Source organism: Sphingomonas sp. SAFR-052 (assembly GCF_051965015.1).
Classification (GTDB): Bacteria; Pseudomonadota; Alphaproteobacteria; order Sphingomonadales; family Sphingomonadaceae; genus Sphingomonas.
Map to the genome: position 1 here is coordinate 169450 of NZ_JBQCMO010000005.1, position 112512 is coordinate 281961.

Below are 112512 nucleotides of genomic sequence, written 5' to 3' on the forward strand. Positions count from 1 at the left end.
TAACATTGCAGGGCGAACCGGTCGCGGTGCTCGCACCGCTGCTGTTGCTGGAACCGGCAGCGCGGGTCGAACGTGTAGCGCTGTTCGCGCATCTGGTGCGGCTGCGCGACGGCGGGCCATGCCTGCTGGTCGATCGCGCGGAAGACGTGGTGTCCGGCGATGTCGCGCCGGTCGAGGCGGGCCACAGCCTGAACGCCGCGATCGTCGGCGAACTGGCGATCGGCGACGATGTCGCGCATGTCCTTGCGCCCGACCGGCTGCTGCTCGATAGCGAGCGGGCGACGCTGGTCGCGCTGACCGAGGCGGCCGCGCGGCGGGCCGATCAGTGGAACGCGGCATGATCCACGACGAAGCCTTTGCCGAGATCAAGGCGCTGGTGATCGGGCGTACCGGCCACCATTATTATGCCGACAAGGATTCGCAGCTGGCCGAGCGCATCGCCCATCGCATGGCGGCGACCGGCGATGCGACGCCCGCCGCCTATCGCGACCGGCTGCGCGATCCGCACGATGCCGAATGGCCGCTGCTCGAAAGCGCGGTGACGATCAACGAGACCTTCTTCTTCCGCTTCGCCGAACAGTTCGATGCGCTGCGCAGCGATATCCTGCCGCGCCTGATCCGGCGCAATGCCGCCGAGAAACGGCTGCGCATCTGGAGCGTCGGCTGTTCGACCGGGGCGGAGGCGCATTCGATCGCGATCGTGCTGACCGATCTGTTGGGCGATGCGATCGGGGAGTGGCGCATCGCGCTGACCGGCACGGATATCGACGAGGCGGCGCTGAATGCGGCGCGGCAGGCCGATTATTCGTCCTGGGCGCTGCGCACCATGGGCGAGGCGGAGCGCACACGGCTGTTCGAGCGGAGTGGCGACCGGTACCGGTTGCGGGAGCGCTATCGCGGGCTGGCGCGGTTCGAACGGCATAATCTGATGTCGATGATCGATGGCACCGGGGCGCTCGGCTTTACCGATTACGACCTGATCCTGTGCCGTAACGTGCTGATCTATTTCGCGCAGGAGCATGCGACGGCGATCGTGGGCGCGCTGGTCGAGCGGCTGGCGCCCAAGGGGTTGCTGCTGTTGGGACATGCCGAGCCCAATCCGGGGTTCGATGCCGTCGCCGATCCGGTGCAGGTCGCGGGCGTCCTTGCCTATCGACCCAAGGGGTCGGTCGAGCGGGCGGTGCCGGTCGTGCCGGTGGCGGTCGCACTGCCGTCGCCACCGCCCCCTGCCCCGCCGAAACGCGCGGTACCGGCCAGGCCGCTGCCCGTGCCGCCGCCGCTGGTCGAGCGGACGCCGGACGCAGTCGCGCGCTATTTCGCGGCGCTCGACGCGCTGGCGAGCGGGGACAAGGATTCGGCCGAGCGGGCGTTCCGCGATGCACTGTATCTCGACCGGTCGTTCGCGATGGCGCATTATCAGTTCGGCCATTACCTGTTGGCGCAGGGGCGTCAGCCTGACGGGAAACGTAGCCTGACCAACGCCTTGCGCGTCGCCGCCGCGCTCGACCCCGCGACCGAGCTGGCCGAGGGCGAGGGCATGACCGCCGGTGCGATGACCGCCGCGATCCGGCATATCATCGGGACGACGCGGTGAGCGCGCCGCCGATCGTCGCCGAGGGGATGGACGCCGATGCCGTCGCCCAGGTGCTGCGCGCACGGCAGCGGGCGGTGGCGGGGGAGCGGACCCTGGGCGAGCGGCCGAGCGAAACGCTGCTGGCGTTTATGCTGGGCGGGGTGGCGCATGGGCTGCCGATCGCGCAAGTGCGGGCGGTGGCGATGGTGCCAAAGGTTACACGTGTGCCACAGGGTCCCGCCGCCCTGCTGGGGCTGGTCGCATGGCGTGGCGCGGTGGTGAACCTGTTCGATCCGGCGGCACCGTTGGCGCGCGAAGTTGCCACGGCGGGCGCGATGATCGTCCTGCGCCACGATGCGCCGCGCATCGCATTGGCGGTCGATGCCCTGCTGGGCGTGGTCGATATGCCGCGTGACGACGCGGTGCCAACTTTGTCGCGTCTGGTCGAGGGGGATGGCGAGCGCCTGACCCGGGTCGATCCTGCGCTGCTGATCGAATTGCTTCTCCCCTCCCGTCTTCAGGAAGGATAAGGTTTGTCCGTCTCCACCCGGATCGCCGCCGGCTTCGCGGCGCTCACCGCGATCCTGCTCGCCCTCGGCCTCTATGCGCTGGTCCAGATCGGCGAGGTCCGATCGACCGTCGACCTGATCGTCGAACGCGACCTGTCGTCGATGGAGGCGCTGAACCGCATCGACCACGCACTATCGCGCAAGGTCGAACAGCGCGCGGCACTGGTCCGCGGCTTCCTGACCGGAAACAACGCCGCCACACGCGAGGGTATTGCCGGCTGGCGCGCCGCGATCGACGACGCCGCACGCGGCATGGCCGAACAGGAACGCGCCGCCGAAGCGTATCGCGCCAATTCGGTGACCGGCATCCGGTCCGAACAATGGGCGCGCATGGCACGACAGCTGGGCGATGCCGAACGGGCGCTGGCGCGGACCCGCACCGATGTCGAGACGCAGCTGGCGGCGATCCAGAATGGCGACCGCGCCGGCATGCTGGCGGCGGAGGACGAGATCGTGCGCGACCATGCGGCGACCGTCGCCCGGGTGGCGCAGGCGCGCGAGACGCTGAACGTCGCGATCGAGCGTGGCCGCGACGCGACGCGCGACGTGTACAACGCCAGCCGGGTGTCGATCATCATTGGCCTGCTTGTCGCGATCATCCTGAGCATCGCGGTGGCGATCACCATCCGCCGATCGATCGTCCGCCCGCTCGACGAATTCATGCAGTTCGTCGGCCGGATCGGCGGCGGCGACCTGTCGACCACGACCGAGGCGACCGGCAAGGACGAGCTGGGCCAGCTTGGGCGGACGCTGAACGAGATGGTCGCCGGGCTGCGCACCATCGCAGCGCAAAACCGGGCCGCCACCAACGACCTGAACGCCGCGACCACCGAAATCCGCGCATCGACGCAGGAACAGGCGGCATCGGTCGAGGAACAGCTGGCCGCGGTGCAGGAAACGGCGGCCACGGTCGACGAGATCACGCATAGCGGCGCGCAGATCAGCCGCCGCGCACAGGAGGTGATCGCGCAGGCGCAGGCGACCGCGCAGGTCAGCGATTCGGGACTGAGCGCAGTCGGCGATACCGCACAGGCGATGGACGCGATCCGCGAACAAGCCGAAGCGGTCGCGACCAATATCGTCGCCCTGTCGGAAAAGACGCAGGCGATCGGCGACATCATCGCGACGGTCAACGACGTGTCCGAACGGTCGCACCTGCTGGCGCTGAACGCATCGATCGAGGCGGCGGCGGCGGGCGAACAGGGGCGCAGCTTCGCGATCGTTGCGTCCGAGATGAAGCTGCTGGCCGATCAGGCGAAGGGGGCGACGCGCAACGTCCGCGCGATCCTGGGCGATATCCAGCGCGGCATCAATTCGTCGGTGATGTTGACCGAGGAAGCGGTGAAGCGCGTCGCATCGGGCAAGGAACGCACCGATGCCGGCCATGCCGCGATCGAGGAACTGGCGGCGCGGGTGCAGGAAAATGTCCAGACGTTCCAGCAGATCGTCGCATCGACCAACCAGCAGCAGATCGGCATCGAACAGGTGACGATCGCGCTGCAGAATATCCGCGAGGCATCGCAGCAGACCGCATCGTCGACCCGGCAGCTGGACCAGGCGGCGGGCGATCTGGGCGAATTGTCGCGTACGCTGGTCGGGCTGACCGAACGCTATCGGCTGTAGGCCCATGGACGAATTGCAGGCCGAATTGATGGCGGCGTTCGCGTCGGAGCTGGCCGAGCATATGGCCGGCATCCGCGCGGCGCTGGCCGATGCCGATGCCGGGCGGCCGGTCGACCTGCGCGAATTCAGCCGGCGGGCGCATAGTTTGAAGGGAGCGGCGCGCGCCGTCGAACTGGCCGGGACCGAAGCGGCGGCGCATGAGGCCGAGGCGCTGTTGCTGGCGATCGAGCGCGGCGAGCGGGTGATGGATGCCGCCGCCATTGCCGAGCTACGCACGCTGGCCGACGCGATCGAGGACGGCGCCGCGCCTCCCACTGCCGAAACGGCGCGCGATGCCGAACCCGAACGGCGCGTCGCGATCGCCGGGCACCGCGTCGAACGGATCGGCCGGTCGCTGCACGTCATGGCGACGCAGGTCGCCGAACAGGGCCAGGTCGCCGACCGGCTGAACGCGCTGGCCGAGGATCTGGCGGCGCTGCACCCGTTGCTGGCGAAGAGTGGCGATGGCGAGGCGGCCCGGCGGTTGCGGCAGGCGACCGGCGAGCTCGACCGCATCCGCCGCCTGCACGGCCGGTTGCGCGACGCGCTCGACCGGTCGAGCGCCGAGCTGGAGCGCGATGGCGAGCGGCTGTTGCTGCAACCGGTCGCGACGCTGTTCGACGGACATGAGCGGGCGGTGCGCGAGCTTGCCGCCGCCGAGGGCAAAATCGCGCGGTTGCAGGTCGCCGACAGCGATGGCGAGGCGGATCGCCGCGTGCTGAATGCGCTGCGCGATCCGCTGCTGCACCTGCTGCGCAATGCGGTGCGCCATGGGATCGAGACCCCGGCCACGCGGCGGCGCGCGGGCAAGGAGGACGCCGGCACGATCGCGGTCGAGGCGCGGATCGATCGCGGGCGGATGACGATCAGCGTGCGCGACGACGGTGCCGGGCTGGACGATGCGGCGATCGTCGCGCGAGCGCGCGCGGCCAGGCTGATCGCCGCCGATGCCGCCCCGCCGCGCGGAGCCGCGCTGCATGCGCTGCTGTTCGAACAGGGTTTTTCGACCGCCGATCGGCTGGACGAAGTGGCCGGGCGCGGCATCGGCCTGTCGGTCGTTGCCGAGGTCGCGCGGCGGCTGCACGGATCGGCGACGATCGCGCGGGCGCCGCAGGGCGGGACGATCGTGTCGATCGCGGTGCCGGTCGCGCTGACCCGCCGGACGCTGTTGCTGGTCGAGGTCGGCGACATGCGCCTCGCGCTGCCCGCCGATGCGGTCCGGCAGGTGCGGCGGATCGACCCCGCCGACCTGACCCCGAGCGGCAGCGACACGATGCTGACCATCGATGGCGTGGCCGTACCGGTCGCGCGGCTGGGCGACGTGCTGGGCGTGGCGCATGGCGCGGCGAACGGAACACTGCCCGCGGTGCTGATCGTGGCCGAGGGCGTGCGGCGGTTGCTGGTCGTCGATGCGCTGAGCGACGTGCGCGCGCTGCTGGTCGGTGACGCGGCGGCGATCGCCGCCGACGTGCCGCTGGTGCTGGGAACGGTGCTGCTGAACGGGGAGATCGTGCTGGTGCTCGACCCCACGCAACTGGTGCGCGACCGGCCGGGGATGTCCCAGCCGACGATCGCCGCCGCCGCCGTACCCGATACGCGCAGCCACACCATATTGGTGGTCGATGATTCGATCACGACCCGGACGCTGGAGCGCAGCATCCTAGAGGCGCAGGGGTATCGGGTGCTGATCGAGGTCGACGGGCTGGCCGGGCTGGAGCGGCTGCGGTCGGGGCTGGATGCGATCGACCTGGTCGTCGCCGACGTCGAAATGCCGCGCATGGACGGGTTCGGTTTGCTCGCTGCGATACGGAACGATCCGGCATTGAAAACTTTACCCGTCGTCATGATGACATCGCGCAACAGCCCCGACGATATCGAACGCGGTCTCACCCTCGGCGCCGATGCCTATGTCACCAAGCAGGACTTCGATCAGGGCAAGTTGATCGCCACCGTCCAGCAATTGATCTGATCCGCCGATGCCCGATCGTACCCATCCCGCCCGCGTGATGATCGTCGAGGATTCGATTGTCGTCCGGACGCTGCTGACCCATATCATCAGCAGCGACCCGCGCCTGACCGTCGCCGGGGCGTTCGCGACTGCCGAGGAAGCGATCGCTGCGCTGGCGGTCGTCCAGCCCGATGTCATCTCGATGGACATCCGCCTGCCCGGGATCGATGGGCTGGAGGCGACACGGCGGATCATGGCCGATCGCCCGACCCCGATCGTGGTCATCTCCGCCAGCATCGACGGCGGGGCGATGGGCAACAGCATGGACGCGCTGCGCGCCGGTGCGCTGTCGGTCGTCGAAAAGCCGGTGGGCCTTGGCGATGCCGCCTATTCGCGGGTCGCGCAGGAAATCCGCACGCAGCTGGCGATCATGAGCGAGGTCGCAGTCGTGCGGCGGCGGATGCGGACCACGCCTACGCTACCCGTCCCGCCGGTACGGCAACGCGCGCCGACGATGCTGCTGGTCGCGGCGTCGACCGGTGGCCCCCCTGCCCTTGCCCGGCTGTTCGCGGCGCTGCCCGCCGACCTGCCGGTCCCGGTGCTGCTGGTGCAGCATATGGGGGCAAGCTTCATGACCGGCTTTGCCAGCTGGCTCGACAGCGTGGTGCCGCAGCGGGTCGAGATTGCCGGCCATGGCGAGGTACCGCGCCCCGGCATGATCCATGTCGCACCGGGCGACGCGCATCTGACGATCGGGCGCGGCGGCACGATGCTGGTCGGGCGCGACGCGCCGGTCAACGGCCAGCGCCCATCGGCCACCCGCCTGATCGAAAGCGGCGCGAGCGCGCTCGACGGGGCAGCGATGGCGGTGGTGCTGACCGGCATGGGCGAGGATGGCGCGGCCGGGGTACAGGCGTTGATCGCGGCGGGCGGACAGGCGGTGGCCGAGGATGCGACCAGCTCGGTCGTTTATGGCATGCCCGCCGCCGCGCACCGCATGGGCGCGCTGTCGCTCCCGCTCGACCTGATCGCGCCGCATATCCGCCGCGTGCTGGAACGGACGCGGTGATGGACGGCGCATCGATCCTGCTGGTCGAGGATTCGGAGACGCAGGCGCTGCAGCTGCGGCGGATGTTCGAGCGTGCCGGGTTCAGGGTCGAGCGGACGCGCGATGCCGAGAGCGCGCTCGCGACGCTGAACGATGCGCGGCCCGACCTGCTGGTCGTCGATTACCGGCTGCCGGGCATGAACGGCGACGAACTCGTGCGGATCGTGCGGCAGACCGGGGCGACGCGCACGTTGCCGGTGCTGATGCTGACCGGCGACGATGCGTCGGAGGTCGAGCGGCAGGGGCTGGACAGCGGCGCCAATGCCTATGTGCCCAAGCGCGGCGGCGGCGAGCTGATCGTGTCGCGCATCCGCGCGCTGCTGCGCCAGGCGCGGGCGCGGCCGGTCGAGGACGGGCCGGCCCCGGCGCTGCGGCAGGCGCGGCTGTTGCTGCTGGATACCGAGGATGCCGACCGCGATCCGCTGCTCGCCGAACTCTCGGCGGAGGGGTACCGCGTCGAACGGCTGGCCGACCCGGAGGCGGCACTGCGCGCGATCGAGGGGGACAGTGCCGACGGCATCCTCGTGGTCGAACGCGAACGCGATTTCGCGCTGTCGGCGCGGCTGGATGCCTGTCGGGTGGCGCAGGCGAGCGGCGTCGCGCTGGTCGCGCTGACCGACGATGCCGAACCGGCGACGATGCTGGCCGGCCTTGCCGCCGGGGTCGACGATGTCGTGTCGCGGCGCAGCGATGGCGACATGCTGCTGGTGCGGATCCGTGCGATCGTCCGCCGCAAGCTGGCGCGCGACGAGGAGGCGGCCGGGATCGCGCGCGAACGGGCACAGGCGATCGCGCTGGCACAGGCGCGGGCGGAGGCCGATTCGGCCGACCGGCTGGCGCGGGCCAATGCCGAACTGGCCGGGGCCAACGCCCTGCTGCGCGAGACGCAGGCGCAGCTGGTGCAGTCGGCGAAGATGGCGTCGCTCGGCGAACTGGTCGCCGGCATCGCGCACGAGATCAACAATCCGCTCGCTTTCATTCTCGCGCATCAGGCGACCGTCGAACGGGCGGTGGCGGGGGCGCGCGACGCCGACGAGGCGACGCGGGCCACGCTGCTGACCAAAGCGTCGGACCGGCTGGGCTCGATCCGGTCGGGGCTGACCCGCATCCAGGAACTGGTGGTGAAGCTCCGGCGCTTTTCGCGACTCGACGATGGCGAGGTGTCGCAGATCGACATCCCCGATGCGATCGACGCGGTGCTGACGCTGCTCGCCCCCCGGCTGGGCACGGTGCGGGTCGTGCGCGACTATGGGCCGGCGCGGATGCTCGAATGTTCGGGGGCGCTGGTCAATCAGGTGGTGATGAACATCGTCGCCAACGCCGCCGACGCGGTCGATCCAGTGGCGGGCGAGATCGTGGTCGCGACCGGATCGGCGGGTGGTCACTATACCATCCGCATCGACGACAACGGCCCCGGCATCCCCGAGGACAAGCGCGAGCGGGTGTTCGAACCGTTCTTCACGACCAAGGATGTCGGCGCGGGTACCGGGCTGGGCCTCGCCATCGCCTATGGCGTGGTGCGGTCGCACGGCGGCACGATCGAGATCGGGCGCGCCGCGCGGGGTGGCGCATCGTTCGCGATCAGGATACCGGAAGATCCATAATGGAAACCGCCGGTGCCCTGCCCCTGTTGCTGCTGGTCGATGACGAGCGAGAGATCCTCGTCGCGCTGACCGACCTGCTGGAGGATCGGTATCGCATCCTGACGACGACCTCGCCGGTCGAGGCGCTCGGCCTGATCGCGGTACATCCCGATATCGCGGTGATCGTGTCCGACCAGCGGATGCCCGAGCTTACCGGCAGCCAGTTCCTCGCCCGCGCGCGCACCGCGACCGACGCGGAGGCGATCCTGCTGACCGGCTATGCCGATCTGTCGGCGGTGGTCGCGGCGCTGAACGAAGGCGCGATCAGCGGTTATGCCAACAAGCCGTGGGATGCCGAGTCGCTGACGGCGATGGTCGCTGCCGCCGCGGAACGCCACGCGCTGCGCCGCGCGCTGGCGTTCGAACGCGCGGCGTTTCGCGGCCTTGCCGACAATTCGGGCGATAGCGTCGCGATCCTCGATGCTGCGGGGCGGATCGTCCGCGGCGCCAGCGATGCGGGCGTCGATGCCCGCGATCTGTCAGCGCTCGCGCAGGACCGGGTCGATGACGAGGACCGCCACCAACCGCTGCCCGGCGGCGACCGCTGGACGCATATCCGCCGCATACCGTTCGCTGCCGGCAACGACCGCTATCTGCTGCGGATCGAGCGCGACGACACCGATCGCCGGCTGGCGCAGCGGCGCCACCACCAATCGGAAAAGCTGGAGGCGCTGGGCACGCTGTCGGGCGGGATCGCGCATGATTTCAATAATCTGCTCGCCGCGATCATCGGCAATCTCGAACTGGCCGAGCGGCGCATCGACGATCGCGAGCGGCTGAAACGCTATCTGGCATCGGCCGGCGAGGCCGCCGGGCGCGGCAGTGCGATTACACGCCGTCTGCTCAGCTTCAGCCGGCAACGCGATCTTGCCGCCGAAGTCTTCCGCCCCGAAGAGGCGATCCGCGCGATCGAGGAGTTGATCCTGCGGACCACCGCCGGGCGCATCCGCGTCGCCTATCATTTCGCTGCGGAGCCGTGGTCGGTGCGTACCGATCCGGGACAGTTCGAGCTGGCGATCCTGAACCTAGCGATCAATGCGCGCGACGCGATGGATGGCGGCGGCACCGTCGGCATCGCGACCGAGAATGTAGACGATGCCGCCGAACATCTGCCCGACCTGCGCGGGCCGTTCGTCCGCATCTCGGTCAGCGATACCGGTAGCGGTATCGACGATGCGGTGCGCGGACGGGTGTTCGAACCCTTCTTCACCACCAAGGCGCAGGGGGCGGGCACCGGGCTCGGCCTGCCGATGGTGCGGGCGATGGCGCGCGCGGCGGGGGGCGAGGTGACGATCGACAGCGTCGTTGGTCAGGGCACGACGATCCATCTGTGGCTGCCCCGCGCCGAAGCCGATGCGACGGCGGCCGCCCTGCCCGACCGCCACGCCATCACCCCGCGCCGGCTGCTGCTGGTCGAGGACGATGCCGAGGTACGCGCCGTCGTCGCCGCACAACTCGAATCGGTCGGGCACAGCGTCACGGTGCAGGGATCGGCACGCGCGGCGGTCGCGGCGTTGGAGGCGGGCGCGCGGTTCGATCTCGTGCTGACCGATTTCGCCATGCCCGACCTGTCGGGGATCGACGTCGCCAATCGCGTCCGCGCCTGCTGCCCCGACGTGCCGGTGCTGCTCATCACCGGTTTCGCCGAGATCGGCGACACGCCGGTCGGGCTGCCGGTGCTGACCAAGCCGTTCACCGGCGACCAGCTGCACGCGGCGATCGCGGCGGCGCTGGCTACGCCGGACAGCGCACGCGGCTGATCGATCGGCCGTCGGTCTCGATCGTCAACCGGTCGCCCACCACCCACAACGTCTGTGTCGCGGTCCAGCGCTCGCCCTCGCCATCATAATCGGCCGTGATGCGGATGCGGTCGTCGCCGAGCGCTTCGACCCGCGTTACCCGGCCGGCGCTTTCGTGGAAAACGATCTCGGTCGGAGTGACCTTCACCCCCTCGGTCGAGGTGGCCGGGCGGGCGCAGGCGGCGGCGTCGCTATTCCATTTGCCGACGAAGGTGGCGGGGATGGTTGCCGCTGCCTCACCCGGCGGCGGTGCGGGGGTTCCGGTAAAGCCACAGCCGCGCACGGTCCGGTCGCCAAGGGTCAGCGTACCGACGAAGTCACGCGGCGCGCCCGACATGTCGTCTTGGCAGGCGCTGCGGATCGCGGTGACGGTGATGCTGCCGCCGGTGTCGCGCCCGGTCCAGCTGCGGCGGTCGGCGGCGATGGTGCGGTCGGTGATGGTCAGGCGGCGCTCAGGCTGGTCGACACCACTCAGGAAGACCGCGTCGCCGGTAACCTTGGCCGAATAGAAGGGTTCATTGGTTGTGACCGTGATCTGCGCCGGCACGGTCGAGGTGACCGGCACGGGTGTCGCGGTCGGCTGCGGCGTCGGGACCGGCGCCGGGTCGCGACGATCGTTGCAGCCGGCGAGCGCGAAGGCGATAGTGACGAGACCGATCCTAGCGCGGATCGCCACGCCGGCCTCCACTGCTCACCCGATCGTCGCGACCGGCCAGCATCGCCACCTCCGCCTCCAGCCGAGGCACCGGATCGGCGGGGCGATAGGCGGGGAAGGCAATGACGTCGTTGACCACCGCCACCTGCCCGCCGAGCGCCGTCGCCGCGAACAGCGCGCGGGCGAAGGCGGTCGGGATACGGACGCAGCCATGCGACGCGGGAAAGCCGGGCAGATTGCCGGCATGCAGCGCCACCCCGTCCCACGTCAGCCGCTGCATGAACGGCATCGGTGCGTTGTTGTAGAGGTTGGAGCGGTGGAACGGCCGCTTTTGCAGGATGGTATATTCGCCGATCGGCGTGCTCTTGCCGGGTTTGCCGGTCGATACCGTCGTCGCGCCGATCAGCACGTCGCCGCGATAGACGAACGCCATCTGCATCGGCACGCTAACGACGATGCTGACCGCCCCCGGCAGGCGCGGATCGTCGGCCCAGCGATGCGCGCCCGGCCGCATCGCCATTGCCGCGCGCTCGACCGACAATGCGTCAGATCGCTGCGCCAGTACCGGCGACGGCAGCAGCGCCAGACACAGGCCGAGGCGGAGCACGACGTTCATCCGCCGACTATCCCCCAGCCGCGCGGCGAACGCAAATGCCGTATCGGTTGCAACGGAGTCGACCGCCCGTGGCATCGTCGCGACCAGTGACGGCGCGGATTACCCGGCGTTAATTGATTGGAACCCCCTCGTCCCGTATCTGGGGGAGCCATAACGGTTAAACGAGGATTTGGATGCAGGACGAAGCGGTTCGATCGCGGCGGGCGGTGCTGAAGGCGGCAGGGGGCCTTGCCGGGCTCGTGCTGGCACAGGGCTGTACCAAGAATGCGATCGTGCCCGTCGCGCAGAACCTGCCGGTCGCGCCGGTACCGCAGCGGCTGGCATCGGCCCCGCTGCCCGCAGCACCGGTGAAGAAGATGCTGGCGCCGCCGACGGTCAATGCCGGTCTGTTCGAACGTGCGCATGCCGCCCTGCAACGCCATGGCGGCACGATCGGCAAGACCGACCGCATCGCCATCGCCGACTTCGCGCTCGATTCGGCGCATCCCCGTTTCCAGTTCATCGACATGCACAGCGGCGTCGTCTCGGCGATGCGCGTGTCGCACGGCAGCGGATCGGACCCGCGCCACCGCGGCATGCTTGATCGGTTCAGCAACGTGCCCGATTCGAATGCCACGTCGGAAGGCGCGTTCGTCACCGAGAATTATTATGTCGGCAAGCATGGCCGGTCGCAGCGGCTGGTCGGGCTGGATCATACCAACGACAATGCGCTGATGCGTGCGATCGTGATCCACGGCGCATGGTATGCCAATCCGGAAATGATCGCGCAGCATGGCAAGCTCGGTCGCAGCCAGGGCTGTTTCGCGGTTGCCGAGGGCGATCTGGCGCGGGTGTTCGACCTGCTCGGCGAAGGGCGGATGCTGTACGCGGCGAAGGTTTGAGGCCGATCGAACGGCACCGGGCTTGAGACCGCTGTAAGAGTCCCCGCCCCTTCCCGTCCGTACCCCCGCGTAGGGGGGGGGCCAGAGTCATGTAAAACGAACGGTCGTACTTCTGGCCCTGGGTCCCCGCCTTCGCGGGGATAGGGTGTCGTGGACGTTCGCAAGGTTTCGCCTGAGCCTCGTTTTGCTGCGGCAAGGTTCGCCGACGTCCGTGCCTGCCTGCCCCCGGGCCGTTGGTTCGGTATCAGTGATTTAGCCACTAACACCCTAATCCAATTGATCGAAAGACGCGGTTTCGCTTTCCGGCGCCGGTCACTAGGTTACGGCGCATGACCGCGCACCCCTTCCATTCGATCCACACCCACGGCCTGCTCCGCGTCGGGGCCTGTACCCCGCCGGCGAGCGTCGGTGACCCGGCCGCCAATGGCCGCGCCGCGATCGCGCTGGTGCGGGAGGGGCATGAGGCCGGGGCCGACCTGCTGGTCTTTCCCGAACTGAACCTCACCTCCTATGCGATCGACGACCTGCACTTGCAGGACGCGCTGTGCGATGCGACCGAGGCGGCGTTGGCCGAGGTCGTCGCAGCCAGTGCCGAGTTGCGTCCGGCGCTGCTGCTGGGTGCGGCGCTGCGGCGTAACGGCCGGCTGTATAATTGCGCGGTGGGGGTGGCGCGCGGGCGCATTCTGGGCGTGGTGCCCAAGACCTATCTGCCCAACTACCGCGAATATTACGAGAAACGCTGGTTCGCGCCCGGCGCCGGGCTGACCGGGCTGACCATGCGTGTCGCCGGACAGGAGGTGCCGTTCGGGACCGACCTGATCTTTGCCGCCGACGACCTGCCCGATTTCGTGTTCCATGCCGAGATTTGCGAGGATTTCTGGTCGCCCCTGCCCCCGTCGACGGCGGGCGCGATGGCCGGGGCACTGGTGCTGTGCAACCTGTCGGCATCGAACATCGTCATCGGCAAGGCCCGCGACCGCGAGATGCTGTGCGCGTCGCAATCGGCGCGGACCCTGTCGGCCTATGTCTATTCGGCGGCGGGCATGGGGGAGAGCACGACCGACCTGTCATGGGACGGACAGGGCAGCGTCCACGAACTGGGCGAGTTGCTGGTCGCCTCCGACCGGTTCGATCATGCGGCGGGCATCGTCTATGCCGATGTCGACCTCGAACGGTTGCGACTGGAGCGGATGCGGACCGGCACGTTCAACGACTGCGCCACCGCCAGCGGCCATCCAGAAACCCGGTTCCGCCGGATCGGGTTCGACCATGTGCCGACCGGGGGGGATATCGGGCTGCTGCGCCCGGTGCGCCGCTATCCGTTCGTGCCCAACACGCCCGACCGGCTCGACGACGACTGTTACGAGGCATTCAACATCCAAGTCGAAGGGCTGCGCCAGCGGCTGGTCGCGTCGGGGACGAAGCGGCTAGTGATCGGCGTGTCGGGCGGGCTCGATTCGACCCATGCGTTGATCGTCGCCGCAAAGGCGTTCGACCGGCTGGAGCGACCGCGCAGCGACATCCTTGGCTTCACCATGCCGGGCTTCGCGACCGGTGAGGCGACCAAGGGCAATGCGTGGAAGCTGATGCGCGCGCTGGGCATCACCGGCGACGAGATCGACATTCGTCCCGCTGCGACGCAGATGCTGGCCGACATGGATCACCCTTTTGCCAAGGGCGAGCCGGTCTATGACGTGACGTTCGAGAATGTGCAGGCGGGACTGCGCACCGATTATCTGTTCAGGCTCGCTAATCAGAGGGAAGCGCTGGTGCTCGGCACCGGCGACCTGTCCGAACTGGCGCTCGGCTGGTGCACCTATGGCGTCGGCGACCATATGAGCCATTATGGCGTCAATGCCGGCGTGCCCAAGACGCTGATCCAGTATCTGATCCGCTGGGCGATCCGCACCGACCAGTTTGATGCCGATACCGATGCGGTGCTCGATGCGATCCTCAACACCGAGATTTCGCCCGAGCTGGTCCCGGCGGACTCGTCGGGCAGGATGCAGAGCACCGAAGATCGGGTCGGACCCTATGCGCTGAACGATTTCTTCCTGCACCATGTCGTCCGCTTCGGGATGCGGCCATCGAAGATCGCGTTCCTGTGCTGGCACGCCTGGCGCAATGCGGCGGCGGGGCGCTGGCCGATCGATTTTCCGGAGGATGCGAAGGGCAGCTACGACCTGCCGACGATCGCGGCGTGGCTGGAGAAATTCCTGTGGCGCTTCTTCCAGACCAGCCAGTTCAAGCGGTCGGCGCTGCCCAATGGGCCGAAGGTGTCGGGGGGCGGCGCACTGTCGCCACGTGGCGACTGGCGCGCGCCGTCCGATGGCGTGGCCGGGCCATGGGTGGCGGAATTGCGGGCGGGGTTGCCGCCGCTTTAGCCCTGCGCGCGCGCCGTCTTCTCCGACGCCGATCCGCCTAGCGCCCAGCGCAGCACCCGTGCCATGCCGTGCGCGCCGGTGCGGACGCCGACGCCATTGCCCTGCAACTCGAGCATAGCCCGCGCCCAAGGCGGCAACAGGTCGATCGCCGCTGCGGTGTTGAGCGCGCCGAAACCTTTGAGCAGCGGGTTGGGCAGCGGCTGATGGAGCAACGCGTCGCGCACCGTCCGCGTGCGTTCGTCGCAACGCAGTTCGCGGCGCACCGACAACAGCCATGCATCGACCGCCGCCCGGCTGTCGGGCACGTCGGTCGCGCCCAGCCGCTCGGCGACCACGACATTCTCGGCGAAATACCGGTCCTGGTCGGCGCGCGACAGGTGCGGATCGCGGTAGCGGAGATAGGCACGCAGGAACGAATCGGTCTCGGCGACATGGACCCAGGTGAGGAGGTGCGGGTCGTTGGCGTCATAGGGGGTGCCGTCGGGCAGCACGCCGTGCACCCGGTCATGGATCAGCCGCACCCGGCCGATCAGCCGCTCGGCCTCGGCCGTGCTGCCATAGGTGGTGGCGGCGATGAACTGCGCGGTCCGCTTGAGCCGGCCGAGCATGTCGCGCTGGAAGTTGCTGTGGTCCCACACCCCGGCCAGCGCGCCGGGATGCAGCATCTGCACCAGCAACGCCGCGGTGCCGCCGATCATCATCGACGAAAAATCGCCATGCACCCGCCAGCTGACCGAGTGCGGACCGAACAACCCGTTATCGCCCGGGGGGCGGGTCAGGTCGATTGCCCCGTCCCCCGCCCCGGTCAGCGCGCGGACTTGTCGGGCGATGGCTTGACGGACGGGGTTCATGCCGGGTCGAACGTGCGGTGCCGCGATCCGGGTCCACGCACGCGGAACCAAAGCCGCCGTTCGCGACCTTTAGCGGAGTCCTCGAACCGGTAGACCCCGTCCATGCACTCGCCGTCCAGTCCGGAAAAACCCCTCGACCCCATCCACCGCCAGCCGGCGATGGCGGAGGGAGACATGCGCGACCCGGCGAACGGCATCTTTTTCGCGGCGGTGAAGACCACGCGGATGCCGATGATCGTGACCGATCCCCGACAGGACGACAATCCGATCATCTTCGCCAACCCCGCTTTCCTGCAGATGACCGGCTATACCGCGGACGAGGTTCTGGGGCGGAACTGTCGGTTTTTGCAGGGTCCCGACACCGATCCGGACACCGTCGCCGAGGTTTCGGAGGCGATCCGCCGGCGCCGCGAAACGTCGGTAGAGCTCATCAATTACAAGAAGAACGGCAGCGCCTTCTGGAACGCGCTGTTCATCTCCCCCGTGCTCGATGGCGATGGCGAACTGCGCTATTATTTCGCCTCGCAACTCGACGTGACCCGCCGCCGCGATGCCGAGGAAGGGTTGCGGCAGGCGCAGAAGATGGAGGCGGTCGGCCAGCTGACCGGCGGAATCGCACATGATTTCAACAATCTGCTGACCGTCATTCAAGGGTTCACAGACGTCGTGCTGACCCAGGTCGAACGCAGCCACGAGAAGCCGATCGACCCTGCCCGCACCAGTCGGTCGCTGCGTGCGGTGGTTGAGGCGGCGGAGCGCGGCGCGGAACTGACGCAGCAATTGCTCGCTTTTTCGCGCAAGCAGAAGCTATCGGGTCGGGTGACCAGTATCGACGATCTGGTCGCGAACCTCCTGCCGATGCTGAAGCGGACGATCGGGTCGGCACCGATCGAAATCGAGGTGAACCCGTGCGGCAGCGAATGCAACGCGCGGATCGATCCGGTCCAGGCGGAGACGGCAATCCTCAACATCCTGATGAACGCGCGCGACGCCATGCCCGACGGCGGCAAGGTGACGATCATTGCCGAGCATGTCTGTGTCGACGGCACCGACCCGCGTTTCTCCGATGCACGGCAGGGCCAGTATATCGGCCTGTCGATCGCCGATACCGGATCGGGCATGTCGCCTGAGGTTCTGGCGCGGGTAACCGAACCCTTCTTCACGACCAAGGACCAGGGACAGGGCACTGGGCTCGGCCTGTCGATGGTCTATGGCTTCATGAAACAGTCCGATGGCGCGCTGAAGATCGAGTCCGAGGAAGGCAAGGGTACGACGGTCCACCTGCTGTTCCCGGCGGCGAGCGATGCCGCCGAACCGATCCGCCGCCGCCGTCCCCACAACGAACGCGACTCGCGTGGCGACGAGACCATTCTGGTGGTCGAGGATCAGCGCGACATCGGCGATCTGGCCGAAGCAATCCTGAACGACTTCGGGTATAAGGTGCTGCGCGCCAACAATGGCCCCGAGGCGATCGAAATCCTCGAACGCGGCACGCCGATCGACCTGTTGTTCACCGACCTCATCATGCCGGGCGGGATGAACGGGGTAATGCTCGCGCGTGAGGCGCGACGGCAGCGGCCACGACTAAAGGTGCTGCTGACCACTGGCTATGCCGAGGCATCGATCGAGCGGGTCGACGCGCGCGGCACTGAATTCGATTTGATCGGCAAACCGTATAAGCGTGCCGATCTGGCCGGGCGGATCCGCCATGTCCTGGACGGACCGACGGGAGCCGGTTGATCGAACGCGCTAGTCCTTTTACTGCAACGACTTCCCGCTGCGATGTTCGTCGTCGGGTCGCATCATGACGACGAAAGGCCATCCGTTGGCGACGAATGCAGATTTCGATGCGCCGGGGCAGACAGATGCCCATTCGGCATCTGATCTGGGGCCCGATCTGACCGCGTGCGACCGCGAACCGATTCATATTCCCGGCGCGATCCAGCCACATGGGTTGTTGTTGATCGTCGATGCGGCGCAGGATCGGATCGTCGGCGGCGCGGGCGATGTGACGGCACTGCTGGGCGATGGCTGGCTGGGCGGGTCGATTGGTCCGCTGGTCGGTGACGATGCGCTGACCGTGCTGCGCTCGACCATCGCCGGGCCGGTATCGCTCGGCACGATCAACGACCGGGCCCTCTCCGTCGTGGCCAGCCGTGCCGACGCGCACTGGCTGGTCGAGATCGAACCTACCGCCGCGGGCCGGCCCGGCACCGACGATGCGCTGACCTGGATCGAACACAGCGGTGAGGAATTTGCACGTGCCGTCGACCTCGACGATCTGAGCGCGCGCGCCGCGGCGATCTTCTCGCGGTTGACCGGGTTCGACCGGGTGATGATCTATCGCTTCCTCGACGATGATTCGGGGAAAGTTGTTGCTGAACGCCATGCACCCGACATGGACGGGTTCCTGAACCACCATTTCCCCGCCTCCGACATTCCGCGACAGGCGCGCGCCCTCTATGTCCGCAACCGCGTGCGGGTGATCCCCGACGCTGCCTATACCCCCGCCCCGATCAGCGGCATCGATCCGGCGCTGCGCGACATCGACCTGAGCGATGTCGGGCTGCGCGCGGTATCGCCGATCCATGTCCAGTATCTGCACAATATGGGCGTCGCGGCATCGGCATCGGTGTCGATCGTCAAGGACGGCATGTTGTGGGGGCTGGTCGCCTGCCACCATCGCACACCGCGCACTTTGTCCTATCTCCAGCGCAAGACGTGCGAGCTGGTCGCGGCATCGTTCGCGCAGCAGGTCAGCGCCAAGGAAGAGGCCGCCGAATATCGCGAACGGTTGCGGCTGCGCGCCGCCGAGGACGCCCTCGCACAGCGGCTGGCGCAGGACAGCGATCCCGAACAGACCGCGGCGCTGATCGGTCACGACCTGCAACGCATGCTCGGCGCCGATGGCTTTGCCCTGCAACGCGGAGCCGTGCTGCATACGTCCGGCCATGTGCCGGCACGCGAGGATATCGCCGACCTGTCGCGCTGGGTGCGGCAACAGGGTTCGATCCTGACGCATAGCGCCGCGCTCGAACTGCGCCTGCCCGCCGCGCATGCCTATCGCGACCTGGCGAGCGGTATCCTCGCGATCACGCTGTCGGCCGAGGAGCCGGTGGTGCTGATGTGGTTCCGGGCCGAGACGTTGCAGACGATCCAATGGGCCGGCAACCCGCACAAGGCGGTGAGCGACACGCCCGACCAGCCGCTGACCCCGCGCGCATCGTTCGCGGCGTGGAGCGAAGAGATCCGCGGACGCGCCCGTCCCTGGACCCCGGCGGAGATCGAGGCGGCGCACCGGCTGTCGCGGCTGTTGTTCGATGTGCGGCAGCGGCGGCGGATCAGCGAGCTGAACCGCGAATTGTCGCGCGCGGTCACCGACAAGGACGCGCTGCTGGCACAGCAGGAAACGCTCATCAAGGAGGTCAACCACCGGGTGCAGAACAGCCTGCAACTGGTGGTCGCGTTCCTGGCGATGCAGGCGAGTGCCGAGAATGACGCAACGCTGACCCGTCACTTGGGTGAGGCGCAGCGACGGCTGTCGGCGGTTGCGCTGGTCCATCGCCGCCTCTATTCCGACGACACCGTCACCGTCATCGACCTCGGCCGCTATATCGAGGACCTGTTGTCGGAGATGCAGTCGTCGATGGGCGCCGAATGGACCGGGCGGCTGACCATGGACCTGTCGCCGATGCTGATCTCCGCCGACGCGGCGGTGCAGGTCGGGCTGGTGCTGGTCGAACTGGTCATCAACGCCCAGAAATATGCCTATGAGGGCAAGCCGGGGCCGATCGCGGTCACGCTGGAGCGGTTCCGCAACCGTTTCCGCCTGACCGTCGCCGATCGCGGGCAGGGCCGTGTCGGCAACCGCACCGGTTTCGGCACGCGCATGCTGACCGCAATGGTCAAGCGGCTGGACGGGGTGATCGAGGAAAGCGACAACGCCCCGGGCCTGCGCTTTACGGTGTCGGCACCGATCGCCGGACCGGATGGAGGGTAGGCCGGATCGAAACTGAGCGGTTCCGGCCCCCTGCCCGCCGTCTCCGATCGTCCTCCGTAGCCGTTGAACTTGTCGAAACGGCTTATCGAACGACTGTCGTCGGCGGGCGCTTCGATACGGGCCTGCGTCTTCGCTCAGCCCCTACTCAGCATGCGCAGGTTCGTTCGCTACAGGAACCAGCCCAATAAAAAAAGGCGCGGCGGCCATTGGCCGCCGCGCCCCATTGGCGCAATTACGCCCGCGCCGATTACTCGGCAGCGGTCGCCTTGGCCGGACGCGGATCGCGGCGTTCGGCGATGCGCGCCGACTTGCCGGTACGACCGCGCAGATAATAGAGCTTTGCACGCCGCACGACGCCGCGACGGACGACTTCGATCGAATCGATGTTCGGCGAATAGAGCGGGAACACGCGCTCGACGCCTTCACCGAAGCTCATCTTGCGGACGGTGAACGACGAACCCATGCCCTTGTTCGAACGGGCGATGCAGACGCCTTCGTAATTCTGCACGCGGGTACGCTCGCCTTCGACGACCTTCACGCCGACCTTGAGGGTGTCACCGGCGCGGAATTCCGGGATCTTCTTCGATTCGTTGAACTTGGCGATCTGTTCAGCTTCGATCGTCTGGAGGAGGTTCATTTCTTGTGACCTTCGTCTTGCCTGTGCGCGCCAGAGGGCGACTGGACCCGAGCGTCGACGTGACGCTCCCACAGATCCGGCCGCCATAGCCGTGTGTCGGATTCCGATCGTGACCTGCGCCACGCGGCGATCCTCGCATGATCCCCCGATCGCAACACTTCGGGGATCACACGCCCTTCCCATTCAGCAGGTCGGGTATATTGAGGATATTCGAGAAGGCCGCTTTCGAAGCTTTCCTCGATACCACTCGAAGCCGCGCCCATTACGCCGGGAAGTAGCCGAACGCAAGCATCGAGCAGCACCAGCGCCCCCATTTCGCCGCCCGACAGCACATAATCGCCGATCGCGACGGGTTCGATATCGCGCGCCTCGAACAGGCGTTCGTCGAACCCTTCGAACCGGCCGCACAGTATGATCGCGCCCGGCCCCGCCGCCAGTTCGCGCACCCGCCGCTGCGTCAGCGGCTTGCCCCGTGGGGTCATCGCCAGCACCGGGCGGCCGTCGGTCACGCTGTCGAGCGCGGCGGCGAGCACATCGGCGCGCAGCACCATTCCCGCCCCGCCCCCAGCCGGCGTATCATCGACCGAGCGATGCCGGTCGGTCGCGAAGTCGCGGATCTGCACCGTGTCGAGCGACCAGCGTTCCTCGCGCAGCGCCCGCCCGGCCAGCGAAACCCCGAGCGGTCCGGGAAACATTTCGGGATAGAGGGTCAGCACGGTCGCGGCGAAGGTCATGGGGCATAGCCTGTGCCCGCTTGTTCGGTGGAACGAAAGCCCATCCGCTTCATTTGCGCCTCCATGCCGGCGACCTCCCCTACCCCAGATCCCGAAACGGTCGATTGCGTGATCGTCGGCGCCGGCCCTGCCGGGCTGACCGCCGCCATCTATTTGGCGCGTTTCCATTTGCATATCCGCATGTTCGACTGCGGGTCGAGCCGCGCAGCGATGATCCCGCGCACCCACAACCATGCCGGTTTTCCCGGCGGGATCGCGGGCAAGGAACTGCTGGCGCGGATGCACGAACAGGCGCGAACCTATGGCGCGACCTGCACGCCCGCCACGGTCACCGCGATCGAGCGCGATGGCGACGATTTCCGCGTGGTGACCGGCAACGGGGTGACGGTCGCGCGCAGCGTCCTGCTGGCGACCGGGGTCGTCAATCACCGGCCGCGCGGGCTGGACGACGAAACCCATGATGCCGCGCTCGCCCGCGGGTTGCTGCGCTACTGCCCGATCTGCGACGGATATGAGGTGACCGATCGGCGGATCGGGGTGATCGGCACCAGCGACCATGGCATGCGCGAGGCGCTGTTCCTGCGCGGCTATAGCGCCGACGTGACGCTGATCGCCCCCGACAGCGACCATCATCTCGACGAGGCCTGTCGCGACGCACTGGACCGCGCCGGGGTGCGCCGGGTTAACGGGCCGTGCGGCGACTATCGGATCGACGGCGATCGGTTCGTCGTGCGAACGGCCGAGGGCGAGATGGCGTTCGACAGCGTCTATCCGGCGCTCGGATCGCGGATCCGGTCCGAACTGGCGGTCGCGGCCGGCGCGCGGGCGAGCGAGGATGGCTGCCTGGAGGTCGACGATCACCAGCGGACCTCGATCCCCGGCCTGTTCGCCGCCGGCGACGTGGTAAAGGGGCTCGACCAGATCAGCCACGCGATGGGTGAGGCCGGGGTCGCAGCGACGACGATCCGCAACCTGCTGAGCGAACGCCGCCCGCTGCGGCGGTGAGCCTTGGGACGGGCGACGCGTCGTGCTACTAGCTCGCGATGGCCGCCGCGCTGTTCCTGCTGATCGCCCTGCCCGCCGGTGTCGCGGGGCAATCGGTTGATCAGATCCTCGCCGCCGCGGCCGAACGCGAGGCGCGCCGTAATTGCGCGGTCGCGGCCAAGGACGAGGTCGTGGTTTGCGGGGATCCCGATCGCGACGCACGCTATCGCCTGCCACTGCCGCGCCAGACATTGCCGGCGGAGGTTGGCGCGGTAACGGGCGAACCGGCGCAGGCATCGGTGCAGGACCCGTTCCTGTCGGGCTGCGGCATCTTCCGCGGGCAGCGCCGCTGTGGGAAGGCCGAGGCGGAAGCCTATGGCTATGGCGCCGGTCGCGATCCGGTGACGCTGGTCGGACGGCTGGTCACGAAGCTGGTCGATCCCGATGCGGAAATCGGTCCGCCGGTGGCCATTCCGCCGACGCGACGAACCGATCGGCCGAAGTGACTTGATCGAACGGAGCGGCAACCGTATCCGATGGGTGTGACTACCCCGCCCTTTCGTCAGCTATTCTATGCCAGCCGCTGTGCGCCCGGCGTCGATGTCGACCGGATCGTGCAGCAGTCGCGGCATAACAATGCCGTCGACGGCGTCACCGGGCTGCTATGGTATCAGGACGGTCTGTTCCTGCAGGTCATCGAGGGGCCGGAAAGCAGCGTCGCCGCCACTTTCGCCCGGATCGCCACCGATCCGCGCCATGAGGAGCTGACAATCCTTTCCGATCGCCCAGTCGAGGCGCGCGAATTCGGCTATTGGAGCATGGAACGCGCGCAGAAGGGCAGCAGCGACACCGATGCGTTGCTCGCCCGGCTCGAACGACGACTCGCCAATGCGCCGGACGCGGTGCGACAGGCATTCACCGACGCTGCCAACCGCTGAACGATCAGTCGGCAGCGAACAGCGCGTCGACCACCAGCCGTTCGCCATCCCATTCGGGCACCGCATGCGGCTGCATCGGCACCATGAAGCGCTTGCCGTCGGGACGTTCGATCTCGATCACGTCGCCTGCGCCGAAATCATCGATCGCGACGACGTTCCCCAGTGCCTCGCCTGCGCTCGACACCGCCGGCAATCCCAGCAGGTCGGCATGATAATATTCGCCCTCGCCCAGCGGCGGCAGCTGGTCGCGGCCGATCCATAATTCGGTGCCGCGCATCGCTTCCGCCTTGTTGCGGTTGCCGATCTCGCGGAACTTGCCGATCACGCCGTTGGTCGCGGGGCGCACCGACACCAGGGTCAGTGCGCCACCGTTCAGCGTCGGGTAGGCCGACAGATCGTCGGTGAACAGCTTCAGCCGCACCTCGCCGTTCAGCCCGTGGGCGCCGGCGATCGCCGCCAGCACGACACGGCTGCGATCCGCCTTCGCCGGTTCAGGCGTCGGGCGAGCCTTCGCCGCCCGCGGGGGCGTCGTCGCGGCCTTCGGCGGGTTCTTCCGCCGATCGGCCGGCATTGGTGGCGTTTTCGTCATGCTGCGGCTGCTGTTCGGGATCGATCATCGGTCATGCTCCAGGTCGTGAAGACCCGGAACGCACGACCCCGATCATAGGGTGCCGGCGCGCCCGAAAAGACGCGCCGACAGAACCCCTTATGCTTCGGCCGGAGCGGCAGCGGCTTCTTCGGCGGCCTTCGCCTTTTCGGCACGCTCTTCAGCGCGCTCGACGGCCTTCTCGCCCGGCTTGCCCTTGTTCGGGTTGTTGCGGGCAGCGCGCTCCTTCACGCCCGCCTTGTCGAGGAAGCGGGCGACGCGGTCGGTCGGCTGCGCGCCGACGCCCAGCCAGTGGGTCGCACGCTCGGTGTCGAGCACGACGCGCTTTTCGTCTTCCTTGCCCAGCAGCGGGTTGTAGGTGCCGATCTTCTCGATGAAGCGGCCGTCACGCGGGCTGCGCGCGTCGGCGACGACGATGCGGTAGTACGGACGCTTCTTCGAGCCGCCACGCGACAGACGGATGCTAAGTGCCATTATTCTTCTTCCTTCGTTGGTCTGTGTAAGCCGGTTCCGACCGGCAGTTACTTCTTCTTGATAAGGTTTTCGAAGCCGGGGGGCAGTGGCGGCATGCCCTTGCCACCCGTGAGACCCGGCAGGCCCGGCATTTCGCCGCCTGCCTTGCTCATCAGGTCGCCGAGGCCGGGGCCGCCCAGCGCATTGCCGAGGCCGCCCATGCCGCCCTTGCCCAGCATCGCCATCATGCCCTTGATGCCGCCCATCTTCTTAAGCTTCTTCATCGCCGACTGCATTTCCTGATGCATCTTCAGGAGCTTGTTGACGTCCTGCACCGTGGTGCCCGACCCCTTGGCGATACGGATCTTGCGCTTGGCGTTGATGAGTTCGGGCTTCGAACGTTCCTTCGCAGTCATCGACGTAATCATCGCGTCCATGCGCAACAGGATCTTTTCGTCGACCGCGCCCGACGCCATCGCCGCCTGCGCCTTCTTCATGCCCGGGATCATGCCGGCCAGCGCGCCGAGGCCGCCCATACGCCGCATCTGCGCCAGCTGCCTACGCAGGTCGTTCATATCGAACTGCCCCTTGGCGAGGCGGCCGGCCATGCGCTCGGCATCTTCGGCCTCGATCGACTGCGCGGCCTTTTCCACCAGCGAGACGACGTCGCCCATGCCGAGGATCCGGCCGGCGACGCGCTTGGGGTGGAACGGCTCGATCGCGTCGAGCTTTTCGCCGGTGCCGGCAAACTTGATCGGCTTGCCAGTGACCGCACGCATCGACAGCGCCGCGCCACCGCGCGCATCGCCGTCCATGCGGGTCAGGATGACACCGGTCAGCGGCACCTGTTCGGCGAAGTTCTGCGCGACGTTGACCGCGTCCTGACCGGTCAGCGAGTCGACGACCAGCAGGATTTCGTTCGGCCGGGCGATCTCCGCCACCGCCTTCATTTCGTCCATCAGCGCCTGATCGACGTGGAGACGGCCCGCCGTATCGAGCATGACGACGTCATAGCCCTGCAGCTTCGCCGATTGCAGCGCGCGCCGGGCGATATCGACCGGCTGCTGCCCCGCCACGATCGGCAGCGTCGCAACCTCGACCTGCGTCCCCAGCACCGCCAGCTGTTCCTGCGCGGCCGGACGATTGACGTCCAATGACGCCATCATCACCTTCTTGCCCTCGCGCTTGGCGAGCAGCTTGGCGAGCTTGGCGGTGGTGGTGGTCTTGCCCGAACCCTGCAGACCGACCAGCATCACGACCGCCGGCGGGGTAACCGCGACGTCGAGTTCGGCGGTGTCGGGCCCCAGCATGTCGACCAGCGCGTCGTGCACGATCTTGACGACCTGCTGCCCCGGCGTGATCGAGCGCAGGACATTCTGGCCGACCGCCGCTTCAGTCGCCTTCTCGACGAACTCGCGGGCGACCGGCAGGGCGACGTCGGCTTCGAGCAGCGCGACGCGGACTTCGCGCATCGCGGTGCGAACGTCGGCTTCGGTCAGCGCGCCGCGACCGCGCAAACGATCGAACACCCCTCCCAGCCGGTCACTCAGACTCTCGAACACGCGATACCACTCCAGCCTTGCCGTGTGAGAAACGCTCAAGCAAAACACGCCGGCGGACGAAACCTCGTCGGCCGGCGTCGCCCGTGGGCGGCAATGCTGAACGTCTCCGGACGGAAACGATCCGGGGCGCCTATCCGAAAACCGGATCGTACGCAAGATGCGACGGGATATCACCGGTCCATGGCGGACGATCGGGGGGCTTTAACCGCTTCTATACCGATGGTGCGGATAAGAAACCCCGATGGAATGGGATCGACAGAGAGGAACCGAGGGCATCGTCCTTGCTCCGGCGGAACCGCGGGAACGCGGCGAACGCTGGACCCTGGCGATCTGCGTCTCGGCAATCATACTGTTCGTGGGGCTCAGCTTCGCGGTCATCTCGGGGTTGCTCGACCATCGCTTCTATGGCGGTGAGCCGGTAGCGCAGCCGCTGGTGACCGCGCTGCTCATCAACGCCGCGCTGGTCATCTTCGGCTGGCGGCGCCACCGCGCCGTCCGGATCGAGATGCATGGCCGTTCCGCCGCCGAGGAACGCGCGCGGATGCTGGCGTCGCGCGATCCGTTGACCGGTTTCCTCAATCGCCGCAGTCTGAGCGAGGCCGGCGCCGCGCTGCTGCGCTCGGCGACGAAGCGCGATCAGGCGGTGGCGCTGCTGATCGTCGATCTCGATCATTTCAAGATGGTCAACGACATGCACGGCCATGCGGCGGGCGACAGCGTGCTGCGCAGCGTCGCGCTGGAGATTGCCGGGGCGATGCCGCCGGCCGCGCTGACCGCGCGATTCGGCGGCGACGCCTTTGCCTGCGCCTTCGTCTTCGACGCGCGCGATCCCTCGGTCGTCGAACGCATTGCCGGCCGGGTCATCACCGCCTTGTCGCAACCGATGTTCGTCGACGACCTGCGCATCCATCTGAGCTGTTCGATCGGCATCGCCCGGTCGGATTTCGACGGCAGCAGCATCGACACGTTGCTGCGCGCAGCCGATATCGCGATGTATTCGGCCAAAAAATCGGGCCGCGGCGACTTCACCTGGTTCGACCGGGCGATGGAGCATGCCCTGATCGACCGCAACGACATCGAAAGCGGCCTGCGCCAGGCGATCCCCGCCGGACAGGTCGTGCCCTATTTCGAACCGCAGGTCGATCTGGCCACCGGGCGGCTGTGCGGCTTCGAGGTGCTGGCACGCTGGGTCCACCCGACCCAGGGTCCGATCCCACCCGACCGCTTCATTCCGGTGGCGGAGGAAGCCGGGCTGATCGGCGACCTGTCGCTGTCGATCATGCGACAGGCGTTCGCGGCGGCGCGCGACTGGGATCCGGGAATCACCCTGTCGGTCAATATCTCGCCATGGCAGCTGCGCGACGCATGGCTGGCGCAGAAGATCATCAAGACGACGGTCGAATGCGGTTTCGCGCCGAATCGGCTAGAAATCGAGATCACCGAAAGCGCGCTGTTCGATAATCTGCCGCTGGCGCAATCGATCGTCGGGTCGCTGAAGAACCAAGGCGTGCGCCTGTCGCTCGACGATTTCGGCACCGGTTATTCAAGCCTAGCGCACCTTCGCGCGCTGCCGTTCGACCGGATCAAGATCGATAAGAGCTTCGTCCTGTCGCTGCTCGATAATGCCGATTCGGCGGCGATCGTCCATGCCATCATCGGGCTCGGAGACAGCCTCAACCTGCCGATCACTGCCGAGGGGGTCGAGACCGACGCCATCGCCGAACGGCTGGCCGCGCTCGGCTGTGCCAAGGCGCAGGGCTGGGCCTATAGCCGGCCGCTGTCGGTCGCCGACACCCGGCGGATGCTGGCGGCGCGCGGGCTGCTGCATTGCGGCGGGGCGAGCGATGCCGAGCTGACCGACCTTACCAACCGGCGTCGGGCCGGCTGAGATAGTCCCGTTCCGCCGCGGTCGATTCGCGGCCGAGCGCAGCGTTGCGCGACGGATAACGCCCGAACTGCGCCAGCACCGCCGCATGATCGCGCGCGAATTGCAGATTGACCGGATTGCCGAGCGATTCGAAGCAACGCAACGAGAAGCGCGCGACGCCGGCATCCTCGCTATGCATCAACGGCATGTAGAGGAACGACCGTTCGAGCGGCGGGAATTCGCGGTCGTCGCCACGCGTGATGCCGATCAGCGCCAGCTCGAGCGCCAGCGGGTCCGCGGCAAAGGCCGCCGCCGTCCCGCGATGCATGTTCCGCGAAAACTGGTCGAGCAGGATCACCGCCGCCAACAGCGTGTCACGATCGTCGCGCCAGCCTTCCGCCTCACTCGCCAGCACCGTGTCGCGCAGCGCCCCGAACCGTTCGGCGATCGTTGCGTCGAGCGCCGCATTCTTGGCGAAATGCCGGTCCGGTCCCACCTCGTCGAACCAGAAGTCGAGCACGGCTCGCGCGTTCGCGTGGACTTCGCGTGTCCCTATCCCTAGATCACCGCCCATGCCATCCTCCGTCGGTCCCACCATCATCACGCTCGGCTGTCGGCTGAACATCGCCGAAAGCGATGCGATCCGCGCGCTGGTCGTCGATCGCGACGTGACCGTGGTCAATAGCTGTGCGGTCACCAACGATGCGGTCGCCGCCACGCGCCGCGCGATCCGCCGCGCGCGCCGCGACCGGCCGGCGGCGGAGCTGATCGTCACCGGCTGTGCGGCGCAGATCGATCCGGCGCATTTCGCCGCGATGCCCGAGGTCGACCGGGTCATCGGCAATTCGGACAAGCTGAACCCGGTCGCATGGCGATCGACCGACCCCATCGTCGTCCGCGATATCGCCCGCGTGCTCGACACCGCGCCGCAACTGGCCGGCGGGTTCGAAGGACAGACGCGCGCGTTCGTCGAGGTGCAGAATGGCTGCGACCATGCCTGCACCTTTTGCGCGATCCCTGCCGGGCGTGGACCGTCGCGCTCGGCGACGATCGACGGCGTCGTCGCGCAGGTCGCGGCGCTGGTCGCGGCGGGTCATGCCGAGGTCGTGCTGACCGGCGTCGACCTGTCGAGCTATGGTGACGACCTGTCGGATGCGCCGAAACTTGGCGATCTGGTCGCCGCGATCCTGGCCCGCACCGCGCTGCGGCGGCTACGGCTATCTTCACTCGACCCGGCAGTAATCGACGCCAAGCTGTTCGAATTGCTGACGAGCGAGCCGCGCGTCATGCCGCACGCGCATCTGTCATTCCAGGCGGGTGACGATATGGTGCTGAAGCGGATGCGCCGCCGCCACAGCCGCGCCGATGCCGTCGCGCTGGTCGACCGGTTGAAGACCGCCCGTCCCGACATCGCGATCGGCGCCGACCTGATCGCCGGCTTCCCGACCGAGGACGACGCCATGGCGACCAACACGCTCGCGCTGATCAACGATTGCGACATCGTCCATGCCCATGTTTTTCCCTACAGCCCCCGCGCCCGGACGCCCGCCGCGCGGATGCCGCAGGTGCCGCCGCCGGTCGCCAAGGCGCGGGCGCAGGCTTTGCGCGCCGCCGCCGAACGTCGCCATCGCGACTGGCTGCGCGCCCAGATCGGCACCACCGCCGAGATCCTCGTCGAACGCCCCGGCACGCGCGGGCACAGCCCCGGCTTCGCCGATGTTTCGCTTCCCCCCTGCCCGCCCGGTTCGATCGTGACCGCGCGGCTGACCCAGATCGAAGGCAATCAGTTGATCGGAATGCCCCTATGAGCCTTTCGTGGCACGAACGCCTGCTCGGCGGCCTGAAGAAGACGTCGGACCGGCTGACCGGCAATCTCGTCGGCCTGTCCGCCGCGCGGCTCGACGATGCGCAGCTCGACGATATCGAGGAAGCGCTGATCGCCTCCGACCTCGGCCCCGCTACCGCCGCCCGCGTCCGGCAACGCCTTGCCGAAGGGCAGTATGAGCGCAACATGGAGGAACTGGGCATCCGGCTGGTCGTGGCGGAGGAGATCGAGAAGGTCTTAACACCGGTCGCCAAGCCGTTGGAAATCGAAGCGTTTCCGCGCCCGCAGGTGATCCTCGTCATCGGCGTCAACGGATCGGGCAAGACCACCACCATCGCCAAGCTGGCAAAGACGCTGGTCGAGCAGGATTATGGCGTGATGCTGGCGGCGGGCGATACCTTCCGCGCCGCCGCGATCGGCCAGCTTCGGACCTGGGCCGAACGGATCGGCGTGCCGATCGTCAGCGGGGCCGAGGGCGGCGATGCGGCGGGCATCATCTATGAAGCGGTCAAGCAGGCGACGGCGACCGGCATCGACGTGCTGATCGTCGACACCGCCGGCCGCCTCCAGAACAAGCGTGAACTGATGGACGAACTGGCAAAAGTCCGCCGCGTGCTGGGCCGGCTGAACCCGGCCGCCCCGCACGATGTCGTCCTCGTCCTTGATGCGACGACGGGCCAGAATGCACTCAACCAGATCGAGGTGTTCAAGGAGACGGCGGGCGTCACCGGCCTCGTCATGACCAAGCTCGACGGGACCGCGCGCGGCGGCGTGCTGGTGGCGGCAGCGGAAAAGTTCGGGCTGCCGATCCATGCGATCGGCGTCGGTGAGACGGCGGACGATTTGCGTGGCTTCGATGCCAACGAAGTGTCGCGGATCATTGCCGGTGTCGAACGGGTGCGCAAATGACGACGCTGCGCCAACCCGCCTCGCCGCTGTTCCGCATGGCGCTCGATTACGGGCCGCTAGTGGTGTTCTTCGTCGCCAATCTGCTGGCCGGGAAGATCGGCCTGCCCGACATGGTCGATTCGCTGGCGCAGGTCATCATCGCCAGCACCGCGTTCATGATCGCCAGTGTCATCGCGATCATCGTGTCGAAATGGAAGACCGGCCATATCTCGCCGATGCTGTGGCTGTCGGCCGGGCTGGTCGTCGTGTTCGGCGCGCTGACGCTGTATTTCCGCGACGATACGTTCATCAAGATGAAGCCGACCATCGTCTATGCGATGTTCTCGGCGATCCTGACCTTCGGTTTAGTGACCGGACGGCCGTTGCTGCAACAGTTGCTGGAAACCGCTTATCCAGGGCTGAGTGCGCTCGGCTGGCGCAAGCTGACGGTCAATTGGGCGGCGTTCTTCGCGTTCATGGCGGTGTTGAACGAGGTCGTGTGGCGCCATTCGACGTGGGACTTCTGGGTCGGGTTCAAGCTGTGGGGCGCGGTGCCGCTGACGCTGCTGTTCGCGCTGGCGAATATTCCGATGCTGTTAAAGCATGGGTTAAAGGTGGGCGAAGAGACGCCGCTGCCACCGGCGGACTAATCGCCCTCTCCCCTTTAGGGGAGAGGGCCGGGGAGAGGGGAAGGCCGCAAGCGTCGCGCGCATGAAAAAAGGGGCCGTCCTCGCGGACAGCCCCCTCTCCCAACCCTCTCCCCTGAAGGGGAGAGGGCTCAAGGCGAATTACTTCACCGCGGCGTCGTACCGTTCGCCGACCTTGTCCCAGTCGACCACATCCCACCACGCCTTCAGATACGCCGGACGTGCATTGCGGTAGGTAATGTAGTATGCGTGTTCCCACACGTCGTTACCCAGGATCGGCGTACCCTTCACCGGCGCGACGTCCATCAGCGGGTTGTCCTGGTTCGGCGTCGACGTGATCGCCAACTTGCCGTCCTGGCCGACGATCAGCCATGCCCAGCCCGATCCGAACTGGTTGGCGCCCGCCGTGTTGAACTGCTCCTTCAACTGGTCGAGCCCGCCGAACTGCTGATCGATCGCATCCTTCAGCGCGCCCGACGGCTGCGAACCACCGCCCTTCATCGTTTCCCAGAAGAAATTGTGGTTCCAATAGCCGCCGCCATTGTTGCGCAGCTTGGCCGAACCGCTGCCGATATTCGCCAGCAGTTCCTCGATCGACTTGCCCTCCAGGCTTGCGTCTTCCGAAACGGCTTCATTCAGCTTGTCGGTATAGGCCTGATGATGCTTGTCATGGTGCAGCGTCATCGTTTCCTTGTCGATGGTCGGCTCCAGCGCGTCATAGGCATAGGGCAGCGGCGGAAGTTCGAACGCCATGGCAATCCTCCTTAGGAACATACTCGCTCGACCGAACGCGGCGGACCCCGCTTGGCTCCGGTCGTTACGCCTGCGAACCCATAGGCGTCCCGGGCGGTGGCGAAAAGGGGGTCAGCCGCCCTGCCCTAGCATTCCGTGCCGCTTCAACGCATGGCGCAACTGGTCGTAGGTCAATCCGATCGCATCGGCGCAATTGCGCTGGTTATAGCGCGCCTCCGCCATCGCCCGGGTCAGCAGCTGCCGTTCGAAGCGGTTCACGCGCGTCTTGAAATCATCGCACGGATCGTCGGGCGCGGTTGATTCCACCGTCGGGGTTCCCACGACCGGTGCCGCAGACGATGCCGCAGCGCTCGCATTGGAGCGCGGACGGAAGGGCGAGGCGAACGGATCGATCTCGACCAGATCGATCGGCCCCGGCCGTTCCCAGCGATAGACCGACCGCTCGACCGCATTGCGCAACTCGCGGACATTGCCCGGCCAGCGATGCTCCATCAGCTGATCGACCGCACTGGGGCCGAACCCGACCCATTCGTCGCGCCCGATCTCCGCCGCCATGCGCCGCCCGAAGAAATCGGCGAGCACCATGATATCGCCCGGCCGCGCACGTAAGGGGGGCAGCGTCACCACCTCGAAACTTAACCGGTCGAGCAGATCGGCGCGAAACGTCCCGCACTCGACGCGATCGGGCAGGTGCTCGTTGGTCGCCGCGACGATGCGGACATCGACCCGGATCGGCCGCGACGATCCGATCCGCGTCACCTCGCCATATTCGACCGCGCGCAACAGCCGCTCCTGCGCGCCCATCGACAGCGTGCCCAGTTCGTCGAGGAACAGCGTGCCGCCATCGGCCTCTTCGAAGCGTCCGGCGCGCGCCTTCGTCGCGCCGGTGAACGCGCCCGATTCGTGCCCGAACAATTCCGCCTCGATCAGCGTCTCCGGCAATGCCGCACAGTTCATCACCACCAACGGCTGGTCCCAGCGCCCCGACAGGCGATGGAGTCGCTCGGCGACCAGTTCCTTGCCGGTCCCCCGCTCGCCGATCACCAGCACCGGCCGGTCGAGCGCCGCGGCCCGGCTGGCGCGTTCGAGGGCATCGAGAAACGGGCCGGACTGGCCGACGACCTGGGTTGCGCGTTCCATGCCGATGATGTGGCGTATTTTCCCAATAGTTCGCAAGAGGCCAAATCAGCCGATGCAGTCAATCCGCGAAAAGTGACGCAAATCCGTCATTTTTGAATTTGGCACGGCTCCTGCAATGTATTGTGCAAGCCCGAAACAGGGCGCACGCTACAGCTTCAGGGAGTTTCACCATGATCCGCATCAACAAGAATGTGACCACCCGCCAGTCGATCCTCAGCCTGTTCGGCGCGGTCGCGGTCTGCGTTCTCGCTTTCGGCGTCACGACCGCACCCGGTCCGATCGCCACCACCCATGCCACCGCGCCAATCGCGTAAGGTGGCAGGCCGGGGCGGTTCTGCCCCGTTCCGCTCCGGCCACCCACGATTTCTTCAGGAGTAACCGATGGGCATTTTCTCCCGCACCCGCGACATCATCGCCGCCAACGTCACCGACCTGCTCGACAAGGCCGAAGACCCCGCGAAGATGATCCGCATGATTATCCTCGAAATGGAGGAAACGCTGGTCGAGGTCCGCGCATCCGCCGCGCGCACCATCGCCGACCAGAAGGAAATGCGCCGCCACATCTCCAAGCTCGATAAGCTGCAGGAAAGCTGGACCGAAAAGGCCGAACTGGCACTGAGCAAGGATCGCGAGGATCTGGCCAAGGCGGCGCTGGTCGAACGCCAGAAGGCGGTCGACATGATCGAACAGCTCAATTCGGAGATCGTCGTGCTCGACGACGCGCTGCGCGCTTCGGAAGCCGATATTGCCAAGCTGCAGACCAAGCTGCGCGAGGCGCGGACCCGGCAGAACGCCATCCAGACCCGGATGGAAAGCGCCAACAACCGCACCAAGCTGCGCGAGATGTATGCCGGCTCCAAGACCGCCGAGGCGTTCAGCCGCTTCGACGTCCTCGAACGCCGCGCCGATCTGGCCGAAGGGCGCGCCGAAGCCGCCGGCATGGGCCAGGGCGGCAAGAGCCTGGAAGACGAGATCGCCGAGCTGCGCCAGTCGGACAAGATCGATGCCGAACTGGCCGCGCTCAAGGCCCGCCTGAACCGGGAGGGCTGAACGCGATGGGCGATTTCCTGATCGGCATGGTCGCCGTCGCCGCACTCCTGATCGGGCTGCCGTGGCTGATCCTCCACTATATCACCAAGTGGAAACAGTCGCCGACGCTGACCAACGAGGACGAGCGACTGCTCGACGACATGCACCTAACTGCCCGCCGGCTTGAAGAGCGGCTCCAGACGATCGAGCGGATCATCGCCGCCGACAATCCGGACTTCCGCCCTTCCCAGCCGCGCCGGGAATTCCCGGAAAGCGATTTCCGCAACCACGATTACGCACGGAGGGACTGATGTCCGGCGCACGCACCAAATTCTATGTCGACAAGGCGAATGGCAAGATGTCGGGCGTGTGCGCCGGCATCGCCGACTATACCGGTGTCGAGGTCATGTGGATTCGCATCGGCACGGTGTTGCTGACGCTGGCCGGTGGATTTCCCTGGACGGTAATCGCCTATTTCATGATCGCCTGGATGGCGCAGAAGAAGCCGGTAGGCCTGTACGAAAGCCGCGAGGACGAGAAGTTCTGGCAGGGCGTCCGGTCGAACCCGACCCGCACCGCATCGGAAATGCGCTCTACTTTCCGTGACATCGACCGTCGCCTCGCCGACATCGAAATGTATTATACCAGCCGCAACACCCGTCTGGCGGACGAGATCGACAGCCTGCGCTGATCGGGTCCCCGCCGGGGCAGATTTGGGGAGAGAGAATATGAACTGGGGTGGACCGGGGTTCGTGCTGTCGATCATCGCGATCGTCATGATCGCGAGCATCGTAAAGACCGCGATCCGTGCCAAGCACGGCTATCCGCTGGACGACGAAGATTGCGGCACGAAAGGCAAGCGCCGCCGCCATCGCGACGAGATCGGCGCGGAACGGCAGGCGCAGCTGATGGCACAGCAGAATGAGCAGTTGCAGGGCAAGGTTTTGCGCCTCGAGGAGCGCATTGCCGTCCTCGAACGGATCGCCACCGATCCCGCAACCCGTACCGCCCGCGAAATCGACGCACTGCGCTGATCGCTCCGGAGTTCCTGTCATGATGAGCTATGTCGACAATGCGACACCCGAAAAGGTCGCGATGATGCAAATCCTCTTCCCCTTCATCGGCACGATCGTCGCCATATCGGTCGCCGGATGGGTGGTCACCACTTGGCTCCGCATCAAGCATGGCTATCCCTTGCAGGGCGGCTGGGGGCAAGCGATCTACCCAAAACGCGACGACGAGACGGTCGAGCGGGTCAAGCTGCTGAGCCAGGAAAACGCCCAGCTGAAGGCCGAACTCGGATCGATCAAGGACCGGCTCGCCAATGTCGAACGGATCGTGACCGACGGCGCGCACGGCCTCGAGCGTGAGATCGAGCAGCTGCGCGGCCGGACGAACTGAAAGGAACGACGATGAGCCCCTTCCTGATCCCCATGCTCGCGCTGATGATCCCGATCGTCGCGATCCTCAGCAAGCTGGTGTTCCAGCCATGGCTCGAACTTAAGGAACGCGAATTGCAGGTCCGCGGCACCGAAACCGCCGAAAAGGCCGCGCAATATGCCGCGCAGACCGAACGGCTGGAACAGCGTGTCCGCGTCCTCGAACGCATCATCACTGACCGCGGCGTCGACCTCTCCGACGAGATCGAACGCCTCCGCGACAAACCGCTCAACTGACAAACCCGACGAAAAGGGCAGTCCGATGAACCTGACTCTTACCCTCGCACTCGCCGCCACCACCCTTGCCGCCGTGGCGATCGTATCGGCCACGCTGTTGTCGGGCTGGCGCGGCTGGCTGGCGCTGCAACAGCAGCGGCTGGGCGACAAGCCGATGGCGCAGCCCGCCCCCAATGCCGGCACCCGCATCGAAATCGCCGACCTGAAGGAACGCATCCGCAAGCTGGAAGCGATCGCCGCCGGGGTGGAACTCTAAAGGCAAATGCCTATAGCGGCGTCATGCAGAGCATCGACGATATCCGCGAAGAATATGACTTTCTCGACGGGGACGACCGCTACCGGTTGCTGATCGACCTGGGCCGGCAGCTGGAACCGATGCCCGATCCCCTCAAGACCGATGCGACGCTGGTCCGGGGCTGTTCGGCATCGGTGTGGGTCTATCCCCAGCAACAGGCGGATGGCACGCTCCACTTCCTCGCCGACAGCAACGCCGCGATCACCAAGGGGATCATCGCGCTGGTGCTGGCGACCGTGCAGGACCGGGCTCCCGATGCGATCCTCTCGACCGATATCGACGCGGCGCTCGCCCCGTTCGACCTGCGCAACCAGTTGAGTTCGAACCGGACGCAGGGGATTCCGAACATGATCGCGCTGATCCGCGAGACCGCGTCGCGGCTGGCGAACCGGTCGACCACAGGCTAAGCTCCTCGCCAGATCGCCGAAAGCGCGATCCGGATGCGGGAGGGTGCGGATGCTGGTTGGCGGACGGGCGGTCAGGCTGGCGTCGATCGCGCTATTCCTTGCCGTCCCGCTGTCCGGACAGGAACCGCCCGACCCGGACGCCGATTCCGAAATCCTCGTCATCGCGCGCAAGCTGCGCAAGGTCCGGTTGAACTATACGACGCGCGGGTCGTGGGTGCCGAAATGCGAGGCGGAGGTATCGAGCGGCGAACCCCGTATCGACCGGATCATGTGCGCGATCCTGCGCGCCTGCGTCCGCGAAGGGCATCGCGAGGTGGCGCCGGCCAAGGCGTGCATCGCGAACCGTATCGACCAGCTGGTGGACGGGGCAGCGCCGCCGACTGAAATCACCGCAGCGCCGCCCCCACCGTTTCCGCCACCGCTGCAAACCGGCCCGGACATCGTGGTCGAGGGCGCGCCCGATATCGTCGTCACTGGGAACGTAGCCAGCCTGCGTGGTGGATTGTGGCTGTTCCGGCGGACCGCTACGCTCGCACTCCATGGCGGAAATGCGATCCGGCCGTTCCGCTTCACGCAATGCCTGCCCGACGGGACGGTCGAGGTGACGTTGCGGCGCTGGGCCGGCGAAGAAAACCTGATGAGCGGATTGATGCGAGGCATGCAATGCGGCCGACTGCGCGCGAAGATGAGCAATGGCCGGATCGATGCGTCGCGCAGTTGCAACAGCCCGGTCGCCGACCAAATCCTCACCCTGGCCGGACGCTATGATACCCGACAACTCGTCCTGAATTATCTCGTCGAACAACGGGCAAACGGCATCGAACGCGGCGGCGGCCCGGGATGGAACCCGCCGCGTCCTCCCGCATGGCGTTGGCAAGTGACGGCGACCCGACAGGGCGACTGCCCGCTCCGCGAACGGCGGGACGAATTGAACGTCAACGAGGTCATGGCCGCGATGTTCGAACCGCGCGGAATTGAGGAACCGGGTAGCGGCGTGGTTCGGTAGCGTCCCGTCACCGACGGCCGCCTACCCCTCGCCCAACCCCAACCGCCCGGCCACCGCATCCAGATCATCGCCCGGCCGCACCAGCAACCATTCCCCCGGCCGCGCGCCATCGACCACGACCACCGCGCCCTTGGGACAGACGTCGAGGCACTTCACCTCGACCACCCCCGCCGCGCCCTTTGGCCCGTTCTTCAGCTTCAGATGCTTGCGCAGCGCCTTCGCCAGCGGCTTGTCCGACCCGCCGAACCCGCCGTCCAGCTTCTTCGAACATTTGGCACACACAAGCACCGCCTTGCTCCACCGCGCACGGACCTCGCGCTTCACGCCGGTTTCCAGCTCCGCCGTTCCTCAGCGACGCGCAGCACGTCATAGGCGGCCTGGATCGCATGGAATTTCTTCGCCGCCTCGGCATCGCCGGGCCGGACATCGGGATGAAACACCTTGGCCAGCTTGCGCCACGCCAATCGGATCGTGTCGAAATCCGCGTCGGGATCGCATTCCAGCACTTCCAACGCACGCATCTCGTCGCGCGATCGGCTGCCGTCGCCGGATCCAGCCCAGGCGTTCGACGCCGATGCCGCATAGCCATTGGCGGTGCGCTGTTCGGCCGCCTCGCGCGCCTTGGCTTCCTCTTCGTTCAGCCCCTCGAAGTAGTTCCAACCCTTGTTGTATTCGGCGGCATGGGCTTCGCAGAAATACCAGCGATCGGGGTTGTTGGGCGATTTCGGCGCCGGGCATTTGCCGGGTTCGGTACAACCATGCCGGTCGCACAGCTTCACCGTCTGCGCCTCGCGGCCCTCGCTATAGCCGCGCCAGCGGGGAAAGCCCCAGTCGTTCGATCGCGTATGTCGTGCCATTGTCTTCGAAATAAGCCGCCATGCCCCGCGCGCAACCCATTGCAGCGCGCGAATGTCAGAGGGTCTGTAAGCCGGGTTCTGTCCACCCGCCAAAGCGGGATAGGCGACCATTCCTCTCGGGCGACACTTGCGTGGCGCCTCCAGCAACCAACCCGGGCAGCGGGCCGGAACATACCCCGAAGCGCTCGCGCACTTCCTGCCGCCCCTATTCGGTCTTGCTCCCGGTGGGGTTTGCCATGCCGCTGCCGTTACCGGCCGCGCGGTGCGCTCTTACCGCACCCTTTCACCGTAACCCGGCCGAAGCCAAGGCCGTCTGCTCTCTGTGGCACTGTCCCTGAACCCCCGGCCGAAGCCGGAAGCCCGCCGGGCGTTACCCGGCACCGTCGTTTCCGTGGAGCCCGGACTTTCCTCGGCACGCTCATCGCGTGACGCGGCCGCCCGACCCTCTGACGCTTGCGTCCCTAGCGGCTTGTGACCCCGCGTTCAATCGTCGCCTTGCGGCTTGGGCAGCAACAGCGCGAGGAGCAGCATCCGGCATTCGCCATCGGCAATGCCGTCGATCATCTCCGGCCGGAACCGCCGCTGGAACGCGGTGATCGCCGCGACCGGATCGCTGACGTCATAGCCGAAACGTTCGAGTGCGAGGAGAAAGCCGGCATCGCTCCACCCCGGATCCATCAGGTTGCGCGTCGGCCGTGGCAGCGCAAGGCGCAGGCGCGCCAGCCGGTTCCACGGGAACAACTCGCCCGGATCCTGCTTGCGGGCCGGCGCGATGTCCGAATGGCCCACGACATTGCCGCGCGTGATCTGGTGCCGGTCCTTGATCGCGTGGACCAGCGGGATCAGCGCGTCGATCTGCGCCTCCGGAAAGTCGCCATAGCCGAATTCATGGCCGAGATTGACCAGTTCGATGCCGATCGACGCGCTGTTGATATCGGTGATACCGCGCCAGTGCGACTTGCCGGCATGCCAGGCGCGCTTGTCCTCGGCGACCAGCCGGTGGATCGTGCCGTCCTCCTCGACGACGTAATGCGCCGAAACCTCCGCCGCCGGATCGGTCAGCCGCGCGATCGCCGATGCCGCATCGGTCATGCCGGTATAGTGCAGCACCAGCATGGTAATGGGCAGCGTACGTTCGCCGAAATTGGGCGACGGCGTCTCGATCATCTGCACGCGACTCTTGTCCCCCTCACGCCACTGCGTCCCGATTGCGGCGGGACGCGGCGAAAGGCAAGATCAGTGCGCCGCGGGCCGGTACAGCCCGCGATAGCGTTCGGACGGGACCAGCGCCTCGGTATGGCCGATCACCGTTTCGCCCGCGCCCAGCACCAGCAGCCCGCCCGGCCGCAGCACGGTCGCGATCCGGTCGAGCACCGCGCCGCGTGTCGCCGGCGACAGGTACATCAACACGTTGCGGCACAGCACGATGTCGAACTTGCCCCCCGGCATCGGGTCGGCGATCAGGTTCTGCTGCCCATAGAGCAGGCGGAAACGCAGCTCGGCCTTCGCCTCCCACAGATCGTCGCGCGGTTCGAACCACTGCATCATCCGCCGGATCGACAGCCCGCGCTGGATTTCGAACTGGGTATAGCGTGCCGCCCGCGCCCGCATCAGCGCCCGCATCGAAATATCGGTCGCGCGGATTTCCGGCGGCAGGATGCCGGTCCGCTCGCTGGCCTCGGCGAACAGCATCGCCATCGACAACGGCTCCTGCCCGGTCGAGCATGCCGCCGACCAGATGCGCAGCCGGCGCGGCGCCTCCGCGACCATGTCGATCGCGGCCTGTACGACGGTGTCGAGCGTCGCCGGATCGCGGAAGAACGACGTTTCCTGGTTCAGCAGCGCATCGACCACCAGATCGGCCAGCCCGCGTTCGCTCGACGCCCGGTCGTTGATCCGCGCGACCAGTTCGTCGAGCGTGGTCAGCCCGCGCTCGCGCAGCATCGGCTGGAGCGCACTGTCGATCCGCCATGCACGACCGGCGTCGAGCTGTTGCCCGGTCCGCTGTTCGAGCAACGCGACGATCGCGTTCGCGGCGGGGCCGAGCGGGCCGGCGGGACGCGCGACGGTCATGCCGGCCGCCGCCGCCGCGCGACGAACGCGCCCAGTTGCGCAGGCGTGCCGATGGTGTTGGCCAGCCCCGCCTCGGCCACCGCGCCGGGCATGCCCCACACGACCGAACTCGCCTGATCCTGCACCGCGACCACGCCCCCTGCCGCCCGGATATTGGCTGCTCCTCGCGCCCCGTCGCGGCCCATCCCCGACAACACGATCGCCAGCGCCCGCGCGCCGAACACCTGCGCCACCGAATCGAACATCGGGTCGACCGAAGGCATGCAGCCGCTGATCGACGGTGCCCGGTCGAGCCGCGTCGCCGCACCCTCGCTGGTCTGCACCACGCGGATATGCGCATCGCCCGGCGCCACGATCAGCCGCCCGCGTTGAATACGCAGGCTGTCGCGCGCGACGTCGACCGGTCGTCGCGCCAGCGCGGTCAGCTGCTGCGCGAAATATTCGGTGAACGTCCCCGGCAGATGCTGGGTGACGAGGATCGGCACGTCCAGTTCGGGCGGGATCGCCGCCAGCAACGGCGCCAGCGCATGGATGCCGCCGGTCGACGCGCCGATCGCGATGATGTCGAACACGTCGCTGCGCGCGGTGGCGGCATTACCGGTCACGCGCGGCACCGTGCGCATCACCCGTTCGACCAGCGCCTCCAGCCGTGCGGCGAACCCGCCCGCGAGCGGCGAGGATTCGGGCTTGGCCAGCGTCGCCGCCGCCCCCAGCGACATCGCGTGGCAGGCGGTCGGCGATCCGTCGGCACAGTCACCCGACAACACGATCACCCGCACCCCCGGCGCCGCCGCCAACAGGTCGGGCAAGCCCGACAGCCCATCGATACCGGGCAGGTTGATGTCGAGCAGGATCAGGTCGGCCGCTTCACTCGCCAGCCTGCCGGTCGCCTGCACGATGCCGCCGACCGCCGCGACGACGCGGTGTCCGGGAATCGCCTCGACGATGCGGGTCAGCACCGCGCGGGTCACCACCGAATCATCGACGATCAGGACCCGCACGGCCGTTCCGTCCGCTGCGGCGGTTCGGGTGAACGGGGCGTTCACGACCTTTCGATGCGGATCAGGCGACGCCGACGATCTGAAGCTTGCTCTCCAGCGTCTCGCGATCGAACGGCTTCATCACATATTCGTCGGCACCGGCCTCGATCGCGGCGCGGATATAGGCCATGCCGTTCTCGGTCGTGCAGAACACGACCTTGGGCTGCGTGCCGCCCTCGCTCTGGCGTAGCGCGCGCAGGAAATCCATGCCGCTCATCACCGGCATGTTCCAGTCGAGCAGGATCACGTCGGGCTGCGCCTTGGCACACTGGTCGAGCGCCTCACGTCCGTCGCCCGCCTCGCGCACCTCGAACTGGAGCGTTTCGAGAATGTGCCGGGCGACCTTGCGGATCACCTTCGAATCATCGACGACCAGGCAACTCTTCATGACGATACCCCATGTTGGTACGGGCAAGTGTACGGTGTGTTCGTAAGCGCCGCGTTAATGCTCAGGCCGCGGCACGTGCCCCGTCCGCCGCCCGCGCGACGATCCTGGGCAGGTCGAGGATCAGGACCACGCGCCCGTCCTGCTCGATCAGCCCGTTGGTGATCGCCGCCCATGCCGCCCCCGGCAACAGCCCCGCCGACAATGGTTTGGGAACGAAGCGATGCGCATCGTCCAGCGCATCGACCAGCAACGCATAATGATGCCCGTCGACCTGCGTCACCACCGCGCGGCGGCGCGTCGCCATGAGCGCCAGCGGATCGAGCACGATCGCGGTATCGATCACCGTCACCACCCGGCTGCGCAACGCCGCCAGCCCGCGCACCGCGCGCGACGTGCGCGCGACTGGCGTGATCTCGCCGATATCCACCACCGATTCGACATGGTCGGATCGGATGGCGACGTCTTGACCGACGATCGTGGCGAGAAGGAACAACTCGGTCACGCTCAACCTCCCACCGCCATGCGCAACGCCCGCAGCACGGCTTCGCGGTCGTAGCGATAGATGCTGCCGTCGCCGATATCGGCAGGCGACGCCCGCAGCCGCACCACGGGCGAATCGGCAGCCGGCGCCGGCACCGCGACATCGGCCTGCGCCAGCACCAGCGTCGGGCGCTCGCCCTCGGCGACCCGTTCGACGATCTGATAGCCCGCCTGCTCCAACATCGGGCGCAGGAACGCACGCATCCACCCGCTGCCGCCATCGGCCAGCAGGCAGGTCGGCCGCCGCCGCGCGATCAGCGCCGCCCCCGCCTCCCGCGCATGGCGTTCGAACAGCCATAGCGGATCGACCTGTTCGATCTGCTCGCCGTCCAGCAGCACGATGCCCGCGATCGGGCCGGCCACGTCGCCGACCGGCGCCAGTTCAGGCAGCATCACGATGTCGACCGCATCGACGATGGCATAGGCCACCTCCATCACCCCGTCGGTCAGGCGCAGCACCGTCGTCACCCGATCGATCGCGCCGGGATTGCTCGCCTCGGCCGGCACGATCCGCCCGTCGATCGCCAGCCGGATGCGCCCGGCGCTCTGTTGCAGCGACCCGGCCTTGATGCGTTCGATCCGGTCGATCACCGCCAGCGGAATGACCCGCCGCCGCCCGTCCAGATCGTCGAACAGCAGCGCGGTGACGCGGGTGTCGGCCTCGGCCGCTTCCTCGGCCTCGATCTCGAGGTCCATCGCATCGGCAAAGCTCAAGCCGGCAGCCTGCGCCACTCCGGCGCAATCGAGCATCAGCATCGGCCGCCCGGTATCGGGCAGCGTCTGTCCGGCATAGAGGCCGGTCGCCATTACCGCCGGTGCCGCGGGCTTGACCACCAGTTCCTCGGTATCCAGCACCTCGTCGACCGCGATCGCGAAATCGCCTGCGCCGATCGACACTACTGCCAGCATCTTCGGGCTGGCGGGCTGGTCGGTATCGACCCCGATCACCTCGCACAGGTCGACCACGGGCAAACGCCGGTCGCGGATGCGGGCGATGCGGTTGTCACCCAGCTGGTCGACGCGGATATTGGCGGCACGTTCGTTGACGATCTCGCTGATCGTCTGACGCGATATGGCGAAGCGATGCGCCCCTGCCCGCACCACGATCGTCGACACGATCGACAGCGTCAGCGGCACCTGTACCGCGATGCGCAGTCCCCGCCCCGGCTTGTTGTCCAGCGTGATCCGCCCGCCGATCTGGTCGATCGCTGCGCGCACCACGTCCATGCCCACGCCGCGCCCCGAAATCTCGGTCGCGGTATCGCGCGACGACAGGCCCGGCGCGAACACCAGTTCGCAGCGCTGCCGGTCGTTGAGCTTGCGCAGCTCGGCCTCGCTGCGCTGCCCGCTCGCCGCCAGCTTGGCCATCAGCCGTTCGGTATCGATGCCGCGTCCGTCGTCGATGATCTCGATGACGATCTGGTTGCCCGATTGCCGCGCCGACACATGCAACCGCCCGCTCTCGCGCTTGCCCGCCGCGCGCCGCTCCATCGGCGTCTCGACGCCATGGTCGATCGCGTTGCGCACCAGATGGACCAGCGGGTCCCGCATCACTTCGATCATCTCGCGGTCCAGCTCGACGTCGCTGCCATCGACGGTCAGCGTCACCGCCTTGCCCACCGCCGCCGCCGTGTCGCGCACGATGCGCGGCAGCGGCTGGAACAGCGTCTCGATCTTTTGCATCCGCGTCCGCGTCACCGCGTCGCGCATATCGGCCACCGAACTCGACAGCCGCTCCAGCGCCGCCTCGACCGCCGGGTCGAGATCGCTGTCGCGCAACCGCCGGACCAGCTCGTTGCGGACCAGCACCATGTCCGACATGCCGCTCATCATCCGGTCGAGCAGATCGACGTTCAGCCGTACGCTGCGCAGCGGCGCCCGCCCCGCCGCGATCGCCGCCGCCGCCACCGGGGTCGTCGCCGCGACCGGATTGCCGATCTTCGGCGCCAACGCCGCGATCAGTTCGTCCTCGCCCTCGTCGGTCAGCGGCAGTCCGGCATCGATCGCCTCGACCAGCTCGCCGATCCTGTCGACGATCGCCAGCACCGCATCGACCAGCGCGCTGTCGGGGCGCCGCTTGCCATCGCGCACCACGCACAGCGCGTCCTCGGCGGCATGGCTCAACCGCGACAGCCGCGGCAGGTCGAGAAAGCCGCAGCTTCCCTTCACCGTATGGACGAAGCGGAAAATGGCATCCAGCCGGGCACGATCGTCGGGCGCGGCTTCCCACGCGACGATCTCCGACGACAACGCCTCCAGCGTCTCGCGGGTCTCGGCAATGAATTCCTGTAACAGATCGTCCATGCGGCCCCGTCCGGTTATGGACGCAACCATGGCGCTCGATAGGTTAAGACGGGGTTAGGATACGAAGGACGCCGAGAAACTCTCGGGCAGGCGACTCACTGCGCCGCGAACGACGCCCCGAACAGCAGCACCGGCGAATCGCTCGGCGACACCTGCAACGTACCGCCGCCCTGCTCGACGAGTTCGCGCGCCAGACACGCCGCCGCCGCGCGCGGGGTCATCATCGCCGCATCGCCCAACAGCGCACCGCGCAATTCGGCATCCAGCACGATGCGCGGTCCGTCGCCGCGCACCGCGATATCGATACCGTTCGCCGTGACCTCCGCCCCGACATCCAGCTGCCCGCCGCGTACCAGCGCGTCCCCCGCGATCAGCGCGAGGTTGAGCAACACCTTCACCGCCGGCTTGGGCAGCGACGGCGCCTCGACCATCCAGCCGAGCTTCACCCGGTGGCTGTCGCCGAACAGCCCCTCCAACGCCGCACGCGCCTCGCGCGTGTCGATCGAATCGCCGAAGCCCCCGGCCGCGCCGAACGCGAGGCGAAAGAATTTCAGCTTGTTCGCCGATGCCCGCGCACTGTCGGTCAACAGTTCCAGACAGCGGGCGCGCATGTCGGGATCGGTCTCGTCGGCCAGCAATTCCAGGCCGTTGTTCAGCGCCCCCACCGGGCTGAGCAGATCATGGCACAATCGCGAACACATCAGGCTGGCGAATTCGGCTGGGCTGATGTTCAAAGCGGCGATCCCTGCGCTGCGGTGAACGTCATCGTCCGGCCGCTGGCGTCCATGTGCACTGCCCGGCAGTTTTTTTCAACGTGGCCGGCACTGATGATGTCGAAGGAAACGGGCACGAATCGGCCATGCCGTTCGCCCTGCGCGACCGCCCGCCACAGCCGCGCGGTACCGCCACCGACAATCAGCCACAGCCGCCCGTCCGCCGCCGCCTGCGCCGCATCGGTCGGCGACGGATCGGCGCTGCCGCTCGGATGCGAATGATAGCAGCCGAGCACCGCCAAGCCGCCGTTCCGGGCATCACGATATGCCGCCAGCAGCACCGCCGGGTCGATCTCGAAATGCCGCGCGGGCTCCGTCGCGACGTTGCGCGCGGCTTCGGCGCACGCAACGCGGTCGCCGAACCCGCGCAGCAACCCGCAAACTTCGTGCGCGCTCGCCCCCGCCTCCGCCAGCACCGCGCGGATCGTTTCGCTTGTAAAACTGACCGTCATCACCATCTTTGTAGGCAATGGACCGGGGGGTTTCTACGATAGAGGCGCGCATCACTGATGCTGTGCACGGGCAACGGATCGACAAGGCGCTGGCCGAAGTCGTACCCGACCTGTCGCGCGAACGGATCAAAGCGCTGCTGGCTTCAGGTCACGTCGCCGGTCCCGATGGCCCGGTGTCGGACGGCAAGCGTAAGGTGACGGCGGGACAACAGTTCGTCATCATCGTGCCCGCGGCGGTCCCGCTCGATACCGTGGCGCAGGATATTCCGCTGGTGATCGCCTATGAGGACGACCACCTGATCGTCGTCGACAAGCCCGCCGGGCTGGTCGTGCATCCCGCCGCCGGCAATCTCGACAGGACGCTGGTCAACGCGCTGCTCCATCATTGCGCGGGCAAGCTGTCGGGCATCGGCGGCGTCGCGCGGCCGGGCATCGTCCACCGCATCGACAAGGATACGTCGGGGCTGCTGGTCGTCGCCAAGAGCGACGTCGCGCACGAAGGGCTGGCGCGCCAGTTCAAGGATCACAGCATCGACCGCCGCTATCTGGCGATCGCGGCGGGTCGGGTGTCAACTTCGGCGGGAACGGTGGACGCGCCGCTGGCGCGTTCCCCCAATGATCGCAAGAAGATGGCGATCGTCCGCTCGCCCACCGCCAAACACGCCATCACCCATTGGCGCAAACTTCGCCAACTTCGGGAGGCGTCGTTGATCGAATGCCGGCTGGAAACCGGCCGCACCCACCAGGTGCGGGTGCACATGGCGTCGATCGGCCACCCGCTCCTCGGCGACCCGGTCTATGCCGGGCGGCGACCGGCGCTCCGGGCCGAGTTGGAAACGCTCGATTTCCGGCGACAGGCGTTGCACGCCGCACATCTCGGGTTCATTCACCCTGTGACAAAGAACGCTTTGGCGTTTGATAGCGATCTTCCGGCAGACATGCAGGAACTGTTGGATCATCTTCACGTATAGGTTCCGGCGATGTCGCGATGCGGCAATGCCCACGACAAAGGGAGTTTTGACGATGGCAACTGGCAGCAACGTCCCGGCGACGATCCCGGCGCTTGGCGGCGAGGCGAGCCTCAACCGCTATCTCTCCGAAATCCGCAAGTTTCCGATCCTCGCGCCCGAGCAGGAATATATGCTCGCCAAGCGGTTTCAGGAACATGGCGATCCGGAGGCGGCGGCGCAGCTCGTCACCTCGCACCTGCGTCTCGTCGCCAAGATCGCGATGGGCTATCGCGGCTATGGCCTCCCCGTCAGCGAACTGATTTCCGAAGGGAATATCGGGCTGATGCAGGGCGTGAAAAAATTCGAGCCCGATCGCGGCTTCCGCCTCGCCACCTATGCGATGTGGTGGATCCGCGCCTCGATCCAGGAATTCATCCTGCGGTCGTGGTCGCTGGTAAAGATGGGCACCACCGCCGCGCAGAAGAAACTGTTCTTCAACTTGCGCCGGATGAAGTCGAAGCTCGATGCATTCGAGGACGGCGACCTCAGCCCTGAGCATCTGCAAAAGATCGCGACCGACCTGGGCGTCACCGAGGAGGAAGTGACCTCGATGAACCGCCGCATGGCGATGGGCGGCGACACGTCGCTCAACGTCCCCATGCGCGAGGATGGCGAGAGCCAGTGGCAGGACTGGCTGGCCGACGACAGCCCTTTGCAGGACTCGGTCGTCGCCGAGGCACAGGAGGCTGACGTCCGCCACGGCATGCTGGTCGAGGCGATGGACGACCTTAACGACCGCGAAAAGCATATCCTGACCGAACGCCGCCTGACCGATGATCCCAAGACGCTCGAGGAATTGAGCCAGGTTTACGGCGTCAGCCGCGAACGCGTCCGCCAGATCGAGGTGCGTGCGTTCGAGAAACTGCAAAAGGCAATGATGCGCCTCGCCGGCGACCGCCGGATGATCGCGGCGGCCTGATCGCGGGGCGGGGGCATGCTTGCCCTCGCCCGCCCCTCCCGGCTAGGCGTGCGGCATGGCTGCCCGCACCGTCCCCCGCCGTCCGAAACCCGCCGCGCCGATCGGCTGGCGTCGCCGCATCATCGGCTGGGCGATCAAGGCCTTGCTCGGCTTTGTCGTCCTGTCGGTACTGTGGGTCATGTTGCTCCGCTTCGTGCCGCCACCGATCACCCTGACGATGCTCGGCGACGTGCCGACCGGCCACGGCGTCACGAAATCCTGGCGCAGCCTGTCGGCGATCGACCCCGACATGCCCCGCGCCGTGATCGCGGCGGAGGACAGCCGCTTCTGCGGCCATAACGGCTTCGACTATGCCGCGATCGCCAACGCCGCCCGCCGCAATGCCCAGGGCGGCCGCATCCGCGGCGGATCGACGATCAGCCAGCAGACCGCGAAGAACGTGTTCCTCTGGCAGGGCGGCGGCTATTTCCGGAAAGCCATGGAGGCCTATTTCACCGTCCTGATCGAGGCGCTGTGGGGCAAGCGGCGGATCATGGAAGTCTATCTCAACGTCGCCGAAACCGGCATCGGCACCTATGGCGTCGAGCCCGGGTCGCAGCGCTATTTCAAGCACGGCGCCGCCAAACTGTCCGGCCGCGAAGCCGCGCAGATCGCCGCCGTCCTGCCGCTGCCCAAGAAGCGCGCGGGCATCGCCCCCACCGGCTTCACGCGCCGCTACGCCCGCACGATCGAGCGCCGCATCGGCATCGTCCGCCGCGAGGGGCTGGATCGCTGCCTCAATTGATTGGGCGCGCGCGGCCCTATTTCGTCGCCTTCTCCACCGCATCCCCAGCCTTGTCCGCCGCATCGCCGACGCTGCGCGCCGCCGACGTCACCGCCCCGGTCCGCGCATCGTCGTTATTCGCCCGGTTGAGTAGGAAATAGGCGCCGACGATCACCGCGATCAGCACGGCCAGCCCGATCAGCAACCCGCCGCCCGATCCGCGTCGCTCGACGATCACGGTATGCGGTGCGCCATTGGTGGTTTCGACACGATCGCGGTCCATGGACGATCTCCCTCTGAATGGATCGCCCAAGAACCGTCATCGCAACCGCTTGTTCCAGCAGCGTTCCGAGCCGCTCAGAACGGCAGCTTGAACCCCGGCGGCAGCGGCAGGCCGCTGGTCAGCTTCGACATTTCGGTCGAGCTCGCCGCATCCGCCTTCGCCCGCGCATCGTTGAACGCGGCGACGATCAGGTCTTCGAGCATCTGCTTCTCGGACGGCTGCAACAGCGAATCGTCGATATCGACGCCGAGGATACGCCCCTTGGCCGAGGCCCGGACCTTGACCAGCCCGCCGCCCGACTGTCCATCGACTTCGATCGTGTCGAGATTCGCCTGCGCTTTGGTCAGTTCGCTCTGCACGTTCTGCGCCATTGCCATGATGTCGTCGAGATTCTTCATCGCGCGATACTCCCGTCGCTGCGTTGCCAATGATCAAGGGTGGCGTCCGGAAACGCCGCCAGTGCCGCCTGTACCAGCGGCGATTTCAATACCTGTTCGCGCTCCGATTCCGCCTTGGCCGTTTCCTGCTCGCGCAAGGTGGGCGCACCCGCCCCCTCGCCGATCAGAACGCGCCAATGGCTGCCGGTGATCCCTTTAAGCGCATTCTCCAGATCGCGCGCGAAATCGGCGGGCAGGGGCCTCGATCCGCTCAGTTCGATCAGGTTCGGCTCCAGCCGGATCATCCGCGCGCAATTGCGGAACTGCGCCTCCAGCGAATGCCGGCCATGTTTCGCCAGCAGGTTCGCGACCTGCTCCATCGTTTCGGGCACCGGATCGACCGCGACCTCTGCCGCCGAGGGCGCCGTCGGCGCGGCAGCGGGCGCCATCGCCGGCACCTGCCCCGCCGCCAACTGCTTCGCCAGGGTCCCCGGATCGGGCAGCGAAGACGCATGGACGATGCGCAGCAACGCCATCTCGCACGCCTCGATCGGCAGCGCCGCGCGCGACACTTCCTCATGCCCCTTCAGCAGCAATTGCCACAACCGGTGCAGCATCGGAAACGACAGCGCGCTCCACGCATCGAACGCGGCGCGTTCCTCGGCCGACTGGCCCGGCCCACGATCGCCGCCGACCTTGACGATCGTCACCGCGTGCACGGTTTCGAGCAGCGTCCGCAGCACCGACGCCGGATCGACACCCAGATCATATTGCGCGCGCAGCGCCCTGAGCGCCCCCGCCGCATCGGCCTTCAGCAGCAGGTCGAACAGCGCCCGGATCGCCCCGCGATCCGACAGGCCGAGCATCTGCCGCACCGCATCGGCGCGTACGCCCTCGCCCTCCAGCCCGCCATGCGCGATTGCCTGGTCGAGGATCGACAGGCCATCGCGCGCTGACCCTTCCGCCGCACGCGCGATCAGTTGCAGCGCCTCCGGCTCCGCCTCGACTCCCTCCGCCTCGACGACATGCGCGAAATGCCCCGCCAGCAGATCGGCCGGAATCCGCCGCAGGTCGAACCGCTGGCAGCGCGACAGGACCGTCACCGGCACCTTGTGGACCTCGGTCGTCGCCAGCAGGAATTTGACGTGCGCGGGCGGCTCTTCCAGCGTCTTGAGCAGCGCATTGAACGCCGGAGTCGACATCATATGCACTTCGTCGATGATGTAGATCTTGAAGCGCGCCGACACCGCCGCATAGCGCACCGCCTCGGTCATCTCGCGCACGCTGTCGACGCCGTTGTTCGACGCGGCGTCGATCTCGATCACGTCGATATGCCGCCCTTCAGCGATCGCCCGGCACGGCTCGCACACCCCGCACGGATCGATCGTCGGCCCGCCCTGCCCGTCCGGCCCGATGCAGTTGAGTGCCTTGGCGATCAGCCGCGCGGTCGACGTCTTGCCGACCCCGCGCACCCCGGTCAGCAGAAACGCATGGGCAAGGCGACCGCGCTTGATTGCGTTGCCCAGCGTCGTGACCATCGCATCCTGCCCGATCAGCTGGCTGAACGTCTGCGGCCGATATTTGCGCGCGAGCACGCGGTACGGCTGCGCGGCGGCAGGCTGTTCGGGGATGTCGAGGGCGAGGAAGGAGTCGGACATTGCGGGTGTCTTAGCGGGTGGCGGCGGTGGTGTCGCCTGTCGTGCGAGGCATCCTATGCGGGCCTTCGTTCAATAAACCGATGACAGATTATGACAATTGGCTTCCATCGCTTAAAGCTCGCTCGAAGGCTTTGCGAACGGTACTGGTATCGAACGGGGCGGCGAGCAGTTCGGAAGAAAAAAGCCCGTTGCGCGACTGTTCGTTAAGCCGATCGGCGGTCGTTCCGACACGCCAACATGCAACTACCGATTCATCTGCTGACGACGGCAGATCTTGGCGAGATAATCCCAAATGAAACGCCCGAAAAACCCGGTCTCGCGCAGCAAAATATCCGATTTTATTCTCGAGACTATCCACAGTTTAACTAAGAAGGCAAGCGTCGACCTCTGCGCCCAACCGGTGAAGCCAAATCTGTGCGAACCTTAGCGCGTCATCGACGCGTTTGTCGCTCTGAGAGATTATCTCGACCGAGGCGCTTCCTTCCTCGTCCCAAACCGTAATCAAATCACCATCGACGTCGATCGAATGGGGGTAGCCATCAGCAAGGCGAACAATTGCGTCACTTCCGACAGGAACTTCGAATTGATCGCATCCTACTTCGACGAATAATGTAAAAGGGTTTTTACCAGTGTTGCGTATAGGTATCCTCATCACGCCTTCCAGCACTCGTCAACATACCCGATGATATGACATCCGGATGCTGGCGACTACACGGGACACCGGTATCAGCATTCTTCTGGATGCTTGCCCACGGAGGCCCCTACGCCGCCAGCGCCTCCAACGCCTCGTTCGCCTCCATCCACTTCGTCTCCGCCACCTCGATCTCGGTATCGAGGCTGGCGCGGCGCTTCATCAGCTGCGCCATGGTCAGCTTGGCCAGCGCCGGGATCGCCTGCCCCGCCATCGCGGCGTCCAGCGCATCGCGCTGCTCGGTCAGCCGCGCCAGATCGCGCTCGATCGCCTGCGCGCCCTTGCGCAGCACCTGCGCCTTCTCGCGCGCTTCGGCGGCGGCCTTGCGGTCGTTCTTCTTGTTGGCCTTGGCCGCCTTTTCCTTCGCCGAATTACCCAGCACCAGCGCGATATAATCGTCGATCGTCCCGTCGAATTCCTTCGCGGTCCCTTCATCGACCAGCACCAGCCGATCCGCCGTCGCCTCCAGCATATGCCGGTCGTGGCTGACCAGCAGAACGCAGCCGGTATAAGCGTTCAATGCCTGCACCAGCGCCTCGCGCGCATCGACGTCGAGGTGGTTGGTCGGTTCGTCGAGGATCAGCATATGCGGCGCATCGCGCGTGATCAGCGCCAGCGCGAGGCGCGCCCGCTCGCCACCCGACAGCTTGCCGACCAACGTCGTCGCCTTGTCCCCCGAAAAGCCGAACCGCCCGAGTTGCGCCCGCACGGCGGCGGGCGACGCGCCCTTCATCTGCCGCGTCATATGTTCGAGCGGCGTGTCGTCGGTGCTCAGTTCCTCCACCTGATACTGGGTGAAGTACCCGACCTTCATCTTGCCGGCGGCATTCATGTCGCCGTCCATCGGCGCCAGCTGCGCCGCGAGCAGCCGGGCGAGCGTCGTCTTGCCGTTGCCGTTGCGCCCGAGCAGCGCAATGCGATCCTCGGGATCGATGCGCAGGTTCAGCCGCTTGAGGATCGGAGTCTCGTTGTACCCCACGCTCGCCATGTCGAGCGTAATGAGCGGCGGGCGCAGTTCATCCGGATCGGGGAAATCGAACGACAGGCTGGGATCCTCCGCCATCGCCGCGATCGGCTTCATCTTGGCGAGAATCTTCAGCCGCGACTGCGCCTGCTTCGCGGTCGAGGCACGCGCCGAGTTCTTGGCGACATATTCCTGCAGCTTGGCGCGCTGCGCCGCCTGGTTAACGCGCGCCGCTTCCAGCTGCGCCAGCCGCTCGGCGCGCTGCTTCTCGAACGCGTCGTAACCGCCGGGATACAGCGTGATCTTGCCCTGGTGCAGGTGCAGGATATGGTCGACGACGTTATTCAGGAAATCGCGTTCGTGGCTGACGACGACGATCGTCGCCTTGTATCCTTTGAGGAAATCCTCGAGCCACATCACCGCTTCGAGGTCGAGGTGGTTCGACGGTTCGTCGAGCAACAGCACGTCGGGCTGGCTGAACAACAGCGCCGCCAACGCGACGCGCATCCGCCAGCCACCCGAATAGCTCTCCAGCGGCCGCTGCTGCATCTCCTCGTCGAACCCCAGCCCGACCAGGATCCGCGCCGCCCGAGCCGCTGCGCCATAGGCGTCGATCGCCAGCAACCGTTCGTGGATATCGCCGAGCCGGTCGGGATCGGTCACCGTCTCGGCATCGTGCATTAGCTTGGCACGTTCGACATCGGCCTCCAGCACGGTGTCGAACGGCGTCGCCTGTCCGGCCGGCGCTTCCTGCGCGACATAGCCGAGGCGACTGCCGCGCGGCATTTCCGCCGTGCCGGTGTCCGGCTCCAACTGTCCGGCGATCACCCGCACCAGCGTCGACTTGCCCGCGCCGTTGCGCCCGATCAGCCCTACGCGGCTGCCCGGCGGTAGCGCCGCGCTGGCATTGTCAAGGATCGTCCGCCCGCCCAGGCGCACCGTGATACCGTTCAGATTGAGCATGGCCGCGCGCCTAGCATTTTTCGCCGCGTTTGCGAAGGGCGCTACGGAACCGCTTTCCTACAGGGGCGACGCTGGTCATGATCCGCCCCGGCCGCACTGTGGCTCCGCTCTTTGACACCGTCCCGACGACGAAGCACCCCGCCGTTCCCCGCGAAGGGGGGGCCAGAGCCACGCAAAGCGACGCTGCGGTCGCCCACAGCGCGCAAGTGTGAACTTAGTGAACTTTGGCCGCGTCAGTTTCCGCAAACATCTGGCGCAGCTCGCTTTTCACGATCTTGCCATTGGCGTTGCGGGGCAGCACCGTGTCGGAAAAGCGCACCGCCACCGGCACCTTGAACGCCGCCAGCCGGGCGCGGACGAAGTCCTGCAACTCGCCCTCGCTGACCGTGCAGCCGGGGCACAGATGCACCACCGCCACCGGCACCTCGCCCAGCACTCGGTCGGGCATCCCGACCAGCGCCGCATCGGTGACCGCCGGATGCGCGTACAGCACATCCTCGACCTCGATCGAATAGATGTTCTCGCCGCCGCGGATGATGATGTCTTTGGCGCGGTCGACGATGAAGCAGAACCCTTCCTCGTCCAACCGCGCCAGATCGCCGGTACGGACCCACCCGTCGACGAACGTCTCGGCGGTCGCCTCCGGGCAGTTCCAATAGCCCTTCACGATCATCGGCCCGCGCGCCCACAATTCGCCGACCTCACCCACCGGCAGTTCGCGCGTGCCGTCGGGCGCCATGATCTTCAGATCGGCGACCGGCACCGGCGGGCCGCAACTGGTCGGGCGGTTCAGATATTCCTCGGCACTATGCTGGGTGACCGTCGCCATCGTCTCGGTCATGCCCCAGCCATTGCCGGGCATCGCCCCGAACACCTCGTATATCCGCCGCACCAGATCGGGCGCGGACGGCGCGCCGCCATATTGCACGACCTCCAGCGACGACAGGTCGTATTGCTCGCGGTCGGGATGCTCCAGCAACTGCCACGCGATCGTCGGCACCCCGCCAGTCACCTGCACCCGCTCGCGCTCGATCAGCGCCAGCGCCTGCGCCGTATCCCATTTGCGCATCAGCACCAGCGTCGTCCCGCTCGCCATCGCCCCCATCAGCGACGCGCTGCATGCGGTCACATGGAAGAAGGGGATGACCAGCAACCCGACCTTGGGCTCCGGCACGGGCGGCGGCATCTCGCCGCGCCGCAATTGCGCGCGCGCGGCGATATAGGCGCTGGAAAAGATGTTGGTGGTGAGATTGCGATGCGTGCCGAGCGCTCCCTTCGGCTTGCCGGTCGTGCCGCTGGTATAGAAGATCGTCGCATCATCCTCGGGCGCGATCACTACTGCGGGCAGGGCGACCACAGGCAGCGTCGCATAGTCCGCGCAACTGCCGATCACCTCCTCCAGCGCACGGGCCGGCGCGGTCAGCGGATCGCGCGCCCGCGCGACGATTACTGTCTCCAACCCCGGCATCGCGCTATAGTCGCTGCCCAACCGGTCATGCCGCTGCCGATCGACGATCAGCATCCGCGCCCCTGAGTCATTCACCCCGAACGCCAGTTCCTGCGGGCTCCACCATGCATTCAACGGCACGCAGATCGCCCCGATCGCCACGATCGCGAAGAATGCGACCGGCCATTCGGGCATGTTGCGCATGGCCAGCGCCACCCGGTCACCCTTGCCGATGCCGCTATCCTGCAGATGCTTGGCCAGCGTCGCGATGGCGCGATACTGCGCCTCATACGTCACCCGCTGATCCTCATGGACCGTCGCCAGCCGCTCGCCATGGCTGCGCGAAAAGGCAACCAGTTGCGCAAGGTTCGCCGGCGCATTCTTCCAAATGCGCGTCGGCACGCCGCGTATCGTTTCGGTTGCCATCTCGAACGGGGCGCCCGGCGCGGTCAGCGCCGCCTGTACCTGCGCCATCGACATGCGCGGCCAATCGGTCCCAATGGAAATCGTCGCTTCGCCTGCCTGCAAGACACCGCTCCCGTTCGCCGACCCTAGAATATCGGGTTTGCCCGATCGGCCGCTTCCATGTAGGTTGTTATTGATTATCTGTCCGGCAAAGGCAATAGAATGCGCCAGACGCTTGCCGGTTTAGAAGGACCGGTATGGCAAAAGCTGGAGAAGGACCGAACATGTCCGTGAACACCGAACGTCATGGCGACATCCTGGTGGCGATGGCCGACAACCCGCCGGTCAACGCATTGTCCGCCTCGGTCCGGCTCGGCCTGAAGGCTGCGATCGAGGAAGCGGCGGCCGACGATTCGGTCCGCGCCATCGTCATCGCCTGCGCCGGCAAGACCTTCTTCGCCGGCGCCGACATCACCGAATTCACCAAGCCGCCGGTCGAGCCGCTCCTCCCGCAACTGGTCGACATGATCGAAGCGTCGGACAAGCCGGTTGTCGCCGCGATCCACGGCACGGCGCTGGGCGGCGGCTGCGAGGTCGCGATCGGCAGCCATTATCGCATCGCCGTCCCCAGCGCGAAGCTGGGCACGCCCGAGGTGAAGCTCGGCCTGCTTCCCGGCGCCGGCGGCACGCAGCGCCTGCCCCGCCTCGCCGGCGTCGCGGTCGCGCTCGAACTGGTGGCGAAGGGCGATCCGATCCCAGCCAGCAAGGCGAAAGAGGCGGGCATCGTCGACCGGCTAGCCGCCGAAGGCAATCTGCTGGAGGAGGCGATCGCGTTCGCCCGTGAAGTCGCCGATGTCCGCCCCCTGCCCCGCACCTCCGAAAAGTCGGTCTCGCCCGACCCGGAAGCGGTCGCCGCCTTCGAAAAGGCCAATGCCCGCCGCTTCCGCGGCTATGAAGCACCCGCCGCCAACATCGCCTGCGTCGTGAAGGCCAGCGAAACCCCTTTCGCCGAGGGGATCGAGTTCGAGCGGCAGCAATTCATGAAGCTGATGTTCTCCGTCCAGTCGGCGGCGCAGCGGCACATCTTCTTCGCCGAGCGCAAGGCATCGAAGATCGACGGCATCGCCGACGACATCGCATTGCGCCCGATCGGCAAGGTCGGCGTGATCGGCGCGGGTACGATGGGCGGCGGCATCGCCATGAACTTCCTGTCGGCGGGCATCCCCGTCACCATCGTCGAGATGCAGCAGGACGCGCTCGATCGCGGCGTAGGCATCATCCGCAAGAATTACGAAGCGACCGCCGCCAAGGGCCGGATGAAGCCCGAACAGGTCGAAGCGGCGATGGGCCTGCTCACCCCGACGCTGTCGCTCGACGGCCTCGCCGACGTCGATCTGGTGATCGAGGCGGTGTATGAGGAAATGTCGGTAAAGCAGGACATTTTCGGCAAGCTCGACGCGATCTGCAAGCAGGGCGCGATCCTCGCGTCGAACACCAGCTATCTCGACGTCAACGTTATCGCCGCCGCGACCAAGCGCCCGCAGGACGTGCTGGGCCTGCACTTCTTCTCGCCCGCCAACATCATGAAACTGCTGGAGATCGTGCGCGGCGACGCGACTGCCGACGACGTGCTGGCAACCGCGATGGCGCTTTCGAAGAAGATCCGCAAGGTCGCGGTGGTCGCCGGGGTCTGCCACGGCTTCATCGGCAACCGCATGCTCGAACCGCGCCAGGTCGAGGCGATGAAGCTGTTGATGGAGGGTGCCACCCCCGAACAGGTCGATCGCGTCCATGTCGAATTCGGCATGCCGATGGGGCCGTTCCAGATGGCCGATCTGGCCGGTGTCGATATCGGCTGGCACCGCGATCCCTCGCGCATCGAAAACATCCGCGATGCCCTTGCCGCCGAAGGCCGCTGGGGCCAGAAAAAGGGCGCGGGCTTCTACGACTACGATAACAAGCGACAGGCATCGAACAGCCCCCGCGTCGCCGAGATCATCGATGATTTCCGCAACCGGACCAACACGCCGCAACGCGAGATCACCGATCAGGAGATCGTCGAGCGCACCCTCTACCCGATCGTCAACGAGGGCGCGAAGATCCTCGCCGAGGGCAAGACGCAGCGCGCGTCCGATATCGATGTCGTCTGGGTCTATGGCTATGGCTGGCCGCCCTATCGCGGCGGTCCGATGTTCTGGGCCGATATCGAGGGCGCGAAGAAGATCGTCGCCGGCCTCGAAAAGCACGGCTTCGAGATCGCGCCGCTGTTGCGCGAGAAGGCGGAGACCGGCGGGCGGTTCAACAAATGACCGACCTCACGCAATTCCGCGCCGACACCCGCGCATGGCTGGAGGCGAACTGCCCGCCATCGATGCGGGAACCGGTCCGCTCCGACAAGGACGTGACGTGGGGTGGCCGCCATCCGACCTACGCCAATCCCGATCAGAAGCTGTGGCTCGATCGGATGGCGGAGCGCGGCTGGACCGTCCCCGACTGGCCGACCGCCTATGGCGGGGGCGGCCTGTCGCCGGCGGAAGCGAAGATATTGCGCGAGGAAATGGCGGCAATAAACGCACGCAACCCCCTATATTCCTTCGGCATCTCGATGCTCGGTCCGGCGCTGCTGAAATACGGGACCGAGGAACAGAAGCAGGAGCATCTGCCGAAGATCGCACGTGGCGAAATCCGTTGGTGTCAGGGTTATAGTGAACCCGGTGCCGGGTCCGACCTCGCCGGACTTCAGACCAGTGCGGTCGCCGATGGCGACGACTTCATCGTCAACGGGCAGAAAGTATGGACCAGCTATGCCAACAAGGCCGACTGGATCTTCTGCCTCGTCCGCACCGACCGATCGACCAAGCAGGGCGGGATCAGCTTCCTGCTGTTCGACATGGCCTCGCCCGGCGTCACCACCCGCCCGATCAAGCTGATCTCCGGCAACTCGCCCTTCTGCGAAACCTTTTTCGACGACGTCCGTGTGCCGAAGGCCAATCTGGTCGGCGAACTGAACAAGGGCTGGGACGTCGCCAAATATCTGCTGGGTCATGAGCGCGAGATGATTTCGGGCATGGGGTCGACCGGCAACGGCCCGTTGATCGCCAAGGCCATAGAGACCATCGGTACCGACGACGCAGGCCGCCTTGCCGACCCGATGTTGCGGTCCGCCATCGCCACCTTCGATGTCCGCGCCCGCGCCTTTGCCGCCATGTCGGAACGCTTCCGCGACGAACTGAAGGCCGGTCGCGCCCATCCCGCACAGCCGAGCATGATGAAATATGTCGGCACCGAATTGAACAAGACCCGCCACGAACTGCTGATGGCGGCGGGCGGTTCGGACGCGCTCGAATGGGAAAGCGCCGACAGCGATCACGGTGCGGCGGCCCGCGCGTGGCTACGGACCAAGGCGAACTCGATCGAGGGCGGCACGTCCGAAATTCAGCTCAACATCATCGCCCGCCGCATCCTCGACCTGCCACTGCAGTAACCTGTCAGGAACAACTTCCATGCCCCTGTTTCTGAACGAAGACCAGACGATGCTGGCAGACACTGCCCGCGAATTCCTTGGTGAGGCGGCCCCGGTCGCGCATCTGCGCGCGCTGCGCGACGCCGACGACGCAACCGGCTTCGACCGGGGGCTGTGGTCGAAGTTTGCCGAGATGGGCTTTACCGGCATGATGGTGCCCGAAAGCGCCGGCGGCCTCGGCCTCGGTCATGTCGAAGCCGGCATCGTGTTGGAGGAGATTGGCCGCAACCTGTCGCCGTCGCCGTTCCTCACCACCTCGGTCGCTGCCGTCGCCGCGCTGTCGGGGACCAGCGCCGGCGATCGCTGGCTGCCGGGCATCGCGGCGGGCGAAACCGTTGCCGCCCTTGCGATCGACGAGCGCGCCAAGCATGGCGATGCCATCGCGATGCGCGCCGAACGCTCGGGCAACGGCTTCCGCTTGTCCGGCACCAAGCAGTTCGTTGCGCACGGGCATGTCGCTGATCTGATCCTCGTCGCCGCACGCACCGCCGGCGGTGCCACGGATGCCGAGGGCGTAACCCTGTTCGCACTTGCCGCCGACACTCCCGGCCTGACCGCCGACCCCCGCCGCCTGACCGACAGCAGCATCGCCGCCCGGCTGACCTTCGACGATGTCGAGGTCGATGGCGATGCGGTCATCGGCAGCGTCGACGACGGTCGCGCCGTGCTGAACCGCCTGCTCACCGCCGCGCGAACCGGTGCGGCGGCAGAGTCGCTCGGCGTCAGCGAAGGTGCGACGACGCGCACCCTCGACTACCTTCGCCAGCGCAAGCAATTCGGCCAGACCATCGGCAGTTTCCAGGCGCTGCAACACCGCGCCGCGCATCTCTATTCCGAACTGGAGGTGGCCCGCGCCGCCGTCCTGAAGGCGCAGCAGCTACTCGACGACGGCGCGGAGGACGCCGACACTGCCGTCGCGGTCGCCAAGGCGATGGCCGGCATGGCGGCGACGCTGGCGGTACAGGAAGCGGTGCAGATGCATGGCGGCATCGGCATGACCGACGACGCCGATATCGGCTTCTTCATGAAGCGCGCCCGCGTCCTGACCGAGATGTTCGGCGATATCGGCTATCACAGCGACCGCATCGCCCGGATCGGGGGCTATTGATGGAGCCGACGCCCGCCGATCTGGTCGCGGGACTGGTGGCGCTGCTCGATGTCGAGGAGATCGACACCGACCTGTATCGCGGCGCCCGCAATCCGGGCGGCGTCGGCCGCGTGTTCGGCGGGCAGGTGATCGGGCAGGCGCTACAGGCCGCGCAACGCTCGATCGGCGGGGCCAAAATTGCGCACTCGCTCCACGCCTATTTCCTGCGGCCGGGCGACGAACAGCATCCGATCATCTACCGCGTCGTCCGTGACTTTACCGGGCGCAGCTTCGCCAATGCCCGCGTGATCGCGATGCAGCGTGGACAGGCGATCCTGAACATGGCGGCATCGTTCCAGCTGCCCGAGGACGGCATGGTCCATCAGGACGCGATGCCCGACGTGCCCCCGCCCGAAGCGCTGCGCTCCGACCGGGAGTTGCGCGAAGCGATGCAGGACCGCATCCCCGACAAGTTCCGTCGCCTGTTCCTGCGCGCCCGCCCGATCGAGATCCGTCCGGTCGAGGCCGACCAGCTGATCGACCCGAGCCCCCGCGCGCCGTTCCAGAATTGCTGGTTCCGCACGGTCGCGCCGCTCGGCGACGACGCCACGCTGCACCGTGCGATCCTCGCCTATGCCAGCGACATGATGCTGCTCGGCACCTCCATGCTCCCCCACGGTGTCCACTGGATGATGGACCAGGTCCAGACCGCCAGCCTCGACCACGCACTGTGGCTGCACGAACCGTTCCGCGCAGACGACTGGCTGCTCTACACCACCGACAGTCCATGGGCCGGTCACGCGCGAGGCTTCAACCGCGGCCGCATCTTCGCGCGCGACGGGCGACTGGTGGCGAGCGTGGCGCAGGAAGGGCTGGTGCGGGTCCGGGGATAGTCCTTACCCCGGCTCGTGCAACGGACAGCCGTTGAAGCGCTCGCGATACTGCGCCGAATGGTTATAGACCGGCTTGCGCACGCGATTGACACCGCCCAGCGGCTGATGCGCTGCCAGCCCGGTCCACACGCTGAACCGCAACCCTTCGTCGACTTCGGCAACCTTGTCCGCCGCCCAGCTGTCCTGCGGATCGCAGCGCAGCGTCGCCACCGTCAGATAGGGGCTTGCGTCCTCGGGCCACGGCGTCGCGGCATCCTCGATCGGTTGCGCCTCGGGATCGCGCAGCAACTGCACCCGCACCTCCCACTCGCCCCGTACCTTCGCCGCAGACGCCTGCAAATCCTCGCGGATCGCATCCGGCCGGCCGCCGGCATCGACGACCACATCGGTCAGCGCGGTCAGATCGGGCGATACCGGCACGACCTGATATTTCGCGACGTACGCGCCGTGGCGGAACGGCGTCGCCGAGAAATAGGTCTCGCCCAGCGGATGGATGTTCTTCGCGCCCCCCATCGTCTTGAGCAACGTGCTCTCGGTCCCGACCGCCTCCAGCGCCGCCTCGGCACCGCGCAGGACATAGGACAGCGCCTTCTTCGCCCATTCCGCCTTGTCGGTGGTCTTCGCCAGCAGCTTGAGGTTGCTGGCGAACTTCTCCGGCGTCGGCGCGGCAAAGGCCGGCGCATTGACCATCACGAAATCCTGCGTCCGCCCGCCCGCTCCGGGCAGGCGTTCGCCATCGACCTCCATCACCTTCCACGCAAGGCCGCGCGGCAGGCCGATCGCGTCGTCGAGGATATCGCCCGGATTGGTCGAAAACCGCATCCACACCGGATAGACGCCCGGCGCGGCGAACAGCCCCTGTGCCAGTTCGGGCGGCAAGTCGTCATGCACGCTCAGTTCGGCCTTCAATATGCCGTGCGACTTGGCGTGGACCGCCCGCACCGCCTTGCCATAATCCTTCGAGGTGGTCGTCAGGATCGTGTCGAACGCCTGCTCCATCTCGGCAACCGTCTCCGCCTCGTCCGCCTGCGGATGTTCGAGTGCGGCGGTGTAGCGCACCGGCGGTTTCAGCATGTCGGTCATGTGCGGGAACTCCTTCATCCTCGCGCTGACAAGCATGGAAAACGGTATTCGTTCCGGACCCTTACACGGCGGTACGCCCATAGTCCTGCCGGGTGAACGGGTGGCTCGACGACAGACCACCGTCGACCGCCCATGCCTGTCCGTTGACATAGCTCGCCTCGCCCGAAGCGAGGAACAGGACGACGCGGGCAATCTCCTCCGCCTCGCCCCCGCGCCGCAACGGATTGAGCCGTCCGATCCGCGCTTCCTTCCCTGACTGGCGGGCATGGTCATAGACCATCGCCGTCATGCCCGTTTCGATCAGCCCCGGACACACCGCATTCACCCGCACGCCCGATCCCGACAGCTGCTGTGCGGCGGTCTGGACCAGGTTGATGACGCCGGCCTTGGAAGCCGAATAGGCCGCCCCGCCCGCGCCGGATCGCAGTCCGGCAACGCTCGCGGTACACACGATCGCGCCGTCACCCGCCGCCGCCATAATTGGCGCGGCGTGGCGGATGGCAAGGAACGGCCCGATCAGGTTGACGCGCAATATCTCCGCCCAGTCCTCGGCGCTCTGTTCGAACAGCCCGGCCAGCCCGCCTGAAATACCGGCATTGGCATGGACGACATCGATCCCGCCGAACCGATCGACCGCCATTGCCACCGCCGCCGCGACGTCGGCGTCAGCACCTGCGTCCATCGAACAGGGAACCGCCCGGCCACCGGCAGCCTCGATCATCGCCGCCGTCGCGTCCGCCTCGCTCCGGTCGCAACAGACCACCCCGGCCCCTTCCCGCGCAAAGTTCAGTGCACAGGCGCGCCCGATCCCCGACCCGGCTCCGGTGACCAGCACCGACTTGCCCGCAAACCGCATCATGCCCCCGCCCGTTCCGCAAAGCGCCACGCCGCCGCCGCCAGTTCGGGCACCCGCTCCGCCATCCGCGCCGCCTGCGCGCTCGACGCATTGCCATCGCGCACCCGCTGCTTGATCCCCTGCACGATCCCGGTCAGGCGAAAGAGGTTGTACGCGAGATACCAGTCGAGCCCCGGAACGCCGTCGCGCCCCGTCGCCGCACAATAGCGCGCCACGACCTCGTCCATCGTCGGAATACCGCTGTCCCCGCCACTCAGCCCGGCAATGCCCGACCGGCCATCGGGCGGCGTCATCCAGTTCATCAACAGATAGGTAAAATCGGCCAGCGGATCGCCCAGCGTCGACAATTCCCAGTCGAGCACCGCCGCTACCTGCGCGCCGTCCTCGGCAAAGATCAGATTGTCGATGCGGTAATCGCCATGAACGATCGCCACCCGCTCCTGTGCTGGCACCGTGCGCGGCAGCCATTCGATCAACCGCTCGACATCCGCCAGATCGTCGGTCTGGCTCGCGCGATATTGCCGGGTCCAGCGCGCCACCTGCCGCTCGAAATAATTGCCGGGCTTGCCGTAATCGCCAAGGCCGACCGCCACCGGATCGATCGCGTGCAGCGCGGCCAGCGCATCGACCATCGCCTCGTAATGCGCACGCCGCTGGTCTGGGGAAAGGTCGGGCATCGCCCCGTTCCAGATCGTCCGCCCCTCCACCCGCTCCATCAGATAGAAGGGCGCGCCGATCACCCCCGCATCCTCGCACAGCGCGACCGGGCGCGGCACCGGATAGCCGGTCGGGTGCAGCGCCGCGATCAGCCGATATTCGCGCTCGATCGCATGGGCACTGGGGAGCAGAGCCCCGAACGGCTTGCGCCGAAGCACATGGGAGCGGTCCGGCAAATCGACCCGATAGGTCGGATTGCTCTGCCCGCCCGGATAGCGCGTCACCGCGACCGGCCGCTCCCCCAACCATGTCGTCAGACGGTCGAGATCGAGGTCCACCTCACTGCCCACCGGACACTCGCGCAAACTCCGCCCGCGCGATCGCCCGCTTGTGGACCTCATCCGGCCCGTCGGCAAAGCGCAACGTGCGGACCCCCGCCCATGCCGCCGCCAGCGGGAAGTCGTCCGACACCCCGCCCCCGCCATGCGCCTGGATCGCATCGTCGAGGATGCTGAGCGCCATGGTCGGCGCCTGCACCTTGATCATCGCGATCTCGCCCTGCGCCGCCTTGTTGCCCGCACGGTCCATCATGTCGGCGGCCTTCAGGCACAGCAGCCGCGTCATCTCGATATCGATCCGCGCGCGCGCCACCCGCTGTTCCCAGATCGACTGGTCGGCGATCCGCTTCCCGAACGCGACGCGCGATTGCAGCCGCTTCGCCATCGCCTCCAGCGCCATTTCGGCGACTCCGATCGTGCGCATGCAATGATGGATGCGACCCGGTCCCAGCCGCCCCTGCGCGATCTCGAACCCACGCCCCTCGCCCAGCAACAGGTTCGCCGCCGGCACCCGGACCTTGTCCAGCACCACCTCGCCATGGCCATGCGGGGCATGATCGTATCCATAGACCGGCAGCATCCGCTCGATCCGCACGCCGGGCGTATCCATCGGCACCAGGATCATGCTCTGTTGCCGGTGGCGCGGCGCATCGAGGTCGGTCTTGCCCATGACGATCGCGACCTTGCACCGCGGATCACCGGTCCCCGACGACCACCATTTGCGCCCGTCGATCACATAGTCGTCGCCATCGCGCACGATCCGCGTCTCGATATTGGTCGCATCCGACGACGCCACCGCCGGCTCGGTCATCAGGAAGGCGGAGCGGATCGTCCCCTCCATCAACGGCCGCAGCCACGCGTTCTTCTGCTCGCGCGTGCCATAGCGGTGCAGCACCTCCATATTGCCGGTGTCGGGCGCCGAACAATTGAACACCTCGCTCGCCCAGTGCCACCGCCCCATCGCCTCGGCACACAGCGCATATTCGAGGTTCGACAGCTGCGTCCCCTCAAACACGAAGCTTTCATCGACCATCGGCGCGCCCGAATGCGGTGGCATGAACAGGTTCCACAGCCCCGCCGCCCGCGCGCGTTCCTTCAGCGGTTCGAGCATCGCGACCGGCGCCCATCGATCCCCGCTCGCGACCTCGCAGTGATAGGCGTGGTCGGCCGGCACCACATGCTCGGCCAGAAACGCGGTCACACGGTCGCGCCAATGGGTTTCGCGTTCGCTTAGCGAAAAGTCCAAACTCCGTCTCCCGCTGCAACCTGTTTTTGCCGGTCTATGCCATACCGCATATTCGGTAAAGCGCCGATGACGTCGCGGATTGGTGCGAAAAATGGACTTGGGCTCCACACCCGATCTGCTAGGGTCGCGTCCATGACGACGACCGACGGGGCCACCAAACGCTATCGCGCCAAACGCGACGCCATCCTTGCGGCCGCGGCGGAGGCGATCAACGAAGCCAGTGCCAAGGGCATGACCTTCGCCGACGTCGCCCGTCGGGTCGGGCTGAACACCACCAGCGTCACCTATTATTTCAAGCGTAAGGAAGACCTTGCCGCCGCTGCCTTCGACCACACGCTGGCATGGCTGCAGGCATCGCTCGACGAAGCCCTGCTCGAACCCACGCCGCAGACGCGCGTCGCCAAATTCCTGTCGATCCATTTCGACCGGCAACGCCGGATCGAGGCGGGCGAGGAACGGCCCGTCGCGATGCTGTCCGACCTGCGCGCGATGGAGGAGCCGTTCAAGGGGCGGCTGCTGTCGGGCTGGCGCGACGTGTTCCGCAAGACGCGCACCCTATGGGGCGATCCCGTCGACCGGGTGGCGAAGGATATCCAGGGCGCGCGCGCCCACGTCCTGCTCGAAAACTGTTTCTGGCTGACCGTCTGGCTCGACCGGTACGAACCCGACCAATATGACCGGGTCGAGGCGCGGTTGATGGACGTGTTCGCGCACGGTCTCGCCGGCCCGGGTCAGCGCTGGACCCCACGCCCGCTCGCCCCCGAACAGGCGGTTGCCGAGCCGGCGCGCGACGCCTTCCTGCGTGCCGCCACCCGTCTCATCAACGAACTCGGCTATCGCGGCGCCTCGGTTCAGCGGATCGCGTCCGAACTGAATGTGACGAAGGGGTCGTTCTACCACCATCTCGATGCCAAGGACGATCTGGTCATCGCCTGTTACCGCCGCAGCTTCGACACGATCGGCGCCGCACAGCGTGCCGCCGATCGCGACGGCGGCAGCCATTGGCAGCGTTTGTCGAGCACGCTCGCGATGCTCATCGACGCGCAGTTCACCGAACAGGGCCCGTTGCTGCGCACCACCGCCCTGTCCGGCCTGCCGACGACCGTGCGTCAGGCGATGGTCGACCGCTCCAACCGCATCGCCCGCCGCTTCGCCGGCACGATCAGCGACGGCATCGCCGAAGGGTCGCTGCGCCCGGTCGATCCGCTGATCGCCGCGCAGGCGGTGATGGCATTGCAGAATGCCGCGTTCGACATGCGCGGCTGGGCCGCGACGATGCCGCGCGAACGGGCGGTCGGCTTCTATGCGTCGACGGTGATGACCGGATTGTTTGCAGAGCCGGCTATCTGACGAGCGTTTTCTTCAGGTAGGATCGCAACTGAAGCACTTACGGCCAATCAACCGGCGTGCAGCGAAATTCCGGCAGAGGCAGCAGTTGCTCCGGCTCGCCGTTCGGAATGCCGTGAAGACTTTTCGTTCGACTGCAGATACGGAACGTTGCGTAAACCCTCCGTCCGTTTCGAGCGAATATGACTGATAGCCGGCCCATCATGACCGATGCGGAATTCCAGCATGCCGCAGCTTATACGCATGAGCGATGGTGGATGACAGGCGAGGAGTTGATCCACGTCCCGTCCGTCATGAGCATCGAAGGTTGGAGCGCCTACGGCCATCCCGGGAACCTTCTGCTGACCTCCGCGCAGCGCACCCTGATGATGTGGTCTGATATCGTGGGACAGGTGAGTAACGGTGGTTTCGTTCAGTTCTGCGACAATTATGCACAGGACCTCGCTCTTGGCGTGACTGCGGTAGACGCTTTGGAATGGCCCGAGCTACGTGAGCGGTTTCACCGAGCGATGACGGAACAGGCTGGTGACGCGACCGAACCCCGGCGGTTGCAGCCTATCCCTCTCACCGACGATCCCGAAAAATGGCGGGCAAGTCGCAAGCGCTTAATCCGTTACCTCGCACGCAAGCATAAGCGATGGTGGCAACGTACGACGACGTACGACTTGGCACTCGTTGAAGCACGTCACGACGCCGAATGGCAAATCGAGCTCAAATATCAGATGGCTGTCGCTTCCGGTGAGTTGCAAAGTGGTGGCGAACGCTTTTTTGACTTTATCGATCCACCTAATGTCGAGGCAGAGGTGTTCGACGACTGGTTCTACACGGACGATACGAAGGCCGCATCCGCCCATTATGTTCGCCGTTTCATCCTGAAACACAGCCATCAATTGTATAGGGTGGTTTGAGACGAGGACACCGATCTACACGTTATCGCCGGGCACAGGTGCAATACACAGCGACGAAGCATCCGGCCCGAACCGGTCGACATCATGCGCCGCCCAACACCCGCCGATACTCTTCGCGCAATGCCGCCTTCTTCAATTTCCCCGTCGCGCTATGCGGAAGAGCATCGACGAAGATCACCCGATCGGGCAACCACCATTTCGCGACCTTCGTCGCCAGATGCGCCAGCACGCCTTCCGCCGTCACCTCCGCCCCCGGCCGCTTGACCACCAACAGTACCGGTCGTTCGTCCCAGCGCGGATGCGGCACGCCGATCGCCGCCGCCTCGGCCACGCCCGGACAGCCGACCGCGGCATTCTCCAGATCGACCGAACTGATCCATTCGCCGCCCGATTTGATGACGTCCTTCGCCCGGTCGGTAATCTGCATCGTCCCGTCGGGGTGCAGCATCGCCACGTCGCCGGTGTCGAACCAGCCGTCCGCCGTCAGTGCATCGCCGCTTTCGTCGCGAAAATAGCGCTTCAGCACCCAAGGCCCGCGCACCTGCAACTGGCCCGACGTCGCACCGTCGCGCGGCAGCACCGCACCGTCCTCATCGACGGTGCGCAGTTCGACGCCGAACGGCACCTTGCCCTGTCGACACACCTGATCGACGCGCTGATCGAAGCTCAGATCGTCCCAGTCCGCACCGGGCGCGCCCATCGTCCCGATCGGCGACGTCTCGGTCATGCCCCACGCGTGGTTGACGCGTACGCCCATCCGCATGATCCGCTCGATCATTGCACGCGGCGCGGCCGATCCGCCGATCGTGACGACCTTCAGATGCTCGGGCGCGGCACCCGTCGCGTCCATATATTGGAACATGGCGAACCACACGGTCGGCACGCCCGCCGAATGCGTCACCCGTTCACGGTTCATCAAATCGCACAGCACCGCCGGTTCGTTGACCGCCGAGAACACGATCTTCGCGCCCACCGCCGGCGCAGCGAAGGGCAGGCCCCAGCCGACCGCATGGAACATCGGCACCACCGGCAGGCACACCGCGCGCTGCGACAGGTCGAACTCGTCGGGCTGCAATTCGGCAATGGCATGCAGCACGTTCGACCGGTGCGAGTAGATCACGCCCTTGGGATCGCCGGTCGTGCCGCTGGTATAGCAGATCATGCAATGGTCGCGCTCGTCGCCCTCGACCCAGGCATAGTCGCCGGTTTCGGGCGCGATCAGTGCGGCGAAGCCGTCCGGCCCGTCGCCGTCCATCACGATGAAATGCTCGATGCCCGACAGGCGCGGCTTCATCCGTTCGACGATCGGTGCAAACACCGCGTCGTAGAACAGCACCCGGTCGCCGGCATGATCGGCGATATAGGCGAGTTGGTCGTCGAACAGCCGCGGGTTGATCGTGTGGACGATCCCGCCCATGCCGATCACGCCATACCACGCGATCAGGTGATGGGCATGGTTCATCGCCATCGTCGCCACCCGGTCGCCCGGACGGATGCCGAGCCGTTCCAGCGCCTGCGCCAGCCGCCGCGCATCGTGCGCGATCCCTGCCCAGTTGGTCCGCGTCTCGCTGCCATTCGCCCAGCGGGTGACGATCTCCCGGCGGCCATGCTCGCGTTCGGCATGGTCGAGCAACCGGGGTACTCGAAGTTCGAAATCCTGCATTCCGCCCAGCACGCGCACTCTCCTTCGCGAACGGGGCTGTGCCGCCCCTATCCGACGGCGGCGATCGGTGGCTTCACCGTATCGAACGCCGCTTGCGCGACACCTTGCAGCCTGCCGACCCGTTCGGCAAGCTCACCATCGATCCGAAAATCGCGACCCAGGCATACCCGAGCTTCGATTCCGTCGATCGCCGGTACCGAAACCCAGATCTCGCCACGCCCGCCTCGCTCGCCCATCACCAGTCCGGCCAGCGCCGGATAGGCAGCAGCATCGTCGATGGTCAGGTCCAGCCGCAGCCGTACGTCGCGGGCGATCATATCGAACGGTTTGAGCGACTTGACCGTCGCCCGCGCGCTTTCGTCACCCGCACGACGGTCGAGTTCGAGCGTGAACAGCCCGCACCCGCCGACCTTGCCCGCCGCTTCCAGATCGTTCGCCGGCCCCTCGTCGAAACACGTCACCGGCACCTGTCCGGTCGCGTCGGACAGCGTCGCCATCATGTAGCGCTTGCCCCGCGCGGAGGTACGCCAGCGTGCATCCTCGACCAGCGCCGCCACCGTCGCCCCGACTCGCCCGCCCTCGGGCACATGGGTGTCGGCCAGATCGGCGATCTTGCGCGCGCCATGCGCGCTGGCGAGATGGGCATAGCGATCGAGCGGATGCGCCGAGAAATAGAAACCGAACGCATCCTTTTCCGCTGCGATCGCCTGCGTAAGCGACCAGTGCACGTCGGGCAGGCGGATCGCCGCCTCGGTCGCACCACTCGCCTCCCCGAACAGGCCGCCCTGCCCGCTCGACCGGTTCGCCTCGGTCCGCTGTGCCGTCGCCATCAGCGTGTCGGCCAGCGCATGGACCCCCGCACGGTCGAGCGCGATGCAATCGAATGCGCCCGCCGCCGCCAGCGTCTCGATCTGCCGCTTGTTCAGCAGCTTGGGGTCGACCCGCGTCGCGAAATCGTCGAGCGACTTGTACGGTCCCTTGGCCGCGCGCTCCTCGACCATCAACTCCATCGCCCGCTCGCCGACACCCTTCAGCGCCGACAGCGCATAGCGCACCGCCAGCCCGTCCTCGGTCTCCTCGACCCCGAAGGTCGCGTCGCTAGCGTTGATACATGGCGGCAAGCAGTCGATCCGCAGCCGTTTCATGTCGTCGACGAAGATCGCCAGCTTGTCGGTCTGCGCATAATCGAACGCCATCGATGCCGCGAAGAATTCGTGCGGATGATGCGCCTTCAGCCACGCCGTCTGATAGGCGAGGAGCGCATAGGCCGCGGCGTGGCTCTTGTTGAAGCCGTATCCGGCGAACTTGTCGATCAAGTCGAACAGTTCGTTCGCTTTCGCCGCCGGAATGCCGTTCACCTCGGCACAGCCCTTGACGAAGATCGAGCGCTGCGCGTCCATCTCCGCCTTGACCTTCTTGCCCATCGCGCGCCGCAGCATGTCGGCGCCGCCCAGCGAATAACCGGCCAGGATCTGCGCGGCCTGCATCACCTGCTCCTGATAGACAAAGATCCCGTACGTCTCTTTCAGGATCGGTTCGAGCAGGTCGTGCGGATAGATCAGTTCCTCACGCCCCGCCTTGCGCGCGCCGAACGACGGAATGTTGTCCATCGGCCCCGGCCGGTACAGCGACACGAGCGCGATGATGTCGCCGAAATTGGTCGGCCGCACCGCGGTCAGCGTCCGCCGCATGCCCTCCGATTCCAGCTGGAACACGCCGACGGTATCGCCGCGCTTGAGCAGTTCGTAGGTCGCCGCATCGTCCCATAGCAGGCTATCGAGATCGACCACGATCCCCCGCCGCGCCAGCAGTTCGACCGCGAATTTCAGCACCGACAGCGTTTTCAGCCCGAGAAAGTCGAACTTCACCAGCCCCGCGCCCTCGACATATTTCATGTCGAACTGGGTGACCGGCATGTCGGAACGCGGATCGCGGTACAGCGGCACCAGTTGCGCCAGCGGCCGGTCGCCGATCACCACGCCCGCTGCGTGCGTGGACGAGTGGCGCGGCAACCCCTCCAGCTTCATGGCGAGGTCGAGCAGCCGCCGCACATCCTCCTCGCGCGCATATTGCTGGTTCAGTTCCGACACGCCGTTGATCGCGCGGTCCAGTGTCCATGGGTCGGTCGGGTGGTTCGGCACCAGCTTGGCAAGCCGATCGACCTGGCCATAGCTCATCTGCAGCACGCGGCCGGTGTCCTTCAGCACCGCGCGCGCCTTCAGCTTCCCGAAGGTGATGATCTGCGCCACCTGATCGCGGCCATATTTCTGCTGGACGTAGCGGATGACCTCGCCACGCCGCGTTTCGCAGAAATCGATGTCGAAGTCGGGCATCGACACGCGTTCCGGGTTCAGGAAGCGCTCGAACAGCAGCCCCAGCTTGATCGGATCGAGGTCGGTGATGGTCAGCGCCCATGCGACCGCCGATCCCGCACCCGAACCACGACCCGGTCCGACCGGAATGTCGTGGTCCTTCGCCCATTTGATGAAGTCGGCAACGATCAGGAAGTAACCCGGAAACCCCATCTGGCAGATGACGTCGAGTTCGAAGTCCAGCCGCTGGAAATATTCGGGGAATTTCACTTCCAGCTCGGCTTCGGACAGTTCGGGGATCGTTCCGGTGTCGGCCGGCGTCGGCGCATCCTCCCATGGCGCGGGGGCCTCGACCGCGACCTCGGCCGTCACCATACCGGCTTCCAGCGCGATGATCTTGCGCAGGCGATCGACCAGCCCGGCGCGCGAGTCAGCGCGCAGTTTCAGCGCCTCGCCCTCGCGATCGCCGGCTAGGCTGGGCAGGATCGGCTTGCGCTTCGGCGCTGCTACCGCGCAACGCCGTGCCACGACCAAGGTGTTGGCCAGCGCCTCGGGCAGGTCGGCGAACATCTCCTGCATCACCGGCGCGGGCTTCAACCAGGCTTGCGGCGACGACCGCTGCCGGTCCTCGCTCGCGACATAGCTGGACGACGCGATACACAGCATCGCGTCATGCGCGTCGTGGAAGTCGGCCTCGGCGAAACAGCACGGATTGGTGGCGACCAACGGCAGGTCGCGGGCATAGGCGAGGTCGAGCAGGTGCGGCTCCGCCTTCGCCTCGACCGCATCGTCGCGCCGCGCGATCTCGACATACAGCCGGTCGCCGAACAGTGCCTGCAACCGGTCGGCATAGGCCGCCGCCTCCGCATCGCGCCCCGCCGCGAACAACCGCGCCAGCGCCCCGTCGCCCGCCCCGGTCAGCGCGACCAGCCCGTCGCTCCGCCCGATCAACGCATCGATCGGCACATGCGCCGGGATCTCGACCGGCCGGTCCAGATGCGCCATCGACACCAGCGCACACAAATTGTCATAGCCACGCGCGTCCTGTGCGTAGAGCGGCAGCCAGTCGATCTCCGGCTCAACGCCCTCTGCCCCGCCCGGCCGCGCGACCGCCAGCAGCGTGCCCACCACCGGCTGCACGCCCTGATCCTTGCACGCGTCCGAAAACGCCATTGCAGCATAGAGGCCGTTTCGATCGGTCAACCCGGCGGCGGGAAAGCCCAGCTTGCGCGCGACCTTGGCGATCGCCTTCGGATCGATCGCGCCCTCCAGCATGGTGAAGGACGAAAAGATACGAAGCGGTACGAACCCGGAATGCGCCATCCGGTGGACCTAACCATCGCGGGCTGATTCGACCAGTGGCCTGCCGCCATCCCGCCCCTGCCGACCTCCCCCACTATCGTACGAAAGGAGGGTGTCAGGCGGCCAGCCGGATCGGAACCGCGCGGGCGACGGCCCGTTCCAAAGTCGGAACGGACCTTTTGACGGAGAGAGACGATGACCGACGTTTCCCGGGAAAGTTTTGCCCGTGACCCGGGCACGGCCGCAACCCGCCAAGCCATGCCAGGCTGGGGCTGGACGCTCGCCTATGGCATCATATCGGTGCTGGTCGGCGTCGTCGCCTTCCTCGCCCCCTTCCCCGCGACGCTGGCGGCGACGATGGTCGTCGGCGCCTTCTTCCTGATCGGCGGCATCGCCTCGCTGGTCGCGGGCTTCCGCAACCGCCACGGCCGTGGCTATGCGCTGTTGTTCGGCGCGCTGTCGGTCATCGCCGGCGGCTATATGCTGTTCTCCCCGATCGGCGGGGCGCTGTCGCTGACGCTGATGATCATCATCTGGCTCGGCGCACGCGGGCTGATGGAATTGTACATCGGCTTCCGCTTCAAGCGGTTGCGCGGGCTGATGCTCCTGCTCGGCGTGATCAATGTCGCGCTGGCGGTCATTCTCTATGCGACCGTGCCATGGTCGGCACTGACCCTGCCCGGCTTCATCCTCGGCGCCAGCTTCGTGTCGGGCGGCGTCGTCGCGATCATCGACGCGCTGTCGCATCGGCGGGAACAGGCGGCGTAGGACGGCCGTCGCCCCGGCACGACGCCGGGGCGACGCGCGCTACCCCAGGGCTGTCGCGATCGCCCCGTCCATCTCTTCTGGTCGGGTGGTCGGCGCGAACCGCGTCACGCTGCCGTCGCGCCCGACAAGGAATTTGGTGAAGTTCCACTTCACCGCCTCGCTGCCCAACACCCCCGGCGCGGCTTTCTTCAGCGCCCGGAACAGCGGCGCTGCCTCCGCGCCGTTCACATCGACCTTGGCAAACACCGGAAAGCTGACGTTATAGGTCAGCGAGCAGAAGGATGCGATCTCCGCCGCGTCGCCTGGCTCCTGCCCGCCGAACTGATTGCAGGGAAAGCCGAGCACCGCGAAGCCCCGCGCGCCGAACCGGCGGTGCAGCGCCTCCAGCCCGGCATATTGCGGCGTGAACCCGCATTTCGACGCAACGTTGACGATCAGCAGCACCTTGCCGCGATAGTCCGCCAGCGTAGTCTCGGCCCCATCAGCGGTCCGTACCGGCAGGTCGTACAGGTCGCTCATGCCAGCACCCCGTCATGCAGCCGCACCACCCGGTCCATGCGATTGGCCAGCCGTTCGTTATGCGTCGCGACGAGCGCGGCCGATCCCTGTCCCCGTACCAGCCGGATGAATTCGGCGAACACCACGTCCGCCGTCGCCTCGTCCAGATTGCCGGTCGGTTCGTCGGCCAGCACCAGCGCGGGACGATTGGCCAGCGCGCGGGCCACCGCCACCCGCTGCTGCTCGCCGCCCGACAACTGGCTCGGCCGATGGTCGAGCCGCTGTCCCAGCCCCAGCGCGGTCAGCAGTTCCTCGGCCCGCGCGTCCGCCGCGGCACGCGTACCGCCCCGCACCAATTGCGGCAGCACGACATTCTCGCGCGCGTTGAAATCGGGGAGCAGGTGGTGGAACTGATAGATGAAGCCCATCCGGTCGCGCCGCACCTCGGTCCGGCGGTTTGCGCCCGCCTTCGCCACCTGTTCGCCGCAGACGAGGATCTCGCCCTCGAACCCGCCTTCAAGCAGGCCGACCGCCTGCAACAGCGTCGACTTGCCCGACCCCGACGGGCCGAGCAGCGCGACGATCTCGCCCGGCGCGATGGTCAGCTCGACCCCACGCAGCACGTCGATCGTCACTGCGCCTTGGGTGAAACTCCGCTTGAGCGCGCGGGTCTGGAGAACGGGCTCAGTCATAGCGCAGCACCTGCACGGGATCGGTATTGGCCGCCTTGAACGCCGGATACAGCGTGGCAAGGAACGAAAAGAGCAACGCGACCAACGCAATGGTGACGATCTCGACCGGATCGACCTTCGACGGCAATTCGGTGAGGTAGCGCATCGTCGGGTCCCAGATATCGATGCCGGTGACCGCGCCGATCCCCTCGACCACCTTCTGCCGGAAGGTCAGGAACACGAAACCGAGGATCAGCCCCGCGCCAACCCCCAGCGCACCGATCGTCGTACCGACCGTCATGAAGATGCGCAGCAGCCCGCCACGCGTCGCGCCCATCGTCCGCAGGATCGCGATGTCGCGCGTCTTGGCGCGGACCAGCATGATGAGTGACGACAGGATGTTGAACACCGCGATCAGGATGATGATCGACAATACGGTGAACGTCACGATCCGGTCGACCGACAGCGCCTGGAACAGTTCGGAATTAAGCTGCCGCCAGTCGGTGATCTGCGCGCTCGCCACATATCGTTCGCGCAAGGGAGCGAGGATGCGGTCGACATCGTCGGGGTCGGACGTCTCCAGCTCGATCGATCCGACCGAATCGCCGGTCAGCAGCAATTGCTGGGCATCCTCGATGGGCATGATGACGAACGCCTTGTCGTAATCATACACCCCGACCTCGACGATCGCGGCGATGCGATAGGGCACTTGCCGGATCATCGTGCCGAACGGGGTGGTCGGCCCCTGCGGGCTGATGATCGTGATCTCGCTGCCGACGGTCACGCCCAGCGCCATGGCAAGGCGGCTGCCGATGACGACATTGCCGCTGCCCGGCGTCACCGCCGCCAGCGAACCCTGTTTCACATTGTCGCGGATCGTCGGGTTGTCGCGGATATCCTCGACACGCATCCCGCGCATCAGGATGAATTCGGACCGGCCGTTATAGGTCGCGAACAGCGGCTGTTCGATCAGCGGCGTCGCGCTGGTCACGCCCGGCGTCCGCTTCGCATCGGCCGCGATCCGCCGCCAGTCGGGCAGCTGGTTGTTATACCCTTGGATCAGGGCATGGCCGTTCAGCCCGACGATCTTGTCGAACAGTTCGGCGCGAAAGCCGTTCATCACGCTCATGACGATGACCAGCGCGGCGACGCCCAGCATCACCGCGACCAGGCTGATCGACGCGACCAGCGCGATGAACGCCTCGCCCCGTCCGGGCAACAGATAGCGGCGGACGATCATCCGCTCGTAACGCGATAGCAGCATGGGGGCGGTCGGTGTCCTCGAACGGGGCCCGCAAACGGGGCGTTGCTGGGGCTGTAGGTAGGCGCGGGTCCGACTTCAATCCATGCTGTTGCCAAATCGACACATGGTTAGGAAAACCGTAGCAAAGCTGCCGCAAAGCCGGTGACAGCGTCCGTACGGTTCCGTATCGAAGGTGCCACGAAGCGCAGGCAAGCAAGGCCACGGTTCGGGGAGGCCAACCGGCTCCGCCCTGGAAGGGGGGAAGGGGCGTAGAAGCGGTGGCAACCAAGGGGGCTGACGAGCGATCGTCACGCAGGCGGCCGGGCTGGCAACAGCCCGGCCGTTTGCCGTTTCAGCGCCTTTTACGCGCGCCGGTGTCAACTTCGGCCCCGTTTATCCCCTTCCCCGTCAACTTTCCCCCTCGCCGCATCCGGTTTCCGGACCATCGCTACGTGTAACCTTCGCCACCTTCCAAAAAGTCGCGCGGACCTCTTGATGCGCTGCCTCGACGAACCATATTGGTTCACGGACGGTGCCTTCGGGGCCGTTCACGAACCGGCATCGCTTCGTGGATGCCGTCAGGTTCAACTCGCTTCATTTGGAGGATTTGACATGCGTAGCTTCGATTTCACCCCGTATCGCCGCTCGACCATCGGTTTCGACCGTCTGTTCGACATGCTGGAAAGCAACGCGCGCGCGACCACGGGCGATAACTATCCGCCCTTCAATCTCGAACGCCTAGCCGAAGATCGCTACCGCATCACGCTCGCGATCGCCGGGTTCAAGCGCGAAGAGGTGGACATCACCGCCCAGCAGAACCTGCTCGTCGTGTCAGGCCGCAAGGCCGACCAGACCGACGCACAGAAGAGCGCGGTCCTGCATCTGGGCATCGCCAACCGCAGCTTCGAACGCCGTTTCGAACTGGCCGATTTCATCGTCGTCGAACACGCCGACCTTGCCGATGGCCTGCTGACCATCGACCTGCGTCGCGAAGTCCCCGACGCAATGAAGCCGCGCCGCATCGCGATCGGCGGCACGACCGAACAGCCGGTCATCGCCAATGACGCGAACAAGGCGGACGATTCGGCGAACGCTGCATAACGCTACGGCGCGTCGCTCCCTTACGCGCCGTGGACGGGCGCCCGAACCGGATGGGTTCGGGCGCCCGTTCCGTTTTCTACCGACCACACCTGCCCGTTCGTGCTGAGTAGGGGCTGAGCGAAGTCGAAGACCCGTATCGAAGCATGGCCAAGTCCTTCGATACGCCATTTCGACAGGCTCAATGGCTACTCAGGACGAACGGAGTGCGTCCTTCATTCGTGCGAGATCAAACCAAGCGCGACTGCTTGACTGCCGCCGCGATGAAGCTGGCGAACAGGGGATGCGGGTCGAACGGCTTGGACTTCAGTTCCGGGTGGAACTGCACGCCGACGAACCATGGGTGGTCGGGCCGCTCGACGATTTCGGGGAGCATCCCGTCGGGCGACATGCCCGAGAAGACCAGACCGCCCGATTCGAGCATGTCGCGATAGCCGGTATTGACCTCGTAGCGATGGCGATGCCGCTCACTGATCGTCGTGCCGCCATAGATCGACGCGACCACCGAATTGCCGGCCAGCGTCGCTTCATAGGCGCCCAGCCGCATCGTGCCGCCCAGATCGCCATCCGATTCGCGCTTCTGGATACCCTCGGGGCTCATCCATTCGGTAATCATGCCGACGACCGGTTCGTCGGTCGGGCCGAATTCGGTCGACGACGCGCTCGGAATGCCGCCGGTCGTGCGCACGCCCTCGATACACGCCATCTGCATGCCGAAGCAGATGCCGAAATAGGGCACCTTGCGTTCGCGGGCGAAGCGGACGCTGGCGATCTTGCCCTCGGCACCCCGTTCGCCGAAGGCGCCGGGGACGAGGATCGCATGACACGGCTCGAGCTCGGCGGCGACCAGGTCGTGATCGCCCTCGAACAGCTCGGCGTCGATCCAGCGGATATTGACCTTCACCCGGTTGGCGATCCCGCCATGAACGAGCGCCTCGTTCAGCGACTTGTACGCATCCTGCAGCCCGACATATTTGCCGACCACGCCGATCGTGACCTCGCCTTCGGGGTTCTGAAGCCGGTCCATGATGTCGCTCCAGCGCGACAAGTCGGGCGTACCCTCCGGTTCGATGCCGAAGGCGCGGAGCACTTCGGCGTCGAGCCCCTCGGCATGATATTGTTCGGGCACCGCATAGATGCTCGGCGCATCGAGCGCGGGGATGACCGCGCCGGCCGGCACGTTGCAGAACAGTGCGATCTTGGCGCGCTCGCTCGCCGGCAGCGGCTTTTCGCAGCGGCAGACCAGCACGTCGGGCTGCACGCCCAGCGCCGCCAGTTCACGGACCGAATGCTGGGTCGGCTTGGTCTTCAGCTCGCCCGCCGCCGCGATGTACGGCACCAACGTGACGTGGATGCTGATCGACCGGCCCCGACCCAGTTCGTTCTTGAGCTGGCGGATCGCCTCGATGAACGGCAGCGATTCGATGTCGCCGACCGTCCCGCCGATCTCGCACAGCACGAAATCGAGATCCTGCCCGTCGTCGTCGACGGTATCGGCCTGCGCGAACGCCTTGATCGCGTCGGTGACGTGGGGGACGACCTGTACCGTCGCGCCCAGATAATCGCCGCGCCGTTCGCGCTGAATGATCGTCTGATAGATACGGCCGGACGTTACGTTGTCCGACTGGTGCGCCGCGACGCCGGTGAAGCGTTCATAATGGCCGAGATCGAGGTCGGTCTCCGCCCCGTCGTCGGTCACATACACTTCGCCATGCTGATAGGGCGACATCGTGCCCGGATCGACGTTCAGATAGGGATCGAACTTGCGGATGCGGACCTTGTAGCCGCGCGCCTGCAAGAGTGCTGCGAGAGAGGCCGCCATGAGGCCCTTGCCGAGCGACGAAACCACGCCGCCGGTGATGAAGATATACCGCGCCATGGGAGATATCGCCTAGCGTCGAACGCCATCGCCGCCAAGCGCGGGATTGCTCCCACGCCCGCGAAATACGACGGACCGGTTGATGAAAGTGGGTTTAGCGGGCCAGCGGGACCGCGCCGTTGTCGGCAGCGGGGGCGCCGGTCAGGTTGCCGATCGGATCGGCAGCGGGATTGACCGGCGCGCTGGCGGCGGGCGGCGGGGTCGTCGGCCGCGCCAGCGAGGTATCGATCGAGTTCGCCCCCCGATTCGCCGCGATCACCGCCAGCGCGATGCTCATCGCGATGAACAGTCCGGCGAGGATCGCGGTCGCCCGCGTCAGGAAATCGGCCGCCCCGCGCGCCGACATCAGCCCCGACGGGCTACCGCCGGTGGTCAGCCCGCCGCCTTCCGACTTCTGCATGAGGATCACCGTCACGAGCAGCGCAGCGATGATCGCATGAACGACGAGCAGGAAGGTGAACATGGTCGGGGAACATTTCCGAAAGAAAGGAGTGCGAGTGCGAAGCGCGCCACATAGGCGAGCGCGCTGCGCCAATCAACCGAGCGCCACCGACCAATCCGTAACATTATCGTATCGAACCGGAAACCAAGCGCGCAATTGCGACGTTCATCTTTCGACCCCGCCTCACGGCCTGTATCGACGTTAGGTTGCTGCGATGTTCCCAACGATCCCGCTGAAGAAATGGATGGATGGCTTGGTCGACTATGTCCGCTCGGGCGAGCCGGACCTGACCAACCGGCAGATGGCGCTGATGATGATCGTCTATCTGCAACCCGGCCCTCACACCGTGCGCGGCCTTGCCCGGGCGCTGAACGTATCAAAGCCGGTCGTAACGCGCGCCTTGAATCGTTTGGGCACGCTCGGCTATCTCCGCCGCCAACGCGACGATGCCGACAAGCGCAACATCTTCGTCGCGCAGACCAGCGAAGGGGCCAATTTTCTTGCAGAGTTCGGGCAGTTCATGGGCGGCGACGGCGTCGGCGACTACCAACGACGCGCCAGCGCGTAACCGCTTCGCGCTGAGCGGCCGTTCGATTGCGCTCGATTCCCGGATCGATGCGGTCCGCCGCGATCTGGCCGATATCCGCCTCGCCGACCGGGTGTTCGCTCCGCATTATGCCGTACCCGCCCGCCGCAGCATCGGGGCTGCGACCGCGATCCTCGATGCGCCGGACGGCGGCATCGTGTCGCAGGCGCTGGCTGGTGAGCCGTTCGACGTCCTCGAATTCACCTCGACCCATGGCTGGGGCCGATCGCCGATCGACGGCAGCGTCGGATTCGTGCCGCGCGATGCGCTGGTCGATGCGTATGACACGTCGCACATCGTCTGCGCCGCGAAGGCGGTGGTTCATGCCGAACGTGCGCTGGAGCGCCCCCTGCCCTATGCGTTGCCGATGGGTAGCCGGGTCGCGGCCGTACCGGCGAACGACGAGTGGTATGAGGTCGATGGCGGCTACGTCCTGCGCGCGACGCTACGGCCGCTGGACGACGCGACGAGCGATCCGGTTGCCCATGCGATCCGCCTGAAGGGGGTACCGTCCCTGCCCGGCGGGCGTTCGGGCGACGGGGTCGATGCGGCGGGGCTGGTCTTCCTCGCGCTGTCGCTGGCCGGTTCGCCGCCGCCCCGTTTCCTCGACCTGCAGGCGGAGACAATCGGTACGCCGCTGGCGGCGGGCGATCCGCTTCGACGCGGCGACTTGATCTTCTTTAACGACCATGTCGCAATGCTGGTCGATACCGATACCGCCATCCATGCCGACGACGTCGTGCGGTGCGAACCCGTCGCCGCGCTCGACCGGTTCGGCCCCATTCGCGCCCGGAGGCGCCCCGCATGACCGTTCGCGTCTTCATCGACGGTGCCGCCGGCACCACTGGCCTCGAAATCGCCGACCGGCTGGCGGGCCGGGCCGATATCGACTTCATCACCCTCGACGATGCCCGGCGCAAGGATGCGACGGCGCGGCGCGAGGCGCTGAACGATGCCGATTTCGTCATCCTCTGCCTGCCCGACGATGCCGCGCGCGAGGCGGTGGCGCTGATCGACAACGATCGCACCCGCGTAATCGACGCATCGACCGCGCACCGCGTCGCCGATGGCTGGACCTATGGCATGGCCGAGCTGGAGCCGTCGCAACCCGGCGCGATCGCGACGGCGATGCGGGTGTCGAACCCCGGCTGCTATCCGACCGGCTTCCTCGCGCTGGTTCGGCCGCTGGTGCGCGCCGGGCTGATTCCGCACGAATGGCCGGTCAGCGTCAACGCCGTCTCGGGCTATTCGGGCGGCGGCAAGGCGATGATCGCCGCGTTCGAGAATGGCGAGACCGATACCGCATGGCTCGGCTATGGCCTGTCGCTGGCGCACAAGCATGTGCCAGAAATGCAGCGCCACGCCCGCCTTGCCCATCCGCCGCTGTTCCAGCCTTCGGTAGCGCGCGCCTATCGCGGAATGGTCATCGAGGTGCCGTTGCCGCTCTTCGCCTTCCACCGCCGCCCCAGCCTGTCGGCGATCGAGCAGACGTTGCGCGAGGCCTATCGCGAATCGCCGGTGGTACGCGTGCTCGATGGCGACGACAGCGCGATCCCGATCGAGGCCGATGCCGGCACCGACCGCCTGTCGCTGCGCGTGTTCGGCAATATGGAGACGGGCCAGGCACGGCTGATCGCGACGCTCGACAATCTGGGCAAGGGCGCGGCGGGCGCGGCGGTGCAGAACTTCAACCTGATGGCCGGGTTCGACCAGACGGCGGGGCTGACGCTCTGAGTGCGGCCCGCCGGCCGCACGCACTATTCTGACGATCGACGCAATCGTTTCGCAGCGCATACCTATGCCGCCTTCGCGTTTGCGAAATAGGCTGCTAGGAGCGCGCACGACCGAGTTTGAAGATAGGAGCACGCATGACGAGGCAAGCGGTAGCGAAGCTGCTGTTGTTCGGCGCGACCGGGGATTTGTCGCAACGGATGCTGCTCCCCTCGCTCTACGGCCTCCATGCCGATGGTCTGTTGCCCGAGGGGCTGACGATCACCGGCACCGCGCGGCACGAGCATGACGACGAAGGGTTCCGCGCGTTCGCCAAACACGCGCTCGACCAGTTCCTGCCCGACGATCGCAAGGACGAAGTGGCAATCGACGGCTTTCTCGCGCGGCTCCACTATCAGCCACTCGACGCGTCGAACGTCGAAGGCTTTGCCGACCTCGCCACGAAGCTCGGCGACATTTCGGGCGGCCTCGCCATCTTCCTGTCGACTGCGCCGTGGTTGTTCGGCCCGACTATCACCGGCCTCAAGAGCGCCGGCCTCGCCGGTCCGAACGTTCGCATCAGCCTCGAGAAGCCGCTGGGCAAGGATCTCGAATCGAGCCGCGAGATCAACGATCTGGTCGCGGCGGCCTTTCCCGAGGAGCGGACCTTCCGCATCGACCATTATCTCGGCAAGGAAACCGTCCAGAACATTCTCGCGCTGCGCTTCGGCAATGCGATGTTCGAGCCGGTGTGGAACGCGCGCGGCATCGACCATGTCCAGATCACCATTTCGGAGACGGTCGGCCTCGAAGGGCGCGCCGGCTATTATGACGAGGTCGGGGCGTTGCGCGACATGGTGCAGAACCACGTCCTGCAACTCGTCGCGCTGATCGCGATGGAGCCGCCCGCCAAGTTCGACGGCACCTCGATCCGCGACGAAAAGGTCAAGGTCCTGCGCTCGCTGCGCAAGATCGGCGCGGCCGAGGTCAACACCCATACCGTCACCGGCCAGTATGACGCCGGCGCGGTCAAGGGCGAAATCGTGCGCGGCTATGACGAGGAACTGGGCAAGGATTCGGACACCGAAACCTTCGTCGCGGTGAAGGCGCATATCGACAACTGGCGCTGGCAGGGCGTGCCCTTCTATCTGCGCACCGGCAAGCGGATGCAGGATCGCCATTCGGAAATCTCGATCCAGTTCAAACCGGTACCGCACTCGATCTTCGCCGATCGCGGCGGGCGACTGCAGCCCAACACGCTGGTCATCCGCCTGCAGCCGGAGGAATATGTCCGCCTGCTGGTCATGGCCAAGGAACCGGGCCTCGACCGCGACGGCGTGCGCCTGCGCGAAGTGCCGCTCGACCTGTCGCTGACCACCGCCTTTGCCGGCACCCGCCGCCGCATCGCCTATGAGCGGTTGCTGCTCGACCTGATCGAAGGCGATCCGACGCTGTTCGTCCGCCGTGACGAAGTCGAGGCGCAGTGGCAATGGATCGACGCGATCCGCGACGGGTGGAAAGCGAACGCGACCAGCCCCAAGGGCTATCCGTCGGGTAGCTGGGGGCCGAATGCCAGCGTCGCGTTGACCGAACGCGATGGGGTGACGTGGAACGAGTGAGCGGCTGACGCGCTCCCTTCCCCGGTCCCCGCTTAGATTTTTGCAGGATAAGAGACACATGACCGAGATCGAATGGTGGGAATATGACGAGCCCGCCGAATTCGCCGAAGCGCTGGCCGGCGATATCCAGTTCATCATCGAATCGGCGATCGACGCGCGCGGCGCGGCGGTAATCGCGCTTGCCGGCGGTCGCACCCCCGCCCCGATCTATGACAAGCTGATCAAGGCCAAGCTCGACTGGAAGCGGGTGACGATCGTCCCGACCGACGACCGCATCGTGCCGATGGGCGACGCACTGTCGAACGTCACCGGCCTTGCCAAGATATTCCTGCCCAAGGGTGCGCGGGTCATCCCGCTGACCGCCGAGAAGGCCGCGGATTACAAGGCGGCGGGCCGCGCCGCCGATGCCCGCTTGCAGGATCTGCACTGGCCGCTCGACCTGTGCCTGCTCGGCATGGGCGCCGATGGCCATACCGCGTCGATCTTTCCCGGCCCCGATCTGGCCGAGGCGCTGACCGGTCCCAAGGAACGCCGCGCGCTGGGCGTCATGCCCGACCCGCTGCCGCCCGAGGCCCCCGTCGCCCGTGTGACGCTCAGCCATGCCGCGATTGCTTCGGCGCGCGCGCTGATGATCGCCATTACCGGGGACGAAAAGAAATCGGTGCTTGAACGCGCCGTCGATCAGGGCGCATCCTCAACCTATCCGATCGGCCGCGTGCTGGCCGAAGTCGAACTTCCCGTCGATATCCACTGGAGCCGCTGATGGCCCTCAACGCCACGATCGCCGCCGTCACCGACCGCATCATCGAAGCGTCGCGCGACAAACGCGCCGCCTATCTCGCGCTGATCGATCGGGAGCGCGAAAGTGGCGTCGACCGGCCGATGCTCGGCTGCGCGAACCTCGCCCATGCCTATGCCGGCACCGACGAGGATCGCGATGCGATGCGGCCCGCCAACCGCATGAATATCGGCATCGTCACCGCCTATAACGACATGCTGTCGGCGCATGCGACCTATTACCGCTATCCCGAACAGATGAAGGTCTGGGCGCGCGAGGCGGGCGTGACGGCGCAGGTCGCGGGCGGCGTGCCGGCGATGTGCGATGGCGTGACGCAGGGATTTCCGGGCATGGAATTGTCGCTGTTCAGCCGCGACACCATCGCGCTGTCGACGGCAGTGTCGCTGAGCCACGGCACGTTCGAGGGCGCGGCGCTGCTCGGCATCTGCGACAAGATCGTACCGGGGCTGTTGATGGGCGCGCTGCGCTTCGGCCACCTGCCGATGGTGCTGATCCCCGGCGGCCCGATGCGGTCTGGCATCCCCAACAAGCAGAAGGCCGCCGTCCGCGAAGCCTATGCCGAGGGTAAGGTCGGGCGCGAGGAACTGCTCGACGCCGAGATCGCCGCCTATCATGGCAAGGGTACCTGCACCTTCTATGGCACCGCCAATTCGAACCAGATGATGATGGAGGCGATGGGGCTGCACGTTCCCGACGCCGCCTTCGCCAATCCGGGAACGAAGCTGCGCCAGGAATTGACCCGCCACGCCGTCCACCGGTTGGCAGAGATCGGCTGGGACGGCGACGATTACCGCCCGATCGGCCGCGTCGTCGATGAGAAGGCGATCGTGAATGCGGCGATCGTGCTGCTCGCGACCGGCGGGTCCACCAACCATCTGATCCACCTGCCCGCCATCGCGCGTTCGGCCGGGATCATCATCGACTGGGAAGACTTCAACCGGTTGAGCCAGGCGGTGCCGCTGCTGACGCGCGTCTATCCGAACGGATCGGCCGATGTGAACGGGTTCGAGGATGCCGGCGGTCCGTCCTTCGTCATTCGCGAATTGCTGAACGGCGGTTTGATGCATGGCGACGTGATGACGATCGCGAAGGACGGCATGGCTGCCTATGGTCGCAAGTCGGCTATCGAGAACGAGCAGCTGGTCTGGAAGGAGCATGGCCCGGTCAGCGGCGACGATACCATCGTCCGCACCGTCGCCAATCCATTCAACGAGGAAGGCGGCTTCCGCATCCTCCAAGGCAATATCGGCCGCGCGTGCATCAAGGTGTCGGCAGTCGACCGCGATCGCTGGATCATCGAAGCGCCGTGCCGCGTGTTCAGCGATCAGGCGTCGGTGCAGGCCGCGTTCAAGGCGGGTGAGCTCGACCGCGACGTCGTGGTCGTCGTCCGCCATCAGGGGCCGCGCGCCAATGGCATGCCCGAACTGCACAAGCTGACCCCGCCGCTGGGCGTGCTGCAGAACCGCGGCTACCGCGTCGCGCTGGTCACCGACGGGCGCATGTCGGGCGCGTCGGGCAAGGTGCCGGCCGCGATCCATCTGTCGCCGGAAGCGCTGGGCGGCGGGCCGATCGGCAAGCTGCGCGATGGTGACATCGTCCGCCTCGACGCCGATGCCAACACGCTGGAGGCGCTGGTTCCGGCCGACGAATGGGCGGCGCGCGAGCATGCGCCGGTGCCGCCGGAGGCCGATGGCACCGGTCGCGAGATTTTCGCGATGATGCGGCAGGGGGCGAGCGAGGCCGAAGCCGGAGCATCGGCGATGCTGGCGGCGGCGGGGCTGTAAGCGACCAAAATGTACGAACGTACCCCCGCGGAGGCGGGGGTCCAGAGCCACAAGCGTCGACCTGCGCGACTCTGGATCCCCGCCTTCGCGGGGATACGCAAAAGGGGTAAAGGGGAGAGGTAATGGAAGTCGTTGCGGTAGATATCGGCGGCACGCACGCCCGCTTCGCGATCGCCGAGGTCGAGGATGGGCGCGTCGTCCACCTCGGCGAGCCGATCACGCAGAAGGTCGCCGAACATGGCAGCCTGCAACTCGCATGGCGGGCATTCGAACGCGATCTGGGCCGTCCGCTACCCAAGGCAGCCAGCCTCGCGGTTGCCTCGCCGGTCAACGACACGCTCATCAAGTTCACTAACAATCCGTGGATCATCCGTCCGCCGCTGATGCAGGAACGGCTGGGCGTCGAAACCTGGACGATCATCAACGATTTCGGCGCGGTCGGCCATGCGGTCGCTCAGGTTGCGGAGGAAGATTTCATCCACCTGTGCGGTCCCGAAGGCCCACTGCCGGACAAGGGCATCGTCACCATCTGCGGTCCCGGCACCGGCCTCGGCGTCGCGCAGTTGCTGCGCACGGCCGAGCGCTATCACGTCCTCGAAACCGAAGGCGGGCATCAGGATTTCGCACCGCTCGACGGGATCGAGGATGCGCTGCTCAAGCGCTTGCGCAAGGCGCATGGCCGCGGCTCGAACGAGCGCGCCTGCGCCGGGCCGTCGATCGTCGCATGGTACGAAACGCTCGCCGAGATCGAGGGCGTGTCGGTGCCGCACAGCGACGACAAGACGATCTGGGCCGCGGCGCTGGACGGCAGTGACAGCATCGCCGTCGCCGCGCTGGACCGTTTCTGCCTGACGCTTGGCGCGGTCGCGGGCGATCTTGCACTGGCGCAGGGGGCGAAGGCGGTAGTGATCGCCGGCGGCCTCGGCCTGCGGCTGAAGGACCATCTGCTCGAATCGGGGTTCGGCACGCGCTTCACCGCGAAGGGCCGGTTCCAGACGCTGATGGCGGGCATCTCCGTCAAACTCATCACCCATCCCCAACCCGGCCTGTTCGGGGCCGCCGCCGCCTTTGCGCAGGAGCACGCTCGATGACCGTCACCATTGCCGACATCATGCAGACCAGCCCGGTCATCCCGGTCCTCGTTGTTCACGACGCGGCTGAGGCGCGCCCGATGGCCGAAGCGCTGGTCAAAGGGGGCTTGCGCGTCCTCGAAGTCACCCTGCGCACGCCCGCTGCACTCGAAGCCATTGCCGAGATGAAGAAGGTCGATGGCGCGATCGTCGGCGCTGGCACCGTCGTCAACGGCGACCAGTTCAAGCAGGCCATGGATGCGGGCAGCGAGTTCATCGTCTCGCCGGGCCTGACCGAAACGATCGCGCGGCCGATCATCGACAGTCGCGTACCGTTCCTGCCTGGTATCGCCAATGCCGGCGACATCATGCGCGGGCTCGACCTGGGCCTGACCCATTTCAAATTCTTCCCCGCCGAAGCATCGGGCGGATTGAAGGCACTGAAGGCGCTTGCCGCCCCCTTCTATCAGGCGAAATTCTGCCCGACCGGCGGCATCACCGAAGCGACTGCGCCAGAATGGCTGGCGTTCGATCCCGTGCTGTGCGTCGGCGGCAGCTGGATCGTCGGCGCGACCCATGCGGAAACCGAAACGCGCGCGCATGCGGCGGCAGGTCTGAAAGCCTGAAAATCCTCCCCATTCATGGGGAGGGGGACCGTCCGGCGCAGCCGGATGGTGAGGGGGATCGCCGCGAAAGATAGCGTTGCGGGTTAGGAGATCCCCCTCCACCATGCTTCGCATGGTCTTCCTCCCCGCGCAGCCGGGAGAAATTAAGACTACCTACATCTCGCCCCGCGCCCTGCGGATGTCGTACCACTTCTTCACATTGGCATTATGCTCGGCCAGCGTGTCGGCAAACACATGGCCGCCGCTGCCGTCCGCGACGAAATACAGCGCCTTCGTCTCCGCCGGATCGAGCACCGCATCGATCGACGCCTTGCCTGGATTGGCGATCGGCCCGACCGGCAGCCCGGCCGATGCATAGGTGTTGTACCCGTTCTTGGCCTGCAACTCCGACCGGCGGATGCGGCGCCCCAGCGGCTTGCCCTTGGTGATCGGGTAGATGACGGTCGGATCGGCCTGCAACCGCATCCCGGTGCGCAGCCGGTTCGAATAGACCGCGGCCACCATCCGGCGTTCAGAGGGTTTACCGGTTTCCTTCTCGACGATCGAGGCAAGGATGATCGCCTCGCGCGGAGTCTTCACCACCGTCGTCGGTTTGCGCTTCTTCCATGCATCGGCAAGATAGCGGTCCATCGCCGCCTGCATCCGCTCGACCAGAGCGGTGCGGCTGCCGTCGCGTTCATAGCTGTAGCTGTCGGGCAGGACGCTGCCCTCGGCGGGCAGCGGTGCGGTGCCGTCCATTTGCGGCGCCTTCGCCACCGCTTCCTGTACCAGTACCGACGGCCAGCCTTCTGGTACCATCACGAAGCGCTGCAGGGTCTTGCCGCCCTGCAACAGTTCGAGCACATCCGCCTGGCTCAGTCCCTTCGGGATGCGATATTCGCCGGCCCGGATCGGTTCGTCGCTGCCGAGGAAACGGGCGAGCAACCGGAAGCGACCGGCCGAGCGGATCGCGCCGGCCTCCTCCAGCTTTTCGGCAGCCGCCGCAAGGCTCGCGCCTTGCGGTACGGTCACCGTCAGCGTCCGCTCCGCCGGACCGGCCCCGCCCCAGCTCTGGATGACGAGGAACAGCGCGCCGATCGCGAGCAGTCCGACGACCAGGCCGAGGCAACCGATCTGGCGCATCGCGTCAGATCGCCTTCATTACCAGTGACGCATTGGTGCCGCCAAAACCGAACGAGTTGTTCAGCACCGCCTTCACCTTCCGCTCCTGCGCGGTGTGCGGAACGAGGTTCACGCCCGCGCAATTCTCCGACGGATTGTCGAGGTTCAGCGTCGGCGGGACGATGCCGTCGCGCATGGCGAGGATGCAGAAGATGCTCTCGACCGCACCAGCGCCGCCCAGCAGGTGGCCGATCGCCGACTTGGTCGACGACATCGCCAGCCCGCCGATCGCGTCGCCGAACAGCCGACGCACCGCGCCCAGTTCCAGTTCGTCGCCGAGCGGGGTCGAGGTGCCGTGCGCGTTGATATAGTCGATGTCCGACAGCGCTAGGCCCGACTTGCGCATCGCCATTTCCATCGAACGGAACGCGCCCGACCCTTCGGGATGCGGGGCAGTTACGTGATAGGCGTCGCCCGACAGGCCATAGCCGATGACTTCGGCATAGATTTTCGCGCCGCGCGCCTTGGCCCGCTCATATTCCTCGAGCACGACGACGCCCGCGCCCTCGCCCATCACGAAGCCGTCGCGGTCACGGTCATAGGGACGCGACGCCTTTTCCGGCTGATCGTTGAACGCGGTCGACAGCGCACGCGCCTGTGCGAAACCGGCAATGCCGAGCGGACAGATCGCGCCCTCGGCACCGCCCGCGAGCATGACGTCGGCATCGTCCATCGCGATCATCCGCGCGGCGTCGCCGATCGAATGGGCGCCGGTCGAACAGGCGGTGACCACCGCATGGTTCGGTCCCATCAGCCCGTATTTGATCGAAACCTGCCCCGAAATCAGGTTGATGAGGCGGCCATGGACGAAGTGTGGCGAGACGCGCGACGGGCCCTTGTTCTCGCACACCAGCGATTCACTGGCGATGCCCGGCAGGCCGCCGATGCCCGCACCGATCGAGCAGCCGGCGCGATAGCGTTCTTCCTCGCTCATGTCGGTCAGGCCGGCATCTTCCAGCGCCTGTCCGGCGGCGTCGATGCCGAAGATGATGAACGGATCGACCTGCCGTTGGATCTTGTGATCGACGCGCAGTCCGGGATCGAAACCATAAGCGTGGTCGGCCGGCTTCACCTCACAGGCGATCCGGCACTTCTGGTTCGACGCATCGAAATGCGTGATCGGACCCGCCCCGGATTTTCCGGCGATCAGGTTCTTCCACGCGGTTTCCACCTCGGCACCCAGCGGGGTCACGAGGCCGAGGCCGGTCACGACTACGCGGCGCATGGCATTACTCTCCGTTCAGATACTTAACGAACGACCCCCCGCCCATGGCTGTTCGCCGGGACGGGGGGCCGTGATGGTTTCGGCAGATGGCGGGACGCAGGTCGCGTCCCCGCCGGATCAGCCCTTGTGCTCGTCGATATAGGTGATCGCGTCCTTGACGGTCGTGATCTTCTCGGCGGCATCGTCGGGAATCTCGACGCCGAATTCTTCCTCGAACGCCATCACCAGCTCGACGATGTCGAGGCTGTCGGCGCCCAGATCGTCGATGAAGCTCGCGTCTTCGGTAACCTTTTCCGCTTCGACGCCGAGATGCTCGACGACGATCTTCTTCACGCGTTCGGCAGTCTCGCTCATATTCATTCCCTCTTCACATCCGGGGTGTATCGTACCTGAACGCCCCTAAAGCGCGTCCGGCCTTGGCGCAAGTCCGTGGCTTAACCCTTGGCAGCGAATAGCCGTGCGAGCGTTGCGGCGTTATAGGCATAACCGCCCATCAGCCGCTGCACCCGCGTATCGCCCTTCTGCGCGCCGGCCAGATTCATCATGCCGCTCATGAAACTGTCGACCTGCGCCGTCTGCTTGCGCGCGAGAAAGGCGTTGAGGACGGCAGGCGGAGTCTGGCTCAGCCGGCGGTTGACGGCGATCGGATCGACGCCCTTCGCGCTCAAGCCCGACGCCAGCGCCTCGACCGCGATGCTGGTGACGACGATCTCCCCGGCGCGGGTATCGGCCTTGCCGGTGCCGGGCTGGCAGGCCGCGGCATGGGCGCGCGCCTTCCGAACTAGCGCCTCGGTCGCGGGGGCAGGCTTCTTACCCTCCAGCACGCCGACGATCATGCCCTGTTGCAGGCGCGCCATATCGGCCTTTGGCATCTTGGTCGCGACGCAGCGGACGACATTCGCATCGCCCGTCGCCAGCATCGCCGCCATCAGCATTACGCTCATACCATCGCCATCCCGCCATTCACATGGATCGTCTGGCCGGTGACATAGCCGGCCTCGCGGCTGACGAGATAGGCAACCGCTGCCGCCACGTCATCGCCAGCGCCCAACGCTCCGGCGGGAATCTTGGTTAGCAGGGCGGTTTTCTGCGCCTCGGGCAGCACTTCGGTCATGGCCGAGGCGATGAAGCCCGGTGCGACGCAATTGACGGTAATGCCGCGGCTGGCCAGTTCGGCGGCCATAGCCTTTGACATGCCGACCAGACCCGCCTTCGACGCGGCATAGTTGGCCTGCCCGGGATTGCCGGTCTGCCCGACGACCGAGGTGATCGAGACGATGCGGCCGAAGCGCGCCTTCATCATCGGCTTGGCAGCGGCGCGGCACAGGCGGAACGCGGCTTCGAGGTTGACGCGGATCACCTGATCCCATTCGTCGTCCTTCATCCGCATGGCGAGATTGTCGCGGGTCACGCCGGCATTGTTGACGAGGATGTCGAGCTTGCCGAGCGCGGCCACCGCCTGCGGCACGAGGCCGTCGACGGCGGCGCCGTCGGACAGGTTGCAGGCGATCGCGACATGCTCGCCGCCCAGTTCATCGCGAAACGCATCGAGCTTCGCGGCATTCGAGCCGGACACGGCGAGGCGCGCGCCCTGTGCGGCGAGGGCCTTGGCAATGGCGGACCCGATCCCGCCACTGGCACCGGTTACGAGGGCGGTCATTCCCGATAAGTCGAACATGTGCAAATTCTCCAATAGATTCGGATTACAACCGCCCAACCAGCGCCTCGATGTCGGCCATCGCCACCACGCTGGTCACGGTTGCGTCGGGGGCGATGCGCTTGACCATGGCGCCCAGCACCTTGCCGCCCAGTTCGACGAAGTCGCTGACGCCCGCGTCCTGCATCGCCAGCACCGATTCCCGCCAGCGGACCATGCCGGTCACCTGCTCGACCAGCAGGCGGCGGATCGTTTCCGGGTCGGCTACGGGCGCGGCGGTGACGTTGGCGTAGACCGGGACGACCGGCGCCGACAGCGCGACGTCGGCGAGCGCCGCCGCCATCGCGTCGGCGGCCGGCTGCATCATCGGGCAGTGGAACGGCGCCGACACCGGCAGCACGACCGCGCGCTTGATCCCCATTTCCTTGGCCAGCGGGACCGCGCGCTCGATCGCGGCCCTCGCGCCCGAGATTACGACCTGCGACGGATCATTGTCATTGGCGACGGTGCAGACGTCCCCCTCCGCCGCCGCTTCGGCCAGTGCCTGAGCCTTGGCTAGGTCGGCGCCGAGCAGCGCGGCCATCGCCCCCTCACCCACCGGCACCGCCGCCTGCATCGCCTGCCCGCGCAGTTTCAGCAGCCGCGCGGTCGTCGACAGGTCGAGCGCGCCCGCGGCACACAGCGCAGTATATTCGCCGAGCGAATGGCCCGCGACGAAATCCGCCTTGTCGGCCAGCCGCACCCCGCCCTCGCGCTCCAGCACGCGCAGCGTCGCGATGGCGTTGGCCATGATCGCGGGCTGCGCATTCTCGGTCAGCAGAAGTTCGGCATCGGGACCCTCGGTCATCAGCCGGAACAGATGCTGGCCCAGCGCCTCGTCGACCTCCTGAAACACCTCGCGCGCATGCGGGCTGGCGGCGGCGAGCGCCGCGCCCATGCCGACCGACTGGCTGCCCTGTCCGGGAAAGAGGAATGCGCGCATCGATAGCTCCTGACGAAAATGTTGGCGCGGCCTAGTCGCTCGGGGCGACCGGGCGCAAGACCGCTTGCGTTTCGCGGACGATCGGCTATGGGCTCCAGCTTCGGGGTGACGGGCGACCGCCGCCCCGACATGCATTTGAAGACGACAGCCGGAGGGGCGTTCGCGATTGGCGCGGCGTCAGCGATCGGCCAACAGACGAGAAAGACACATGGCTCTCTACGAGCACGTGTTCCTTGCGCGCCAGGATCTGGCACAGGCGCAGGTGGACGCGCTGGCGGAAACCGCCACCAAGATCGTTCAGGACATGAACGGCAAGGTCGTCAAGACCGAGACCTGGGGCCTGCGCAGCCTCGCCTATCGCATCGCGAAGAACCGCAAGGCGCATTACGTCATGCTCGAAATCGACGCGCCGGGCGACGTCGTGGCCGAGCTGGAGCGTCAGACGCAGATTAACGAAGACGTGATCCGCTTCATGACCGTCAAGGTCGACGCCCATGAAGAAGGTCCGACCGTGATGATGCGCAAGAGCGAGCGTTCGGAGCGTGGCGACCGCCGTGGCGGCCGTGATCGCGACGATCGTGGCGACCGTGGTCCGCGCCGTGAGCGCGAGCCGTCGGCCGAAGTCGAAGCGTAAGGAGCAGCACCCATGGCACGTCCGTTTTTCCGCCGCCGCAAGAGCTGCCCCTTCTCCGCGAAGGACGCTCCCCGGATCGATTACAAGGATGTTCGTCTGCTGCAGGGCTTCGTGTCCGAACGCGGCAAGATCGTCCCGTCGCGCATCACTTCGGTGAGCGCCAAGAAGCAGCGCGAACTGGCCCAGGCCATCAAGCGCGCCCGCCATCTGGGCCTGCTGCCCTACATCGTTAAGTAAGGAGCGCCCGACATGGACGTCATTCTGCTGGAACGCGTCGAGAAGCTCGGCGCCATCGGCGACGTGGTGAAGGTAAAGGACGGCTTCGCCCGTAACTTCCTGCTGCCGCGCAAGAAGGCGCTGCGCGCCAACGAAGCCAACAAGAAGGTGTTCGAGGCGAACCGCGAGCGGATCGTCGCCGAAAATGCCGCCCGTCGTACCGACGCCGAAGCCGAAGCCAAGACGCTGGAAGGCGTGTCGGTCACGCTGATCCGTCAGTCGTCGAACACTGGCCAGCTCTACGGTTCGGTCGCGGTCCGCGATCTGGTCGAAGCGCTTGTCGCCGACGGCCACAAGGTCGACAAGTCGCAGGTCGTGCTCGATCGCCCGATCAAGGCGATCGGCCTGTACGACGTGAAGGTTGCGCTGCACCCCGAAGTCACCACCATCGTCAAGGTGAACGTCGCCCGTTCGCCGGAAGAAGCCGAGATGCAGGCGCAGGGCGTCGACGTCATGGCGTCGATGTTCGAGCGTGACGACGCCGGCTTCACCGAAGACTATGACCCCAACGCCGAGCCGGGCGACATCGCCCGCGACGACGCGAACGAAGAAGCGCAGGGCTGATCCCCTCGCCTCAACGAACAACGAAAGGCCGCCGGAGCGATCCGGCGGCCTTTTGTTTTTGCGATGGGCGCGGGTGTGGCGAAGGCGGTTACGGGCAGACGACGCAGGTCCCGATGACGGCGGCAAGCGGGATCAGCGACAGGATCAGCGGAACGGCCTTGGCCATGACAAATGCCTTTGTTGACAGGGTTTGTCGGTTCAATTCCGCAACGGGCAAAAGGTTTCGCGGCGATGAACGGCTGGCGCGCGACGAAACGTCCTCCCCACGGCTTGACGCGACGAACGGCGCGGCGTAGGAGCGCCCCTCCCCGCAAGCGGCCCCTTCGTCTAGCGGTTAGGACGTCGCCCTCTCACGGCGAAAACACGAGTTCGATTCTCGTAGGGGTCACCAGCCGCGCCGACGCAATTGCCGTCACGGCGTTTTGGCAGCGCACCGCGGACGCCCCCCATCGCATCGGCAGAGCGGCAACCGCCGGGACGTGGTGCTGGCGAGCCCTAACGCCCCTTGTCCCACCCGCGTTGCCTGACCGCTTTCGCCATGGCACAGTCGGCCCTCCAGCGTTTCCGGAGGTTCGATGCGTTCGTTGTTGCTCGCCCCATGCCTGACCCTCGCCGCATCGGCGCTTGCGCAGACGGCCCATGCCCCGGTGTCGATCGAAACGGTCAAGGAAGCGACCCGAGTCCTGTCGTCCGACGCGTTCGAGGGGCGCGCGCCGGGTACGCCGGGCGAGGAGAAGACGCTCGCCTATCTCGCCGAACAATTCGCCAAGGCCGGACTGAAGCCCGGGAACAAGGGCAGCTGGTTTCAGGACGTGCCGCTGGTCGAGATCACCAGCCGCAACGTGTCGCCGCTGACCTTCACTGGCGCGGGCAGCCCGATCGCGCTCAACTATGGCCCCGACATGGTCGTCGCGACTTATCAGGTGACGCCGAAATCGGTCGTGGCAAACAGTGATGTCGTCTTCGTCGGCTATGGCATCAACGCGCCGGAAAAGGGGTGGAACGACTATGCCGGCACCGATGTGCGCGGCAAGACGGTGCTGATCCTGGTCAACGACCCCGATTATGCCAGCTCGACGCTCAACGGACCGTTCGGGGGCAAGGCGATGACCTATTATGGCCGCTGGACCTACAAGTTCGAGGAAGCGGCACGGCAGGGTGCCGCCGCCGCGATCATCATCCACGACACGGTGCCCGCCGCCTACGGCTGGAACGTCGTCCAGTCGAGCTGGACCGGACCGCAGCAGGTGGCCGACGCCGCCAACGACCATATGGATCAAAGCAAGGCGATCGGCTGGATGCAGCTGCCCGCGGCAAAGCGGCTGATCGCGGCGGCGGGGAAGAATTACGACCAGCTGGTCGCGGCCGCGCAGAAGAAGGGCTTTCGCGCGGTGCCGCTGAGCGGGGTCAGGGCAAGCGTGTCGTTCGACAATCAGGTGCGTCGCCATGCGTCCAAGAACGTGATCGGCATCCTGCCCGGCACCAAGCGTCCGGACGAGGTCGTACTGTTCACCGGCCATTGGGACCATCTCGGCCGGTGCGAGGCCGCGCCCGACGGCGACGATATCTGCAACGGCGCGATCGACAATGCGACCGGCACCGCCGCGTTGATCGGGCTGGCGCAGGCGAATGCGAAAGCCGGCGCGACCGAGCGCAGCCAGGTCTATCTGGCGGTTACCGGCGAGGAATCGGGGCTGCTCGGCTCGGCCTATTATGGCGACCATCCGGTCTATCCGCTCGCCACGACCGTGGGCGGCATCAACATGGATGCCCTGTCGGTCGCCGGGCCGGCGCGCAACGTCGTGGTCGTCGGCAAGGGCAAGTCGGAACTCGACACCTATCTGAACCGCGCGCTGGCCGCGCAGGGCCGGGTGGCGGAAGCCGATCCCAGCCCGCAGAACGGCTATTACTACCGCTCCGACCATTTCAGCCTCGCTAAGCATGGCGTGCCGATGCTGTATGTCGATTCGGGCGACGATCTGGTCGACGGCGGCAAGGCGGCCGGCGAAGCGGCGGCGAAGGACTATACCGAGAAGCGCTATCACGGTCCCAAGGACGAATATGATCCGAACTGGAACTGGGCGGGCGTCGCGCAGGATTTGAGCCTATTCTACACGGTCGGGCGCGAACTGGCGAATACGACTGCGTGGCCGAACTGGGTAGCGGGCGACGAATTCCGCGCCATCCGCGACCGCAGTCGCGCGGGGCAGTAGGCCGGTCTCCACCCGAGCGACGCGCCCCTTAAGCCGCGAGGCATAACCGTCCTTTCGGGCGATAGCGCTCTATTGTCCCGGTCCCAGGGAGCATAGAGCGCGCCCCGGCGTTCCGCTTGCGCAACGACCACTTCCGGCGCTCCGCCGAGTCGATAATATAGGGCAAGAAAGCATGGCGATCGTTCGGCGGCGTGTCGAATCCGGTGGATTCATCCTGTTCCTCGCGCTGGTGACGATCGGGCTGACGCTGGTCGTGTCGAGCTTTGCCGGCGCGCTGTTGTGGGCGGCACTGGCGGCGCTGTTGTTCCAGCCCTTGTTCCAGCGGTTGCTGCGCTGGCGGCCGGGGCAGCGCAATCTGGCGGCGGCACTGACTCTGCTCATCATCACCGTCGCCGTGGTCATCCCCGCCCTCGTCATTGCCAGCATGGTCGTCGAGCAGGCGGCGGGCGTCTATACCCAGTTGCGCAGCGGCCAGATCAACTTCGCGACCTATTTCGAACAGGTGCACAGCGCCCTGCCGCAACGCCTGCAGCATGCGATCGACAGCGCGGGCTTCGGCAGTCTCGAGCGGGCCCAGGCCCGTGTGTCCGAGGCGGTCGGTGCCAGCGCCAGCGTGCTCGCCCGCAGCGCGCTTTCCATCGGCGCCAATGCCGCCGCGTTCCTGCTCGCCTTCGGCGTCGGGCTGTACGTCACCTATTTTCTGCTCCGGGACGGCGACCGGCTAGGGCCGGCGATCGTGCGCTCGTTGCCGCTGGAACGCGACGTCGCGTGGCGGCTGGCCAACAAGTTCACCGCCGTCGTCCGCGCAACGATCAAGGGGTCGGGCGTGGTCGCGCTGGTGCAGGGGGCGCTCGGCGCGATCACCTTCTGGATCGTCGGCCTGCCCGCCGCTTTGCTATGGGGCGTGGTGATGGCGATCGCGGCGTTGCTGCCGGCGGTGGGGCCGGCGATCATCTGGACCCCGGTTGCGATCTATCTGCTCGCGACGGGTGCGATCTGGCAGGGGGTGGTCGTGATCGCGTCGGGCGTAATGGTCATCGGGCTGGCCGACAATATCCTGCGGCCGTTGCTGGTCGGGCGCGATACCGGCATTCCCGACTGGCTGGTGCTGGTGACGACGCTGGGCGGCATCGACCTGATGGGGCTGAGCGGGATCGTCGTCGGGCCGCTGGCCGGGGCGCTGTTCATCACCGCTTGGGGCATCCTGACCGAGCAGCGCGCCGGGCGAAACGCAGACGGTGACGACAAATCAACGGCATAGCTTGTAACGACGGTCGCACCGGGTCATCCTGCGCAAAACGTTGCCGGAGAGAGAGCCATGGACATCGGCCGTCGCGAACTGATCCTCACCGCCGCCGCCCTGTCGATCGCACCCGGTTGTGCATCGTTCGGCCAATCCGACCGCAAGCTCGGCTACGCCATTGTCGGCCTTGGCGGCTATGGCCTTGGCCGGATCATCCCCGAATTCGAGCATTGCGCGCATAGCCGCCTTGCTGCGGTGGTCAGCGGCGACCGGGCCAAGGCCGAGCGGGTGGCGAAGGAACACGGCCTGCCAGCCCGCGCTATCTATTCGTACGAGAATTACGACCGCATTCGCGACAATCCGGACATCGACATCGTCTATGTCTGCCTGCCCAATTCGATGCATGCCGAATATTCGATCCGCGCGTCGCAAGCGGGCAAGCATGTCCTGTGCGAAAAGCCGATGGCGGTGTCGGTCGCCGAATGCGAGGCGATGATCGCCGCCGCGCGCACGGCGAACCGCAAGCTGATGATCGGCTATCGCAGCCATTTCGAACCACATAACCGGGAAGCGATGCGCCTCGCCCGGACCGGCGCGGTCGGTCGGACCCGCTATGTCCGGTCCGAACATGGCTTCAATTTCGGCGACCCCAATGCGTGGCGGCTCAAGCGCGCGCTGTCGGGCGGCGGGTCGCTGATGGATATCGGCATCTATGCGTTGCAGGCGGTACGCTACATGACCGGCGAGGAACCCATCGCCGTCACCGCGCGCGAATCGACCGACCGCCGCGATCCGCGGTTTCGCGAGGTCGAGGACATGATCGACTTCACGCTCGATTTCCCCTCCGGCGCGATCGGCAGTTGCATGTCGATGTACAGCGCCAACCGCAACCAGATCCTGCTGATGGGTGAGACCGGCCGGATCGAGATGGAACCCGCGACCAGCTATAGCGGACAGCGACTCTGGGTCGGCGGCGACCGCGAGCGACAGGTGACGCCACCACCGGGGTCGGGCAGGAACCAGTTCGCAGCCCAGCTCGATCACCTGTCGGAATGCGCGGTCAGCGGGCGCGAACCGATCGTGTCGGGCGAGGAAGGATTACGCGACATGCGGATCATCGAAGCCATTTATCGATCTGCGCGTGAGGGGCGAACGATCCGGCTGGAGCCGCGCGCATGATGCTGGCGACGCTGGCACTGCTGCTGGCCGGACAAGCGGCGGACCCGACGAGCTTTGCGAGCAGCGCCGACGTCGCGGCGGAAGTCGAGGCGATGGGCAATGCGATGAAGCCCGACCAGAGATTTGCTTGGAAGCCGCTGGTCCGCGATGGCAGCCGGGTGGCGGCACTGGAATATTGGAAGGCGCCGGGACGTCCGGCGGTCCATCCCGATCAGGCGGAATATGCGATCGTCATCGCCGGCGAAGGCACGCTACGGGCGGGCGGCACGATGGTCGGCGGCCGGCAGACCCAGCCGGGCCTGATCGAGGGTGACCGCATCGACGGCGCGACCGAGCGGCGGTTGCGTCCGGGCGACGTGATGCTGATCCCGGCGGGGGTGCCGCACTGGTTCGGGATCACCGGCGACCGGCTGGTGTTGCTCGGCACCAAGCTGCCGACGAAATGAGCGGGCAGGAACCCCTGCCCGCCCGTCACGATCAGAACTTCACGCCAGCGCGCGCGTAGAGATAACGCCCGTTGAAGCCAAATGGCGAGAAGCTCGAGTATGGAATGAAATAGTTGTTGATCGCCGTCGCGCCGAGGATCGGATTGCGCGTCGGATAGACGTCGAACAGGTTGTTCGCGCCGATCGCCAGTTCGAACTGCCCCGGCGTCGCGCGGAGTTCGACGTCGGTCAGCCACTTGGGTTCGAGCTCGACGTCGGTCGCCGCCGCCCCGCCAGGCGACAGGGTGTTGCCGAAGCGGTTGGTGCGCGCGGTCAAGCCGAAGATGCCCTGCGACCAGTCGAGCCCGGCATTCACCTTCGAGCGCGGCTGTCCTTGCGTCAGGCGCAGCGATTCCTGCCGCCCGAACAGCGTGACACCGGGAATCGCCGACAGCGTCGAGCGATCGGTAATGTCAGTCTGGTTGTAATTGTAGCCGGCGGTCAGCGTGACGCTGCCGATGCCGAGATCGGGCACGCGATACGTGCCGACGACCTCGACACCCTGCGTCCGGGTATCGATGCCGTTGATGAAGAAGCGGGCGGAGGTGATGTCCTGTATCCCCGCGCCGCGCAGCACCGCGACGACCGCCGCACCCTGCAGGTTTTCGGACAGGATGATGCGGTCGTTGATCTTGATGTTGTAATAGTCGGCGGTCAGCGTCAGCCCGCGCAGCGGCGTCAGCGTCAGGCCGCCACCGATATTGACCGACTTTTCGGCCTCCAGCTGACGCGAACCCAGCGCGCGGGCAACCGGATCGCCGACGCGGAAGGTACCGATCTCGACCAGCGTTCCGCCGATATTCTGCGTGGCGAAGGACGAGAAGAATTGCTGCGCGAGGCTCGGCGCGCGGAAGCCGGTCGAGATCGAGCCGCGCACCGCCGCCCATTCGACCGGCGCGAAGCGGGTCGCCAGCTTGCCGTTGATCGTGTCGCCGAAGTCGCTGAAATGTTCATAGCGGCCGGCGGCGACGACGTTGAATGCATCGCTGACCTTGCCGTCCAGTTCGGCATAGCCGGCAAAGCTGTCGCGCGACGCGTCGACGGCGGTGGTCGGCGAGAAGCCGGGGAAGCCCTGCGACCCGGCGGCGGCACCGTTGCTGAACGCGAACGGCCCGGCGGCATAGCTTTGCAGTTCGCCGGCGACGATGCGATAATTCTCGTTGCGATACTCGCCGCCCAGCGCCAGCGACAGTTGCGACAGGAAGCCGACGGCGATGTCGCGTTGCAGGTCGAGGTTCACCGTCTGCTGGCCAAAGCGCGTGCCCCCGGCATTGAACGCACGCTGCGACTGCGGTCCGAACGATGCGTTGTAGCTGTTCTCGATCCGGAAATCGAAGCTGTTGGTGCCGTAGACATAGGACAGGTCGTAGTTGAAGCCGGCAATATCGCCCTTCACGCCCAGCGCGCCGGAGAAATCCTCCATCTGGCTGGTAATCAGCGGCAGGAAGCCGTCGGCGTAGAACGGCGTGCAGACCGTGCCGGTGAAGGTGCAGTTGCGCAGGTCCTGGATGTTGCTGTTGGCGTCACGACCCGATGCGCGGCGGTAGAAGGCGGCGCTTTCGCCGTCGCGGATGCCGTAGCTGCCGAAGATATACAGCTCAGACGTCGCGCCGATGTCGACGCCGCCGTTCAGGAAGAAGTTGAAATCGGTGGTCTTCGCATCGCCATAGCGATGGTTGACGCGGTCGTAGCTGAACTCGCGCGGATCGACGCCGCCGGCCGATAGCAGCGGATAATTGCGGCGCGGATCATAGCCGGCACGGTTGGTCGGCTCGCGATCGCGATATTCGCCGGTCAGGTTGAGATAGGCGGTCTCGCCCATCGGCAGGCCCATGTTCGCGGCGAAGGTGACGGTGCGCCCGTCGCGCACTTCGCGATCCTGCCCGGTCTCTTCGAGCACATAGGTGCCGTCGGCACGGACCTGCGGCTGGCCGTTCGCCTGCCGGGCAACGCCCGACACTTCGGACACGCCCTCCATCGACGAGACATATTTGCCATAGGTCATCGTCGCACGACCGCCTTCGCGGCGCTTGAGCTGGACGTTGATGACGCCCGCGATCGCGTCGGAACCATATTGCGACGACGCGCCATCGCGCAGCACATCGATCCGCTCGATCGCGAGGCTCGGGATGGTGTTCAGGTCGACCGCCGACGAACCGCGCCCGACCGATCCGTTGGCGTTGAGCAGCGATGTCGTATGGCGGCGCTTGCCGTTCACCAGCACCAGCGTCTGATCGGGCGACAGGCCGCGCAGCGTCGCCGGACGGACCACGTCGGTACCGTCGGTGATCGACGGCTGTGGGAAGTTGAACGACGGGACCAGTTGGTTCAGCAGCTTGTTTGTTTCGGTATAGCCGGCATTGACCAGCGTATCGCCGGTGATGACGTCGACCGGCACCGGGCTTTCGGCGACGGTGCGGCCCTGTGCGCGCGTACCGACGACGACGATCTCCTCGCCCGCGGGCACGTCAGCGGCGGGCGGCGGCGCGTCGGCGACCTGTGCGAAGGCAGGCATAGCGGTGAGCGCCGTCGACAGAATGAGTGCGGTGAAAACCGGTTTACGCATGAAAATCTCCCCGAAACCGCCCTTTTAAGGCTGGTCGTTGCGCGACCTTGTTCGGGCGGGACATATTCGGGCGCAACCCTACGTCAGATGGCGTAACACGATTGTCACGCCCCTGTTGCCGCGCCGCAACATCGGTTTCGTGGTCGAATCACCTGTTCGGCATTGACAGAGCCGGCCTGCTTGCCTAGTCACGATCCACTTGCCGCGTGGGGTATCTCCGCGCGGACATATGCATTTGGGAAAGAAGCAAGGGCCATGTTCGCAATCGTGCGCACGGGCGGCAAGCAGTATCGCGTTGCCGCAGGAGACAAGATCGTCGTCGAGAAGCTCGATGGCGAAGCTGGCAGCAACGTGACGCTCGGCGACGTGCTCCTTGCCGGCGAAGGTTCGGAACTGAAGTCGGTCGAAGGGCTGACGGTTTCGGCGGAAATCATCGCGCAGGCGAAGGGCGAGAAGGTCATCGTCTTCAAGAAGCGCCGCCGGCACAACTACCGTCGCAAGAACGGTCATCGCCAGCAGCACACCATCCTGAAGATCACCGCGATCGGCGACAAGCGCGCTGACGACAGCGCCGCCGCATAAGCGCCCGAGCGAATACGAGGAGTTTGAACCATGGCACATAAAAAAGCAGGCGGTTCGTCGCGCAACGGTCGTGACTCGGCCGGCCGTCGCCTTGGCGTGAAGAAGTTCGGTGGCCAAGAAGTGGTCGCCGGCAACATTATCGTGCGTCAGCGCGGCACCAAGTTCTACCCGGGCGTGAACGTCGGCATGGGCAAGGACCATACCCTGTTCGCGCTGGTCGATGGCCGCGTGGCGTTCAAGGAAGGCAAGCTCGGCCGCAAGTTCGCCTATGTCGAGATGCAGGCGCAGGCCGCAGAATAACGGGCTACCACACGGGTCGCCCACCAGGGTGACCCGGGTTCCGGCGACGGAACCAGCCAACAAGAGGGAGGCGGGTCACCCCGGCTCCCTTTTTTATTGCTCTCTCCGGCCCCTGCCCGCCCCGCAAGCGGAGGCGCGGCGCATTGGAGAGATGCTGATGTTCGCCCGTACCGAACGCCTGACCCTGCGCCCCGGCTGGATCGAGGACGCGCCCGCGTTGCTTGCCGCGATGGGGCATGAGGCGGTTATCCGTAACCTGTCGCGCCCGCCCTGGCCCTATACGCTGGCCGATGCCGAGGCGTTCGTCGCCGCGTGGCAGGGCGATCCCGGTCCGCTGTTCCTGATTTTCGCGCATAATGCCGGGCGCTGCGACCTGATCGGCGGAATCGGCATCGGTCCACTCGGCGACCAGCCGCACGTCATGGGGTATTGGTTGACGCCGTCGGCTTGGGGACGCGGATACGCAACCGAAGCGGGGCGCGCCTCGCTGGACATCGCCGCTACGCTCGGCATCGAACGAGTTTTGGCCGGTCACTATGTTGACAATCCGGCGTCGGGCGCGGTGCTGCGGCGGCTGGGCTTCGTCGCGACCGGCACGCGCAGCGCCATCCATTCGCGCTGTCGGGGCATGGAGGTCGAGACGATCGACTATGCGATCGAGCTGACCGATCGCCGCCACGCTCGACGGCTGGCGGCCTGAACCATGCGGAACGCACGCGCCGTCCGGCTGGTTGATGCCACACGGCGCTGCTGCCGCATGAGAGGACGCCCGCGATGATCGATCCCGACACGCCCGAACAGGAAGAAATGGAAGAGGTACAGGAAGAAGCCGCCGAGGAACGCGAGGAAGAAGGCGGCTATCAGTAATCGCCCGGTCGGGGCGCGGCGCAGCGCCCGCCCCGATCAACCCCCCAGCAGATCGAGATAGCCGACCACGTCGTTGCTGGTCTGCAGATACAGGCCGGCCTGCATCTCCGCAGGCTCGCGCGCCGCCGCCGCCATCGCCTCAGCCAACGTGCCGTACAGGATGGTCGTCGCGACGCCGCCTTCATCGTCGAGATGATAGAGGCGGACCGCCGCTTCTTCCGATACCGTGCGCATCACCGCTCCATGCGCCGACGCTACTGCCTGCGCAAGCCGGTCAGGCGCGCGCCAGTCGCGCCGCTTCGAACTCGCTGTCGACAAGGCCGATCAGCGCGCGGTCGTCATGGTTCCACGGGTGGAAGCCCGGCAGGAAGAAGGCGAGATACATGCCCAGCACCTTGCGCGCCATGCCCGGCCGGCCGAACGCATAGGCGAACAGCCGCCACTTGATGCGCGCCCCGCGCAACCCGTCCTGCGCGAGCAGGTCGAGGATGCCCGCGCTGCGCCCGCGGAAGAATTTGCCGGTGACGATCAGCATCACCAGCGCCTTGACCCGCCAGCGCTTGAACCGGGGCCAATGGCGCGTGGCATGGAGCCAAGTGTCGTAGGCGACGCCCTTGTGCTCGATCTCCTCGATCGCGTGCCAGCGCCACAGATCGGCCGCGGCCTGATCGCCGCCCGCGAGATGCGCCGGGTTCGCGATCAGTTCATGGGCGAGGATCGCGGTGAAATGTTCGAGGCACATCGTGGCGGCCAGATTGGCGATCGGCGGACGCCCCTTGGTGATCGACAGTTCGTGATCGATCCGCGCGTCGAGCCGCGACGTGTCATAGCCCTGATCGGTGACATGACGGTTGAACGCCACATGCTCGCGCGTGTGGATCGCCTCCTGCTTCACGAACGCCCGGATCTCGGCAGCGAGGCGCGGCGGGACCTCGTCGCGATACTGGCGGACGCTGTCGATGAAGAACCCCTCCCCCTTCGGAAAGGTGACCGACAGCGCGTTGTAGAAGGCGGTGGCGATCGGATCGTCGTTCAGCCACCACCGGCGATAGCCGCCGTCGCGCCCGAAGCGCAGGTCGCGCGGCGTGATCGTCAGATCGTCGGGAGTCTTTGCTTTCGACACGGTTCTGCTCCAACTAATGCCATGTCAGATGCCGATTACTTACACATATGTCAATAGCTCGCCGCCGCCTGTCCCCCGAAGCGTCGCGCGACGCGGCGCTCGATGCCGCACGCGACCTGCTGATCGAAGCCGGGCCGCAGGCGGTGACACTGAAAGCCGTCGCGACGCGGATCGGGCGGACGCATGCCAATCTGCTGCATCATTTCGGATCGGCATCGGGCCTGCAAAAGGCACTGGCCGAGCGGATGGCGACGACGATCACGGCGACGATCGGCGCGGCGGTGCTGCGTGCGCGCGACGGCGACCACGACCCGCGCGAGGTGGTCGACCTGACCTTTGACGCCTTCGATCGCGAGGGGGCGGGCGCGCTGGCCAGCTGGATGATCCTGTCCGGTAATGACGACGCGCTCGACCCGATCCTCGATGCGATCCACGCGCTGGTCGACCGGCTGGGTAGCGAACAGTCGCTGAGCGGCATGCCACTGGCCGAGGAGACGTTGCAGTTGGTGCTGATGGCGTTGGGCGACGCGCTGCTCGGCGGAGCGATGGCGAAGGCGTTGCGGCTGCCACGCGACAAGGCGCGCGAGCTGGCGGTACGCAGCCTGATGGCGGTGCGGGCGGAGGGGTGATGCTGGTCCGGCCGGCCACGCGCGCGGACGATGCCGCGATCGTCGACATCATCCTGCCGATCATCCACGCCGGCGAAACCTATGCGGTTGACCGTGACTTGACGGCTGATCAGGCGCTCGCCTTCTGGCATGCGCCGGGCAACAGCGTGTTCGTCGCCGAGGTCGAGGGCCACGTGCTCGGCAGCTATTTCTGCCGCGCGAACAAGGGGGGTGGCGGACGGCACGTCACCAATTGCGGCTATGCGACGCACGCCACGGCGACCGGCCGCGGCATCGCGCGGGCAATGGCCGAGCATTCATTCGATCATGCCCTGGCGAGCGGTTACCGGGCGATGCAGTTCAACTTCGTCGTCGCCAGCAACGTGCGCGCCGTGCGGCTTTGGCTGTCGCTGGGGTTCGAACAGGTCGGGCGACTGCCCGGCGCGTTCGATCATCCGACGCTGGGCGAGGTCGATGCCCTGGTGCTGTACCGGCGACTGCGACCATAGCCCCTTTCCCCTTGGCCCGACTCCGACTAAGCGGACGGGATGCATTTTCTCGATCAAGCCAAGATCTTCGTCCGGTCGGGCGGGGGCGGCCCCGGCGCCGTCAGCTTCCGCCGTGAGAAGTTCATGGAATATGGCGGCCCCGACGGCGGCAATGGCGGCAAGGGCGGCGACATCATCTTCGAAGCGGTCCCCGGTCTCAACACGCTGATCGACTTTCGCTATACCCAGCATTTCCGCGCCCCGCGCGGATCGGGCGGTGCGGGCGCGAACCGGACCGGTCCGGGCGGACGCGACCTGGTGATCCGGGTGCCGGTCGGAACGCAGGTGCTGTCGGAGGACAAGGAGACGGTGCTTGCCGACTTCACCCGTCCGGGGCAGCGTGAGGTATTCCTGCGCGGCGGCGATGGCGGGCGCGGCAATGCCAGCTACAAGACGTCGACCAACCGCGCACCGCGCCAGCACGGCACCGGCTGGCCCGGCGACGAGGCGTGGGTGTGGCTGCGGCTGAAGCTGCTCGCCGATGCCGGGCTGGTCGGGCTGCCCAATGCCGGCAAGTCGACCTTCATCAACGCGGTGACCAATGCGAATGCGAAGGTCGGCGACTATGCGTTCACCACCACCCGGCCGCAGCTGGGCGTGGTCAGCCACAAGCAGCGCGAGTTCGTGATCGCCGACATTCCCGGGCTGATCGAGGGCGCGGCGGAAGGCGCCGGGATCGGCGACCGCTTCCTCGGCCATATCGAGCGGTGCCGGGTGCTGCTGCACCTGATCGACAGCCATGTCGACGATCCAGTCGCGGCCTATCGCATCGTGCGCGGCGAGCTGGAGAATTACGGTGCCGATCTGGCGGAAAAGCCCGAGGTCATCGCGCTGAACAAGGCCGACCTGCTCGACGAGGAACTGACCGCGGCGCTGATCGCCGAACTCGAGGCGGAGAGCGGGGCGAAGGTACTGCCGCTGTCGGGCGCGACCGGACAGGGGCTGGAAGCGGTGCTCGACCGGCTGATCGCGGCGATCGGCCCGGCCGAGATGCATGCGCAGGACACCGGCGACGACGAGGGATCGCGCGAATGGTCGCCGATCTAGGGGCGGGAAGCTCCTCCCCGCTCCGCGGGGAGGGGGACCGTCCGCAGGAAGGTGGAGGGGGCGCGCCGCGCAACGCAACCGTTGTGGAGCAGGACGCCCCCCTCCACCAGCCTGCGGCTGGTCCCCCTCCCCGTGCCGGGGAGGAGTTTTCTCCTCAGAACTGTCCGCGCCTGGTCGTCAAGGTCGGCTCCGCGCTGCTAGTCGCGCCGGACGGACAGCCGCGCCGGGACTGGCTCGCGTCGCTCGTTGCCGACATCGCTGCGCGGGTGGCTGCCGGGCAGCAGATCGTCATCGTCTCCTCGGGCGCGATCGCGCTGGGCGCGCGGCGGTTGGGGCTGGCCAAGGGCGGTCGCGCCAGCCTCGAGGACGCGCAGGCGGCGGCGGCGACCGGACAGATTGCGCTGTCGAGCATCTGGGCCGACTTGCTTGGCCGCCACGGCCTGACCGCGGCGCAACTGCTGGTGACGCTCGACGATCTCGAGGATCGCCGCCGCTATCTCAACGTCTCGGCAACGCTCGGGCGGTTGCTGACGCTCGGCGTGGTGCCGGTCGTCAACGAGAATGACAGCGTGGCGACCGAGGAAATCCGGTTCGGCGACAATGACCGTCTCGCCGCCCGTGTCGGCGCCGCCGCGCGCGCGAACGGCGTCGTCCTGCTGTCCGATATCGACGGCCTCTACGATTCGAACCCGCACAGCAACCCGGACGCCCGGCTGATCCCCCATGTCGCGCAGATCGATGCCACGATCATGGCCATGGCCGATGCGAAATCGTCATCGGGCATGGGGTCGGGCGGCATGGTGTCGAAGGTCGAAGCGGCCCGCATCGCCACCAGCGCCGGCGCCAACCTCGCCATCGCCAGCGGGCGGATCGACCATCCGCTCGCGCGGTTCGGCGAAACCGGCCATGGCACCGTCTTCGCCACCGCCGGCAACGCCCCGGCGCGCAAGGCATGGCTGTCCGGCGGGCTGACCGATCGCGGCGCGATCCGTATTGATGCCGGTGCGGCGAAGGCGCTGGCGACCGGGCGCAGCCTGTTGGCGGCGGGCGCGGTCGCGGTCGAGGGCGAGTTCGTCCGCGGCGACCTGATCCGCATCGTCGATGCCGACAACCGCACGATCGCGCGCGGGCTGGTCGAATATGATGCCGGCGAAGTCGCGCGCATTGTCGGGCGGCGCAGCGACGAACTGGCCATGCTGCTCGGCTATGCCCCGCGATCGGCGCTGGTCCATCGCAACCATATGGCCCTGTTGTGAGGACGATGGCGCTGACCGGCGGCACCGGCTTTGTCGGGCGCCGCGTGATCGCGCAGGCGGTCGGCCAGGGCTGGCACGTCCGCGCACTGACCCGCCGGGCGCAGCCGGCCGAACCGAATGTCAGCTGGGTTCGCGGCGCACTCGACAAGCCCGAGTCCTTGAGCGAACTGGTCGCGCAAGCCGATGTCGTCGTCCATGTTGCGGGCGTCGTGAACGCGCCCGACGTCGCGGGGTTCACCGCCGGCAACGTCACCGGCACCCGCGCGATCCTCGATGCAGCGGAAGGCGGCGGCGTCCGGCGCTTCGTCCATGTCTCGTCGCTGTCCGCCCGCGAGCCGCACCTGTCGACCTATGGCGCCTCGAAGCGCGCCGGCGAGGACCTGGTCGCGGCGAGCGATCGCGACTGGACGATCGTGCGGCCGAGCGGCGTCTATGGGCCAGGCGATACCGAGATGCGCGACATGTTCCGCATGGCACAGATGGGGCTGGCGTTGCTGCCCCCGCCGGGACGGGTCGCGCTGGTCGCGGTCGACGATCTCGCCCGGCTGCTGCTGGCGCTGGCCGACAGCGGGGGTCCGCGCGCGATCCTCGAGGTCGATGACGGCAATCCGATGAGCCATGCCGAGCTCGCCAAGCTGATCGGCGATGCCGTCGGGCAGCGGGTGCTGCCGATGCATCTGCCGGCCGGGCTGTTGCGGATCGGTGCAAAGCTCGACCGGAAATTTCGCGGCGCGGCGGCCAAGCTGACCGAGGACCGCGCCCGCTATCTGGCGCATCCCGACTGGACCGCCGACCCGGCGCGCCGCCCCGATCCGCGCCTGTGGGAACCCCGCATCGCCACGCCGCGCGGCCTTGCCGACACCGCGGCATGGTATCGCGCGCACGGTCTGCTATAGGCCCGCGCAACCACGCATATTGGAAAGACCCGCATGAGCGACCGTGCCGCCACCCTCGAAACCATCACCGGCCTGATCGAACCGTTCAACAAGAAGGGCGTCGCGCTGACCGAGGCGACGACGTTCGCCGGCGATCTCGAATGGGACAGCCTGACCGTGATGGATTTCGTCGCGGCGGTGGAGGACGAATTCGACATCGTCATCACGATGAACATGCAGGCCGATATCGAAACCGTCGGCCAGCTGGCCGATGCCGTCGAAAAGCTCAAGACCGCCTGACCGCCCTGCCCGGCCCCGAAAGACCGAACCCATGACCGAAGCCGCCGCCACCGCCCACGCCCTGTCCGATTCGCTCGAACCGGTCGCGCCCGAACGCGACCTGTTCAGCAAGTTCGATCCGCTGATCGCCGAGCGCGAGGCGCTGCTGGCGACCGGGGTGCGCGATCCCTTCGCGATCGTCATGGACAAGGTGACGTCGCCGACCCAGGCGGTGATCCGCGGCAAGGACACGATCCTGCTCGGCACCTATAACTATATGGGCATGACCTTCGACCCCGACGTGATCGCCGCGGGCAAGCAGGCGTTCGATGATTTCGGATCGGGCACGACCGGCAGCCGGGTATTGAACGGCACCTACGACCCGCACAAGGATTGCGAGGCGGCGCTGCGCGAATTCTACGGCACCGACCATGCCATGGTGTTCTCGACCGGATACCAAGCGAACCTCGGAATCATCTCGACGCTGGCGGGCAAGGGCGAGTATATCATCCTCGACGCCGACAGCCACGCATCGATCTATGACGGCTGCTCGCTCGGCAATGCCGAGATCGTCCGCTTTCGCCACAATTCGGTCGAGGACCTTGACCGCCGGCTGGGCCGCCTGCCCAAGGAACCGGGCAAGCTGGTTGTGCTGGAGGGCGTCTATTCGATGCTCGGCGACATCGCGCCGCTGCCCGAAATGGTCGCGGTCGCGAAGAAGCATGGCGCAATGGTGCTGGTCGACGAAGCGCATGGCATGGGCTTCTTCGGCCCCAATGGCCGCGGCGTGTACGAGGAACAGGGCGTCGAGAAGGACGTCGATTTCGTCGTCGGCACCTTCTCGAAATCGGTCGGCACGGTCGGCGGTTTCTGCGTGTCGAACCATCCGAAGTTCGACGTGATGCGGCTGGTCTGCCGTCCCTATGTGTTCACCGCATCGCTTCCGCCGTCGGTCGTCGCCACTGCCGCCACCTCGATCCGCAAGCTGATGCATGCCGGCGACAAGCGCGCGCATCTGTGGCGCAATTCGAAGCGGCTGCATGGCGGGTTGAAGGACCTCGGCTTCAAGCTCGGTACCGATACGCCGCAATCGGCGATCATCGCCGTGATCCTCGAGGATCAGACGCAGGCGGTGGCGATGTGGCAGGCGCTGCTCGAAGGTGGTCTGTACGTCAACATGGCCCGCCCGCCCGCGACCCCGGCTGGCACCTTCCTGCTGCGCTGCTCGCTGTGCGCCGAGCATAGCGCCGAGCAGGTCGAAACGATACTTGGCATGTTCGAGGCGGCAGGTAAGGCCGTAGGCGTCCTCTAAATCTTCCCCGCCCCGCGGGGAGGGGGACCATCCGCAGGATGGTGGAGGGGGTGGCGGCACACGCAACGGTAGCGTGCCGAGGCGCCCCCCCACCACCGCTTCGCGGCGGTCCCCCTCGCCCGTGCCGGGGAGGATCGCAACGGGACTAGCTTCGCCCGCAACCTTCGGTATAGCCGTCCCCCATGCCATCGATCGATCGCTACATGGCCCGGCTGATCGCGGTGCCGCTTTTCTCTACGCTGTTGATTTCGGCGATGTTGCTCGTCCTCGACCGGATGCTGCGTCTGTTCGATTTCGTCGCGGCGGAGGGCGGACCGGTCAGCGTGGTGTGGCGGATGCTTGCCAATCTGCTGCCCGAATATCTGGGGCTCGGCATCCCGATCGGCCTGATGCTCGGCATCCTGCTGGCCTTCCGCAAACTGGCGACCTCGTCCGAGCTCGACGTGATGCTGGGCGTCGGCATGAGCTATTGGCGGCTGCTGCGCGTGCCGTTCATCTATGCGACGGTGCTGGCGGCGGCGAACCTTGCCATCGTGGGCTATATCCAGCCGCTGGCCCGCTATAATTACGAGGCTCTCCGCTTCGAACTCCGCACCGGTGCGCTGGGTGCCTCGATCAAGGTCGGCGAATTCACCAAGCTCGGCGACCGGATGACGCTGCGGATCGAGGAAAGCCGCGATTCGGGTGCCGATCTGCGTGGCATCTTCGTGCAGGCCAGCCGCCCCGACGGCCAGTGGCTGGGCGTCACCGCCGAACGCGGTCAGTTCCTGCGCACCGACGATCCCAATACGATCATCTTCCGCCTGACCAACGGCACGCTGATCCACAATGCGCCCGATTTTCGCGTTCCCCGCACGTTGACCTTCACCGCGCACGACCTGCCGATCGACCTGCCCAAGTTCGGCAATTTCCGTCCGCGCGGGGGCCGCGATCTCGAACAGACGCTGCCGCAGCTGGCGATCACGGGCAAGAACCCGAATGTCAGCGAGGAGGACCGCGACGCCGCGCGCGCGAATTTCCACTTCCGACTGGCCGAGGTCGCGACGATGTTCCTGCTGCCGATGCTGGCACTCGCACTGGGCGTGCCGCCGAAACGGTCGTCGTCGGCGCTGGGCGTCTTCCTGTCGATCGTGATGATCGTGACCTATCACAAGGTCAACGAATATGGCGAGGCGGTCGGCGGGCTCGGGCGGATCGATCCGATCATCGCCCTGTGGGTGCCGTTCCTGCTGTTCGCGGCTCTGGTGTTCCGCCTGTATTGGGTGATCGCGCGCGTGCCGGGCGGCGAACCGATCGGCGGGCTGGAGCGGGGTGCCGCCAAGATCGGCAAGTTCATCGGCCGTTATCTGCCCGGCCGGCGCAAGGCAGCAGCCTGATGCGCGCCTTCTTTCCGTCGAGCACGGTCGCCATCTACATGGCGCGGCTGTTCCTCGTGCGCACCTTCGCCATCCTGTTCGCGTTGGTGCTGGTGCTGCAGGCGCTCGACCTGCTGTCGGAAAGCGGCAAGATCCTTGCCCAGCCGGGTAACGGGCAGGCCGAGATCCTGCGCTATGTCTCGCTGCGCGCGCCGCAAATCGTCGCGCGCTTCCTGCCCTTCTCGGTGCTGCTCGGCACGATCCTGACGCTGACCCAACTCAACCAGAATAGCGAGATCATCAGTCTGAAGGCCGCCGGCCTGTCGGCACATCAGGTGCTGGCCCCGCTGATCCTCGCCAGCTTCGGGGTGGCGGCGCTGTCGTTCGCCTTCAACGAACGGGTGGTGGCGCGGGCGACGGCGACGCTGACGGCATGGGACGATGTGGATTACGGTCCGATCCCGGTCGATCGCGGCGAACGCACCAACGTCTGGGTCCGCGACGGCGACAATCTGATTCAGGTGGCGCGGGTGGCGGGACGTGGCGAACAGACCCGGCTGCGCGGTATCACCGTCTACTCGCGCGACGGTTCCTCGCTGCGTGCCCTGACGACCGCCAGCAGCGGCCGGCGCGAGAACGGAGCGTGGCGGATCGAGAATGCCGAACGTTTCACCGTGGCGACCGGCGTGCGCGAACGGCTGGGCACGCTGCGTATCGCCGGCGGGGTACGGCCCGACCAGTTCACGCTCCAGAATGTCGATCCCGACGGCCTGTCCTTCGCCCAATTGGCGCGCGCGATCGACGACCTGACCGAAGCGGGCCGCCCGACCAAGGCGCTGGAAGGGGCGCTGTGGCACAAGCTGTCGGGGCCGCTGTCGGCGGTGCTCATGCCGCTGCTGGCCGCGGTCGCCGCATTCGGCGTCGCAAGGTCTGGAAAATTGTTCGTGCGCGCGGTCATTGGCATGGCGCTCGGCTTTACCTATTTCGTGGCGGACAATTTTGCGTTGGCGATGGGCAACCTTGGCGCCTATCCCCCGTTCCTAGCCGCATGGGCGCCGTTTCTGCTGTTCTTCCTGATCGGCGAAGCGGTGCTGATCCGAACCGAGGAATGACGCAGGATCGT

Annotated in this window: 114 protein-coding genes, 1 tRNA gene and 1 other RNA gene (1 of these 116 only partly in view); 68 read left to right on the forward strand and 48 right to left on the reverse strand. The window is 66.6% G+C overall.

Annotated features, from left to right (window positions below; all coding sequences use genetic code 11):
• The 8 genes in view from ACTHQV_RS10585 to ACTHQV_RS10620 are tightly spaced (at most 7 nt apart) and all read left to right on the forward strand, a layout consistent with a single transcriptional unit that may run on beyond the window.
• Window positions 1-341, forward strand: the 3' portion of a protein-coding gene (locus tag ACTHQV_RS10585; protein WP_440490164.1) for a chemotaxis protein CheW. The gene continues 133 nt to the left of window position 1, outside the view; only the last 341 of its 474 coding nucleotides appear in the window; its start codon lies off the left edge, out of view; it ends in the stop codon at window positions 339-341.
• Complete coding sequence (locus ACTHQV_RS10590) at window positions 338-1594, forward strand: CheR family methyltransferase (protein WP_440490166.1); 1257 nt, start codon at window positions 338-340, stop codon at window positions 1592-1594. The genes ACTHQV_RS10585 and ACTHQV_RS10590 overlap by 4 nt, the downstream gene beginning before the upstream one ends.
• A complete protein-coding gene (locus tag ACTHQV_RS10595; protein WP_440490167.1) occupies window positions 1591-2103 on the forward strand; it encodes a chemotaxis protein CheW in 513 nt (170 codons plus the stop codon). Before ACTHQV_RS10590 ends, ACTHQV_RS10595 begins: the two co-directional genes overlap by 4 nt.
• A 3-nt stretch (window positions 2104-2106) precedes the next feature.
• On the forward strand, window positions 2107-3765 hold the full coding sequence (locus ACTHQV_RS10600; protein ID WP_440490169.1) for a methyl-accepting chemotaxis protein: 1659 nt from the start codon (window positions 2107-2109) through the stop codon (window positions 3763-3765).
• Between the two features lie 4 nt (window positions 3766-3769).
• Complete coding sequence (locus ACTHQV_RS10605) at window positions 3770-5773, forward strand: hybrid sensor histidine kinase/response regulator (protein WP_440490170.1); 2004 nt, start codon at window positions 3770-3772, stop codon at window positions 5771-5773.
• Between the two features lie 7 nt (window positions 5774-5780).
• Entirely contained in the window at window positions 5781-6821 is a 1041-nt protein-coding gene (locus ACTHQV_RS10610; protein WP_440490171.1) for a chemotaxis protein CheB, read from the forward strand.
• Window positions 6821-8464, forward strand: coding sequence for a response regulator (locus ACTHQV_RS10615; RefSeq protein ID WP_440490172.1), 1644 nt, complete (start codon window positions 6821-6823; stop codon window positions 8462-8464). Before ACTHQV_RS10610 ends, ACTHQV_RS10615 begins: the two co-directional genes overlap by 1 nt.
• Window positions 8464-10263: a response regulator gene (locus tag ACTHQV_RS10620; RefSeq protein ID WP_440490173.1), complete on the forward strand. Its 1800-nt coding sequence runs from the start codon at window positions 8464-8466 to the stop codon at window positions 10261-10263. The genes ACTHQV_RS10615 and ACTHQV_RS10620 overlap by 1 nt, the downstream gene beginning before the upstream one ends.
• On the opposite strand, the gene ACTHQV_RS10625 is transcribed toward ACTHQV_RS10620, so the two are convergent.
• Complete coding sequence (locus ACTHQV_RS10625; RefSeq protein ID WP_440490175.1) at window positions 10238-10978, reverse strand: hypothetical protein; 741 nt, start codon at window positions 10976-10978, stop codon at window positions 10238-10240. The genes ACTHQV_RS10620 and ACTHQV_RS10625 overlap by 26 nt on opposite strands.
• Entirely contained in the window at window positions 10962-11573 is a 612-nt protein-coding gene (locus ACTHQV_RS10630; protein WP_440490177.1) for a L,D-transpeptidase family protein, read from the reverse strand. The genes ACTHQV_RS10625 and ACTHQV_RS10630 overlap by 17 nt, the downstream gene beginning before the upstream one ends.
• Window positions 11574-11746: 173 nt before the next feature.
• On the opposite strand from ACTHQV_RS10630, the gene ACTHQV_RS10635 reads away from it, so the two are divergent.
• Together ACTHQV_RS10635 and ACTHQV_RS10640 are read left to right on the forward strand one after the other, a co-directional pair.
• Window positions 11747-12454 (forward strand): murein L,D-transpeptidase catalytic domain family protein, encoded by a 708-nt coding sequence (locus ACTHQV_RS10635; protein WP_345875530.1) that lies wholly within the window; start codon window positions 11747-11749, stop codon window positions 12452-12454.
• 329 nt (window positions 12455-12783) lie between these two features.
• Entirely contained in the window at window positions 12784-14838 is a 2055-nt protein-coding gene (locus ACTHQV_RS10640; RefSeq protein WP_440490178.1) for an NAD(+) synthase, read from the forward strand.
• On the opposite strand, the gene ACTHQV_RS10645 is transcribed toward ACTHQV_RS10640, so the two are convergent.
• Window positions 14835-15689, reverse strand: a complete 855-nt coding sequence (locus ACTHQV_RS10645) for an oxygenase MpaB family protein (protein ID WP_440490180.1) — start codon at window positions 15687-15689, stop codon at window positions 14835-14837. The genes ACTHQV_RS10640 and ACTHQV_RS10645 overlap by 4 nt on opposite strands.
• 174 nt (window positions 15690-15863) lie before the next feature.
• Here ACTHQV_RS10645 and ACTHQV_RS10650 point away from each other — a divergent pair, with 174 nt between their 5' ends.
• A complete protein-coding gene (locus ACTHQV_RS10650; protein WP_440490182.1) occupies window positions 15864-17429 on the forward strand; it encodes a histidine kinase famiy protein in 1566 nt (521 codons plus the stop codon).
• Window positions 17430-17514: 85 nt separating this feature from the next.
• On the forward strand, window positions 17515-19689 hold the full coding sequence (locus ACTHQV_RS10655; protein WP_440490184.1) for a histidine kinase dimerization/phosphoacceptor domain -containing protein: 2175 nt from the start codon (window positions 17515-17517) through the stop codon (window positions 19687-19689).
• A 247-nt stretch (window positions 19690-19936) separates the two neighbouring features.
• Here the strand turns inward: ACTHQV_RS10655 and rplS are convergent, their stop codons facing one another.
• Complete coding sequence (rplS, locus tag ACTHQV_RS10660; protein WP_066689771.1) at window positions 19937-20326, reverse strand: 50S ribosomal protein L19; 390 nt, start codon at window positions 20324-20326, stop codon at window positions 19937-19939.
• Complete coding sequence (gene trmD, locus ACTHQV_RS10665; RefSeq protein WP_440490185.1) at window positions 20323-21060, reverse strand: tRNA (guanosine(37)-N1)-methyltransferase TrmD; 738 nt, start codon at window positions 21058-21060, stop codon at window positions 20323-20325. The genes rplS and trmD overlap by 4 nt, the downstream gene beginning before the upstream one ends.
• Before the next feature lie 63 nt (window positions 21061-21123).
• Here trmD and ACTHQV_RS10670 point away from each other — a divergent pair, with 63 nt between their 5' ends.
• From ACTHQV_RS10670 to ACTHQV_RS10680, 3 genes are read left to right on the forward strand one after another with little or no spacing between them, the layout of a single operon-like run.
• Entirely contained in the window at window positions 21124-22065 is a 942-nt protein-coding gene (locus ACTHQV_RS10670) for an NAD(P)/FAD-dependent oxidoreductase (RefSeq protein WP_440490187.1), read from the forward strand.
• 38 nt (window positions 22066-22103) lie between these two features.
• The gene (locus tag ACTHQV_RS10675) at window positions 22104-22550 is read left to right on the forward strand and encodes a hypothetical protein (protein WP_440490188.1); all 447 of its coding nucleotides are present in this window, start codon (window positions 22104-22106) and stop codon (window positions 22548-22550) included.
• Between the two features lie 36 nt (window positions 22551-22586).
• The gene (locus tag ACTHQV_RS10680) at window positions 22587-22982 is read left to right on the forward strand and encodes a BLUF domain-containing protein (protein ID WP_440490189.1); all 396 of its coding nucleotides are present in this window, start codon (window positions 22587-22589) and stop codon (window positions 22980-22982) included.
• Between the two features lie 4 nt (window positions 22983-22986).
• On the opposite strand, the gene rimM is transcribed toward ACTHQV_RS10680, so the two are convergent.
• The 4 genes from rimM to ffh all read right to left on the reverse strand — a co-directional run bounded on the left by rimM (window position 22987) and on the right by ffh (window position 25604).
• Complete coding sequence (gene rimM / locus ACTHQV_RS10685; protein ID WP_440490190.1) at window positions 22987-23445, reverse strand: ribosome maturation factor RimM; 459 nt, start codon at window positions 23443-23445, stop codon at window positions 22987-22989.
• Between the two features lie 28 nt (window positions 23446-23473).
• Entirely contained in the window at window positions 23474-23599 is a 126-nt protein-coding gene (locus ACTHQV_RS10690; RefSeq protein WP_440490192.1) for a hypothetical protein, read from the reverse strand.
• A gap of 89 nt (window positions 23600-23688) precedes the next feature.
• On the reverse strand, window positions 23689-24063 hold the full coding sequence (rpsP, locus tag ACTHQV_RS10695; protein ID WP_440490194.1) for a 30S ribosomal protein S16: 375 nt from the start codon (window positions 24061-24063) through the stop codon (window positions 23689-23691).
• A 47-nt stretch (window positions 24064-24110) separates the two neighbouring features.
• On the reverse strand, window positions 24111-25604 hold the full coding sequence (gene ffh, locus ACTHQV_RS10700) for a signal recognition particle protein (RefSeq protein ID WP_440490196.1): 1494 nt from the start codon (window positions 25602-25604) through the stop codon (window positions 24111-24113).
• 241 nt (window positions 25605-25845) lie between these two features.
• Here ffh and ACTHQV_RS10705 point away from each other — a divergent pair, with 241 nt between their 5' ends.
• Window positions 25846-27492 (forward strand): putative bifunctional diguanylate cyclase/phosphodiesterase, encoded by a 1647-nt coding sequence (locus ACTHQV_RS10705; RefSeq protein ID WP_440490198.1) that lies wholly within the window; start codon window positions 25846-25848, stop codon window positions 27490-27492.
• On the opposite strand, the gene ACTHQV_RS10710 is transcribed toward ACTHQV_RS10705, so the two are convergent.
• On the reverse strand, window positions 27467-27991 hold the full coding sequence (locus ACTHQV_RS10710) for a DUF924 family protein (protein ID WP_440490200.1): 525 nt from the start codon (window positions 27989-27991) through the stop codon (window positions 27467-27469). The two genes, ACTHQV_RS10705 and ACTHQV_RS10710, sit on opposite strands and share 26 nt — an antisense overlap.
• A gap of 52 nt (window positions 27992-28043) precedes the next feature.
• Between ACTHQV_RS10710 and mtaB the strand changes: the two genes are divergently transcribed.
• From mtaB to ACTHQV_RS10725, 3 genes are read left to right on the forward strand one after another with little or no spacing between them, the layout of a single operon-like run.
• The gene (mtaB, locus tag ACTHQV_RS10715) at window positions 28044-29279 is read left to right on the forward strand and encodes a tRNA (N(6)-L-threonylcarbamoyladenosine(37)-C(2))-methylthiotransferase MtaB (RefSeq protein WP_440490202.1); all 1236 of its coding nucleotides are present in this window, start codon (window positions 28044-28046) and stop codon (window positions 29277-29279) included.
• A complete protein-coding gene (gene ftsY / locus ACTHQV_RS10720; protein ID WP_440490204.1) occupies window positions 29276-30205 on the forward strand; it encodes a signal recognition particle-docking protein FtsY in 930 nt (309 codons plus the stop codon). Before mtaB ends, ftsY begins: the two co-directional genes overlap by 4 nt.
• A complete protein-coding gene (locus tag ACTHQV_RS10725) occupies window positions 30202-30834 on the forward strand; it encodes a septation protein A (RefSeq protein WP_440490205.1) in 633 nt (210 codons plus the stop codon). Before ftsY ends, ACTHQV_RS10725 begins: the two co-directional genes overlap by 4 nt.
• A 138-nt stretch (window positions 30835-30972) precedes the next feature.
• Here ACTHQV_RS10725 and ACTHQV_RS10730 read toward each other — a convergent pair whose 3' ends face one another.
• Both ACTHQV_RS10730 and pspF read right to left on the reverse strand, forming a co-directional pair.
• Complete coding sequence (locus ACTHQV_RS10730) at window positions 30973-31584, reverse strand: superoxide dismutase (RefSeq protein WP_440490207.1); 612 nt, start codon at window positions 31582-31584, stop codon at window positions 30973-30975.
• Window positions 31585-31695: 111 nt separating this feature from the next.
• Entirely contained in the window at window positions 31696-32724 is a 1029-nt protein-coding gene (pspF, locus tag ACTHQV_RS10735) for a phage shock protein operon transcriptional activator (RefSeq protein ID WP_440490209.1), read from the reverse strand.
• Window positions 32725-32894: 170 nt separating this feature from the next.
• Between pspF and ACTHQV_RS10740 the strand changes: the two genes are divergently transcribed.
• The 10 genes from ACTHQV_RS10740 to ACTHQV_RS10785 all read left to right on the forward strand — a co-directional run bounded on the left by ACTHQV_RS10740 (window position 32895) and on the right by ACTHQV_RS10785 (window position 37137).
• Complete coding sequence (locus tag ACTHQV_RS10740) at window positions 32895-33038, forward strand: hypothetical protein (RefSeq protein ID WP_440490211.1); 144 nt, start codon at window positions 32895-32897, stop codon at window positions 33036-33038.
• A gap of 67 nt (window positions 33039-33105) precedes the next feature.
• Window positions 33106-33774, forward strand: coding sequence for a phage shock protein PspA (pspA, locus tag ACTHQV_RS10745; RefSeq protein WP_242117502.1), 669 nt, complete (start codon window positions 33106-33108; stop codon window positions 33772-33774).
• Between the two features lie 5 nt (window positions 33775-33779).
• The gene (gene pspB, locus ACTHQV_RS10750) at window positions 33780-34064 is read left to right on the forward strand and encodes an envelope stress response membrane protein PspB (protein ID WP_440490212.1); all 285 of its coding nucleotides are present in this window, start codon (window positions 33780-33782) and stop codon (window positions 34062-34064) included.
• Window positions 34064-34444, forward strand: a complete 381-nt coding sequence (gene pspC / locus ACTHQV_RS10755) for an envelope stress response membrane protein PspC (protein WP_056451253.1) — start codon at window positions 34064-34066, stop codon at window positions 34442-34444. The genes pspB and pspC overlap by 1 nt, the downstream gene beginning before the upstream one ends.
• 37 nt (window positions 34445-34481) lie before the next feature.
• On the forward strand, window positions 34482-34787 hold the full coding sequence (locus ACTHQV_RS10760; RefSeq protein WP_440490214.1) for a hypothetical protein: 306 nt from the start codon (window positions 34482-34484) through the stop codon (window positions 34785-34787).
• 61 nt (window positions 34788-34848) lie between these two features.
• Window positions 34849-35154 (forward strand): hypothetical protein, encoded by a 306-nt coding sequence (locus ACTHQV_RS10765; RefSeq protein ID WP_440490408.1) that lies wholly within the window; start codon window positions 34849-34851, stop codon window positions 35152-35154.
• An 11-nt stretch (window positions 35155-35165) separates the two neighbouring features.
• Window positions 35166-35429, forward strand: a complete 264-nt coding sequence (locus ACTHQV_RS10770; protein WP_440490215.1) for a hypothetical protein — start codon at window positions 35166-35168, stop codon at window positions 35427-35429.
• A 25-nt stretch (window positions 35430-35454) separates the two neighbouring features.
• Entirely contained in the window at window positions 35455-35685 is a 231-nt protein-coding gene (locus ACTHQV_RS10775; protein ID WP_440490217.1) for a hypothetical protein, read from the forward strand.
• A 23-nt stretch (window positions 35686-35708) separates the two neighbouring features.
• Complete coding sequence (locus ACTHQV_RS10780; RefSeq protein ID WP_440490218.1) at window positions 35709-36131, forward strand: SufE family protein; 423 nt, start codon at window positions 35709-35711, stop codon at window positions 36129-36131.
• 43 nt (window positions 36132-36174) lie between these two features.
• Window positions 36175-37137 carry a hypothetical protein gene (locus ACTHQV_RS10785; RefSeq protein ID WP_440490220.1) on the forward strand — a complete coding sequence of 321 codons (963 nt, stop codon included), beginning with the start codon at window positions 36175-36177 and terminating at the stop codon, window positions 37135-37137.
• 21 nt (window positions 37138-37158) lie between these two features.
• Here ACTHQV_RS10785 and ACTHQV_RS10790 read toward each other — a convergent pair whose 3' ends face one another.
• From ACTHQV_RS10790 to ACTHQV_RS10840, 11 genes are all read right to left on the reverse strand, one after another.
• A complete protein-coding gene (locus ACTHQV_RS10790; protein ID WP_440490221.1) occupies window positions 37159-37461 on the reverse strand; it encodes a (2Fe-2S) ferredoxin domain-containing protein in 303 nt (100 codons plus the stop codon).
• Window positions 37458-37994, reverse strand: coding sequence for a J domain-containing protein (locus ACTHQV_RS10795; RefSeq protein ID WP_440490222.1), 537 nt, complete (start codon window positions 37992-37994; stop codon window positions 37458-37460). Before ACTHQV_RS10795 ends, ACTHQV_RS10790 begins: the two co-directional genes overlap by 4 nt.
• A 51-nt stretch (window positions 37995-38045) precedes the next feature.
• Window positions 38046-38444: RNase P RNA component class A (gene rnpB / locus ACTHQV_RS10800), an RNA gene on the reverse strand.
• Window positions 38445-38477: 33 nt separating this feature from the next.
• Entirely contained in the window at window positions 38478-39161 is a 684-nt protein-coding gene (locus ACTHQV_RS10805) for an N-acetylmuramoyl-L-alanine amidase (protein WP_440490223.1), read from the reverse strand.
• A gap of 69 nt (window positions 39162-39230) precedes the next feature.
• The gene (locus ACTHQV_RS10810) at window positions 39231-40067 is read right to left on the reverse strand and encodes a CheR family methyltransferase (protein ID WP_440490225.1); all 837 of its coding nucleotides are present in this window, start codon (window positions 40065-40067) and stop codon (window positions 39231-39233) included.
• Complete coding sequence (locus ACTHQV_RS10815; RefSeq protein ID WP_440490226.1) at window positions 40064-41068, reverse strand: chemotaxis protein CheB; 1005 nt, start codon at window positions 41066-41068, stop codon at window positions 40064-40066. Before ACTHQV_RS10815 ends, ACTHQV_RS10810 begins: the two co-directional genes overlap by 4 nt.
• A gap of 61 nt (window positions 41069-41129) precedes the next feature.
• Entirely contained in the window at window positions 41130-41495 is a 366-nt protein-coding gene (locus ACTHQV_RS10820) for a response regulator (RefSeq protein WP_056451209.1), read from the reverse strand.
• 61 nt (window positions 41496-41556) lie between these two features.
• Entirely contained in the window at window positions 41557-41997 is a 441-nt protein-coding gene (locus tag ACTHQV_RS10825) for a chemotaxis protein CheW (RefSeq protein ID WP_440490228.1), read from the reverse strand.
• 2 nt (window positions 41998-41999) lie between these two features.
• Complete coding sequence (locus tag ACTHQV_RS10830; RefSeq protein ID WP_440490229.1) at window positions 42000-44339, reverse strand: chemotaxis protein CheA; 2340 nt, start codon at window positions 44337-44339, stop codon at window positions 42000-42002.
• A gap of 95 nt (window positions 44340-44434) precedes the next feature.
• The gene (locus ACTHQV_RS10835; RefSeq protein WP_440490230.1) at window positions 44435-45073 is read right to left on the reverse strand and encodes a histidine phosphotransferase family protein; all 639 of its coding nucleotides are present in this window, start codon (window positions 45071-45073) and stop codon (window positions 44435-44437) included.
• Window positions 45070-45564: a Mov34/MPN/PAD-1 family protein gene (locus ACTHQV_RS10840; protein ID WP_440490232.1), complete on the reverse strand. Its 495-nt coding sequence runs from the start codon at window positions 45562-45564 to the stop codon at window positions 45070-45072. The genes ACTHQV_RS10835 and ACTHQV_RS10840 overlap by 4 nt, the downstream gene beginning before the upstream one ends.
• Before the next feature lie 17 nt (window positions 45565-45581).
• Between ACTHQV_RS10840 and ACTHQV_RS10845 the strand changes: the two genes are divergently transcribed.
• The 3 genes from ACTHQV_RS10845 to mtgA are packed head-to-tail and all read left to right on the forward strand — an operon-like array spanning window position 45582 to window position 48277.
• Entirely contained in the window at window positions 45582-46535 is a 954-nt protein-coding gene (locus ACTHQV_RS10845) for an RluA family pseudouridine synthase (RefSeq protein ID WP_440490233.1), read from the forward strand.
• Between the two features lie 52 nt (window positions 46536-46587).
• Window positions 46588-47493, forward strand: a complete 906-nt coding sequence (rpoH, locus tag ACTHQV_RS10850; protein ID WP_110151749.1) for an RNA polymerase sigma factor RpoH — start codon at window positions 46588-46590, stop codon at window positions 47491-47493.
• A 55-nt stretch (window positions 47494-47548) separates the two neighbouring features.
• A complete protein-coding gene (gene mtgA, locus ACTHQV_RS10855) occupies window positions 47549-48277 on the forward strand; it encodes a monofunctional biosynthetic peptidoglycan transglycosylase (protein WP_440490234.1) in 729 nt (242 codons plus the stop codon).
• 16 nt (window positions 48278-48293) lie between these two features.
• Here mtgA and ACTHQV_RS10860 read toward each other — a convergent pair whose 3' ends face one another.
• The 5 genes from ACTHQV_RS10860 to ACTHQV_RS10880 all read right to left on the reverse strand — a co-directional run bounded on the left by ACTHQV_RS10860 (window position 48294) and on the right by ACTHQV_RS10880 (window position 55119).
• Entirely contained in the window at window positions 48294-48539 is a 246-nt protein-coding gene (locus ACTHQV_RS10860; protein ID WP_440490235.1) for a hypothetical protein, read from the reverse strand.
• A 74-nt stretch (window positions 48540-48613) separates the two neighbouring features.
• On the reverse strand, window positions 48614-48937 hold the full coding sequence (locus ACTHQV_RS10865; RefSeq protein ID WP_056401092.1) for a YbaB/EbfC family nucleoid-associated protein: 324 nt from the start codon (window positions 48935-48937) through the stop codon (window positions 48614-48616).
• Window positions 48934-50574: a DNA polymerase III subunit gamma/tau gene (locus tag ACTHQV_RS10870; RefSeq protein WP_440490237.1), complete on the reverse strand. Its 1641-nt coding sequence runs from the start codon at window positions 50572-50574 to the stop codon at window positions 48934-48936. Before ACTHQV_RS10870 ends, ACTHQV_RS10865 begins: the two co-directional genes overlap by 4 nt.
• Window positions 50575-51335: 761 nt before the next feature.
• On the reverse strand, window positions 51336-53192 hold the full coding sequence (locus tag ACTHQV_RS10875; protein ID WP_440490238.1) for an ABC-F family ATP-binding cassette domain-containing protein: 1857 nt from the start codon (window positions 53190-53192) through the stop codon (window positions 51336-51338).
• Between the two features lie 214 nt (window positions 53193-53406).
• A complete protein-coding gene (locus tag ACTHQV_RS10880; protein ID WP_440490239.1) occupies window positions 53407-55119 on the reverse strand; it encodes a class I adenylate-forming enzyme family protein in 1713 nt (570 codons plus the stop codon).
• 209 nt (window positions 55120-55328) lie between these two features.
• Between ACTHQV_RS10880 and ACTHQV_RS10885 the strand changes: the two genes are divergently transcribed.
• Genes ACTHQV_RS10885 through ACTHQV_RS10900 form a run of 4 tightly spaced genes read left to right on the forward strand, consistent with a single transcriptional unit; the run spans window position 55329 to window position 60547 of the window.
• Window positions 55329-57353, forward strand: coding sequence for a 3-hydroxyacyl-CoA dehydrogenase NAD-binding domain-containing protein (locus ACTHQV_RS10885; protein WP_440490241.1), 2025 nt, complete (start codon window positions 55329-55331; stop codon window positions 57351-57353).
• Window positions 57350-58528, forward strand: a complete 1179-nt coding sequence (locus tag ACTHQV_RS10890) for an acyl-CoA dehydrogenase family protein (RefSeq protein ID WP_440490243.1) — start codon at window positions 57350-57352, stop codon at window positions 58526-58528. Before ACTHQV_RS10885 ends, ACTHQV_RS10890 begins: the two co-directional genes overlap by 4 nt.
• Window positions 58529-58547: 19 nt before the next feature.
• Complete coding sequence (locus ACTHQV_RS10895) at window positions 58548-59675, forward strand: acyl-CoA dehydrogenase family protein (RefSeq protein ID WP_440490245.1); 1128 nt, start codon at window positions 58548-58550, stop codon at window positions 59673-59675.
• Window positions 59675-60547: an acyl-CoA thioesterase gene (locus ACTHQV_RS10900; protein WP_440490247.1), complete on the forward strand. Its 873-nt coding sequence runs from the start codon at window positions 59675-59677 to the stop codon at window positions 60545-60547. The genes ACTHQV_RS10895 and ACTHQV_RS10900 overlap by 1 nt, the downstream gene beginning before the upstream one ends.
• Window positions 60548-60550: 3 nt before the next feature.
• On the opposite strand, the gene ACTHQV_RS10905 is transcribed toward ACTHQV_RS10900, so the two are convergent.
• The 4 genes from ACTHQV_RS10905 to ACTHQV_RS10920 form a co-directional block, all read right to left on the reverse strand.
• A complete protein-coding gene (locus ACTHQV_RS10905) occupies window positions 60551-61630 on the reverse strand; it encodes a catalase family protein (RefSeq protein WP_440490248.1) in 1080 nt (359 codons plus the stop codon).
• 61 nt (window positions 61631-61691) lie between these two features.
• A complete protein-coding gene (locus tag ACTHQV_RS10910; RefSeq protein ID WP_440490249.1) occupies window positions 61692-62489 on the reverse strand; it encodes an SDR family NAD(P)-dependent oxidoreductase in 798 nt (265 codons plus the stop codon).
• Window positions 62486-63493: a phosphotransferase family protein gene (locus ACTHQV_RS10915; protein ID WP_440490250.1), complete on the reverse strand. Its 1008-nt coding sequence runs from the start codon at window positions 63491-63493 to the stop codon at window positions 62486-62488. The genes ACTHQV_RS10910 and ACTHQV_RS10915 overlap by 4 nt, the downstream gene beginning before the upstream one ends.
• Window positions 63483-64727, reverse strand: coding sequence for an acyl-CoA dehydrogenase family protein (locus ACTHQV_RS10920; protein WP_440490251.1), 1245 nt, complete (start codon window positions 64725-64727; stop codon window positions 63483-63485). Before ACTHQV_RS10920 ends, ACTHQV_RS10915 begins: the two co-directional genes overlap by 11 nt.
• A 132-nt stretch (window positions 64728-64859) precedes the next feature.
• Between ACTHQV_RS10920 and ACTHQV_RS10925 the strand changes: the two genes are divergently transcribed.
• Together ACTHQV_RS10925 and ACTHQV_RS10930 are read left to right on the forward strand one after the other, a co-directional pair.
• Window positions 64860-66077, forward strand: a complete 1218-nt coding sequence (locus ACTHQV_RS10925) for a TetR/AcrR family transcriptional regulator (RefSeq protein ID WP_440490252.1) — start codon at window positions 64860-64862, stop codon at window positions 66075-66077.
• A 200-nt stretch (window positions 66078-66277) separates the two neighbouring features.
• Entirely contained in the window at window positions 66278-66982 is a 705-nt protein-coding gene (locus tag ACTHQV_RS10930; protein WP_440490253.1) for a DMP19 family protein, read from the forward strand.
• Window positions 66983-67064: 82 nt separating this feature from the next.
• Here ACTHQV_RS10930 and ACTHQV_RS10935 read toward each other — a convergent pair whose 3' ends face one another.
• Both ACTHQV_RS10935 and dnaE read right to left on the reverse strand, forming a co-directional pair.
• Window positions 67065-68645, reverse strand: a complete 1581-nt coding sequence (locus ACTHQV_RS10935) for a long-chain fatty acid--CoA ligase (protein ID WP_440490409.1) — start codon at window positions 68643-68645, stop codon at window positions 67065-67067.
• 47 nt (window positions 68646-68692) lie between these two features.
• Entirely contained in the window at window positions 68693-72280 is a 3588-nt protein-coding gene (dnaE, locus tag ACTHQV_RS10940) for a DNA polymerase III subunit alpha (RefSeq protein ID WP_440490254.1), read from the reverse strand.
• Between the two features lie 174 nt (window positions 72281-72454).
• On the opposite strand from dnaE, the gene ACTHQV_RS10945 reads away from it, so the two are divergent.
• Window positions 72455-73027, forward strand: coding sequence for an HdeD family acid-resistance protein (locus tag ACTHQV_RS10945; RefSeq protein WP_440490255.1), 573 nt, complete (start codon window positions 72455-72457; stop codon window positions 73025-73027).
• Between the two features lie 39 nt (window positions 73028-73066).
• Here ACTHQV_RS10945 and ACTHQV_RS10950 read toward each other — a convergent pair whose 3' ends face one another.
• From ACTHQV_RS10950 to ACTHQV_RS10960, 3 genes are read right to left on the reverse strand one after another with little or no spacing between them, the layout of a single operon-like run.
• The gene (locus ACTHQV_RS10950; protein ID WP_440490257.1) at window positions 73067-73546 is read right to left on the reverse strand and encodes a glutathione peroxidase; all 480 of its coding nucleotides are present in this window, start codon (window positions 73544-73546) and stop codon (window positions 73067-73069) included.
• Window positions 73543-74217: an ABC transporter ATP-binding protein gene (locus ACTHQV_RS10955; RefSeq protein ID WP_440490258.1), complete on the reverse strand. Its 675-nt coding sequence runs from the start codon at window positions 74215-74217 to the stop codon at window positions 73543-73545. The genes ACTHQV_RS10950 and ACTHQV_RS10955 overlap by 4 nt, the downstream gene beginning before the upstream one ends.
• Complete coding sequence (locus ACTHQV_RS10960) at window positions 74210-75460, reverse strand: lipoprotein-releasing ABC transporter permease subunit (protein WP_440490260.1); 1251 nt, start codon at window positions 75458-75460, stop codon at window positions 74210-74212. Before ACTHQV_RS10960 ends, ACTHQV_RS10955 begins: the two co-directional genes overlap by 8 nt.
• A gap of 591 nt (window positions 75461-76051) precedes the next feature.
• Between ACTHQV_RS10960 and ACTHQV_RS10965 the strand changes: the two genes are divergently transcribed.
• The gene (locus ACTHQV_RS10965) at window positions 76052-76540 is read left to right on the forward strand and encodes an Hsp20 family protein (protein ID WP_440490261.1); all 489 of its coding nucleotides are present in this window, start codon (window positions 76052-76054) and stop codon (window positions 76538-76540) included.
• 226 nt (window positions 76541-76766) lie between these two features.
• On the opposite strand, the gene ACTHQV_RS10970 is transcribed toward ACTHQV_RS10965, so the two are convergent.
• Complete coding sequence (locus ACTHQV_RS10970; RefSeq protein WP_440490262.1) at window positions 76767-78416, reverse strand: CTP synthase; 1650 nt, start codon at window positions 78414-78416, stop codon at window positions 76767-76769.
• A 94-nt stretch (window positions 78417-78510) separates the two neighbouring features.
• On the reverse strand, window positions 78511-78879 hold the full coding sequence (gene secG, locus ACTHQV_RS10975; RefSeq protein WP_440490263.1) for a preprotein translocase subunit SecG: 369 nt from the start codon (window positions 78877-78879) through the stop codon (window positions 78511-78513).
• Between the two features lie 223 nt (window positions 78880-79102).
• Between secG and ACTHQV_RS10980 the strand changes: the two genes are divergently transcribed.
• From ACTHQV_RS10980 to eda, 8 genes are all read left to right on the forward strand, one after another.
• Window positions 79103-79426 (forward strand): MarR family transcriptional regulator, encoded by a 324-nt coding sequence (locus ACTHQV_RS10980; protein ID WP_440490411.1) that lies wholly within the window; start codon window positions 79103-79105, stop codon window positions 79424-79426.
• Window positions 79359-80252 carry a C40 family peptidase gene (locus ACTHQV_RS10985; RefSeq protein WP_440490264.1) on the forward strand — a complete coding sequence of 298 codons (894 nt, stop codon included), beginning with the start codon at window positions 79359-79361 and terminating at the stop codon, window positions 80250-80252. The genes ACTHQV_RS10980 and ACTHQV_RS10985 overlap by 68 nt, the downstream gene beginning before the upstream one ends.
• Window positions 80249-81178: an N-acetyl-gamma-glutamyl-phosphate reductase gene (argC, locus tag ACTHQV_RS10990; protein ID WP_440490265.1), complete on the forward strand. Its 930-nt coding sequence runs from the start codon at window positions 80249-80251 to the stop codon at window positions 81176-81178. Before ACTHQV_RS10985 ends, argC begins: the two co-directional genes overlap by 4 nt.
• 134 nt (window positions 81179-81312) lie before the next feature.
• Window positions 81313-82773 (forward strand): glucose-6-phosphate dehydrogenase, encoded by a 1461-nt coding sequence (gene zwf / locus ACTHQV_RS10995; RefSeq protein ID WP_440490266.1) that lies wholly within the window; start codon window positions 81313-81315, stop codon window positions 82771-82773.
• A 58-nt stretch (window positions 82774-82831) separates the two neighbouring features.
• On the forward strand, window positions 82832-83536 hold the full coding sequence (gene pgl, locus ACTHQV_RS11000; RefSeq protein ID WP_440490268.1) for a 6-phosphogluconolactonase: 705 nt from the start codon (window positions 82832-82834) through the stop codon (window positions 83534-83536).
• Entirely contained in the window at window positions 83536-85356 is a 1821-nt protein-coding gene (gene edd / locus ACTHQV_RS11005) for a phosphogluconate dehydratase (protein ID WP_440490269.1), read from the forward strand. The genes pgl and edd overlap by 1 nt, the downstream gene beginning before the upstream one ends.
• A gap of 122 nt (window positions 85357-85478) precedes the next feature.
• The gene (locus ACTHQV_RS11010) at window positions 85479-86447 is read left to right on the forward strand and encodes a glucokinase (RefSeq protein WP_440490271.1); all 969 of its coding nucleotides are present in this window, start codon (window positions 85479-85481) and stop codon (window positions 86445-86447) included.
• Window positions 86444-87052 (forward strand): bifunctional 4-hydroxy-2-oxoglutarate aldolase/2-dehydro-3-deoxy-phosphogluconate aldolase, encoded by a 609-nt coding sequence (gene eda, locus ACTHQV_RS11015; RefSeq protein ID WP_440490272.1) that lies wholly within the window; start codon window positions 86444-86446, stop codon window positions 87050-87052. The genes ACTHQV_RS11010 and eda overlap by 4 nt, the downstream gene beginning before the upstream one ends.
• 153 nt (window positions 87053-87205) lie before the next feature.
• Here the strand turns inward: eda and mltG are convergent, their stop codons facing one another.
• The 6 genes from mltG to fabD form a co-directional block, all read right to left on the reverse strand.
• Window positions 87206-88174 (reverse strand): endolytic transglycosylase MltG, encoded by a 969-nt coding sequence (gene mltG / locus ACTHQV_RS11020; RefSeq protein ID WP_440490273.1) that lies wholly within the window; start codon window positions 88172-88174, stop codon window positions 87206-87208.
• Between the two features lie 4 nt (window positions 88175-88178).
• Entirely contained in the window at window positions 88179-89438 is a 1260-nt protein-coding gene (gene fabF / locus ACTHQV_RS11025) for a beta-ketoacyl-ACP synthase II (protein ID WP_440490275.1), read from the reverse strand.
• A 117-nt stretch (window positions 89439-89555) separates the two neighbouring features.
• Window positions 89556-89792: an acyl carrier protein gene (locus ACTHQV_RS11030; RefSeq protein ID WP_055760552.1), complete on the reverse strand. Its 237-nt coding sequence runs from the start codon at window positions 89790-89792 to the stop codon at window positions 89556-89558.
• A gap of 80 nt (window positions 89793-89872) precedes the next feature.
• Window positions 89873-90382, reverse strand: a complete 510-nt coding sequence (locus ACTHQV_RS11035) for a hypothetical protein (protein ID WP_440490276.1) — start codon at window positions 90380-90382, stop codon at window positions 89873-89875.
• Window positions 90379-91116, reverse strand: coding sequence for a 3-oxoacyl-[acyl-carrier-protein] reductase (gene fabG, locus ACTHQV_RS11040; protein WP_440490278.1), 738 nt, complete (start codon window positions 91114-91116; stop codon window positions 90379-90381). Before fabG ends, ACTHQV_RS11035 begins: the two co-directional genes overlap by 4 nt.
• A 25-nt stretch (window positions 91117-91141) precedes the next feature.
• Window positions 91142-92077, reverse strand: coding sequence for an ACP S-malonyltransferase (gene fabD, locus ACTHQV_RS11045; protein ID WP_440490280.1), 936 nt, complete (start codon window positions 92075-92077; stop codon window positions 91142-91144).
• A gap of 208 nt (window positions 92078-92285) precedes the next feature.
• On the opposite strand from fabD, the gene rpsF reads away from it, so the two are divergent.
• The 8 genes from rpsF (at window position 92286) to ACTHQV_RS11085 (ending at window position 98632) form a co-directional block, all read left to right on the forward strand.
• Window positions 92286-92711, forward strand: a complete 426-nt coding sequence (rpsF, locus tag ACTHQV_RS11050) for a 30S ribosomal protein S6 (protein WP_056451105.1) — start codon at window positions 92286-92288, stop codon at window positions 92709-92711.
• Window positions 92712-92723: 12 nt separating this feature from the next.
• Complete coding sequence (rpsR, locus tag ACTHQV_RS11055; RefSeq protein ID WP_010543816.1) at window positions 92724-92948, forward strand: 30S ribosomal protein S18; 225 nt, start codon at window positions 92724-92726, stop codon at window positions 92946-92948.
• 12 nt (window positions 92949-92960) lie between these two features.
• Window positions 92961-93551, forward strand: coding sequence for a 50S ribosomal protein L9 (rplI, locus tag ACTHQV_RS11060; protein WP_440490281.1), 591 nt, complete (start codon window positions 92961-92963; stop codon window positions 93549-93551).
• Between the two features lie 316 nt (window positions 93552-93867).
• Window positions 93868-93942 (forward strand) — tRNA-Glu (locus ACTHQV_RS11065).
• Window positions 93943-94126: 184 nt separating this feature from the next.
• The gene (locus ACTHQV_RS11070) at window positions 94127-95764 is read left to right on the forward strand and encodes a M28 family peptidase (protein ID WP_440490282.1); all 1638 of its coding nucleotides are present in this window, start codon (window positions 94127-94129) and stop codon (window positions 95762-95764) included.
• Window positions 95765-95936: 172 nt separating this feature from the next.
• Window positions 95937-97025, forward strand: a complete 1089-nt coding sequence (locus ACTHQV_RS11075) for an AI-2E family transporter (protein ID WP_440490284.1) — start codon at window positions 95937-95939, stop codon at window positions 97023-97025.
• A 57-nt stretch (window positions 97026-97082) separates the two neighbouring features.
• The gene (locus ACTHQV_RS11080; protein ID WP_440490285.1) at window positions 97083-98186 is read left to right on the forward strand and encodes a Gfo/Idh/MocA family protein; all 1104 of its coding nucleotides are present in this window, start codon (window positions 97083-97085) and stop codon (window positions 98184-98186) included.
• Window positions 98183-98632 (forward strand): cupin domain-containing protein, encoded by a 450-nt coding sequence (locus tag ACTHQV_RS11085; RefSeq protein WP_440490286.1) that lies wholly within the window; start codon window positions 98183-98185, stop codon window positions 98630-98632. The genes ACTHQV_RS11080 and ACTHQV_RS11085 overlap by 4 nt, the downstream gene beginning before the upstream one ends.
• A 31-nt stretch (window positions 98633-98663) precedes the next feature.
• Here the strand turns inward: ACTHQV_RS11085 and ACTHQV_RS11090 are convergent, their stop codons facing one another.
• Window positions 98664-101237: a TonB-dependent receptor plug domain-containing protein gene (locus ACTHQV_RS11090; protein ID WP_440490288.1), complete on the reverse strand. Its 2574-nt coding sequence runs from the start codon at window positions 101235-101237 to the stop codon at window positions 98664-98666.
• 255 nt (window positions 101238-101492) lie between these two features.
• Here ACTHQV_RS11090 and rplU point away from each other — a divergent pair, with 255 nt between their 5' ends.
• From rplU to ACTHQV_RS11105, 3 genes are all read left to right on the forward strand, one after another.
• On the forward strand, window positions 101493-101819 hold the full coding sequence (gene rplU / locus ACTHQV_RS11095; RefSeq protein WP_055785208.1) for a 50S ribosomal protein L21: 327 nt from the start codon (window positions 101493-101495) through the stop codon (window positions 101817-101819).
• Window positions 101820-101849: 30 nt separating this feature from the next.
• Complete coding sequence (rpmA, locus tag ACTHQV_RS11100; RefSeq protein ID WP_055755412.1) at window positions 101850-102119, forward strand: 50S ribosomal protein L27; 270 nt, start codon at window positions 101850-101852, stop codon at window positions 102117-102119.
• Between the two features lie 157 nt (window positions 102120-102276).
• Complete coding sequence (locus ACTHQV_RS11105) at window positions 102277-102819, forward strand: GNAT family N-acetyltransferase (RefSeq protein ID WP_440490289.1); 543 nt, start codon at window positions 102277-102279, stop codon at window positions 102817-102819.
• A gap of 203 nt (window positions 102820-103022) precedes the next feature.
• On the opposite strand, the gene ACTHQV_RS11110 is transcribed toward ACTHQV_RS11105, so the two are convergent.
• Window positions 103023-103220 carry a hypothetical protein gene (locus tag ACTHQV_RS11110; protein WP_440490290.1) on the reverse strand — a complete coding sequence of 66 codons (198 nt, stop codon included), beginning with the start codon at window positions 103218-103220 and terminating at the stop codon, window positions 103023-103025.
• Between the two features lie 40 nt (window positions 103221-103260).
• Window positions 103261-104109 (reverse strand): metal-dependent hydrolase, encoded by an 849-nt coding sequence (locus tag ACTHQV_RS11115; RefSeq protein ID WP_440490292.1) that lies wholly within the window; start codon window positions 104107-104109, stop codon window positions 103261-103263.
• Between the two features lie 47 nt (window positions 104110-104156).
• Between ACTHQV_RS11115 and ACTHQV_RS11120 the strand changes: the two genes are divergently transcribed.
• The 9 genes from ACTHQV_RS11120 (at window position 104157) to lptG (ending at window position 112501) form a co-directional block, all read left to right on the forward strand.
• A complete protein-coding gene (locus tag ACTHQV_RS11120; RefSeq protein ID WP_440490293.1) occupies window positions 104157-104738 on the forward strand; it encodes a TetR/AcrR family transcriptional regulator in 582 nt (193 codons plus the stop codon).
• Window positions 104738-105226, forward strand: coding sequence for an N-acetyltransferase family protein (locus tag ACTHQV_RS11125; protein WP_440490294.1), 489 nt, complete (start codon window positions 104738-104740; stop codon window positions 105224-105226). The genes ACTHQV_RS11120 and ACTHQV_RS11125 overlap by 1 nt, the downstream gene beginning before the upstream one ends.
• A 39-nt stretch (window positions 105227-105265) precedes the next feature.
• Window positions 105266-106312 (forward strand): GTPase ObgE, encoded by a 1047-nt coding sequence (obgE, locus tag ACTHQV_RS11130; RefSeq protein WP_440490296.1) that lies wholly within the window; start codon window positions 105266-105268, stop codon window positions 106310-106312.
• Window positions 106313-106482: 170 nt separating this feature from the next.
• Window positions 106483-107568 carry a glutamate 5-kinase gene (gene proB, locus ACTHQV_RS11135; RefSeq protein ID WP_440490412.1) on the forward strand — a complete coding sequence of 362 codons (1086 nt, stop codon included), beginning with the start codon at window positions 106483-106485 and terminating at the stop codon, window positions 107566-107568.
• 5 nt (window positions 107569-107573) lie between these two features.
• Complete coding sequence (locus tag ACTHQV_RS11140) at window positions 107574-108464, forward strand: SDR family oxidoreductase (protein WP_440490413.1); 891 nt, start codon at window positions 107574-107576, stop codon at window positions 108462-108464.
• Window positions 108465-108497: 33 nt separating this feature from the next.
• Window positions 108498-108743, forward strand: a complete 246-nt coding sequence (locus tag ACTHQV_RS11145) for an acyl carrier protein (protein ID WP_056451047.1) — start codon at window positions 108498-108500, stop codon at window positions 108741-108743.
• Window positions 108744-108774: 31 nt separating this feature from the next.
• Window positions 108775-110034, forward strand: a complete 1260-nt coding sequence (gene spt, locus ACTHQV_RS11150; RefSeq protein WP_440490298.1) for a serine palmitoyltransferase — start codon at window positions 108775-108777, stop codon at window positions 110032-110034.
• Between the two features lie 182 nt (window positions 110035-110216).
• Entirely contained in the window at window positions 110217-111410 is a 1194-nt protein-coding gene (gene lptF, locus ACTHQV_RS11155) for an LPS export ABC transporter permease LptF (RefSeq protein ID WP_440490299.1), read from the forward strand.
• The gene (gene lptG, locus ACTHQV_RS11160; protein WP_440490301.1) at window positions 111410-112501 is read left to right on the forward strand and encodes an LPS export ABC transporter permease LptG; all 1092 of its coding nucleotides are present in this window, start codon (window positions 111410-111412) and stop codon (window positions 112499-112501) included. The genes lptF and lptG overlap by 1 nt, the downstream gene beginning before the upstream one ends.
• The last annotated feature ends 11 nt before the right edge of the window (window positions 112502-112512 follow it).

Coding starts and splice junctions, on each gene's coding strand:
- ACTHQV_RS10590 (WP_440490166.1), top strand. CDS start 338: ATGATCCACGACGAAGCCTTTGCCGAGATCAAGGCGCTGGTGATCGGG.
- ACTHQV_RS10605 (WP_440490170.1), top strand. CDS start 3,770: ATGGACGAATTGCAGGCCGAATTGATGGCGGCGTTCGCGTCGGAGCTG.
- ACTHQV_RS10610 (WP_440490171.1), top strand. CDS start 5,781: ATGCCCGATCGTACCCATCCCGCCCGCGTGATGATCGTCGAGGATTCG.
- ACTHQV_RS10615 (WP_440490172.1), top strand. CDS start 6,821: ATGGACGGCGCATCGATCCTGCTGGTCGAGGATTCGGAGACGCAGGCG.
- ACTHQV_RS10620 (WP_440490173.1), top strand. CDS start 8,464: ATGGAAACCGCCGGTGCCCTGCCCCTGTTGCTGCTGGTCGATGACGAG.
- ACTHQV_RS10630 (WP_440490177.1), bottom strand. CDS start 11,573: ATGAACGTCGTGCTCCGCCTCGGCCTGTGTCTGGCGCTGCTGCCGTCG.
- ACTHQV_RS10635 (WP_345875530.1), top strand. CDS start 11,747: ATGCAGGACGAAGCGGTTCGATCGCGGCGGGCGGTGCTGAAGGCGGCA.
- ACTHQV_RS10640 (WP_440490178.1), top strand. CDS start 12,784: ATGACCGCGCACCCCTTCCATTCGATCCACACCCACGGCCTGCTCCGC.
- ACTHQV_RS10645 (WP_440490180.1), bottom strand. CDS start 15,689: ATGAACCCCGTCCGTCAAGCCATCGCCCGACAAGTCCGCGCGCTGACC.
- ACTHQV_RS10650 (WP_440490182.1), top strand. CDS start 15,864: ATGCGCGACCCGGCGAACGGCATCTTTTTCGCGGCGGTGAAGACCACG.
- rplS (WP_066689771.1), bottom strand. CDS start 20,326: ATGAACCTCCTCCAGACGATCGAAGCTGAACAGATCGCCAAGTTCAAC.
- trmD (WP_440490185.1), bottom strand. CDS start 21,060: ATGACCTTCGCCGCGACCGTGCTGACCCTCTATCCCGAAATGTTTCCC.
- ACTHQV_RS10670 (WP_440490187.1), top strand. CDS start 21,124: ATGCCGGCGACCTCCCCTACCCCAGATCCCGAAACGGTCGATTGCGTG.
- ACTHQV_RS10675 (WP_440490188.1), top strand. CDS start 22,104: ATGGCCGCCGCGCTGTTCCTGCTGATCGCCCTGCCCGCCGGTGTCGCG.
- ACTHQV_RS10690 (WP_440490192.1), bottom strand. CDS start 23,599: ATGATCGATCCCGAACAGCAGCCGCAGCATGACGAAAACGCCACCAAT.
- rpsP (WP_440490194.1), bottom strand. CDS start 24,063: ATGGCACTTAGCATCCGTCTGTCGCGTGGCGGCTCGAAGAAGCGTCCG.
- ACTHQV_RS10705 (WP_440490198.1), top strand. CDS start 25,846: ATGGAATGGGATCGACAGAGAGGAACCGAGGGCATCGTCCTTGCTCCG.
- mtaB (WP_440490202.1), top strand. CDS start 28,044: ATGCCATCCTCCGTCGGTCCCACCATCATCACGCTCGGCTGTCGGCTG.
- ftsY (WP_440490204.1), top strand. CDS start 29,276: ATGAGCCTTTCGTGGCACGAACGCCTGCTCGGCGGCCTGAAGAAGACG.
- ACTHQV_RS10725 (WP_440490205.1), top strand. CDS start 30,202: ATGACGACGCTGCGCCAACCCGCCTCGCCGCTGTTCCGCATGGCGCTC.
- ACTHQV_RS10730 (WP_440490207.1), bottom strand. CDS start 31,584: ATGGCGTTCGAACTTCCGCCGCTGCCCTATGCCTATGACGCGCTGGAG.
- pspF (WP_440490209.1), bottom strand. CDS start 32,724: ATGGAACGCGCAACCCAGGTCGTCGGCCAGTCCGGCCCGTTTCTCGAT.
- ACTHQV_RS10740 (WP_440490211.1), top strand. CDS start 32,895: ATGATCCGCATCAACAAGAATGTGACCACCCGCCAGTCGATCCTCAGC.
- pspA (WP_242117502.1), top strand. CDS start 33,106: ATGGGCATTTTCTCCCGCACCCGCGACATCATCGCCGCCAACGTCACC.
- pspB (WP_440490212.1), top strand. CDS start 33,780: ATGGGCGATTTCCTGATCGGCATGGTCGCCGTCGCCGCACTCCTGATC.
- pspC (WP_056451253.1), top strand. CDS start 34,064: ATGTCCGGCGCACGCACCAAATTCTATGTCGACAAGGCGAATGGCAAG.
- ACTHQV_RS10760 (WP_440490214.1), top strand. CDS start 34,482: ATGAACTGGGGTGGACCGGGGTTCGTGCTGTCGATCATCGCGATCGTC.
- ACTHQV_RS10765 (WP_440490408.1), top strand. CDS start 34,849: ATGATGCAAATCCTCTTCCCCTTCATCGGCACGATCGTCGCCATATCG.
- ACTHQV_RS10770 (WP_440490215.1), top strand. CDS start 35,166: ATGAGCCCCTTCCTGATCCCCATGCTCGCGCTGATGATCCCGATCGTC.
- ACTHQV_RS10775 (WP_440490217.1), top strand. CDS start 35,455: ATGAACCTGACTCTTACCCTCGCACTCGCCGCCACCACCCTTGCCGCC.
- ACTHQV_RS10780 (WP_440490218.1), top strand. CDS start 35,709: ATGCAGAGCATCGACGATATCCGCGAAGAATATGACTTTCTCGACGGG.
- ACTHQV_RS10795 (WP_440490222.1), bottom strand. CDS start 37,994: ATGGCACGACATACGCGATCGAACGACTGGGGCTTTCCCCGCTGGCGC.
- ACTHQV_RS10805 (WP_440490223.1), bottom strand. CDS start 39,161: ATGATCGAGACGCCGTCGCCCAATTTCGGCGAACGTACGCTGCCCATT.
- ACTHQV_RS10810 (WP_440490225.1), bottom strand. CDS start 40,067: ATGACCGTCGCGCGTCCCGCCGGCCCGCTCGGCCCCGCCGCGAACGCG.
- ACTHQV_RS10820 (WP_056451209.1), bottom strand. CDS start 41,495: ATGAAGAGTTGCCTGGTCGTCGATGATTCGAAGGTGATCCGCAAGGTC.
- ACTHQV_RS10830 (WP_440490229.1), bottom strand. CDS start 44,339: ATGGACGATCTGTTACAGGAATTCATTGCCGAGACCCGCGAGACGCTG.
- ACTHQV_RS10840 (WP_440490232.1), bottom strand. CDS start 45,564: ATGACGGTCAGTTTTACAAGCGAAACGATCCGCGCGGTGCTGGCGGAG.
- ACTHQV_RS10845 (WP_440490233.1), top strand. CDS start 45,582: ATGGACCGGGGGGTTTCTACGATAGAGGCGCGCATCACTGATGCTGTG.
- rpoH (WP_110151749.1), top strand. CDS start 46,588: ATGGCAACTGGCAGCAACGTCCCGGCGACGATCCCGGCGCTTGGCGGC.
- mtgA (WP_440490234.1), top strand. CDS start 47,549: ATGGCTGCCCGCACCGTCCCCCGCCGTCCGAAACCCGCCGCGCCGATC.
- ACTHQV_RS10860 (WP_440490235.1), bottom strand. CDS start 48,539: ATGGACCGCGATCGTGTCGAAACCACCAATGGCGCACCGCATACCGTG.
- ACTHQV_RS10865 (WP_056401092.1), bottom strand. CDS start 48,937: ATGAAGAATCTCGACGACATCATGGCAATGGCGCAGAACGTGCAGAGC.
- ACTHQV_RS10870 (WP_440490237.1), bottom strand. CDS start 50,574: ATGTCCGACTCCTTCCTCGCCCTCGACATCCCCGAACAGCCTGCCGCC.
- ACTHQV_RS10875 (WP_440490238.1), bottom strand. CDS start 53,192: ATGCTCAATCTGAACGGTATCACGGTGCGCCTGGGCGGGCGGACGATC.
- ACTHQV_RS10880 (WP_440490239.1), bottom strand. CDS start 55,119: ATGTCGATGGCGCAGGTACAGGCGGCGCTGACCGCGCCGGGCGCCCCG.
- ACTHQV_RS10885 (WP_440490241.1), top strand. CDS start 55,329: ATGTCCGTGAACACCGAACGTCATGGCGACATCCTGGTGGCGATGGCC.
- ACTHQV_RS10890 (WP_440490243.1), top strand. CDS start 57,350: ATGACCGACCTCACGCAATTCCGCGCCGACACCCGCGCATGGCTGGAG.
- ACTHQV_RS10895 (WP_440490245.1), top strand. CDS start 58,548: ATGCCCCTGTTTCTGAACGAAGACCAGACGATGCTGGCAGACACTGCC.
- ACTHQV_RS10900 (WP_440490247.1), top strand. CDS start 59,675: ATGGAGCCGACGCCCGCCGATCTGGTCGCGGGACTGGTGGCGCTGCTC.
- ACTHQV_RS10905 (WP_440490248.1), bottom strand. CDS start 61,630: ATGACCGACATGCTGAAACCGCCGGTGCGCTACACCGCCGCACTCGAA.
- ACTHQV_RS10910 (WP_440490249.1), bottom strand. CDS start 62,489: ATGATGCGGTTTGCGGGCAAGTCGGTGCTGGTCACCGGAGCCGGGTCG.
- ACTHQV_RS10925 (WP_440490252.1), top strand. CDS start 64,860: ATGACGACGACCGACGGGGCCACCAAACGCTATCGCGCCAAACGCGAC.
- ACTHQV_RS10930 (WP_440490253.1), top strand. CDS start 66,278: ATGACCGATGCGGAATTCCAGCATGCCGCAGCTTATACGCATGAGCGA.
- ACTHQV_RS10935 (WP_440490409.1), bottom strand. CDS start 68,645: ATGCAGGATTTCGAACTTCGAGTACCCCGGTTGCTCGACCATGCCGAA.
- dnaE (WP_440490254.1), bottom strand. CDS start 72,280: ATGGCGCATTCCGGGTTCGTACCGCTTCGTATCTTTTCGTCCTTCACC.
- ACTHQV_RS10945 (WP_440490255.1), top strand. CDS start 72,455: ATGACCGACGTTTCCCGGGAAAGTTTTGCCCGTGACCCGGGCACGGCC.
- ACTHQV_RS10950 (WP_440490257.1), bottom strand. CDS start 73,546: ATGAGCGACCTGTACGACCTGCCGGTACGGACCGCTGATGGGGCCGAG.
- ACTHQV_RS10955 (WP_440490258.1), bottom strand. CDS start 74,217: ATGACTGAGCCCGTTCTCCAGACCCGCGCGCTCAAGCGGAGTTTCACC.
- ACTHQV_RS10960 (WP_440490260.1), bottom strand. CDS start 75,460: ATGCTGCTATCGCGTTACGAGCGGATGATCGTCCGCCGCTATCTGTTG.
- ACTHQV_RS10965 (WP_440490261.1), top strand. CDS start 76,052: ATGCGTAGCTTCGATTTCACCCCGTATCGCCGCTCGACCATCGGTTTC.
- ACTHQV_RS10970 (WP_440490262.1), bottom strand. CDS start 78,416: ATGGCGCGGTATATCTTCATCACCGGCGGCGTGGTTTCGTCGCTCGGC.
- secG (WP_440490263.1), bottom strand. CDS start 78,879: ATGTTCACCTTCCTGCTCGTCGTTCATGCGATCATCGCTGCGCTGCTC.
- ACTHQV_RS10980 (WP_440490411.1), top strand. CDS start 79,103: ATGGATGGCTTGGTCGACTATGTCCGCTCGGGCGAGCCGGACCTGACC.
- argC (WP_440490265.1), top strand. CDS start 80,249: ATGACCGTTCGCGTCTTCATCGACGGTGCCGCCGGCACCACTGGCCTC.
- zwf (WP_440490266.1), top strand. CDS start 81,313: ATGACGAGGCAAGCGGTAGCGAAGCTGCTGTTGTTCGGCGCGACCGGG.
- pgl (WP_440490268.1), top strand. CDS start 82,832: ATGACCGAGATCGAATGGTGGGAATATGACGAGCCCGCCGAATTCGCC.
- edd (WP_440490269.1), top strand. CDS start 83,536: ATGGCCCTCAACGCCACGATCGCCGCCGTCACCGACCGCATCATCGAA.
- ACTHQV_RS11010 (WP_440490271.1), top strand. CDS start 85,479: ATGGAAGTCGTTGCGGTAGATATCGGCGGCACGCACGCCCGCTTCGCG.
- eda (WP_440490272.1), top strand. CDS start 86,444: ATGACCGTCACCATTGCCGACATCATGCAGACCAGCCCGGTCATCCCG.
- mltG (WP_440490273.1), bottom strand. CDS start 88,174: ATGCGCCAGATCGGTTGCCTCGGCCTGGTCGTCGGACTGCTCGCGATC.
- fabF (WP_440490275.1), bottom strand. CDS start 89,438: ATGCGCCGCGTAGTCGTGACCGGCCTCGGCCTCGTGACCCCGCTGGGT.
- ACTHQV_RS11030 (WP_055760552.1), bottom strand. CDS start 89,792: ATGAGCGAGACTGCCGAACGCGTGAAGAAGATCGTCGTCGAGCATCTC.
- ACTHQV_RS11035 (WP_440490276.1), bottom strand. CDS start 90,382: ATGAGCGTAATGCTGATGGCGGCGATGCTGGCGACGGGCGATGCGAAT.
- fabG (WP_440490278.1), bottom strand. CDS start 91,116: ATGTTCGACTTATCGGGAATGACCGCCCTCGTAACCGGTGCCAGTGGC.
- fabD (WP_440490280.1), bottom strand. CDS start 92,077: ATGCGCGCATTCCTCTTTCCCGGACAGGGCAGCCAGTCGGTCGGCATG.
- rpsF (WP_056451105.1), top strand. CDS start 92,286: ATGGCTCTCTACGAGCACGTGTTCCTTGCGCGCCAGGATCTGGCACAG.
- rpsR (WP_010543816.1), top strand. CDS start 92,724: ATGGCACGTCCGTTTTTCCGCCGCCGCAAGAGCTGCCCCTTCTCCGCG.
- rplI (WP_440490281.1), top strand. CDS start 92,961: ATGGACGTCATTCTGCTGGAACGCGTCGAGAAGCTCGGCGCCATCGGC.
- ACTHQV_RS11070 (WP_440490282.1), top strand. CDS start 94,127: ATGCGTTCGTTGTTGCTCGCCCCATGCCTGACCCTCGCCGCATCGGCG.
- ACTHQV_RS11075 (WP_440490284.1), top strand. CDS start 95,937: ATGGCGATCGTTCGGCGGCGTGTCGAATCCGGTGGATTCATCCTGTTC.
- ACTHQV_RS11080 (WP_440490285.1), top strand. CDS start 97,083: ATGGACATCGGCCGTCGCGAACTGATCCTCACCGCCGCCGCCCTGTCG.
- ACTHQV_RS11085 (WP_440490286.1), top strand. CDS start 98,183: ATGATGCTGGCGACGCTGGCACTGCTGCTGGCCGGACAAGCGGCGGAC.
- ACTHQV_RS11090 (WP_440490288.1), bottom strand. CDS start 101,237: ATGCGTAAACCGGTTTTCACCGCACTCATTCTGTCGACGGCGCTCACC.
- rplU (WP_055785208.1), top strand. CDS start 101,493: ATGTTCGCAATCGTGCGCACGGGCGGCAAGCAGTATCGCGTTGCCGCA.
- rpmA (WP_055755412.1), top strand. CDS start 101,850: ATGGCACATAAAAAAGCAGGCGGTTCGTCGCGCAACGGTCGTGACTCG.
- ACTHQV_RS11105 (WP_440490289.1), top strand. CDS start 102,277: ATGTTCGCCCGTACCGAACGCCTGACCCTGCGCCCCGGCTGGATCGAG.
- ACTHQV_RS11110 (WP_440490290.1), bottom strand. CDS start 103,220: ATGCGCACGGTATCGGAAGAAGCGGCGGTCCGCCTCTATCATCTCGAC.
- ACTHQV_RS11120 (WP_440490293.1), top strand. CDS start 104,157: ATGTCAATAGCTCGCCGCCGCCTGTCCCCCGAAGCGTCGCGCGACGCG.
- ACTHQV_RS11125 (WP_440490294.1), top strand. CDS start 104,738: ATGCTGGTCCGGCCGGCCACGCGCGCGGACGATGCCGCGATCGTCGAC.
- obgE (WP_440490296.1), top strand. CDS start 105,266: ATGCATTTTCTCGATCAAGCCAAGATCTTCGTCCGGTCGGGCGGGGGC.
- ACTHQV_RS11140 (WP_440490413.1), top strand. CDS start 107,574: ATGGCGCTGACCGGCGGCACCGGCTTTGTCGGGCGCCGCGTGATCGCG.
- ACTHQV_RS11145 (WP_056451047.1), top strand. CDS start 108,498: ATGAGCGACCGTGCCGCCACCCTCGAAACCATCACCGGCCTGATCGAA.
- spt (WP_440490298.1), top strand. CDS start 108,775: ATGACCGAAGCCGCCGCCACCGCCCACGCCCTGTCCGATTCGCTCGAA.
- lptF (WP_440490299.1), top strand. CDS start 110,217: ATGCCATCGATCGATCGCTACATGGCCCGGCTGATCGCGGTGCCGCTT.
- lptG (WP_440490301.1), top strand. CDS start 111,410: ATGCGCGCCTTCTTTCCGTCGAGCACGGTCGCCATCTACATGGCGCGG.